This is a genomic window from Yersinia enterocolitica subsp. enterocolitica, assembly GCF_901472495.1.
GTDB lineage: Bacteria > Pseudomonadota > Gammaproteobacteria > Enterobacterales > Enterobacteriaceae > Yersinia > Yersinia enterocolitica.
The window spans coordinates 1,552,900-1,668,242 of record NZ_LR590469.1; the positions used below are offsets into that span (position 1 = coordinate 1,552,900).

Sequence of the window (115,343 nt, forward strand, 5' to 3'; positions counted from 1 at the left end):
TGATAAAGTCCATGGCATAGGCCATGCGGGCAGCTTCTTCAATTTCAGCACGGCTGTACTGCTCATCACGGGCATAAGCAATGTTATTAGCAACCGTATCATTGAACAGATGAACATTTTGCGACACCAATGCTACCTGGTTGCGTAATGCCCCTAATCGGTAATCACGTAAATCATGACCATCCAACAATATACTGCCCTCGCTGACATCATAGAAACGGGTCATTAAATTGGCGATGGTTGACTTACCCGAGCCGGATCGCCCCACCAATGCAACCGTTTTACCGGCATCAATATGCATATTGATGTCATTCAGTGCTGGAGTATCTTTACCCGGATAGTAGAACGTCACATGGCGGAATTCTATTTCACCTTTAGCACGATCAACTTCCAGTTTACCCTCATCTTTTTCCTGCTCCATATCCAAAATCGTGAACAATGTCTGACAAGCGGCCATCCCACGTTGGAACTGAGCATTCACATTGGTCAGTGACTTCAGCGGGCGCATCAGTGCAATCATGGCGGAGAACACCACGGTAATAGTACCGGCGGTCAGGGTTTCCATCACACTTGGGAAGCTTGCGGCATACAATACAAATGCCAGAGCAAAAGAGGCAATCAACTGAATGATAGGGTCTGAAATGGAAGATGCCGAAACCAGTTTCATCCCTTGCTGGCGCATACGGTTACTCACCGCTTCAAAGCGCTCGGTTTCAACTTTTTGGCCGCCGAAGATCAAGACTTCTTTATGCCCTTTCAGCATTTGCTCTGCACTGGTGGTGACTTCCCCCATAGTGCTTTGCATATTTTTGCTGATATTACGAAAACGCTTAGAAACCAGGCGAATAGAAACCGACACGATTGGTGCAATGACGATTAAAATCAGCGACAACTGCCAGCTGTAATAAAACATCATAATAAACAAGCCGATAATAGAGGCCCCTTCCCGCACCACTGTAACCAGTGCGCCAGAAGAAGATGCAGCTACCTGCTCGGAATCATAAGTAATACGCGATAACAACGTACCAGTTGATTGCTGGTCAAAAAAGGAAACCGGCATACCCATCATATGGCTGAATAAGCGGCGACGGATATGCATCACCACTTTGCCAGATACCCATGAGATGCAATAGCTGGAAACAAAACCGGTTACGCCACGAACCACCATCAAGCCAATAACAGCCAGAGGCATCCATTTTAATATTGAGCTGTTAGCCTTACCAAAACCATCGTCGAGCAAGGGTTTCAGTAATGACAGCATAAAGGTGTCACTGGCAGCATTAAGGATTAATGCTATCGCCGCAACAACAAGACCGGTCTTATAAGGAGAGATCAAAGGCCAGAGGCGACGAAACGTCTGCCAAGTGGATAGATCTTTATCATTCATCATGCAAATACCAGCACCAGAAGAAATAGCGGCCCATTCTACTCATTATGGCCTCCAACGCCAAATTGCTGGTGATACCAGCGAGGCATTAATTGTTCCCTATAACCATTAATTTGCCAACCATCGCTGTAAAAATAAACACTTAGCTGCCCGGACACCGAAGTATCACGCCAGATAATGTTATTTTTTTGATAGCGTTGTGTCACTTTTCTCGCCGGGAGATGCCATTGGTTATAGCGTGCAACAGAAGCAAAAGCCAATTCCGGCTTTACAGCCCGCAGAAAAGGTGGTGTTGAGGATGTATTGCTCCCATGATGAGGAACTTGTAGCAATGTTGAGGCTAATTTAGCTCGCGAACTTTTAATCAACGCTTTTTCACCTCGCATCTCAAGGTCACCAGTCAATAATAAACTGTATTTTCCATCACCAACACGGATAACACACGAATCATCATTCTGAGCATTAATAATCTGCTCACGAGGCCATAAAATTTCGAAATTCAAACCTTGCCATTGCCATACCAAGCCTTGCTTACAAGGCAAAACATTTGGCGCGTATTTTAAGGGAAAAGGAGCACGAACCGTAGCCATGGGAAAAGCGGCCTGAATTTCAGCTAACCCTCCGGTATGATCCTGATGATTATGGCTGAGAATAATTTGCTCAATAGTAATACCCCGCCAGCGCAAATAGGGCAAAATCACCTTGGACGCCATGCTGCCGGTTCCCCAGCGATTACCCGTATCAAAGATAATTGCCTTCCCCTCTCGTTCAATTACCACCGCCAGACCATGTCCGATATCCAGCATATCAACACGCCATTGATATTCATCACGACGCTGGGTAAACAATACTAAATTCACACAAAGCACCATGACCCCGATGGAATAGTTACGCCACCATGCAAAACGCCAGATAAGCATGGCCAGCCACCCACCGAATCCGATAGCAACTGATGCCGAGCCAGTATAAAACCAACCTATTCTCATCGGACTCAACGGCAAGAGCACCGCAGTTAACGATAGATCAGCCAACGACCAGAACATCCCTGCGACCGAGGGAAGTAGAGTAAAAACCAGTGCCAGCAAGACACAAGGAACAGTGATTAGGGAGACAAGAGGTACTGCCCACAGGTTTGCAGGTATCGAAAATAAACTAATGCCATGAAACAAAACTATTTGTAGTGGCATTAACAGCAACATCATGCCTAATTGTAAGTGAAGCCCGCGAATAACCAGCCCCTGCCAACCCGTTGTAAAACGCGGGGCAAGCGGGACCCAGTAAAACCAACATATCAAACTAAATACCGCCAGACAGGAAAGCCAGAAACTATCCGAAAGTATCGCGAGAGGATCACTAAGCAAAATTAGCGCTAATGCCCATAACCATATTTGCCATGCACTACAGGAGACACTAAACAGCCTAAGCAGTAGCCATAGTGTTAATGCCATCGCCGCTCTCACAGCCGGCGGATTCGCCCCCGCTAACCAAGTGTAAATGACAGCAACAAACCAACTGGTGATGAGCGGAAACAGAGGCCCAATAAAGCTGACAGGAAGTAAACACTGAACTCCTCGGGCCAACATGCCACCCAATAACGCCGCCATAGCAATGTGTAAACCTGAAATTGCCATCAAATGGGCCGTACCGGTATCACGCAACAACGTCCAATACTGGGGATCCAGTTGGCTTCTTTCACCAAAAGCCAATGCCAGCAAGATCTGCCGCTGTCTATAGGGTTCAAGTTGTTGTTCAACAATACGGATAGTTTGCTGGCGAGCATTACAGGACGCATCCAGTAATTCAGCCCGAATGATTCGCCCCTGCAATGGGCGGCGGTTTGCTATCGCCCAGCGCTGGCTATCAAAGCCACCTTCATTGAGTAAACTATGCACCCCTCGCATGCGTAACCAAAGTTTCCATTGCTGCCCGGCGCAGTAATTTAGGCCCTTTTGCCATGTTACAGTGACCTTTATCGCCGGGAATACCCTCTTCCCATTGACCTGTTGGATATCTAATAGAACCCTATTACCTTCCACCCATGCCAAGTGTGAGGTATTTATTGTGGCGACGACTTGTTGCTCTCTGTGAGTGAGCCGATCAATCTGCATCAACAGGTTGTCACCCTGCCAGCATCCCCATACAAAGCTCACCAGAGCCAATGTCAGCCACTGACAATAGACATTGCCGCTAACCCATAGCAGTGCCCCCAATATCAGCAATATGCTGATAATCCTAACACCTGGCAGCTGAGGTAGCACAATAAGGGGCAAAAGTCCGGCAATAACAGCGAGTGCTGCATGATCAATTGATAAAGTGATAAACAACCGTCCGTTTTATGACTCTCGAATAGCCTCATTGCCATCCGTTCACCCTATGGGTAACAAGTTGATTTTCGCAATGTAAGGGCTATAGAGCCAGTGTCAATGACAGGAGTTTCGAGCAGGCTCGCTAACAGTTTTAGCTTGTTACAGCATCAGCACTAGAAATGCGGGATGTATCTAAAATAAGCGAGAACATGCCGGAGTGTTATTGAGGAGAGACTTGTTTTATGACGAACAAATTAGGAGGAATAAAGAATGAAATGCCAAAATAAAAACGGTGCCCTTAGAGGCACCGTTTCGTATCAGCTTTACATAATAACGCGATTAGTTGTATACAACTTAACCGTAGATATTCGCGCGATCGCGTAACTCTTTACCTGGCTTAAAGTGTGGAACGTACTTACCTTCCAACTCAACTTTAGCGCCGGTCTTTGGATTACGACCAACACGCGGAGCACGGTAGTGAAGAGAAAAACTGCCAAATCCGCGGATCTCAATGCGCTCACCTTCAGCTAGTGTTCCAGCCATATGTTCAAGCATTTCTTTCACTGCATCCTCAACGACTTTAGTTGGTACGTGAGATTGCTGGCCAGCAAGTCTTTCAATAAGTTCAGACTTGGTCATATTACCTCCAAGCTTTGCAGCTAAACTACCGTATAGGGGCGGGGAAAACCGCCCCCGTTATTATTACTCGCCTTTTGCAGCTTTGAACGCTTCTGCCATTGCGCTAGAGAAGTTGCCTTCTTCTGGCTTGTTGTTCACTGTAGCAATAGCATCTTTCTCATCAGCTTCGTCTTTAGCACGAACAGACAGGCTGATTACGCGGTTTTTGCGGTCAACACCAGTATATTTGGCTTCAACTTCATCACCGACGTTCAGAACCAGCGTTGCATCTTCAACGCGGTCGCGAGTTGCTTCAGAAGCACGCAGATAACCTTCTACGCCGCCTGCTAATTCAACTGTAGCACCTTTAGCGTCAACTGCAGTGACTTTACCAGTAACAATAGCACCTTTCTTGTTAACAGACAGGTAGTTATTGAACGGATCTTCTGCCAGTTGTTTCACGCCCAAGGAGATACGCTCACGTTCTGCGTCAACTTGCAGAACCACAGCTGCGATTTCGTCGCCTTTCTTGTATTCACGAACTGCTTCTTCGCCTGCAACGTTCCAGGAGATGTCAGACAGGTGAACCAGGCCGTCGATGCCGCCGTCCAGGCCGATGAAGATACCGAAGTCAGTGATAGACTTGATTTTACCTTCAACGCGGTCATTTTTGTTGTGGGTTTCTGCAAACAGCTGCCATGGGTTAGATTTGCACTGTTTCAGGCCCAGAGAAATACGACGACGTTCTTCATCGATGTCCAGAACCATAACTTCCACTACGTCGCCAACGTTAACAACTTTAGACGGGTGAATGTTTTTGTTGGTCCAATCCATTTCTGAAACGTGTACCAGACCTTCAACGCCTTCTTCGATTTCTACGAAGCAGCCGTAATCAGTCAGGTTAGTTACACGGCCAGTCAGCTTGGTGCTTTCTGGGTAACGTTTAGCGATAGCAACCCATGGATCTTCGCCCAGCTGTTTCAAGCCAAGGGATACACGAGTACGTTCGCGGTCGAATTTCAGAACTTTAACAGTGATTTCGTCGCCCACATTGACGATTTCGCTTGGGTGTTTAACACGTTTCCAAGCCATGTCAGTAATGTGCAGCAAGCCATCAACGCCACCCAGATCAACGAATGCACCGTAGTCAGTCAGGTTCTTAACGATACCCTTAACTTCCATGCCTTCTTGCAGGTTTTCCAGCAATTGATCACGCTCAGCGCTGTTCTCAGATTCGATAACTGCACGACGAGAAACAACCACGTTGTTGCGTTTCTGATCCAGCTTGATGACTTTGAACTCAAGCTCTTTGCCTTCCAGATGCAGAGTATCGCGAACTGGACGCACATCAACCAGTGAACCAGGCAGGAACGCACGGATGCCGTTCAGTTCGACTGTAAAGCCGCCCTTCACTTTGCCGTTGATCACACCAGTAACGGTTGCAGCTTCTTCGTAAGCCTTTTCCAGCATCAGCCATGCTTCGTGACGCTTAGCTTTTTCACGGGACAGCAGAGTTTCACCGAAGCCGTCTTCAACAGCGTCCAGAGCAACGTCAACTTCGTCACCGACTTGAATTTCCAGTTCGCCTTGCGCGTTCTTGAACTGTTCTGCTGGAATTGCTGACTCAGATTTCAGACCGGCGTCAACCAGTACGATATCTTTATCGATAGAAACAACAACACCACGGACGATAGAGCCCGGACGTGTTTCAATTGTTTTCAGGGATTCTTCAAAGAGTTGAGCAAAAGATTCTGTCATGTTTATAATCTTCAGGATTCTTAAGTTTAACGTCCATCTAGCATCCCGCCGGATGGGGTTGTTTCACATGCCTCGCCACACATCCTTGCAGCAAGGTTAAAGTGCTCATCAAAAATAATTTTATTTAAAAAATAAATCGTTGAGAGCTCAGAACTGACCGCATTGTCGTTATTTTTTTAACGGCAACGCCAGAATTCGTTGGGCATACGCCAGCGCCTGTTCGATCACCTGCTCGATGGACATACTGGTTGAATCCAGTACCAACGCATCTGTAGCAGGGACTAAAGGTGCAATAGCCCGATTACGATCGCGAGAGTCTCGCTCCTGTATCTCGGACAAAAGACGTTCAAAGTTAACATTAAACCCCTTTTCCTGCAACTGTAGCATACGTCTGTGTGCTCGTTCTTGCGAACTTGCATCAAGAAATATTTTCACCGGCGCGTCTGGAAACACCACGGTTCCCATGTCACGGCCATCGGCAATCAGGCCGGGCGGTTCACGGAAAGCCCGCTGGCGGCGCAATAGTGCTTCACGCACTCGAGGAAACGCTGCCGCCTGAGATGCCGTATTCCCCACAGTTTCGGTGCGGATCTCATTACTGACGTCTTCACCTTCTAAAATCACTTTTAACTGCCCATTCTGTGAGACAAAACGAACATCGAGATGTGCGGCAAGTGGAACTAATGCCTCTTCGGTGCTGATATCAACTTGATGATGCAGCGCAGCTAAAGCTAAAACACGGTAAATCACACCAGAATCCAGCAAACGCCAGTCCAACGATTCAGCCAATGCTTTGCAAAGCGTACCTTTACCTGCACCACTTGGTCCATCAACGGTTATCACCGGGGCTGACGCCGTCATTTCTCTCTCCTTTCGGTAGGCAAAACCTCTTGTCCACCCAGCAGGGCAAACACAGGAGCCATATTATACGCTGCATCGGAGTGAACTGTTACCCTGCGGTGTTTAGTTGCTGAAAATAAAACCATCGGCGGTAGCAGAAGTGTAGAAGAGATAAGAAAGATAGACAGGAAATATTTATTTTCTAGCCGATATAACCGATAAGAAATGGGTGTCGAACGACACCCATCTGAAGCTGATGATTAGGCTATCTGGCTCAATCGGGCCAGTTGTTCAAAGTAGTCAGGGAATGTTTTCGCGGTACATTTCGGATCAAGGATAGTCACCGGCGTGTCAGATAAAGCCACCAGCGAGAAACACATCGCCATGCGGTGGTCATTATAAGTCCCTATTTCGGCTGCGATTAGCTGCGCAGGGGGCACCACCCGAATGTAGTCTTGCCCCTCTTCCACTTCCGCGCCCACTTTTCTCAATTCAGTCGCCATCGCGGATAAGCGGTCGGTTTCCTTCACTCGCCAGTTATAGATATTACGAATAACAGTCGGGCCGTCGGCAAACAGTGCGGTGGTAGCAATGGTCATTGCAGCATCAGGAATATGGTTCATATCCATATCGATACCCTGTAATTCACCACGGCTGCACTCGATATAATCATCACCCCAACTGATTTTAGCGCCCATTTTCTCCAGTACATCAGCAAACTTGGTATCACCTTGTACACTTTGTTTACCAATGCCGGTTACGCGGACTGTTCCACCTTTGATAGCAGCTGCGGCGAGGAAATAAGATGCAGAAGACGCATCACCTTCAACCAGATAGATACCTGGTGAGCGGTAAGTCTGCCCGCCTTTAATATGAAAAATCTGATAATTTTCATGAACGACATCCACACCGAAGGCTTTCATCAGATGCAACGTAATGTCGATATAAGGCTTAGACACCAACTCCCCTTGGATCTGAATTTCAGTATCTTGTTCAGCTAAGGGAGCGGTCATCAAAAGTGCCGTGAGGAATTGACTGGAAACACTGCCGTCTACGGTGAGTTTACCGCCACGAAAGCCCCCGCGTATGCGCAACGGCGGGTAGTTTTCTTGCTCCAGATAATCAATCTGTGCTCCGCCCTGACGCAATGCATCAACCAAATGACCAATTGGCCGCTCTTTCATGCGTGGTTCGCCGGTCAATACAATGTCATTTTTCCCCAGGCACAGTGCCGCAGCCAATGGGCGCATGGCCGTGCCGGCATTACCCAAAAACAATTCTAATGGCTGTTCAGCAACCAATTTGCCGCCCAATCCATCAACCTCACAGCGGGTACGATCAGCAGACAGGCGATATTTCACCCCCAATGCCTGTAGAGCATTAAGCATATGGCGAATGTCATCACTGTCTAACAAGTTATTCAGCTGAGTTGTCCCCTCGGCCAGCGCTGCCAGAAGAAGTGCACGGTTAGAAACACTTTTAGAACCGGGTAAATTAACGGTGCCATTAATCAGGGCAATGGGGTGTAAAGTCAGGGATTCCAGCATGGGAAAAGCACTCTCCAGTCTTCTGTGTGCAAATAAATACATTTTAAATAAGGGTGATAACTCAGTCGGAGCAGACCAACATCCGCCCAGAGCAATCAACCGTGGCGACGCTCAAACTCAGCCATAAAATCGGTTAATGCTTTTACGCCTTCAATTGGCATCGCGTTATAGATAGAGGCACGCATCCCACCAGCAACACGGTGGCCTTTTAAGGCTTGCAGACCTTGGGCCTCTGCTTCACTTAAGAACAATTTGTCCAGTGAAGGATCAATCATTTGGAACGGTACATTCATCCAAGAACGATTCGCGGTCGCGACCTGATTGCGATAGAAATCAGTGCGGTCGATAGCGCCATACAGTAATTCAGCTTTCGCCTGATTACGTTTCCCCATTTCGCCTAAACCGCCCTGTTCTTTCAGCCACTTAAATACCAGGCCGGACAGATACCAGGCGAAAGTCGGCGGCGTGTTGAACATCGAGTCGTTCTCTGCCAAAACCTTATAATCAAGGATAGATGGCAGCTCAGTGCGCGCTTTACCAAGCAAATCTTCACGCACGATAACCACTGTCAGACCAGCTGGGCCGATATTCTTTTGGGCACCGGCATAAATGACACCATAGCGGCTGACATCAATCGGGCGAGAGAGAATGGATGAGGAGTAATCGGCAACCACAACTTTGTTACCAAAGTCAGGTTCTTCGTTGATAGCCAGCCCGTCAATGGTTTCATTCGGGCAATAATGTACATAGGCGGCATTATCACTCAATTTCCATTGTTTCATCGGCGCAATGCCTGTCACGCCGTTATCATGCGTCGTCACATCAATCACATTCGGCGTGCAATATTTTTGAGCTTCTTTGACCGCACTGTGCGCCCAATAGCCACCGTCAATGTAATCAGCGCTGCGGCTGTCACCCAGTAAATTCAGTGGCACTGCGGCAAACTGCGCACGTGCTCCGCCATGACAAAATAACACTTTATAATTGGCCGGGATCTGCATCAGATCGCGCAGATCTTTTTCTGCCTCTTCAGCTACCTGCATAAATTCTTTACTGCGATGGCTGATCTCCATGACCGACGTACCCAGACCGTGCCAGTTACGTAATTCCTGTTCCGCACGACGTAAAACTTCGACCGGCAGCATTGCAGGCCCTGCGCTAAAATTATAAACCTGTGTCATTTCCCCTCACCGCACTCAACTGAGATTGCCATCGTTATAAATCCTCACTCGGTTTTATCATTCGACTCCGCCTGCTGCAACGGTTATTCGCCAGCAAGGGAGAAACACTTAGCCGCTACAACAGCAGTCTGTGCGCTAAGCTGCCATTAATTTGAAGTTATTCACCAAAAGTAGCGCAGTCATGACCTTGTTGCATGATAGATAACTCATTTTTCCCGTTGATGACGCAACGCCTCGACCCAGTGGTGGTGACCACAGCGTTGACAAGTTGCACTGGAATTATTGGATAACGTGATAATAAGGCTACATTGGCTACAGGCGTATTCACCCGGTTTTTCTATATTAACTAAGGGCTTAATACAGCATTTAGGGAGTACAGGCAGGCCCGGTTTAACCTTATCTTTGCTAAAGAAAAAGACACTGATAGCGCCATTGACCTCCAGAATAGCCAGCCGCACTTGACCAAGATGCTCGACGCCTTGTTGGCGTAACTCCATAAAAAACTCATCGTGCGTAATATTTTCCTGCTGCATGGTTTCCCAAACAAATATCCCATCACTAATAATGATGAGCGGCTTCCCTTCCATCCACTGCTGGATTTTCTCACTACGCGACATGAGAAAAGTGGATAAGCGATACAAAAACATAATACTGACAAATACCATGACCACCGGCAGCATCGGCACGTCTTCATAAAAAGTGACATCACCAGCGGCTGAGCCAAGAGTCAGAATGATAACCACTTCAAATAGCGACATCTGCCGCACACCACGGCGACCACTCAGTTTGAGAAATAAAAAGACCAATACAAAGGTGAATAAACACCGGATACCCACCTCGGCTAAAAATTCGATAGGGAATTTATCCAATGCCATCCGGTTGAAATCGAAAGTTTTCATTTATTGTTATCCTGCCATCAAAAAGAGACAAAGCATTGCCGCACTCCCATTAAAGGTAGCTGGTTGAAGGGATTAGCATTTTTATTTCAGATTACCGGTAATAAATAGATACGGAGGCCGAAGCCTCCGTCAAAGATTGGATCTATCAATACGCGTGGAACAACTTTTGAATTTCTTGCGGTTTTTGCGTTTGGGTTAATGCCAATTGCAGCAGTACCCGTGCTTTTTGTGGATTAAGTGAGCCAGAAGCAACAAAGCCATATTTGGTATCATCCACTTCAGCATCTTCGGTGGTAGAGCCAGTGGGGACACGGGATGAACGCACTACCGCGACGCCATTGTGTGCCGCAGTTGCCAACGTATCGAATACTGTTTTATACAGGTTACCGTTACCCACACCGGCACTGACAATTCCTTTATAACCATCTTCAATCAATGCCTTAGCGGGTAAGTCAGAGGCATTGGCATAGTTATAAATAATACCCACTTTCGGTAACTCATTTAGCTTGCTGATATCAAAGGCTGGCTGGCGTGGTGCAGGCTGATGAAGATAGTTCACTTTACCATCATAGATATAGCCCAGAGGGCCAGTATTAGGTGATTGGAAAGTTTGCACCGAAGTGGTGTTGGTTTTCATGACATCACGGCCGGTTAACACCGTATCATTCATCGCCACCAGCACGCCGCGTTTAGCGGAGTTAGGGTCACTGGCAACCACCACGGCGTTGTAGAGATTAAGCGGACCGTCTGCCCCCAGAGCGGTGGCCGGGCGCATTGCCCCAACCATCACCACAGGCTTATCACAATTGACAGTTAAATCGAGGAAATAGGCAGTTTCCTCCAATGTATCAGTCCCATGAGTGATGACGAATCCGTCGGTTTTGGCACAATCAGCATTAATTTTTTTCGCTAATTTCAGCCAAACTTCATCATTCATATCCTGAGAACCGATATTGACCACTTGCTCACCCTGAATATTGGCGAGTTTTTTCATTTCTGGCACAGCGTTAACCAGAGCATCGACCCCTAGTTTGCCCGCAGTATAGTTAGATTTAGTGGCTGAATCACCGCCACCGGCAATAGTTCCCCCGGTCGCCAATAAGGTAATATTGGGCAGAGCAAAGGCCGAACCGCTGATCCCTGCTAAGATTCCGGCTAAGACAGTTAGCTTTATAGATTTCATATTATGACTCCATTATTTATAAGCTAGTGAATTATCCGGAATATCCACACGAAAACTGTGACATTTACTGTGCTTTAGGAATACATGGAGCTATTAACTAAAAACCCGTATGATTGCGCGTTTTTAGTACCGCCAAAAAGTGAAGACCATGACCCAAACCTTTATTCCCGGCAAAGACGCCGCGCTGGAAGACTCTATCTCCCGCTTTCAGCAAAAACTGAGCGACCTCGGTTTTAATATTGAAGAAGCCTCCTGGCTGAACCCAGTTCCTCACGTTTGGTCGGTACATATCCGCGATCGTGACTGCCCGCTGTGCTTTACCAACGGTAAAGGTGCCAGCAAGAAAGCCGCACTGGCGTCGGCCTTGGGTGAATATTTCGAGCGTTTATCCACTAACTATTTCTTTGCCGACTTCTATCTGGGTAAAGCTATTGCTGAGGGTGATTTCGTTCACTACCCAAATGAGAAATGGTTCCCAATTCCTGAAGATGATTTATTACCGGAAGGTATTCTGGATGAGCGCTTGCTGGCGTTTTACGATCCAGAAAACGAACTGGTCGCCAGTGACCTGGTGGATTTGCAGTCAGGGAATGCGGCGCGCGGTATTTGCTCTCTGCCATTCACCCGCCAATCAGATTTAGAAACCGTCTATATTCCAATGAATATTATCGGCAATCTGTATGTTTCAAACGGCATGTCTGCGGGCAATACCGCCAATGAAGCTCGCGTACAGGCATTATCCGAAGTGTTTGAACGTTCAGTGAAGAATCGCATTATCGCGGAATCTATCAGCTTGCCGGAAATCCCGACCGAGGTGTTAAACCGCTATCCGGGCGTGGTAGAAGCTATCGCAAAACTGGAAGAGGAAGGTTTCCCGATCCTGTCATACGATGCCTCTTTAGGTGGCAAATACCCGGTAATTTGTGTGGTGTTGTTTAACCCGTCAAACGGAACATGTTTTGCTTCATTCGGCGCACATCCAGACTTCGGTGTGGCCCTTGAGCGTACCGTCACTGAGCTATTGCAAGGCCGTAGCCTCAAAGACTTAGATGTATTCACCGCGCCAACCTTTGATGATGAAGAAGTAGCCGAACATACCAATCTGGAAACACACTTTATCGATTCAAGCGGTTTAATCAGCTGGGATATGTTTAAACAACAGGCTGATTATCCCTTCGTGGATTGGAGCTTTAAAGGTACGACAGAAGAAGAGTTTGCCACCTTAATGGCTATCTTCAAGCAAGAAGACGCAGAAGTGTACATCGCTGATTATGAACACTTAGGAGTGTATGCTTGCCGAATTTTGGTGCCGGGGATGTCTGATATTTATCCAGCTGAAGATCTGCTGATGGCGAACAACACCATGGGCGTGCACCTGCGTGATACCTTGCTGGCGCTGCCAGACAGTGATTGGCAACCAGAGCAGTATCTGGAACTCATTCAGACTCTGGATGATGAAGGGTTGGATGATTTCGCCCGCGTCCGCGAGCTGCTGGGTATTGCCTCCGGTAAAGATAACGGCTGGTACACACTGCGGGTGGGTGAGTTGAAATCTATGCTGGCGCTGGCTGGCGGTGATTTGGAGCAGGCGCTGATTTGGGTGGAATGGACGCAAGATTTCAACTCTTCGGTCTTTACCGCAAAACAGGCAAACTACTATCGTTGCCTACAAACTCTGTTGCTGTTAACTCAAGAGCCAGACCGCGACCCAGCGCAATATTACAATGCATTCGTGAAGATGTATGGTCAGGAAGCTGTAGAGGCTGCATCCGCAGCCATCGCCGGTGAAGAGCGCTTCAATGGCCTGTTCAGTGTGGATGAAGATCTCAAAGCCCTGCCAGCACACCAGGCGCTGTTGGGTGCTTACGCTAAATTGCAGGCGGCGAAACGCCGTTATTGGGCAAAAAGCGAGTAACTCTTCGGCCCTATAGATTTCAGTTAATTATCTGTCGGAGCTGACAAAGTCAATTGAAGGGGAATCGGGCCGTTGGGATCGTAGTCGCGTAAGCGACCGCAGCGCCCCTAGGTGCGGTAAACCCTTCACTCACTGAACTATCAGCAACTTTGTCATTAAACTCAAGCGGCATTGCGCCGCTTCAGACTGCTGACAAAACCCAACGACTCGATCTTGCAAGGTGAAGGCAGGTAGAAGAGTAAAGCGTCCGCGCCAGGGACGGCGCGGGTCGAGCCCCCAGGGAAGGGTTTACGGCGTCTTTACGATCTGCCTGTTTTCACCGTTACGGGCACTTTGTCAATAACCTCCGCTTTTTATCGCAAATTTTTCGGCTATTAATTTCTGCAATTATTCCTAACCAAAATAAATACCAATGACACCAGCCAACAATTGTTTTTGTCATAAAAAAACGTTATTTTCTGACGCCGTTTTGGGTAAAAACAGCACCTTTAAACAAACATTATTTACCCATCATGGAAAGCAGAAAAATAGGTAAATAAATAGTAAAATTTTAATGACGACGGTGAGTTAAAATAGCTACAAATGCTGCTTTTAGTTAACGTTCTCAACGGCTTTAAAACAGTGTAATCAAAAATTTTTATAAATCTTAAAATATTTTTTTATTTTAAAAATCAAAAAGTTAACCTCATTAAGCACACATTTAGTAGTGTTTTAAAGCGAACTAAACTCTCGCAATATGATCCACATCAATTTTCACGCTATACTGCTTTGCTAGTATCTCGTTGTGCTTTATTAACCCTTAAGAGAGAGTTAGTGTGAAAGCTGACAACCCCTTCGATGCATTATTACCTGCGGCAATGGCTAAAGTAGCCGAAGATGCCGGTGTCTATAAAGCCACCAAGCATCCGCTAAAAACTTTTTATTTAGCGATTACTGCTGGTGTGTTTATTTCAATTGCGTTTGTTTTTTATATTACAGCGACTACCGGTACTGCTGGCGTGCCTTTCGGTTTTGCCAAGTTGGTAGGTGGTATTTGCTTCTCCCTGGGGCTAATGTTAGTGGTGGTATGTGGTGGTGATCTTTTCACTTCTACTGTTCTGACTACGGTGGCCAAAGCCAGTGGCCGTATTACCTGGCGTCAACTGGGATGCAACTGGGTTAATGTCTATATTGGGAACCTGTGCGGTGCGCTATTCTTCGTGTGCCTTATTTGGTTCGCGGGCCAATATACTGTGGCAAATGGTCAATGGGGCTTGAATGTTTTACAAACAGCCGACCACAAATTGCACCATACTTTTGTTGAAGCAGTATGTTTGGGTATTTTGGCCAACTTAATGGTCTGCCTGGCGGTTTGGATGAGCTACTCCGGCCGTACCATAATGGACAAAATGTTTGCGATGATTTTACCGGTGGGCATGTTTGTTGCCAGCGGTTTTGAGCATAGCATCGCAAATATGTTTATGATTCCTATGGGTATAGTGATTAAAAACTTTGCTTCGCCTGAGTTCTGGCAATCCATAGGAGCAGCACCTGAGCAATTTGCTAACTTAACCGTAAGTAACTTTATTATTGATAACCTGATCCCAGTCACTATCGGCAACATCATTGGTGGCGGATTATTGGTAGGTTTGACTTACTGGGTAATTTATCTGCGCGGTGACCAGCAACACTAAGTGTGGCCGCACACGGTTTTCGAAGAAATTCACATTAAAAGGTAGATGCATTATGACCGAACTTAATGAAAAATTGGCCAAAGCATGGCAAGGTTTTACCCAAGGTGACTGGCAAAAAGAAGTCAACGTTCGTGACTTCATCCAGAAAAACTACACCCCTTATGAAGGCGATGAGTCCTTCCTTGCCGGCTCTACCGAAGCGACCGACAAGTTGTGGGCGCAAGTTATGGAAGGTATCAAACTGGAAAACCGCACTCATGCGCCAGTTGATTTCGATACCGACGTAGCAGCGACCATCATTTCACACGATGCTGGCTACATTAATAAAGATCTGGAAACCATCGTTGGTTTGCAGACTGAAAAACCATTGAAACGTGCCCTGATCCCATTCGGCGGCATCAAAATGGTAGAAGGTTCTTGCAAAGTTTACGGTCGTGAACTTGACCCGCAACTGAAAAAAGTCTTCACCGAATACCGTAAAACACATAACCAAGGTGTGTTTGACGTTTATACCAAAGACATCCTGAACTGCCGTAAATCTGGTGTACTGACTGGTTTGCCAGATGCTTATGGCCGTGGCCGTATCATCGGTGACTATCGTCGTGTAGCCGTTTACGGTATCGACTTCCTGATGAAAGACAAACTGGCTCAGTTCAACTCTTTGCAGGATGACCTGGAAAACGGTAAAGACCTGGAAATGACCATTCAGCTGCGCGAAGAAATTGCTGAACAGCATCGCGCTCTGGGTCAAATCAAAGAAATGGCAGCCAAATATGGTTGTGATATTTCTGGGCCAGCAACTAACGCCAAAGAAGCAGTACAGTGGACTTACTTCGGCTACCTGGCTGCGGTTAAATCTCAGAACGGCGCTGCAATGTCCTTCGGCCGTGTTTCTACCTTCCTCGATGTTTATATCGAACGTGATATGAAAGAAGGTAAACTGACTGAAATCGAAGCGCAGGAACTGATTGACCATTTGGTAATGAAACTGCGTATGGTTCGCTTCCTGCGTACCCCTGAGTATGATGAGCTGTTCTCTGGTGACCCAATCTGGGCAACTGAGTCTCTGGCTGGTATGGGCGTTGATGGCCGTACTCTGGTGACTAAAACTAGCTTCCGCTTCTTGAACACCCTGTACACCATGGGGCCGTCTCCAGAGCCGAACATGACCATCCTGTGGTCTGAAAAGCTGCCACTGAACTTCAAAAAATATGCAGCTAAAGTGTCTATCGATACTTCATCTGTACAGTATGAAAACGATGACCTGATGCGTCCTGACTTCAACAACGATGACTATGCCATCGCATGTTGTGTTAGCCCGATGATTGTCGGTAAACAAATGCAGTTCTTCGGCGCGCGTGCCAACCTGGCGAAAACCATGTTGTATGCAATTAACGGCGGCGTTGATGAAAAAATGAAGATCCAGGTTGGCCCGAAAGAAGCGCCAATGATGGATGAAGTGCTGGACTATGACAAAGTCATGGAACGCATGGATCACTTTATGGATTGGCTGGCTAAACAATACGTTACTGCGCTGAACATCATCCATTACATGCATGACAAGTACAGCTACGAAGCTGCACTGATGGCCCTGCATGACCGTGATGTTTACCGTACTATGGCGTGTGGTATTGCAGGCCTGTCTGTTGCTGCTGACTCCCTGTCTGCTATCAAATATGCCAAAGTAAGCACCATTCGTGATGCTGATGGCTTGGCTATCGACTTCAATATCGAAGGCGAATATCCACAGTTTGGTAACAACGACTCACGCGTTGATGACATCGCTTGTGACCTGGTTGAGCGCTTCATGAAGAAAATTCAGAAGCTGCGTACTTACCGTGGTGCAGTCGCAACTCAGTCTGTGCTGACCATCACCTCTAACGTGGTTTATGGTAAGAAAACAGGTAACACCCCAGATGGCCGCCGCGCTGGCGCTCCATTCGGTCCAGGTGCTAACCCAATGCACGGTCGTGACCAGAAAGGTGCTGTTGCCTCTCTGACTTCTGTTGCTAAACTGCCGTTTGCTTACGCGAAAGATGGTATTTCTTACACCTTCTCCATCGTGCCAAACGCACTGGGTAAAGACGACGAAGTTCGTAAAGCTAACCTGGCAGGTCTGATGGATGGTTACTTCCATCACGAGGCGTCCATCGAAGGTGGTCAACACCTGAACGTGAACGTAATGAACCGCGAAATGCTGTTAGATGCGATGGAAAATCCGGAAAAATATCCGCAATTGACCATCCGTGTATCAGGCTACGCTGTTCGTTTCAACTCGCTGACTAAAGAACAGCAGCAGGATGTGATTACACGTACATTCACGCAGTCAATATAAGTTCTAACTAAAATAGATTAGACTAAAAGGCTCCACCTTCGTGGGGCCTTTATTTATCCAGTATTGGAGTAACCTGCAATGTCCGTACTTGGCCGCATTCACTCATTCGAATCCTGTGGCACCGTTGACGGCCCTGGTATTCGATTTATCGTATTCTTCCAGGGTTGCCTCATGCGCTGCCTGTATTGCCACAACCGTGATACCTGGGACACCCATGGCGGTAAGGAAGTTACCGTTGAAGAATTGGTCAAAGAAGCCGTTACCTATCGCCATTTTATGAATGCTTCTGGTGGCGGTGTTACTGCCTCCGGTGGTGAAGCCATCTTACAGGCTGAGTTTGTCCGTGATTGGTTCCGCGCCTGTCACGAAGAAGGTATTCACACTTGTCTGGATACCAATGGTTTTGTGCGCCGTTATGATCCGGTGATTGATGAATTACTGGATGCCACCGATTTAGTGATGCTGGATTTAAAACAGATGGATGACAGCGTGCATCAGAATCTGGTCGGCGTATCTAATCACCGAACCTTGGAATTTGCTCGTTACCTGGCAAAACGTAATCAAAAAACCTGGATCCGTTATGTGGTGGTGCCGGGTTGGTCAGATGATGACAAATCTGCTCATATGCTGGGTGAGTTCACTCAGAACATGACCAATATCGAGAAAATCGAATTGTTGCCTTACCATGAGCTAGGTAAGCACAAATGGATTGCCATGGGCGAAGAATACAAACTGGATGGGGTCAAGCCCCCTACCGCGGAGATTATGGACCGCGTGAAAGGTATTCTTGAAAGCTATGGTCACAAAGTAATCTACTAATAATCATCAGAACACTAGCTGATTTTCAATCAATACCGCCATGCAAGATTTCCTCGCTGGCGGTATTTTTTTGGCGGTTACACCGCAGCGAATGGTGTTTTTTGCTGATCGGGTTTGCGTAGCAACATCATTAAATACACCAAAGCCACACCCGCAATCATGATGAACAATAGATTGTCTGAATAGCGCTGCATCAATAATGAAGTCATGGTCGGGCCGGTCAGGCTACCGATGGTATAACTCATCAATAGCGCCTGATTCATTGCGACCAATTTATCGGCACTCACCTTTTCACATGCCCACGCCATGGCGACAGGATAAAGGGTAAAACCGGCGCACCCCAAAATAAACAGTGCCGGTGCCAGCGCATAGTTACCCAGAATGGCGATACTACCGAGAATCACCACAAACACCTGAATCCGCAGTACCAACAAACGACCATAGCGGTCGGCCATTTTGCCTATTGGCCACTGACCAATAATCCCTGAACTGACCAGCAACGCCATCCACCATCCAACACTGGCGTCACTCATTCCTTGATGCGATAAATACAACGGCAGCAAACCATAGAGCGAACCTAATAACACACCGGATATAATGCAGCCATTAATCCCCAAACGCGCACTACGGCGCTTCAGCATCGGCCAAACGGCGATATGGGGTACATCACCACTATCTTGATGAGAAAAATGTGCAAATAACAGCGGCAACATCGCGGTAATGACCAAAGCACTGACCCACGGAATAACACTCAGTAGTTGAGTCGAAACCACGCCCAAGAGTAATTGCCCAGTGACCGTGCCCAGATAGTAAACCATCATATAGGCCGCCAGCAGTTGCCCACGGTTGGTTACCGTACCACTGCGCAATAATGCGCTTTCGACAATAACCCAAATTAATGCGCACGCCACACCCGCGAAAAAGCGCCACCCTAACCAGCTCCAAAAATCAACCGACAGCATTAACCCGCACGTCGCTAGCGCGAATAATATACAGGAATAATGGTAGCTGCGATTAAAACCGAGTTGTTGGATAATCCGCCCGGCAATCAATGTCCCAACCAGATTCCCGCTAAAATACGATGAACTTACCATCCCCACTTGCCAGGTCGGCAATTGTTGATGAGATAGCCATAAGGGAACCAATGTATTTAAAACCGCGATAGAAATCGTAAACAGCAAAAGCCCACAGAGCAAAAGCAGCACCGGGCGAGAATATGCGGACATAATAAGATTGAAGCCGTCGGGACAAGAAAGTGAGCGCATCATGCCACTGGTGATAAAAAAGTCAATTACATCACGAGAGTTGATAGCACAATATGTTGTTGGATAAATCCCTGTGCGATAAATTTTGTGTATTCGCCATAACCCAAAAAAGAAAAAGCGCCCGTAGGCGCTTTCAGACTGCGACAAACCTCGACGACTCAATCTTGCAAGGTGAAGACAGGTAGAAGAGTAAAGCGTCCGCGCCATGGACGGCGCGGCTCGAGCCCCCAGGGAGGGGTTTACGGCGTCTTTACGATCTACCTGTTTTCACCGTTACGGGCACTTTGTCATTAACCTCAAAGCGCCCATAGGCGCTTTATAACTACTTGATAATCAAGCGAGATATATTGACTCGTGACTAACCAATAAATTCCAAACCACCCATATAAGGGCGCAAAACTTCTGGTACCTGGATACGGCCATCAGCCTGCTGGTAATTTTCCAGCACTGCAACCAAAGTACGCCCAACCGCCAGACCAGAACCATTCAGGGTATGAACCAAACGGGTTTTTCTGTCAGTTTTGTTACGGCAACGTGCTTGCATACGACGAGCCTGGAAATCCCACATGTTTGAACATGAGGAAATTTCGCGATAAGTATTCTGCGCTGGCAACCACACTTCCAAGTCGTAAGTTTTGCTGGAGCCAAAGCCCATATCACCAGTACACAACAACATTTTGCGATATGGCAATTCCAGCAATTGCAGCACTTTCTCTGCGTGACCGGTCAGTTCTTCCAGTGCCGCCATAGAATCTTCAGGGCGGGTTATCTGCACCATCTCAACTTTGTCGAATTGATGCATACGGATCAAGCCACGGGTATCACGGCCATAGGAACCCGCTTCAGAACGGAAGCAAGGTGTATGTGCCGTCATTTTCAATGGCAGAGACTCTTCTTCCAGAATCTCATCACGCACCAGATTGGTCACCGGCACTTCTGCCGTTGGAATCAATGCATAGTTGCTGCTGTCAGATTCTTCTTCCAGTGGTTTGGTATGGAAAAGATCACCACCAAATTTAGGCAACTGGCCAGTACCGTACAGAGTCGCATGGTTAACTAAATAAGGAACATAAGTTTCCAGATAACCGTGTTTTTCAGTGTGCAAGTCCAGCATGAACTGTGCCAATGCGCGGTGCATACGAGCAATTTGCCCTTTCATCACCACAAAACGCGCGCCAGTCAGTTTCACCGCGGCGGCAAAATCAAGCCCACCCGCCATTTCACCCAAGGAAACGTGATCTCTCACCTCAAAGTCATACTGGCGTGGTTCGCCCCAACGGCTGACTTCAAGATTATCGTTTTCATCTTTACCCACTGGAACCGAATCATCCGGCAGATTAGGAATCGACAATGCCAGATCGCGGATTTCGTTTTGCAACTTGTCCAATTCGGCCTTGGCTGCATCCAGCTTTTCACCCAACTCGTTGACTTCAAGACGTAATGGTTCGATATCTTCGCCACGCGCCTTAGCCGCACCAATCAGTTTCGATCGGGAGTTACGTTCTGCTTGCAGACTTTCTGTTTCAACCTGTAAAACTTTGCGGCGCTCTTCTTGTTGGCGCAACATCTCAACATCAAGTTTAAAACCTCTGCGAGCCAGTTTTTCGGCAACTGCGTCTAGCTCATTGCGCAGCATATTGGGATCGAGCATGCTAGTCCTGTGCTTGTAGTTATGGTTACACCCTTAAACTGGAATTGCAGTGTTGTTAGCAACGCCATGATTTGGGGTATAAAGGGTTATTGAAAAGAATTTAACCACGTAAGCAGCATAAACAGCCGCTTAGCAGTTCTATATAGCGCTAACCTTACCGCAACAGCAAGGCTAGCGGTAGCGTTTTATCGGGCTATTTTGATCCTGCTCAGCCAGCCATGCCAGCTTTTCACCAATTTTGCCTTCCAGACCTCGGGATGACGGTAAATAGTAGCGGGTCGAGGCCATTTCTGGTGGAAAATAGTTCTCACCGGCAGCATAAGCATGTTGCTCATCATGGGCATAACGATATTCAGCCCCCAACCCCATCTCTTTCATGAGCTTAGTTGGCGCATTACGCAGATGTTCCGGCACATCAAAGTCTGGTTTATCACGCGCATCTTGCATTGCTGCTTTAAACGCCGAGTAAACCGCATTACTTTTCGGCGCGCAGGCCAGATAAACAATAGCCTGAGCAATCGCTCGCTCACCTTCAGCTGGGCCAACACGGGTAAAACAATCCCACGCTGATATCGCCACTTGCATCGCGCGAGGATCGGCATTGCCAATATCTTCTGACGCAATAGCCAGTAAACGTCGGGCAACATAAAGTGGATCACCGCCCGCCGTAATAATTCGCGCATACCAATACAAGGCAGCGTCTGGCGCAGAACCACGAATTGATTTATGAACTGCCGAGATGAGGTCATAATATCGATCACCTTTATTATCAAAGCGCGCGCTACGCTCGCCTGACACTTCTTTCAGCAAATCCGGGGTTAACACTCGAACCCCGCTGGCATCTATTTCTGCCATATCGGCCATCATTTCAAGGCTATTCAAAGCACGGCGCGCATCGCCCCCCCACCAATTCAGACATCATGCGGCGGGTTTCATCTGGCAGTTTTATATTCTGCCCACCATAGCCCCGACTGCTATCTGACATTGCTTGATCGATAACTTTTTCAATGTCTGCGGCAGTGAGAGCTTTGAGCAAATAAACCCGAGCCCTGGAGAGCAAAGCCGAGTTCAGCTCAAATGAAGGGTTTTCAGTAGTGGCACCAATAAATGTGATCGTGCCATCTTCGATATGGGGCAGGAATGCATCTTGCTGGCTTTTATTGAAGCGATGAACTTCATCAACAAATAAAATTGTTCGCCGCCCCGCGTCGCGGTTTTGGCGGGCACGTTCAATCGCTTCACGAATTTCTTTAATGCCAGAGGTCACCGCAGAAATACGTTCAACATCAGCTTGACCATAACGGCCAATAATTTCTGCCAACGTGGTTTTTCCGGTTCCCGGAGGCCCCCAAAGGATCATTGAGTGTAATTGCCCGGCAACGATTGCCCGCGGTAACGGTTTACCCGGAGCCAGCAAATGCTGCTGACCAATATATTGCTCCAACGTCAAAGGCCGCATACGCGCGGCCAATGGCTGAAACTCATTCTGGGAAAAGTCGAGGGACATATTACTCACACTGACCTCACTGCCGCTGGTCGTCCAGCGTCACGCCTTTTGGTAGGGTAAACTTAAATTTGCTGGCATCTGCTGAGCTATTTTGCTGGCCTTTCAGCGTATAAGCACTGCGCTGCCCATCTTGCTCAACCGCCGTAAAGCTTTTAATGGTGCCCGTTGGCGTTACTGTGATAGCAAATTGCTTCAGATTGCCGCTGGCACTTTTCGGCGTCAGTTCAAAATCATCACCTTTCTGCTTCACATTATATTGTTTCCAATCATCTGGATTATTACGAGTAATAAGCATAAATGGTGTATTGCCTGTGGCATTTTTCAGCCAGGTCGCCGTTGCCTGTTCAACAAATGGGTTATAGAACCACAATGTTTCACCATCAGAAATCAAAACGCTCTCGTCAGGGGAAGTCATGTGCCAATTAAATAAATTAGGCCGCTTCACCCATAACTCACCCTCGCCTTCTTGTACCGCAGTACCCTCTGAGCTGGTCACTTTTTGCGAGAAGTTAGCATGGAAACTGTTCACCTTGCCCAGGCGAGCTTGTAAGTCGGAACTGGCATCGGCCAGCGCGTGAGCCGAAATTAACCCCGATAACAGACAGCAAGCAACAAGCAGTTTTTTCATTATTCTAAATACCTTATAAAATTCTCTGATAAATATGGGGTTACGCTTCTTTGCATAAGGGCCGCAAAGCGGCCCTGCAGACTGCTGACAACCCCCAACGACTCGATCTTGCAAGGTGAGGACAGGTAGAAGAGTAAAGCGTCCGCGCCAGGGACGGGTTTACAGCGTCTTTACGATCTGCCTGTTTTCACCGTTACGGGCACTTTGTCATTAACCTCAAGGGCCGCAAAGCGGCCCTGTCTATACCCGTCATCTTTCAAGATACCGGGGTGTTGGCTGCCATCACTCACCCAAATCATTGAGTTATCTCAACTCCTTGGGTTTATTTGGTTGCCGCCGACCTGCAACTCGAAATCTATTGGGTATATGTTAACTGCCTCAGAGTAAAAGGTTACTCATGAGGTGGTGGCGCCAATACTTCACGATTACCGTTATGCCCCGGTGTACTGACAATCTGCTGAGCTTCCATTTGTTCAATGATACGTGCAGCTCGGTTATAACCAATACGGAACTGGCGCTGCACACCGGAGATAGACGCACGGCGTTTCTCCAAAACAAAATTCACCGCCTGATCAAACAGTGGGTCCAACTCTTCGTCGCTATCCAGACCAAGGCTGCCGCCTTCGCCCTCATCGCTACCACTGAGAATGCTCTCAATATATTGAGGCCGACCACGCGCTTTCCAATCATTAACAACTGCATGCACTTCCTGATCTCGGACAAAAGCACCGTGAACACGTACCGGAATTGAGGAGTTAGGTGCCATATACAGCATGTCCCCCATACCCAGTAGTGATTCCGCTCCCCCCTGATCAAGGATAGTTCGTGAGTCAATCTTGCTGGAAACCGTAAATGCGATACGGGTTGGGATATTGGCTTTAATCAAGCCAGTAATCACATCCACAGATGGCCGCTGAGTTGCCAGAACCAAATGAATGCCAGCAGCTCGGGCTTTTTGCGCCAAACGAGCAATCAGCTCTTCAACTTTCTTACCCACCGTCATCATCAGGTCAGCAAACTCATCCACCATAACGACGATATAAGGCAATTTCACCAGCATTGGTGGTGAGATATCCATACTATCGGAGGGTTTCCAGAATGGATCTGGAATTGGCCGACCCATAGCTTCAGCTTGTGCAACTCGCTCATTATACCCAGCGAGGTTACGTACACCTAAAGCCGACATCAGCTTATAACGCCGTTCCATTTCACCAACACACCAGCGCAATGCATTCGCCGCATCCTTCATATCCGTAACCACTTCGGTTAACAGATGAGGAATGCCCTCATACACCGACAGTTCCAACATTTTCGGGTCAATCATGATAAAGCGCACATCATCTGGCGTGGCTTTATACAAGATGCTGAGGATCATGGCGTTAACACCAACCGATTTACCGGAACCGGTTGTACCCGCCACCAGCAAGTGCGGCATTTTTGCAAGATCAGCCACTACCGGTTGCCCGGCAATATCTTTACCCAATACGATAGCTAACGGTGATGGGTTATCACGGAATTTTGCGCAATCAAGCACTTCGCGCAAATAAACGGTCTGACGATGTTTATTGGGCAGTTCCAGCCCGACATAAGGCTTGCCAGGAATGACCTCAACCACACGGACAGCAATGGCCGATAGCGAGCGAGCCAAGTCACGAGAAAGATTGGAAATACGTGAAGCTTTGACGCCAGGGGCTAAATCAAGTTCAAAGCGGGTAATCACTGGCCCTGGTGAAATACCGACCACTTCCGCTTTGACCCGATAATCCCCTAGCCGCGCTTCGACCAAGCGAGCTGTTTGCTCCAAAGCAAACATATCAACCGGCTCTTCTTCCGCTGGCGGTGAAGAAAGGAGATCCAGCGTAGGCAATGGGGTTGTCGGTTTGACCAAAGGTTGGTCATTACGCATCAGGAACGGGTGAATCAAACTGTCCATCGCCGGAGCTGGCTGCACCGGTGATACTGGCTGTACTGATGCCGTTGCCGTAGGTTGCACTGGTGTTGATTGACCTGAATATGCTTGGTGCGTTTGATTTGCCGCTGGTGGCTGATAGGCCGAAACCTGTTCAGTGTGCTCTGGTGCTGAAAAACTTTGCACAACTGCAGGCTGTGCGGCTTCATCAACATACGGAGACAGTGTGAACAAAGGCTCACGCGGGCTTTCATCAACCAGATCGGCAACAGGTGAGAACGTGAAGGCACTGCGTGTATCAACAGGCTGCATCTCTTCAACAACAGCATGTTCATATTGGCTATTGTCACTGTTTTCACCCTGCATTGCGCCATAGCGATGTTGTTGCTGTGCGGCAAAAGCTTGTCGTAATGCCGCCTCTTGTAAGGCTTGCTCATCTTCAGGCTCTACCGCTGAGAAAGTATTCACTCCCGTATCGGCTGATTGCCCATAACGTTCGGATTGCTGATCAGCGAAGGCTTTACGCAAGATTGCCTGCTCTAATGCATCATCATCTTCAGATATGGCACCTGCGGTAAACGGTGTTTCGGGTATTTGAGGAGTTTGAACTTCTTGCTCACGTTGCTCCTGCTCCGCGATACGTTGAGACGGGAGTTTGATGCCGTAGGATGCCAGCTCGCGCCTTGTCGGGATGCGGACAGGATTAGGCCGTGGTAACTCCGGTCCTATACCTTGTTTAACCTGCGAACTGCTATCACTGGTAGCAGTAAATGCTGGCATAAACGTAGCTGCGGCTGCACTTGCTGCGACAATCCCAGCAGCAGAAGCAGATCCAGAGCGACTGACTGACCCCATCGCGGCCAGGCTATCTGTATCTGTGCCTAACCCTGGATTCATATATGGTGTATTTTCCACCTGATCGCTATGGCGTTGTGCCGCAGAAAAATCAAATGGTGAATGGCTGGTTGGGGTTGCCGGTTTATCCCATGAACCCAGTTGAGGCTCAGGCCGTTCAACCGGTGGCGTAATCCGTGTTGGCGCAGGAGACGCCGCGTCTTGTGGGATCTCAAAAGAATAAAGCGGCGGCGTTGTGGCGACATTATCAACCATCGGTACTGCGCTGTGATTGATAATGGGTTCAGACGGATTCCCAGCCGAAGCTAATCCCGGCTGTTCGCCATTATCTGTCGCACGCAATGTACTTAATAATGGATCATAATTATTTAATGGCTCATCGCTTTCAGCCACAATTTCATCTGTCGGAATTGCCCCATCCAATATTGGGTGGGCTGGCGTGTCAGTTACAGATGGTGCCGAGAACAAAACATCGTCGTCATCTGCATGGGCTGAATTGGCCACCAGTGCGCTAGCCGCGGCGACACCTGCTACCGCTTTATTATTTGCGCCAACACCCTTATTTTGCTCGACGGTATTCGCTTCTTCAGTTTGGTAATCGTCATCTTCATTATCATAACGCTCTTCGCGACGTGAACGATTAGTCATAAATGTTAATGAACCTAAGACGACTCCACCAATCTTCTCCGCAATGACTAACCATGACCAGCCAGTGAAAAGCGTCAGACCAACAGCCCAGATACAAAGCAACGTCAGGGTAGCGCCAACGCCATTGAACCACGGCAACATGGCATTACTGAATAGACTACCGATTACCCCACCTGAGGCGAAGTAATACAGATCATCAATATTTAAGGCAGCCAGCCCGCATGACGTTAAAATCAGCGCTAACGTGCCAATCAGCCGCAGCGAGAGAGCAAAGTAATCGATATGTTCACTGGCATCACGCTGGCGGAACGCGGCCCAACACAACATCACCATAATGGCGGGAATTGCATACGCCAATACACCAAAAGTGAAAAACAATGTATCAGCCATCCAGGCACCTACGCTCCCGCCAAGATTATGGATAGGCTCGTGCCATGAGGTTTGTGACCAACTCGGGTCTGAAGGATTGAAACTAAGCAGCGCGGCCATTAGGAAGGCTGCCAAAATGGTTACTACAATCAAAACAGCCTCAAGCAAACGACGCCCACTGCTGAGTTTTTTCAAAGTAACTTCTTTATCTTCTGTATATTCCTGGCTCAAGAAAGGCTCTCCAGGTTCCTGTTAACTAGTATGAATAACAACGCCGAGAACCTTCCCGGCGCTGAAACTGTATGAATAAACAGGAGTGTAACCAAATTACTCAGGTTTTGCACCTGCCTGTTTATCGCGTTTTAATCACCAAGTGGCTAGTCTGCTTCACTTCTTCCATCACCACATAGGTCCGAGTGTCATTCACACCCGGTAGGCGAAGCAAGGTCTCACCGAGTAATTTACGGTAAGCAGACATATCGGGCACGCGGGTTTTCAATAAATAGTCAAAATCACCGGAAACCAAGTGACACTCTTGAATTTCATCGAGTTTTTGTACTGCGGTGTTAAATTGCTCAAACACATCCGGAGCACCACGATTCAGAGTAATCTCAACGAAAACCAGCAATGATGCATCCAAATATTGTGGATTAAGCAGTGCAGTATAGCCATTAATGAAGCCTTGACGCTCTAAGCGGCGAACCCGTTCCAGACATGGTGTTGGTGACAACCCTACTCGTTTTGAAAGCTCAACGTTGGAGATACGCCCATCCTTTTGTAATTCATTTAGGATGTTACGATCTATCCGATCAAGCTCTTTCCCCGGACGTTTTTTATTATCTGTCATCTTATAGTCTCTCTTAATTTCCTTAAGTCTGCGACATACTCTCATCATCAATAAATTTAGAATATGTGGCAAACAACGACCCGCAGCCTGTTTTATGCAAATATATCAATACGTTGTTATCTCACACCCTGTCTGTCCAATCGCATGCGAGGCACTCGATGATTATTAGCGTTGAGGAAGAGATAGCGCATCACGAGCAACCGCAGAAACATCCCCCCTACGGTTGTTCGAGAACATACTCCACATGCCATCCAGTATTAATCGAAAACATTCCAGGGCTTTCGATTGGTATCACTGATACCAAATCTGAAATTATGGCGCGCAGATAATTTCTTCTTCCTATGATGTTTTCGCAAATGCACAGCCGATTGTCAAAGTAAAAGAAGTTAAATCAGTAGAACGTGCCAGAATTAAAATCTTAGCCCCCTTCTCTAACCTATTTTTTCACCGTTTTTTCGCGATGAAATGGCACTAAAAGGCATTTAGTACATTGCGGGTGTTTTTTGAGCTATCGGCTTGCAAGCCACATTTTTTATAGGGTCAAAGGTTTTTCAGACTATTTGGTCCATAACGTAAAAATGAATTTTGGTCTAATTGACCCCTTGCTCAATTTTGTTTAACAGCTAACTGTCGATTCTTAATACACTTAGTTCATTAAATAGGCATTACCTATCAAACAAATCGCTAACAACATTTTTGTCTGCTTTTTTTAATGCTCGAATTTCCCTACAATCGTTAACATTGTCCGCCATTGTGGGAAAGAGGTATTCATGAGTACGGCTAAACATAGCAAATTGATTATTTTGGGTTCTGGCCCTGCGGGTTATACCGCAGCAGTTTATGCGGCACGCGCCAACCTGAATCCCGTATTGATTACCGGAATGGAAAAAGGCGGTCAATTGACCACCACCACCGATGTCGAAAACTGGCCCGGTGACCCGGAAGGTCTTACCGGCCCGGCACTGATGGAACGGATGCATGCACATGCAGAAAAGTTCCAGACAGAAATCCTGTTCGACCATATCCATAAAGTTGATTTACAAAACCGCCCGTTCCGCCTGTTTGGCGATAGTGCTGAGTACACCTGCGATGCACTGATCATCGCGACAGGTGCATCTGCACGTTATCTTGGAATGGAATCAGAAGAAGCATTCAAGGGTAAAGGGGTTTCTGCCTGCGCAACTTGTGATGGCTTCTTCTATCGTAACCAAAAAGTTGCCGTCGTCGGCGGTGGCAATACCGCCGTTGAAGAAGCACTGTATCTGGCCAATATCGCCGCTGAAGTTCATCTAATTCACCGCCGTGATAGCTTCCGTTCAGAAAAAATTCTGATCGACCGTCTGATGGAAAAAGTGAAAAACGGCAATATCGTGCTGCACACTGACCGTACGTTAGATGAAGTGCTGGGTGACGATATGGGCGTGACAGGCGTGCGGCTGAAGTCGACCAAAAACAATGAAACCGAAGAGTTAGCGGTAGCTGGGGTATTCATTGCTATCGGTCATAGCCCTAACACCGCTATCTTTGACGGCCAGTTAGCACTGGAAAATGGTTACATTAAAGTGCAATCAGGTATCCAGGGTAATGCAACACAAACTTCAATTCCGGGTGTATTTGCTGCGGGTGATGTTATGGACCACATCTATCGCCAGGCAATTACCTCTGCGGGTACCGGCTGCATGGCAGCACTAGATGCAGAGCGCTATCTGGATGGGTTAGTTAACGATAAATAATCTCTGACATAACTGATTCAACCAATACCAACGGGCAGCTAACAAATATGTGAGCTGCCCGTTTTTAATTTCTATTGGCACTTTATTTTGCATATTGGCATGTCAATGAAAAACAGCAAATTATAGATATCGACTAATGCGGCAACTATCACAAGCATTATGGTTTCACCTCATAGCATGACGAGGTAATATTGCCCCTCGCTGGTTTGTCATCCCGAAAGGTGATAACCATTTTTTTGAAATTTTCCCGTACTTTGCGCAGACAAATTGCCCGATGAATAAAACACGACAGTATGAGTTGATTCGTTGGCTGAAAAAACAAAGCGCCCCGGCGCAACGTTGGCTCCGCCTGTCCATGTTACTTGGCCTCCTCAGCGGGTTATTGATTATTGCTCAAGCATGGCTGTTGGCCACCTTGCTGCAATCTTTGATTATCGACAAAGTCCCCCGTACAGAATTAATCACTGATTTTGGTTTATTGGCTGGAACCTTCGCCATACGTGCCTTGATCAGTTGGTTACGTGAGCGAGTAGGGTTTGTTTGCGGCATGAAAGTGCGTCAACAAATCCGCAAAACAGTATTAGACCGATTAGAACAACTCGGCCCAGCCTGGGTAAAAGGCAAACCAGCAGGAAGTTGGGCGACGATTATTTTGGAACAAATTGAAGATATGCAGGATTACTATTCTCGCTATCTTCCACAAATGTATTTGGCTGTTCTTATTCCGGTGCTGATTCTCATTGCTGTCTTCCCGATCAACTGGGCGGCAGGTTTAATTCTATTCGTCACCGCACCGCTCATCCCTTTGTTTATGGCACTGGTGGGAATGGGGGCAGCCGATGCTAACCGGCGTAATTTTGTAGCGTTGGCCCGTCTGAGTGGTAACTTCCTCGACCGTTTACGCGGTTTGGACACCTTACGGCTATTTAATCGCGCCAAAGCGGAAACAGACCAAATTCGCGAATCCTCAGAAGATTTTCGCCGCCGCACTATGGAGGTGCTGCGAATGGCCTTCCTCTCCTCTGCCGTATTGGAGTTTTTCGCCGCAATCTCCATCGCAGTCGTTGCTGTTTACTTCGGTTTCTCCTATTTGGGGGAATTGAATTTTGGCAGTTACGGCCTTGGTGTAACACTGTTTGCAGGTTTTCTGGTTTTGATTTTGGCACCTGAATTCTTCCAGCCATTGCGAGATTTAGGCACGTTTTATCACGCCAAAGCACAAGCTGTTGGTGCTGCTGAATCACTGGTTACCTTTTTGAGCACTGACGGTGAAACTATTGGCCGGGGTGATAAAGTTCTTGATGGCACCGATTCCATCGCTCTCGAAGCTAATGAACTGGAAATATTATCTCCTACAGGTACCCGTTTGGCCGGGCCACTAACATTCTCCCTATCAGCGGGAAAACGAGTGGCTATCGTTGGCCTGAGTGGTGCTGGAAAAAGCTCATTACTTAACTTGCTATTGGGCTTTTTACCTTATCGCGGCTCATTAAAAGTCAACAACATAGAATTGCGTGAACTGGATCCGCAAACCTGGCGTCACCAGCTAAGTTGGGTCGGGCAAAATCCGCATTTACCAGAGCAGACGCTGGTCGCCAATATCTTGCTGGGCCAACCTGATGCTAATAATGACCAACTACAACTGGCGATTGAACGCGCGTATATCAATGAGTTCCTCAATGACTTGCCGCAAGGGTTAGATACGGAGGTCGGTGACCATTCGGCGCGCCTTTCTGTTGGTCAAGCCCAGCGCATAGCTGTTGCCAGAGCATTGCTGAACCCATGTCGGCTCTTGTTATTAGACGAACCTACGGCCAGTTTGGATGCACATAGTGAGCAATTGGTCATGAAAGCGCTTGAAGAAGCCTCTCGTAAGCAGACGACACTGCTGGTCACTCATCAGTTGGAAGATACGTTGGGATATGATCAAATCTGGGTGATGGATAATGGCCTTTTAATTCAACAAGGTGATTACTCCAGCTTAAGTCAAGCTGACGGTTCATTTGCCAATCTGCTGTCCCACCGCAGTGAGGAGCTTTAATCATGCAAGTACTTCTCCCCTTTCTGGCGTTGTATCGCCGCCATTGGTTCCTAATTTGCCTAGGTATTGTGTTGGCAATCATCACCCTACTCGCCAGTATCGGATTGCTCACTTTATCCGGTTGGTTCTTAGCAGGAACCGCCATTGCTGGCCCCGCAGGATTGTATACTTTTAACTATCTGCTCCCTGCGGCAGGCGTGCGAGGTGCTGCAATTACCCGAACAGCGGGCCGCTATGCCGAACGCGTCGTCAGCCATGACGCGACATTTAGAGTGCTGGCACATCTGCGAGTATTTGCATTCCAGAAAATTTTGCCACTTTCCCCAGCCGGTATTGCTCGTTTTCGCCAAAGTGAGTTACTGAACCGCCTGGTCGCCGATGTCGATACACTTGATCATCTCTATCTGCGTGTTATATCCCCACTGGTTGCCGCCGTTGTTATTATCGCAGCCGTTACCTTTGGCCTGAGTTACATCGATGTCAATTTAGCACTGACACTCGGTGCCATTCTGCTCGGGTTATTATTGTTAGTACCATTGATTTTCTATCGCGCCGGTAAGCCTATTGGTCATGATTTAACTGACCTACGCGGCCTTTATCGTTCGCAACTGACCTCGTGGTTACAAGGCCAAGCCGAACTGTTGGTTTTCGGCGCATTACATCGTTTTCGCACTTCATTGGAAGAAATTGAACAGCGGTGGATGCTTCGCCAAAAGCAACAAGCATCCTTGGCAGGTTTAGCCCAAGCGTTAATGATTCTTGCTTCAGGTTTGACTGTTACATTAATTTTATGGTTAGCCGCTGCCGGAATAGGGGGAGACAGTCAGCCAGGCGCATTGTTAGCTCTGTTCGTTTTCACATCGTTGGCAGCATTTGAAGCTCTGTTGCCCGTTGCAGGCGCTTTCCAACACTTGGGACAAGTTATTGCATCAGCGACTCGAGTTGGGCAGCTAATGGAACAAAAACCCGAAGTGACCTTCCCAGACAGCGGCCCCGCCGCAGTCCCACAGGTGGAGCTAGAAGTGACAGGGTTGAGTTTTACTTACCCACAGCAGCCATTGCCTGTTTTACAGAATATATCGCTGTCACTGGCCTCTGGTGAGCATATTGCGCTATTAGGCCGAACCGGCTGTGGCAAATCCACACTATTACAGTTATTAACCCGAGCATGGGATGCCAATGAAGGTGTCATCACGCTAAACGGAAAACCTTTAGCCAGCTTTGATGAAACGACACTGCGCCAAATGATGACAGTGGTCAGCCAGCGGGTACATATTTTCAGCAGTACATTGCGAGAAAACCTATTACTGGCCTGCCCTACTGCAACAGATGAACAACTAAAAATTGTTTTGGCACAAGTTGGTTTGGCTAATTTGCTAGATAACGATGAAGGCCTGAATGCCTGGATGGGTGATGGTGGGCGGCCATTATCTGGGGGGGAGCAACGCCGTTTAGGCATTGCTCGTGCGCTACTGCATCCAGCACCACTGCTGCTTCTCGATGAACCCACCGAAGGATTAGACGCAGAAACCGAGCAACAGATTCTCACGTTATTACGCCAACACTGCCAGCATAAGAGCCTGATTATTGTTACGCATCGCTTGTATGGGTTGGAATATATGGATCGAATCTGTGTTATGGATGGAGGAAAGATAGTTGAGCAAGGCAGCCACCAAAACTTGTTACAAAACAAGGGGCGCTACTACCAATTCCATCAGCGGCATTAATACGAAGATGATGTGTAAATAAAGCGCCTATCCCTAAATGATTCGAATTGCAGGAAGGCGGCAACTGAGTAAATCCCCAAGAGCTTACATAAGTAAGTGACTGGGGTGAACGAAGGCAGCCAACGCACATACAACTTGAAGTATGACGGGGATAAACATAGGCAGATAATCAGCAAACTTATAGCTAATATTAAGTAAAGCTGCTGAAACCAAAGCAGTATTATTGTAATTGATGATTATATCCAAAGTCATTAGAGCCATAGCCAAAAGGTGCGATGAATACATCATCAATAACGCTGTAGCTCCAAATACAACGGGGATGCCCAAATGGGCCTGTAAGTGTCACCAAGGGGATTTATGCGCATCACACAGCTCTCATCTCAATCATTTGCGTTCCCCTCGCCTGAGCTGGCTCTGCGCGAACCAAACGGATTGCTGGCCCTTGGGGGAGATCTATCTCCTCCTCGTTTATTGGCCGCCTATGAACGGGGGATTTTTCCCTGGTTCAGTCCTGGAGAAATGATTTTATGGTGGTCACCTGACCCTCGAGCCGTATTGTATCCAGAAGATTTACATATCAGTCGGAGCATGCGGCGCTTTTTGCGCAACTGCCCTTATCGATTTACGCTCAATCACGCTTTTGAAGATGTTATCCGTGCCTGTGCTACTCTGCGTGATGAGGGAACCTGGATTGGCGATGATGTACAGCAAGCATATTGCCACTTACATACACTGGGTCATGCCCATTCCGTAGAGGTTTGGTTGGAAAATGAACTGGTTGGCGGTTTGTATGGCATTTCAGTGGGCTCACTCTTTTGTGGTGAATCGATGTTTAGCAGGGCTAATAATGCCTCAAAAAGCGCTTTAATGGTTTTTTGTCATCATTTTACCCGTCATGGTGGAGAACTGATTGACTGTCAGGTCCTCAACGCTCACACTGCGTCGCTGGGTGCGATTGAGATCCCACGCAACTTTTTTTTGCAACAGTTGAGTCAACTCCAGTTTAGTCCACTACCGGCTGAATGCTGGTTACCGCAATCGTTGAATTTTTCATCCGCGATGCAGTAAAGCTCAACCGTTGAAAAGAACCCCACATTAGGCTTTATCCCCTCTTACCGGCAGACTAATTTTGCTGAAATGGTGCGATGACCGCCAACACTTCTTTACATAATGTGGGTTTTTCGGCATTATCTTGCCGGTTAAAAACTAAGGTAGTTACACCTAGAGGATTCGATGGCCAAAGAAGACAATATTGAAATGCAGGGCACCGTTCTTGATACGCTGCCGAACACCATGTTCCGTGTTGAATTGGAAAACGGGCACGTGGTAACCGCTCATATCTCCGGTAAAATGCGTAAAAACTATATCCGCATCCTGACGGGTGACAAAGTCACTGTAGAGCTGACCCCGTACGACCTGAGCAAAGGCCGCATTGTCTTCCGTAGCCGTTAATCGGCTAATCTGTCGCCAGTTTAAGACTGGCGAGCTCTGAGGATGTAGTCCCCCTCCGGCGCCCTTCCCGTTTATGGTTAGGGCGTTTTGCGTTTTCTTTTATTTGTCGATTTAGTGCATTTATTCACCACACAAATAAAAGTAAAATGTGCAAAGAAATAAAAAGGGCGATAGCTAAATTAGCTTATCGCCCTTTATTTCGTTCTCAATATGAAGCTATGACGGATGTTAACAACACACTGACTTAGTGAACTGCACCTTCAGTTTTGCGTTTTTGCGCACTTTGGAACTCATAAGCCAATTGTTGCTTTTCTTTATCCAACCCGACAGTGACCGAACCACCATCAACCAGCGAACCAAATAATAACTCGTTCGCTAGTGGTTTTTTCAGGTTTTCCTGAATCACTCGAGCCATCGGCCGCGCGCCCATCGCCTTGTCGTAACCTTTATCAGATAACCAATCACGTGCTTCTTCACTGACTTCCAGTGACACGCCTTTAGCATCTAATTGCGCCTGCAACTCAACGATAAATTTATCAACCACTTGCTGGATGACAGCAGGTGACAAGTGGTTAAACCAAATGATGTTATCCAACCGGTTACGGAATTCCGGAGTAAACACTTTTTTGATCTCTTCCAGCGCATCAGTGCTGTTGTCCTGCTGTTTAAAACCAATGGAAGTGCGCTGAGTCTCGCGTACGCCGGCATTGGTGGTCATCACCAGAATAACGTTACGAAAATCGGCTTTACGGCCATTGTTATCTGTCAGCGTCCCGTTATCCATCACCTGCAAGAGCAAGTTAAACACATCCGGATGCGCCTTCTCAATTTCATCCAACAACAGAACCGCATGAGGATGCTTGATAACCGCATCAGTCAACAGGCCACCTTGGTCGTAACCCACATAGCCCGGAGGCGCACCAATCAAGCGGCTAACCGTATGGCGCTCCATATATTCAGACATATCAAAGCGCAGCAGTTCGATATCCAGCGCTTTGGCCAATTGCACCGTCACTTCTGTCTTACCAACCCCAGTGGGGCCAGCAAACAGGAATGAACCGACAGGTTTATGCTCATGCCCCAAGCCCGCGCGGCTCATCTTGATGGCCTCAGACAGCGCTTCAATGGCTTTATCCTGACCAAAGACCAGCATGTTCAGGCGATCGCTCAGATTTTTAAGCACATCGCGATCACTCGCTGACACCGTTTTCTCCGGAATACGAGCGATACGAGCAACCACAGACTCAATATCCGATACATTAACTGTTTTCTTGCGTTTGTTCACCGGCATCAGACGGCTACGTGCACCAGCTTCATCAATCACATCAATGGCTTTATCTGGCAGATGACGGTCATTAATATATTTGACCGACAACTCCACAGCCGCACGGATCGCTTTTGCGGTATAACGCACATCATGGTGCGCTTCATATTTTGGTTTCAGGCCGTTGATAATCTGAACAGTTTCTTCCGGCGTCGGCTCAGTAATATCAATTTTCTGGAAACGACGTGCCAGTGCACGATCTTTTTCAAAAATATTGCTGAATTCCTGATACGTAGTGGAGCCAATGACTCTAATTTTACCACTGGAAAGTAGCGGTTTGATCAAGTTAGCGGCATCTACTTGCCCACCAGAGGCAGCGCCTGCACCGATAATAGTATGAATTTCATCGATAAACAGGATGCTATCTTTGTCATTTTCTAACTGCTTCAGCAGCGCCTTGAAGCGTTTTTCAAAATCACCACGATATTTAGTTCCGGCCAGAAGTGACCCGATATCCAAGGAATATAATGTGCATTCTGACATGACTTCAGGAACATCGCCCTGCACGATACGCCAGGCTAAACCTTCGGCGATAGCCGTTTTACCGACGCCAGATTCCCCCACCAACAGTGGGTTATTTTTACGCCGACGGCACAATACCTGAATGGTGCGCTCCAACTCTTTATCGCGGCCGATAAGTGGGTCAATGCCGCCAACGCGGGCCAGTTGATTCAGATTGGTGGTGAAGTTCTCCATACGGTCTTCCCCTCCTGCCTGTTCTTCATTCACCGGATTTTCTGCATTCGGTGCCTGACCCGGTTCGTCCTTACGGGCGCCGTGGGAAATAAAGTTCACTACATCCAAACGGCTGACATCATGCTTACGCAGTAAGTAGGCCGCCTGGGACTCTTGTTCACTAAAGATGGCAACCAACACATTGGCACCAGAAACTTCATTGCGCCCTGATGATTGCACGTGGAACACCGCACGTTGTAACACGCGTTGGAAACTGAGCGTCGGCTGGGTATCACGCTCTTCTTCACTGACCGGTAAGGTCGGTGTGGTTTGTTCAATAAACGCTTCCAGTTCCTGGCGTAACGCCACCAAATCAACTGAACACGCCTCCAGCGCTTCCCGCGCAGCCGGATTGCTCAGCAATGCCAGCAACAGGTGCTCCACGGTCATAAACTCGTGTCTGTGCTCACGCGCTCTGGCGAAAGCCATATTGAGACTGAGTTCAAGTTCTTGATTGAGCATAGGCACCTCCCAATAATTGCCTTAATCAGGCTTTTTCCAGCGTACAAAGCAACGGATGCTCGTTCTCCCTGGCGTATTGATTTACATGTGCGACTTTTGTCTCTGCCACTTCGGCAGTAAAAACACCGCAAATCGCCTTTCCTTGATAATGCACATTGAGCATCAGCTGTGTTGCACGTTCAATATCATAAGAAAAGAACTTTTGCAGAACGTCAATCACAAATTCCATCGGTGTGTAATCGTCGTTGTTAAGTATCACTTTATACATAGATGGCGGTTTGAGCGCCTCGATTTGTTTATCTTTGACTAAATGTTCAAAATTCAGCCAATCGTTGTTCTTACCCATTGCCTGCCCATCGTTTCGCTGAACCACACAGGAGTAATACCTCACTCCGGTTATAAGACCATTTCATGCAGATATCTATTATTATTTTAACATCACTTATGTCATAACGCCGCTAGAGAAAGAAGTCAGTATTTTCACCTTAATAACGGTTAAATTGTATCCAAATAAAGACAATAGCGTTAGCTACATCAAACTTTGAAGAACTGCCCTGCTCTGACAAAAGCCGCCCCCTTGACGTTAAGGCCATTTCCACTAGAGTGTATTTTCGTGAGCTGTTGGAGTTTTAACCAATTAGCGCTCACTTTAACCAGTGATTACCTCATCTCGAACCAGAATAGCCTTGCGAGGAACATAGAAGTATGGAGACGGGTACTGTTAAATGGTTCAACAATGCCAAAGGTTTTGGCTTCATTTGCCCTGAGGGCGGCGGCGAAGATATATTCGCTCACTATTCGACTATCCAGATGGATGGCTACCGAACGTTAAAAGCCGGTCAGATGGTTAACTTTGATGTCCATCAAGGGCCAAAAGGGAACCATGCCAGCCTGATTGTACCACTAGGATTAGATGTGGTACTGCAAGAAGCCATACCGCAGGAACACGCTGCATTGGCCTGACACCGCGTATTTATCTTCCTGAACATCTTGGACTGACGATCAACTAAACACTTTAGGGCTAAAGGTATTTCCCAGGCGGTTTGTCGCAGTGCAACATTTATTATGACAATTCAAAATGCCAGCCAATAATGACTGGCGTTTTTATTTCTAATACATCTAATATGCGGCTATACAAACCAAAATCAACCTTTGCCCTATTTATTCACGCGCTAAAGCATCAATGGGGTTTAGCCGAGCTGCGCTGCGCGCCGGTAGATAACCGAATACGACCCCAATGACAGTTGAACACAAAAATGCACTGAATAATGCCACTGGAGGGAAAGCAATTTGCCAGTTGGGTAAAAACATTTCTACTATCAAACCAATAGCGAAAGACAATGAAATACCGAGTGCCCCTCCTACCAGACAGACCAAAATAGCTTCAATTAAGAATTGCTGCATAACATCACTGGATCGCGCACCCACTGCCATACGAATACCAATTTCACGGGTACGTTCAGTTACCGATACCAACATAATATTCATCACGCCAATCCCACCGACCACTAATGAAATAACAGCCACTAATGTTAGGAATAATTGCATTGTACGGGTGGTTTTCTCAGCAGTTTGCAGCAAACTATCCATGTTGTAGGTGAATATGTCTTTCTTGCCATGGCGCATAGTCAACAACCTGACCAGCTGTTGTTCGGCTTCCTTACTGCTATAGCCCTCTTTAATCCGGATAGTAATCGAATCAAAGTAAGAACGTCCCATCAAACGACTAGCCATAGTGCTATAAGGCACCCACACTCGAAGCGCTTTACTACTACCAAACATGGATTGCTTTTCTTCCACCACGCCCACAACAGTGGCAGGCATATTGCCAATCAATATGACTTGCCCCACGACATCTTTGATGTGGGGGAACAGACGGCGCTGCGTATTGCGGTCGATAACAACCACTTGAGATTGACGCTCAACTTGCTCGCGGGTGATAGCCGTACCTTGTTCAAGCTTCATACCATATACCCGGAAATATTGATCGCTGACACCCGAGACACTAGCCGCCACATCAATATTGCCATAACGTAACCGCATACTGCCGGCGATAGTGGGGGATACCGCGCTGACGTATGACTGTGCTTTTAGCGCAGCCATATCATCATAAACTAGCGCCTGTCGGGTACTGGGGTCGTCGTCACCAAAGTCTTTACCAGGGTAAACATCGATAGTGTTAGTGCCGATAGCTCTGATATCCGCCAACACCAACTGCTTAGCCGCGTCCCCAACCACTAATATGGAAACAACCGAGGCAATACCAATAATGATGCCTAACATCGTCAGGGCGGTACGCATTTTATTGGCCGACATAGCACGCCAGGCCATTAATAATGCCTCACGAAAACGCCCCGCTAATTGCTGCCAGGAAGGTGCGGGTGGCGTCAGGCTAATCGCGTCCGAAGAGACAACTTCTTGCGTTATTTTCGAACCAGAGTCGGCCATTATACGGCCATCTTTAATTTCAATAACCCGCTCAGCCTGAGCCGCAACAGTGGGGTCATGAGTAACAATAATGACCGTATGCCCCTGTTGCTGAAGCTGTTTCAAAATAGCCATCACCTCAACGCTGGAATGACTATCCAGTGCGCCTGTCGGCTCATCAGCAAGAATAACCTGACCACCATTCATCAAGGCACGAGCAATACTGACACGCTGCTGTTGCCCGCCAGATAGCTGGTTGGGCTGATAACTGACTCGCTCCCCCAGCCCCAACCGGGTTAATAGCATGTTCGCTCGTTCACGGCGTTCATTTTTACCCAAACCAGCATAAACCGCCGGAACTTCGACATTATGGGCCGCACTAAGGTGAGGTAGCAGGTGATAGCGCTGGAAAATAAAACCGAAATGCTCGCGGCGCAATGCGGCCAATGCGTCGTTGTCTAGTGCCGCAACATCTTGACCGGCCACCCGATAAACACCCGCGCTGGGCTTATCCAGGCAACCGAGAATATTCATCAATGTCGATTTACCTGAACCAGAGGCACCAATAATCGCCACCAACTCACCGGCATTAATGGTTAGTGAGACATCCTGCAATACATCAACGGTTTCTTCGCCGGATTGATAGCTACGACGGATGCCTTTTAATTCAAGCAATGCCGCCATTACGCCTCCTCTGTGCCACCGCGGCTAACGATGACCTCTTCACCCACATTCAAACCAGAAATAACCTGCGCATCGACGTTATTTCGGATACCAATAGTCACTTCGCGTTTTTCTTCCTTGCCGTCTTTAAGTACCGCGACTTGATAGCGATTAGTCCCTAATTCATCACCTAATGCCGATAATGGGATAACCATCGCCTGTGGGATATTTGCCAACTGAATTGATACCTGCGCGGTCATTTGCAATCGCAATAACCGATCGGGGTTCGGTACTTCGAAACGCGCTGAATAGAAAATCGCGTCATTCACTTTTTCTGGTGTTGGCTGAATATCTTTTAATGCGCCATCAAAGCGCTTTCCCGGGTCCCCCAATACAGTAAACGAGGCTTTCATGCCGGGTTTTAAATGAATCACATCTGCTTCTGAAACCTGAGCATTCACCAGCATAGTACTCATGTCTGCCAGTGTAAGAATGTTCGGCGCTTGCTGCGCAGCAATCACAGTTTGCCCTTGTAAAGTCGTGATTTGCACGACATCACCGTCCATCGGAGCCGATATTTTGGTGTAATCCAAATTAATATTGGCAGTATCCAAACTGGCTTTGGTTTTATTAATTTGCGCATTAATGGTTTCAACTTGCGCTTTTTTCACTGCCAGTGCGGTGATCGCCTGATCCAAATCCTGACGTGACACAGCCTGTAATTTTGCCAAGTCTTGCTGGCGACGTAGGGTGACCGCAGCCAATTGAAGTTCAGCTTTCGCCTGCCCCAACTGTGCATTCAAGTCCTGTAATGTCGCTTCCACTTCTTTAATTTGGTTCTGCGCCTGTTGGGGGTCAATCATCGCCAGCAATTGCCCTTGCTTAACTTGATCGCCAATTTCCACATAGAGTTTCTCCAACTGGCCACTGACCTGAGCACCGACATCAACTTTGCGCACAGCATCAAGTTTACCGGTTGCCAATACATTTTGTTGCAGATCACGGTTGGCGACTTTTACCGTTTGAAATTGAACCGGTGTCGGCGCCATAAGGTGCCTGATAATGAAAAAACCGCCAATAATTAAAACGGCAATTGCGATAAGCCATCGGCGCTGACTGCTACTGAACTGCATCAAATCAATTACCTTCCTTAAAAATTATAAATGCTCCACCGTCTGAAAATAGCACCGGTAATGTTCATTTAACTAAACAACATATCAACACCCACCAGACTGACGCCGGAATCTAAGATGCATTGAGACTCCGTTTAGATCCCATTTGTTCCAATTAGCTCCGGAAATACATTGATATAACGGACTTAATCATGCACATCAACAACAACCCCGTATTAATCCCTAACAATATTAACCGTTGGGGGCTAATTACATTGCTGTTCAAAGGCCATCAGGCGCTGGGCGGTTCATGGCAAAAATCGCAGTTTCGGCTTAAATTTATCGCCCGGACCATAATCTGCCCAAAACTGACCTTTAACTTACTGGGTGTACTGGTAAAGCACCCGTTTCTCAATAGCATGCTACGCGCTCAACCGGACTTACCTTGTAAATTACACCGCCCTTATTTGGCTAACACACTTAATAATCGGCAAAAACTGGAAGTCTTACAGGCTCATTTCCAGTTGGAAAACCAGTGTATTCCAGAATTATTACGCCGTAACTATTTGCACCATTCACCTTATAAACTCACCGAGTTAACTGGCAAGAATGAGGAAAAGTATTCTATTTATTTAGGCGTTATTCCAAAACTCAATAAGGAAGGTGAAATTACGCTGATGCTTGCCAATGAGCAACAACAAACCCTGGCATTGCTCACATTTAGCCTCACTTATTACCAAAACCAAAAAACGCTGTTTATCGGTGGGTTACAAGGTGCAGATAACGAAACCCCACACAGCGAAATTCATGCTTGCACCAAGGCCTGTCATGGATTATTCCCGAAACGATTAGTATTGGAAGCCGCCTGTTGCCTGGCTGAACTGATGGGAATAACACAGATAATAGCCGTCGGTAATGCCACCCATGTTTATCAGAACTGGCGCTATCGGGCGAAAAAGAGAGGTAAGTTACATGCAGATTACGATAACTTCTGGTTATCACTGGGTGGAGAACAGTGCGCAGAAGGTCATTTCAATTTGCCCGCCAGAATTGCACGTAAGCCGATAGAAGACATTGCAAGTAAAAAACGCGCAGAATATCGCCGCCGTTATCAATTACTTGCACAACTTGAAAATGGCCTGGCTGCGCATTTTTCACCCGACCAGGGGTGCTCAGGCGGAGCGATACCGCGTTAATCAGCCCGGCCGCGCGCTAGCCAAACTACGCGGGAGAACATTTTTTTCAACAAGGGCGGGATGAATTCAATGCCCCGTTCTCTGGCGTAGCTAGTCACTTCAATCGCTAAGTCTGGCTTTGAGGTACGATGAATGGCTTTTTCAATCACCCTGCGCGGCTGCATTTTGGCATTGGCAGGAATACCGGATATCCGGTGATATACCTCATCAAAGCCCGAGCGATATAAAAAGTGCTCCATATCTGGAGCTGGCAAAATGGTCAAACGATCTCGCTCGTGATCTCGCTCATTGTCCGCCATATTACGTACTGTCGCGGCATACTTTTTCCCTGCGTCATCGCCATCAGTCAGAACATGCCACTGGATCCCCATTCTGTTGGCAAATTTGAGTAACGGGCGTAGGCCACTTTGAGCAAACTCAATCACTTTTACGCCTTCCGCTTCAAAGTGATAGCCGCACTGACGAGCCAGTTCATTCAACAACCAAATTTCGGTTTCCCCCTCGACCAACAGCCAGCAACGGGCAAACAACGCTGAGGGACGATTGAAACGAATATGAAAAGCGATACGACGGCTATCTTCAGAACTCATACCTCGAGGACCAATGCGGTAAGTGGCAACCCTGGAAGATTCACGCACTAATCGACAAATGCTTTCAACGGGTACTAATGAAATGAGTTCCCCAGAGTTTGTCGTTGTAATGCGCTGAAGCGGCAGTTGGCTCAGTAGCCCCCAGGCAACAGACAACATAATCGGGTGTAAACGGGTTTCCGGGTCCTCCACCAGCAGCAATGGGCGCGCATGGGGGTCAAGACTCAGTGATCCTTTCGCTTGCAATAGCGTTGAAAACATACCCAAAAGTATCAATCGCATACTGCGACTGTTAGGTTCGGCCACCATGCGATTGATGCTATCGAGGGCAAGCCAGGCTTCACGTTCAGGTTGTGGCCGGTGACGGTGGTTACGCAGGTTAGCAGACTGTGATCCTTGCTCGGCAAAATAGTGTTCTAGCAGTTGACGCATCGCCTCCAAGCCCTGGCGCAGTTGGGTATTAGTCAGTTTTTGTGGATTCCGTACCAATTCACGGCTTAACTGATCCAATTGCTGATTCAACGCCACTTTATCTGGCTGGTTACTATTTTCAGTCGTGGTGCTACGCAGTCGGCGAATGAAACGCGCATCTCGCAGGCGCAATACCGGATGAATGCGAATCACCCCACGCGCCAGTTTTTCAATATCGTGCAATTCCAGTGGGCACCCTGCTAAATCGAGGAACGTGCGCCAGGTACATACAGTGCCATCATCAGCTTGCTCCCCTTCAATTCGATAATAAATACGATGTAAACCATCATCATTATTTATCCATAGCGGTGCCAACTGGCGATAACGAGGGGCGCGCCAATGACCAATATCTTTTTCGCAAAAGGTGAAAATAATTTGTAAGTGGCGCTCTTTAGCACTTTCATCACCTGCTGGGTAATAAAAATCCTGCGAGGTAAAATGATAAAGTTGAGGTTCGGGGGATAAAAGTAATGTCAGAGCATCTAATAGACTGGATTTACCCCAGGCATTTTCACCGATCAGCACCGTATTATCGTCAAGGTTCAATGAAATACGATTAATACCACGAAAACCGACAATATCTACGCGTTCAAGATACATGCTACGCCTCCGATGCGAATTTATTCATACTGATACTATCAGATTACAGAGTTAACCTATCACCTGATTATCTCAGGCAAAAAAACCTTATAGGTCAGGTCGCCTGGCGACTAGCGCTGCTTTACTCTTCCTTTGATTTTAGATAGTTTATTGCGCCACAGCCCATTATTCATCTGCATATGATACCCAAAGTCATTGACGTTACAGCACGGCAAGTCACGACAATGAAGAAGGGTATAGGACGGTATAACTCGTGTATTCAGGATTGCTGATCATTCTTTTGCCGTTAATTATTGGTTATCTCATCCCACTTAGCCGCAAAACATTAATTCAATTGATCAACCGCTTATTGAGCTGGATGGTCTACGTTATTTTATTCTTTATGGGTATCAGCCTGGCATTTCTCGAAAATCTCAGTGCGAACCTGCTGCTTATTTTCCAATACACCGGTGTCTTTTTCCTGTGTATTTTTTGTGCCAATTTACTGGCGTTATTTTTGCTCGAACGCAAAACGCCGTGGAAAAATACCCATCGTCAGGAAGCATTACCGTCTCGTCTACATATGGCGTTGGAATCATTAAAGTTATGTGGCGTAGTCATTGTCGGTTTCTTACTGGGATTGAGCCAATGGGAGTGGTTGCAGTTTGCCGCTAAAGGTAGCGAGCTGGCACTGATTTTCCTACTTTTCTTAGTTGGGATTCAATTACGTAATAGCGGGATGACACTGCGCCAGATTGTATTGAATCGCCGTGGCACCATTGTGGCCTTTGTGGTGGCGATCAGCGCATTGGCTGGCGGAATGCTCGCCGCAGTATTGATGGGCTTACCGATTAAGACTGGGCTAGCGATGGCCTCTGGCTTTGGCTGGTATTCATTATCTGGCATTTTATTAACTGATTCATTCGGCCCTGTAATTGGGAGTGCGGCATTCTTCAATGACCTGGCGCGTGAATTAGTGGCCATTATGTTGATTCCAACACTGGTACGCAGCAGTCGTTCCACCGCGCTGGGCTTGTGTGGCGCGACCTCCATGGACTTCACGCTGCCGGTATTACAACGCAGTGGCGGGTTGGAAATGGTGCCAGCCGCTATCGTGCACGGCTTTTTACTGAGCTTGCTCGCGCCAATCTTGATTGCTTTCTTCTCTTCATAATTCTTCATTCGCGCAGTGAGCCACTTGGTTCACTGCGTAATTTCACTCCAATAGTGAATAAATTCTCATTCGCAGCAAAAGTTGCGCCAAATCAAAACAAGTTAAAGTTGCATTAAAAAAGCCTTTTTAAACCGCTTGTGCACATCTATGCTTTTAAACACGCATTACAAATGCAACTTTAAAAGGAAAAATAATTATGTTCTGTGTGCAATGTGAACAAACTATCCGGACGCCGGTGGGTAATGGCTGCTCTTACGCGCAGGGAATGTGCGGGAAAACCGCTGAAACCTCTGATTTACAAGATTTATTAGTCGCCGTATTACAAGGGCTGTCCGCTTGGGCATTAACCGCCCGCGAGCTAGGCATTGTTGACCATGAGATTGACAGCTTTGCACCCAGAGCCTTTTTCTCCACACTGACCAACGTTAACTTTGACTCAGATCGCATCGTCGGTTATGCCAAAGAAGCTATTTTGTTACGCCAATCATTGGCTATTCGTTGCCGCCTGATTGACAGCACGATTACAGTCGATCACCCGCTGGCCGAGCTACAACTGGACTCCGACGACATCCCTACCCTGCAACAACAAGCCCAGCAATTTGCACTCAATAACGATAAAGCTGAGGTCGGTGATGATATTCATGGTCTGCGAATGTTGTGCCTGTATGGCCTGAAAGGGGCCGCTGCTTATATGGAACATGCCTATGTACTGGGTCAGTTCGATGAGCAAATTTATGCACAATATCATGCCTATATGGCTTGGTTGGGCACTCAACCGCGTGATGTTGATACCTTACTGAATAACGCCATGGGCATTGGCAAAATGAACTTCAATGTCATGGCTATTTTGGACCGCGGCGAAACACAAGCTTACGGCGACCCACAGCCAACATCAGTGAATGTGCGCCCTGTAGCCGGTAAAGCCATTTTGATTTCAGGTCATGATCTCAAAGACTTACAAATGCTGTTGGAGCAAACTCAGGGAACCGGAATCAATATTTATACTCACGGCGAAATGTTGCCCGCCCACGGCTACCCTGAGTTAAAACGCTATTCACATTTGGTCGGTAACTATGGCAGTGGCTGGCAGAATCAGCAGATAGAATTTGCTAAATTCCCCGGCCCTATTTTGATGACATCCAACTGTATTATTGACCCAAATGTAGGAAATTACGGCGACCGTATTTGGACGCGCAGTATTGTTGGCTGGCCGGGTGTCAATCATCTGGAAGGTGAAGATTTTACACCGGTTATTGAACAAGCACTGGGGATGGCAGGGTTCCCGTACAATGAGTTGGAACACTTAATCACTGTCGGTTTTGGTCGTCAAACCTTGCTGAATGCTGCGGATACCGTGATTGATCTGGTTGCCACTAAAAAATTACGTCATGTCTTTTTGGTCGGTGGATGTGATGGCAGCCGCACAGAACGTAGCTATTTCACCGATTTTGCCCGCAGTGTGCCGCAAGATTGCATCATTATGACCTTGGCTTGCGGTAAATATCGCTTCAACAAACTCGATTTCGGCACCCTGGAAGGGTTACCGCGTCTGCTGGACGTGGGTCAATGCAATGATGCGTATTCTGCGATTATGCTGGCGGTTAAGTTGTCAGAAAAACTCGGTTGCACCGTCAATGACTTACCACTCAGCCTGGTGTTGTCATGGTTCGAACAAAAAGCCATTGTTATTCTGCTGACCTTGCTGTCATTAGGTGTGAAAAATATCTATACCGGCCCGACCGCTCCGGGGTTCCTGACGGACAATCTGATGGCAATTCTGTATGAGAAATTTGGTATGCGACCAATTACGACCGTAGAACAAGATATGAAGGCGATTTTAGGTCATTAAGCCCCGCCTTATGCCCGGCTCATGCGCTTGGTTGCCGCAGGCCGGGTATAAATCCTATTTCGCCCAAATGACCTGATTTGTTGTGAGGTTTTGATGACTGATTTTATCCCCACTGATTGCCCTACTGCTATCACCCCCAACCGTATGCAAGTTCACTCCATCGTGCAAGAAACCCCCGACGTCTGGAGCTTGAAGCTAATTAATCATGATTTTTACCCTTATTTGCCGGGGCAATATGCTTTGGTGAGTATTCGTAACAGTGATGAAACTCTACGTGCTTATACCCTCTCTTCCACACCCGGTTTAAGCCCATTTATCCAGCTTACCGTGCGTTGTTTAGCTGATGGTGAAGGCTCACAATGGCTAACTCAACAGGTCAAAGAAGGTGATTATCTGTGGCTGTCCGATGCTCAGGGGGAGTTTAGCTGTGCTCATTTTGATGATGACCACTATTTAATGTGTGCCGCCGGTTGCGGTGTTACACCGGTGATGTCGATGTGCCGTTATTTACTCGCGCAACGGCCTAAAGCCGATATCCGGGTCATTTTTAATGTCCGCACTCCGGCAGATGTCATTTTTGCCGATGCCTGGCAAGCACTATTGCAGCAGTATCCCCAGCAGTTGCAGCTCACGTTGATGGCCGAGTCCGATGCAACGGATGGATTTATAGCCGGGCGAATTAATGCTCAAGTGATGCAACAGGTCGCACCGGATATCACTCACCGCCGCGTCATGACTTGCGGGCCTGCACCTTATATGGATTGGGTTGAGCAATATTGTCGTGAGCAAGCTGTCCCGAATGACCATTTCCAGAAAGAACAATTTCGAACATCCGATGAAGTTATTAACAGTAGCAATGAACTGACGATGACCATCAGTCACCCGCTACGCAGTGTGAAAGTCCCGGTTGGCACCTCGCTGTTATTTGCTTTGGAGCAACACAAAGTACCGGTGATGGCCGCTTGTCGCGCGGGTGTTTGTGGCTCTTGTAAAACCCGCATTCTGCACGGCGACTACACCACCAGCAGCACCATGACACTGACACCAGAAGAAATCGCTCAGGGTTATGTTCTGGCATGCAGTTGCCAGTTGCAGGGGGATGTTCAACTGGCTTGAGGCCTTTTCATGTCAGCCCCATCAATGCCTATTGCCAGCATTTATGGGATAATTATATTGTTAATGGGGCAATAATCGTTAAACGCGCCATACTTTGGCCTCATATACCCTAAATAATTCGAGTTGCAGAAAGGCGGCAACTGAGTAAGTCCCTGGGAGCTTACATCAGTAAGTGACCTGGGTGCGCGAAAGCAGCCAACGCACCAGCAGCTTGGAGTATGACGGGTATAGGATAATGACTCGCCATTAATCCTTGAGGGAACAACTATGAAGCAAACCGTGGCAACACTGGTCGCAAAAACGTTGGAGCAAGCTGGCGTTAAGCGAATCTGGGGCGTAACCGGGGACTCACTCAATGGTTTGAGTGATAGCCTGCACCGCATGGGAACTATCGAGTGGTTGGGAACACGCCACGAAGAAGTTGCCGCTTTCGCTGCTGGCGCGGAGGCACAACTCACCGGACAACTCGCTGTCTGCGCGGGTTCTTGTGGCCCGGGTAACCTACATCTGATTAATGGCTTATTTGATTGCCATCGCAATCATGTTCCGGTGCTGGCAATCGCCGCTCATATCCCATCCAGTGAAATTGGCAGCGGATATTTTCAAGAAACGCACCCGCAAGAACTGTTCCGCGAATGCAGCCACTATTGTGAATTAGTGTCAAATCCGGAGCAATTGCCTCGCGTGCTAGAAATTGCCATGCGCAAAGCCATTCTTAATCGTGGTGTTTCAGTAATTGTGCTGCCGGGTGATGTCGCACTACAACCGGCTCCGGAAGATGCCAGCGTGGTGTGGCAAACACCTAAACTGCCTTTAGTTCAGCCACTGATGAGTGAGTTGAATATATTGGCCGAGACATTAAACCAAGCCAAAAACATCACACTAATGTGCGGCAGTGGCTGCGCGGATGCCCATGATGAAGTGGTGAAACTGGCTGAAATGCTGCAAGCCCCCGTAGTACATGCGCTGCGTGGTAAAGAACATATTGAGTGGGGCAATCCCTACAGTGTAGGCATGACCGGGCTGATTGGTTTTGCCTCCGGCTATCATGCCATGATGAATGCCGATATGTTGGTATTACTGGGGACACAGTTCCCCTACCGCGCGTTTTATCCCACCCATGCAAATATCATTCAGATTGATATCAATCCCGGCAGCATCGGCGCTCACTGCCCGGTCAATATGGCGCTGGTCGGTGATATTAAAACCACGTTGAGTGCGCTGTTACCCCAGCTAGAAGCCAAAAGTGATAATACATTTTTGACCAAGGCTCTAGAGCACTATCGCACCACGCGCAAAGATCTGGATGGGCTGGCAACCGCCAATGATAACCAACCCATTCACCCGCAATATCTGGCGCAACAAATCAGCCGCCATGCCACAGATGATGCCGTGTTCACTTGTGATGTTGGCACACCGACTGTGTGGGCTGCCCGTTATCTGGAAATGAACGGAAAGCGCCGTTTACTGGGTTCGTTTAACCACGGTTCTATGGCTAATGCCATGCCACAAGCCATTGGCGCACAAGCCACCGATCCGAACCGACAAGTTGTGGCCTTATGTGGTGATGGCGGTTTCACTATGCTGATGGGGGATTTTCTCACCTTAGCACAGCTAAAATTACCGGTGAAAATTGTGGTATTTAATAACAGTGTGCTGGGCTTTGTCGCTATGGAGATGAAAGCCGGTGGCTATCTAACCGATGGCACAGACTTGCATAACCCTGATTTTGCCGCTATCGCTAACGCGGCGGGCATTAAAGGTATTCGGGTAGAAAAAGCCTCTGAGTTAGATGCGGCACTGGAAAGCGCTTTTGCCCATCCGGGGCCAGTCTTGGTGGATGTGGTCACCGCCAAACAAGAACTGTCGATGCCGCCACAAATCAAGTTTGAGCAAGCCAAAGGATTCAGCCTGTACATGCTTAGAGCTATCATTAATGGCCGTGGTGATGAAGTGGTCGAACTGGCCAAAACCAACTGGTTACGCTGATAAAATACCGTTTATTTCATAAAAATTCTCTACGTTTTTCCTGCCACAGAGGCCGGTTTTATACTGGCTTCAGTGGTAAACAATTGTTGTAATTTCTCCATCCAGTTAACAGTTTTCACATCCTATCCAGATAAAAATTAAGCAGGCGCATGAGGCTGCTTTATTTAAATCCTCATTCATAATGTACGGCGTAAATCTTAATTAAGTCGAATTCGTATTGGGGATAAATAAAATGGCAAAAAGCACCATGTCAGACTTCTCACCTTCGGCGGAGTTAATCTGCATACTCAGAGCAAAATCTTACAGTGAGAAAAGAGAAGGATACAAAACAGATGATTATATCTCGCTATTAATTTCGCACTCTCTAACCTCTTTCTTTGCCATGACACAAAAATCTTTTTTGATGCCCGGTAATATTCTCTCTCCGCAGATCCCCGCAGGTAGCTATGAGTTTTTAATTAGCCGGATAAAATACATCGACGAGTTCTTCCAATTACGTGCCAGCGAGTTTGCCAACATTTTCATTCTGGGTTCAGGTTTTGACTCCAGAGCGATTCGATTCCAGAATCAACTACAGCAAAGTCGAGTTTTCGAACTCGACCACTCGGTATCTCAAAAAAATAAAATAGCTAAACTACAAGAGCTTATAATCCCGATTCCAGAAAATTTACGCTATATTCCGATTGATTTTAATCAGCAGGATTTAACCACTATCTTACAAGAGATTCCGCGAAAAAAAGGAGAGAAAAACCTATTTATATTGGAGGGGCTAATTATGTATCTTCCTCCCAGCACGGTGAACCGTATTTTTTCAGCCATCGACACCTGTGCCCCCGATAGCAGTGAAATCATTTTCGATTATGTTTATTCCGACGTCCTCGCCGGTGAAAACACCTCATATGGTTCGGTCGAAGTTTTAGAAGGATTAAAAAACATTGGTGAGCACTGGATTTTTGGCATCGAAAAAGGACATCTGCCGGAGTTTCTTAATAAGTATCATCTGAAATTGTATTGTGATGCTGATGCCAGCACTTTAGAAACGCGTTTCTTTACCAATAAACAAGGGACAGTCCTGGGCAAACTGAATAAAGCGCTAGCAATTGCTCATGGAATTAAATAAAAACCAGAATAAAATCAGCGAACAGACCTTACTTGCGAGATGAATATCCGATTTAAAGTAAATAATATTTTGTCGGGCTTCTTTGTTTTAATATTCTCGCTATGATGAAGCCACTCTTTCCCTGCTCGCGAGAAAATTATGCTGATCGATTTACGCAGTGACACCGTTACGCAACCTGACGCCGCCATGCGCCAAGCCATGGCTAATGCCGAAGTCGGCGATGATGTGTATGGCGATGACCCGACGGTGAATGCTTTGGAAGCGCAAGCCGCCAGGTTATCAGGTAAAGAGGCCGCATTATTCCTGCCGACCGGCACACAAGCCAATTTGGTGGCGCTGTTGACTCACTGTCAGCGTGGTGAAGAGTATATTGTCGGCCAAAAAGCGCATAACTATCTGTATGAAGCCGGTGGAGCCGCAGTGCTTGGTAGTATTCAACCACAGCCTATTGATGCCAATGATGACGGTACTTTGCCACTGGATAAAGTTTTGGCCGCGATCAAGCCCGATGATATTCATTTTGCCCAAACCCGGCTGTTGAGTTTGGAAAATACCCACAGCGGAAAAGTATTGCCACTGAGCTACTTGCAGCAGGCATGGGCATTGACTCGTGAACAGAAACTGGCGCTACATATTGATGGTGCTCGTATTTTTAATGCCGCCGTGGCATTGAATGTCCCTCTGAGCGAAATCACCCAATATTGCGATACCCTGACAATTTGCCTCTCTAAAGGGTTGGGCGCACCTGTTGGCTCATTACTGTGTGGCAGCGCGGAATACATTAAACGCGCGCGTCGTTGGCGCAAAATGACCGGCGGCGGCATGCGTCAGGCCGGAATTCTGGCAGCAGCAGGGCTGTATGCATTAGAGCATAATGTGGCGCGACTAAAAGATGACCATGACAATGCCCTCTGGCTGGAGCAACAACTGCGTGCGCTAGGGGTAGAGATAGTGGCTCCGGGAGCGCAAACCAATGTGCTGTATATTCAGCAATCTAGCGAGCTAGCCGCCAAACTGGGCCCGTGGATGCGCGAACGTGGAGTATTAATCAGCGCTGGCCCAATCACCAGAATGATTACTCACATCAATATTAACCGTACGGATTTGGAGAAAGTCGTCGCGCTATGGCGTGAGTTTTTGAGCGAGCAGCGCTCATGACACCGCAGCGGATATTGGTGCTGGGCGCCAGTGGCTATATTGGTCAGCATCTGGTGCCGAGACTCAGTCAGCAAGGGCATGTGGTCACTGCGGCGGCCCGCCGTATCGAGTGGCTAAAAGAGCAACCCTGGCCGGGGGTTGATTGCCGTTTTGTCGATCTTTATCAGCCCTCAACCCTTATTACCGCGCTACAAGATATTGATGTCGTCTATTATCTGGTACATGGCATGGGTGACGGGCAGGATTTGATTGAGCAGGAACGCCTGGCCGCCACCAATATGAAAACAGCGCTCCAACAAAGTCCATCTGTAAAACAGATCATTTATCTCAGTGCATTACAGCCGGATGATAACAGTTCCTCTCATCTGATTGCCCGCAAACTAACCGGTGATCTGCTTTGTCAAAGTGGTATTCCGGTGACGGAGCTGCGCGCCAGTATTATCGTCGGCCCCGGTTCTGCCGCTTTTGAAATTATGCGCGATATGGTTTATAACCTGCCCATTCTGACACCACCGCGCTGGGTGCGCTCAAAGTCATCACCGGTTGCGCTGGAAAACTTGCTGATTTACTTAACGGAATTACTCAATCATCCGGCCTCAGAAAACCGCATTTTTGATGTCGCCGGGCCGGAATACATTAGCTATCAAACGATGTTCGAGCGCTTTATTGCCATCAGTGGTAAACGGCGCTGGCTGGTCCCCATTCCGCTCCCTACGCGCTTTATCTCGGTTTATTTCATTAATATGGTGACGTCGGTGCCCACGTCAATTGCCAGCGCATTGATTGAAGGGCTGAATCACGATCTACCTGCGGATGGTCAAGCTTTACAGGCACTTATCCCCCAGCAACTGATCAGTTTTGACGATGCTGTCAAAGAGACATTACGCCGTGAAGACGAAGTGGTGGATTCACCCGACTGGGGTTATGACCCCGAGGCTCGCGCCCGCTGGCGACCGGGTTATGGCTTTTATCCCAAACAAGCCGGCTGCCAACTCGATACCTCGGCATCCAGCGAAGCACTGTGGCATGTGGTACAGCAAATTGGCGGCAAAGAAGGTTATTTCTATGGTAATCCATTATGGAAAACCCGCGCCTGGATGGATGATCTTGCCGGTGGCGGTGTCGTTTATGGCCGTCCGGATAGGGAAACACTGGAATTAGGTGACTTGATTGATGGCTGGAAAGTTATCACGCTCAAACCGCTGCGTCAGTTGGCAATGATGTTTGGCATGAAAGCACCGGGCCTTGGGCGGTTAACCTTTACCATCAAGGATTTGGGTGGACGACGCAGTTTTGATGTTCGGGCATGGTGGCATCCGGCGGGCTTTAATGGATTACTGTATTGGTTTGTGATGATGCCAGCTCATCTGTTTATTTTCCGCGGAATGGCAAAACGCATCACCACCCTAGCGGTGCAATATGACCGCGAACGCAACCATAAAAGCGATGAATAACGCTGCAAATTCAAGTATGCACAACATCCCCAAATTAATTGGAGTTGCAGCCAGGCGGCAAACGAATGACAAATCGGTCGGGAAGCGATTTGTACAGCATTTATGCTAGCCCGTAGGGTGAGCCTCAAGGATGAGGCTCATTAATCCCGATGAGCTTACATAAGTAAATGATCCGGGTGAATGAGAGCAGCCAACAACGCTGTAACTTCAAGTAAGCAGGGGATTCTGATTGCATAGCGCTGCATTTCAAGAAAGAATGGCATCTTATTTGCTGGGTGAATAGATAAAAACTCTAGCATTCTGATTTTTGGTGGGAACCGAATTCGCTATGAAGGTATTGGTCACCGGTGCAACCTGTGGGTTAGGCCGAAATGCCGTTGAATATCTCCGTCGTCAGGGTATCAAAGTTATCGCCACCGGCAATAATCCGGCGATGGGTGCATTATTGTCAAAAATGGGCGCTGAATTTATTCATGCGGACCTGACGAATCTGGTTTCCTCGCAGGCGAAAGCTATGCTGGCTGATGTCGATACGCTGTGGCATTGCTCCAGTTTTACCTCGCCGTGGGGCACAGAGCAGGCTTTCGAGCTGGCCAATGTCCGCGCCACACGCCGCCTGGGCGAATGGGCCGCTGCTTATGGTGTGGAAAATTTTATTCATATATCCTCACCGGCCATTTATTTCGATTATCACCACCATCGTAATATTCAGGAAGACTTCCGCCCAGCACGTTTCGCCAATGAATTCGCACGAAGCAAGGCGGCGGGAGAGGAAGTGATTCAACAATTAGCGCTGTCCAACCCGCAAACTCATTTCACTATTTTGCGCCCGCAAGGTCTCTTCGGCCCGCACGACACCGTGATGCTGCCGCGCCTGCTGCAAATGATTAAGTATTATGGCACTCTGCTGCTACCCCGTGGTGGTGATGCACTGGTGGACATGACCTACCAGGAAAATGCCGTACATGCGATGTGGTTAGCAACCCAAAGCCAGAATACGCCGTCTGGTAGAGTTTATAATATTACGAATCAGCAACCCCGCCCGCTGCGCACCATCGTGCAACATCTGCTGGAAGAGTTGGATATGCCCTGCCGTATTCGCTCAGTGCCCTACCCGATGTTGGATATCATGGCCCGAGCTATGGAAAAACTGGGAAATAAAGCCGAAAAGGAACCTATATTGACCCATTATGGTGTCGCAAAACTTAATTTTGATCTGACGCTGGATACCCATCGCGCTGAATTAGAATTAGGGTATCGCCCGCAGGTGTCATTGGATGAAGGTATTATCCGCACGGCCCGTTGGTTAAAAGAGCACGGCAAGCTCAACACGGGTTAACTCCGCAGATTCTTTGGGTCTATACTACAATCACTTTCATAACAGATTCTTTCACTTAAGGTCATCATATGAAAAAGAAAAATATTGCCCTGATTCTTCCTCTGGCCATTCTGCTTAGCGCTTGTAGTAATACCGTTGACCCAGCCTATAAAGATATTAGCAGCCGCACAGCCCCTTGTATTGACGGTGGGCCGGATACGGTAGCGCAAAAATTCTATGACCTGCGGGTTCAGCAAATTGGTAATAAGAGTGGCTTGCCCGATGATAATCTGTCAGCCCAATTTCGCCCTTATCTGAGCCAGGCACTTTATGAACAGATTCAAACAGCCAGAAAACAAGCAGGCAATCGCACCTCTTCTGGAGTAAATAGTACACAAACCATTAATGGCGATATCTTCAGCAGCTTACGTGAAGGTAGCACCAGCGCGGATGTTGCCAGTGCTTCAACCATTCCCAATACTGATGCGCGGAATATTCCCTTACGCGTCAATTTGACGCACCAGTCGGCGGGTGGGCAGTCAGTGATGTGGCAAGACGAAGTGTTGATGATCCGCGAAGGAACCTGCTGGGTTGTCGATGATATCCGCTTTATGGGCGTCTCTGCCCCAGCAGGAAGCCTGCGGCAGCTATTGGGTGATCGCTAACCAGCCCAAAATGCCGACAACCCCCTGCAATTTGGAAGAAAATGAGTATCCCCTATAGATTTCGGATTGCAGGTAGGCGGCAAAAGAGTGCATCCCGATGAGCTTACACTGGTAAGTGATTCGGGTAAGCGAGAGCCGACAACACCCCTGAAATTTGAAAGAAAATAAGTATCCCCTATAGATTTCGGATTACAGGTAGGCGGCAAAAGAGTGCATCCCGATGAGCTTACACTGGTATGTGATTCGGGTAAGCGAGAGCAGCCAACACCCCTGCAATTTGAAAGAAAATAAGTATCCCCTATAGATTTCGGATTACAGGTAGGCGGCAAAAGAGTGCATCCCGATGAGCTTACACTGGTAAGTGATTCGGGTAAGCGAGAGCCGACAACACCCCTGAAATTTGAAAGAAAATAAGTATCCCCTATAGATTTCGGATTACAGGTAGGCGGCAAAAGAGTGCATCCCGATGAGCTTACACTGGTAAGTGATTCGGGTGAGCGAGAGCAGCCAACACCCCTGCAATTTGAAAGAAAATGAGTATCCCCTATAGATTTCGGATTGCAGGTAGGCGGCAAAAGAGTGCATCCCGATGAGCTTACACTGGTAAGTGATTCGGGTAAGCGAGAGCCGACAACACCCCTGCAATTTGAAAGATGACGGGGATAGCTCTGTCAGATTTATGCATCGCGTGACAAATTCACTCTGATAGCATTCAAATCCAAATGTTATGCTGTTTTTTGCCCCTGATGTTGGTTATTAATAAATTTTAACGCACAAAGATTGCATAAGTATGCCGCGGAAGTTACCATTCACGGCATCATTGGCTATTCAGATTTGGCGCATGAGTATTCAACTTAACGGAATTAACTGTTACTACGGCGTACACCAAGCGCTGTTCGACATTACCTTAGACTGTCCTGCGGGCGAAACCTTAGTGTTACTGGGGCCAAGTGGTGCCGGTAAAAGCTCGTTATTGCGTGTGCTTAACCTGCTGGAAATGCCACGTTCAGGAACCTTGCAGATAGCAGGTAATCACTTTGACTTTTCCCAGGCTCCTGGCGCAAAAGCTATTCGCGAATTACGCCAGAATGTGGGGATGGTCTTCCAACAATACAATCTTTGGCCGCACCTCTCTGTCATACAGAATCTGATTGAAGCCCCTTGCCGCGTGCTGGGTCTGTCAAAAGATGAGGCTATGGCGCGGGCAGAAAAGTTACTGACCCGTCTGCGTTTGACTGATTTTGCCGATCGCTTTCCGTTGCACCTCTCAGGTGGCCAGCAACAGCGTGTGGCTATTGCCCGCGCATTGATGATGGAACCGCAGGTTTTGTTGTTTGACGAACCGACTGCAGCGCTTGATCCAGAAATCACAGCACAAATTGTTAGTATTATCCGTGAATTGGCAGGAACCGGTATCACTCAGGTGATTGTAACCCATGAGGTTGAAGTGGCCCGCAAAACGGCCAGCCGTGTGGTTTACATGGAAAACGGCCACGTAGTGGAACAAGGTGATGCCAGCCACTTTACACAACCAACAACTGAAGCTTTTGCCAGCTATCTGTCACATTGATATCTATTTGGGAATTTGCGATGAAAAAATTAATAATTGCTGCCGTCCTTGCCAGTATCAGTTTGTCCGCCTCTGCCGCTGAAACTATTCGTTTCGCTGCTGAAGCCACTTACCCGCCATTCGAATTTATTGATGCCAATAATAAGATGCAAGGCTTTGATATCGATCTGGCTAACGCACTGTGTAAAGAGATGCAAGCCGAATGTACCTTTACCAATCAGGCTTTCGACAGCTTGATCCCTAGCTTGAAATTCAAGCGTTTTGACGCGGTTATCTCAGGAATGGACATCACCCCTGAGCGCCAAAAACAAGTGGCTTTCACCCAACCTTACTATGAAAACTCTGCGCTGTTTATTGCTGAAAAAGGCAAAGTGGCTGATTTAGCGGCCCTGAAAGGCAAGCGTGTAGGGATGCAAAATGGTTCTACTCATCAAAAATACCTGATGGAGAAACACCCTGAAATTACCGCCGTGCCTTATGACAGCTATCAGAATGCCATTCTTGACCTAAAAAATGGCCGTCTGGATGCGGTATTTGGTGATACTGCGGTGGTCAATGAGTGGTTGAAGCAAAATAACCAATTGGCGGCTGTGGGTGACAAAGTGACTGACGCTAACTATTTCGGTACCGGTTTAGGGATTGCCGTTCGTCAGAACAACACTGAGTTACAGGGTAAGTTAGATGCTGCACTGGCGAAAGTTAAAGCAGATGGCACCTATCAGACAATTTATAAAAAATGGTTCCAGCAGTAATTTAAGCACCCATGAATGAATTTCAACCTTTAGCAAGCGCCGCCGGTATGACCGTCGGCCTTGCCGTTTGTGCACTGGCCCTCGGTCTGGTTCTGGCAATGTTATTTGCCGTCTGTGAATCGTCACGGTGGAAGATCGTCAGCTACCTGACCACCGGCTGGGTCACCATTCTGCGCGGGCTACCAGAGATTCTGGTGGTGCTGTTTATCTATTTCGGTTCATCTCAGCTATTGATGATGCTATCAGACGGCTTCACTTTGAATCTTTATCTGTTTGAGCTGCCGATTAAGCTCAATATTGATGATTTTGAAGTCAGCCCGTTCCTGTGTGGTGTTATCGCACTGGCCCTGCTCTATTCCGCTTATGCGTCACAAACTTTACGTGGCGCACTGAAAGCGGTACCTGTTGGACAATGGGAATCGGGCCAGGCATTGGGCTTGAGTCAGGCAGCTATTTTCTTCCGCTTGATTATGCCGCAGATGTGGCGTCATGCCCTACCCGGTTTGGGCAACCAATGGTTGGTGCTGCTAAAAGACACCGCGTTAGTGTCACTTATCAGTGTCAATGACTTGATGTTACAAACCAAAAGCATTGCCACCCGGACTCAGGAACCTTTCACCTGGTATGTGATTGCCGCTGCTATTTATTTGGTGGTGACCCTACTTAGCCAGTATGTGCTTAAGTGGATTGAACTCCGTACCACCCGTTTTGAACGGAGCCCATCCTGATGCTGGAATACTTACCCGAGATCCTAAAAGGGCTGCATACCAGCCTGACATTAACTATTGCCTCCTTATTGGTTGCATTAGTGCTGTCATTGCTGTTTACCATTGTGTTGACACTGAAAACACCAATCGCCACGCCACTGGTCAAAATCTATATCACGTTGTTCACCGGTACCCCGCTGTTAGTCCAGATCTTTTTGATCTACTACGGCCCCGGCCAATTCCCAGCGATTCGTGAATACCCGTGGTTATGGAACCTGCTATCGCAACCTTGGCTATGTGCCATGATTGCCCTGGCATTGAACAGCGCGGCCTATACTACTCAACTGTTCTATGGTGCCGTGCGCGCGATCCCTGCCGGCCAGTGGCAGTCTTGCGAAGCGCTGGGGATGTCTAAGGCCCAGTCATTACGCATCTTGCTACCATTTGCATTTAAACGCGCACTCTCTTCTTATTCCAACGAAGTGGTGTTGGTATTCAAAAGTACCTCTCTGGCCTATACCATTACATTGATGGAAGTTATGGGCTACAGCCAACTGATGTATGGCCGAACCTATGATGTGATGGTATTTGGTGCCGCAGGACTCGTTTATCTGGTTGTGAATGGGTTGCTGACACTGTTTATGCGGGTGGTGGAGCGCAGAGCATTGGCGTTTGAGCGGCGTAATTAAGATGATTTATTCGTTAATGATGACTTAGTGAACATCTTCGGTTGTTAGGGCTTCACAGCTCACCTGGCTTCCGATGAACCAACCGGCAAAGGGGCCATAAGCGTGGCCCCTTATGCAATCCCGCGCTTGCGCGAAATATTGCCCTGCGGGTAAACCTCCTGCGTCTTTCGGGCTCACGAGCCAGCGCGATTCGCAATCCATGCTCAAGCGCGCTTTTCGCGGGCGTCCATGCCCGCTCACTCTACCCTCCCTCCTGGTCGGCAATATTCCTGATTGCGCTCAAAGTCAAAATCAAAACACTATCTTTAGTTTTTGACTTTATCTTTTGATTTTTGAAGCACATTTGAGCCGCCGAGTGAAGAATAGAGGTAGGACGCGAGGCATGGATGCCGAGCGAGCCGTGCTTGAGCAGGAGGCGACAACACTGCGTAGCAGTTTTGAACAACGCTTGCGTTGGCCCGAAGGGTTGCCTCGAAGAAGCTATAATCACGGCGCGGTCCGTCAGCGAAATGATGAGCCGAGGGCACCTGCGCAGCAGGCTAGCGATACGTGCGCAAGCGCAGGGGATCCAAAGGGGTTACGCGCTTGTAACCCCTTTGGCGGTTGAGGCACCCAATGGCAAAGTGATCACCGCACTCATGTCAAGCGAACCCAAACCTCTAGGCTGCCCTTCCTGTAAATAAAATAAAAACAAATTTTTAATCACATTACTTGCATATAAATTCATAAAATGGCAATGTAATCCACATCATTTATCCGAATAAATCGCGATAAAGCATCATCAGTTATAATAAAATCAATAACTAATAATATCTTCTATTAAAAAAATTCAGACAGGAGTTTAAGCATGAAAAAGTTACTATTGGCAACAATTTTAAGTGGCATGGTTTTTAGCGCAACCGCCGCAGAAACAACTCATTCCACCGAAACCATCCGTTTCGCTGCTTCAGCAACCTACCCGCCTTTTGAATCTATCGGGGCCAATAACGAAATTGTTGGTTTTGATATGGATTTAGCAAAAGCATTATGTAAGCAGATGGAAGCCAACTGTACATTCACCAATCAGGCCTTTGATAGCTTGATCCCGGCGCTTAAATTCAAACGCTATGATGCTGTTATTTCCGGTATGGACATCACGCCTGAACGTAGCAAACAAGTCGCATTTAGCCAGCCTTACTATGCTAACTCGGCCATTGTGATTGCCCCGAAAGGTAAATTCAGTTCTTTCGCCGATCTGAAAGGCAAGAAGATCGGGATGGAAAACGGCACTACGCATCAGAAGTATTTACAGGATAAACATCCAGAAATTCAAACTGTGGCTTATGACAGTTACCAGAATGCCATTATCGATCTGAAGAATGGTCGTATTGATGGGGTATTTGGTGACACCGCGGTAGTGAATGAGTGGCTGAAAACTAATCCGAATCTGGCAGCAGTTGGCGAGCATGTCACTGATCCACAATACTTCGGCACCGGTCTGGGTATTGCGGTGCGCCCGGATAACACCGCGTTGCTGGAAAAACTGAATAAAGCCATTGATGCGGTTAAAGCTGATGGCACCTATAAAGCCATCAATGATAAGTGGTTCCCTCAGTAATACCACCCTTTGTACTTGACGTTGCAGGGGTGTTCGCTGCACTCACGAACCCGAATCACTTACCTGTGTAAGCTCATCGGGATTCGTTTGCTGGCTGCCTACCTGCAACGCCAATTACTTTGGGTTTAGCGCTTAATAAGTAAGGATAAAACTTCATAATGTGCGGTATGCGGAAACATATCAAACAACTGCACCCGCTCAATGCGATAGTCCGCTAACAAACTGATATCTTTTGCCATTGTCTCGGCATTACAGCTTGAATAGAGAATGAATTGCGGTGCCATTTGGCTGAGATATTCACACAGCTGCGCACCAATGCCGCGCCGTGGTGGGTTAACCAAGACCAATTGCGGCACTTGTGTTTCTGCGGTGGCGAATTGGGTTGAATCCAGGGCGGCAAAAGTGACATTTTTCAGTCCCAATTGGTCTGCCGACTGGCGTGCGCAGGCGATAGCTTCGGCACTGATTTCAATTCCGGTCAACCGAGTTTCAGTATCCGCACAATGTAGACCAAAGCCCCCCACCCCACAAAACAGATCCCACATGCTATCAATCTTCAGTTCGCGCACCCATTGGCGTGCTGTGGCATAAAGTGATGCCGCAACCTGTGGATTTGTCTGGAAAAAACTTTGTGGGCGGATAAACAACGGCACCTGATTAAAGATTTCTGGTAGCGCCTGCTGTTCGGTTAATGGCATCTCCTGCTCCCCTTCCAAAATCGCCATATGTACTGGCTGAATATTCACCGAGATAACCGCCAGTTGGGGTAATTGTTGCTGTAACCAGGGTAAAGCCGCTTGCAACTGCGACAGCTTGGTTTGTGAGCGCAGTACAAAGCGCAACATTAGCTCGCCGCTATAAGTGCTTTCTGTCAATAACAGGAACTTCAGTTCACCGCGCTTGCGGGCAACGTTATAAGGCGTCAGCCCTGCACGGGCAATAAAAGTTTTTAGTACTGCAAATACCGGTGCAAAGCTGGTTGGATAAAGTGGGCATTCGCATAAATCAACCGGGGTGCCATCGCGGTGTAACATCCCTAATAATGGGCGCTCAACGCTACCACTGACCACCATTTTGGCTTTATTACGAAAAGCACTTTCCTGCCCGAAGACCGGCGACAGCCATTGAGTGACGCGGTGATCAGATAGCAGATTTTCTAAATGATTTTGTTTATCAGCAAGTTGCTGCGGATAAGGTTTATCCAGCCACTGACAGGAACGGCAGCGACCCGCCGTATATTGTGCGCATTGCATTAATAATTAACCGTTATAATCTGAGATACTAAGATACAGCCGAGGCTATTAATAGGGGCGGATTGTAGCACTGTGTTACGCTAAACACTCATTTTGACGACCGAAAATAGCGATGCCAGGGGAAAAACAACAAGCCGAGAATAACCACATCGGGGATCTTTTGTAGCAGCAAACTATGCAAAATTTCAGCACCGGTATCGCCTTCGATTCGGAAAACATCTGCATCCAGTACCAGCCAATCCAGTGATGCCATTAGCAAATAGACAACAACCAACAATTGACAGGCCACATAGCACCAGCGCGCCCAGTTTTGCCGCAGACATACCGCCACACCACACACCATTTCCAGCAGCAAAATCAAAATACTGGCAATAAAAATCAAGCCAGAATCCCAGCTTTGCAAGCTTTCATAGATAAAACTGCCGGTTCCCTCCCAACCCAACGTCGCCACCAATAAGATTACGCCGACGAAGCGGGTCGCAATAATGGCGGTTCCGGCAATTAAAACCGGGACGGGTGTGGTGGCAGCAGATGAAAACGCTGCGGGTGAAAATAACAGTCTCATATTGCCCAGTCTGTCTCCCTGTTCGGTTTTTGCAACCTAATGTTATCCCAGACAATAACGCCGCTCGGAAGCGGCGTTATAAGTTAATGAAAGACTATCAGTTTTAAGGCTAGTCAGCTATTTATTATCAATCAAGCATTTATTATCAATTAACCACGGGCAGCTTTGCGTAATTCACGCAACCGCTGTTTTTCCGAACGGGACATAAACCACCATGCAATTAAGCCGATAATCCCGACCACCAGCAAAATAAGCGTCGCCAGTGCATTGATCTCTGGATTGACCCCCATACGCACACTGGAGAACACCAGCATCGGCAAGGTTGTCGCGCCCGGCCCGGCCACAAAGCTGGCTATCACCAAATCGTCCAGCGATAAGGTAAAGGCCAGCAACCAGCCAGAAATTAATGCTGGGGCAATCATTGGCACGGTAATCACGAAGAACACTTTCAATGGGGTCGCCCCTAAATCCATCGCCGCTTCTTCAATTGACCGGTCTAATTCGCGCAAGCGGGAACTGATAACCACTGTTACATAGGCAGTACAGAAGGTCACATGAGCCAGCCAGATGGTGAACATACCGCGCTCGGCCGGCCAGCCGATAGCATGCCCCATAGCAACAAACAGCAACAGTAACGACAAACCGGTAATGACGTCGGGCATCACCAGCGGTGCGGTCAACATAAAAGTAAAACCGGTCGAGCCACGAAAACGGCCAAACCGTACCATGACCACCGCGGCTATCGTCCCCAACACCACCGCCATGGTGGCCGAGGCGGCGGCAATGGTGAGACTCAGCCCAACTGCGGATATCATCGCCGAATCATTGAACAGCTCAATATACCAGCGGATAGACCACCCTGCCCATACAGTCACCAGTTTAGAGCTGTTAAACGAATAGATAACCAGCATCAACATTGGCGCATACAAGAAGGTATAGCCGACCATCAAGATAACCCGACGCCAGACCGAACGCACTTCGGGTAAGTTATTCATACCGCGCCTCCCGCTGCTTTATTTTGGTGCTTGTGGAACCAAATAATCGGCACGATCAGTAGCACTAACATCACCGTCGCAACGGCGGAGGCCACTGGCCAGTCACGGTTATTGAAGAATTCTTGCCATAAAATACGGCCAATCATGATGCTATCCGGCCCCCCGAGCAGCTCAGGAATAACAAATTCGCCTACCGCCGGAATAAAAACCAACATAGAACCGGCCACAATTCCCCCTTTGGTCAAAGGCACAATCACACTGACAAAGGTTTTAAATGGCTTCGCCCCCAGATCCAGTGCCGCTTCCACCAATGAATAGTCCAGTCTGGTCAGTGCGGTATAGATAGGCAGCACCATGAAAGGCAGATAGGAATAGACCACGCCGATATAGACCGCCAGATTGGTGTGCAGAATAATCAACGGTTGATCGATAATTCCGGCCCAAATCAGGAAGTTATTCAGAATGCCGTTATTTTTCAGGATACCCATCCAGGCATAAACCCGAATCAGGAATGAAGTCCATGACGGCAGGATCACCAACAGCAATAAGATATTGCGCGTGGATGACTTGCTGTGAGCTATCGCCCATGCCAATGGATAACCGATAATCAGGCAACACAAGGTCGATACCGCAGCCACTTGCAGAGATTGCAGGTAAGCATCGATATACAGTGGATCATCAAGTAGTTGCAGATAGTTGCCAAGATTGAGCGAGATATCCAGCTTGCTGTCCAGCCAGGTCACCAAGTCGGTATAAGGCGGAACTGCCCGCACCATCTCTGCCAGACTGATTTTGAAGACAATCAGGAACGGCAACATAAACAGCAGGAATAACCATAAATAAGGGATGCCGATAACCAATTTGCGGCCATGCGACATTTGGAAACGTTGAATCAGCGCTTTAACCGGCCCCACCGCGCGGGTCGGTGGCTCTGCTGCTCCATGAGTGGATTCTGGTATCACAATATTTTGCTCCCCTAATGATCAGCTACAGGCCGATCAGTTACCCAAGACGACACAGCTGTCAGCATCCCAGCAGAGTTGTACTTCATCACCCCAGGTTGGCATCCCTTTGCGGTAACGATGGCCGTTCTGTAGCTGTGCAGTGAGCATCTGTCCGCTGTGTAATTTCACGTGATAAATGGACAAGTCGCCCAGATAAGCAATGTGTACCACTTCACCAACGGCAAAGTTGCAACCATCCTCCGGCACCTGTTCACACAACATCACTTTTTCTGGCCGCAGCGCGACAAAGACGGGAACACCATCAACCACAGACGCGTCTGAATCCACTTTCAATGGATGGCGCAGTCCGGGGCTGTCAATAACCAGCGCATCATCTAAACGCTCTTTTAATACGCCTTCAAACACATTCACCGAGCCGATAAACTCAGCACTGAATCTGCTGTTCGGATGTTCATAAATCTCTTCCGGCTCACCAATTTGCACGAACTTACCACGGTTCATAATGGCGATGCGCCCAGCCATGGTCATGGCCTCTTCCTGGTCGTGGGTAACCATCACGCAAGTTGCTCCGACACGCTCCAGAATATCCACCACTTCGAGTTGCATGCGGTCGCGCAGTTTTTTATCCAACGCGCCCATCGGCTCATCCAGCAACAGCAGTTTTGGCCGTTTGGCCAGGCTACGAGCCAAAGCGACCCGTTGGCGTTGACCGCCGGACAGCTGATGTGGCTTACGTTTGGCAAACTCTTGCATATGTACCAGTGTTAGCATCTCTGCCACCCGGCTTTTAATTTCATTAGCAGGTAATTTGTCTTGCTTCAAACCAAACGCGATATTTTGCTCAACAGTCATATGTGGGAACAATGCATATGACTGGAACATCATATTAATTGGGCGCTGATAAGGCGGTACATGCGACAAATCCTGCCCATCAAGGACAATTTGCCCCTGTGTCGGCTGCTCAAAGCCAGCCAGCATTCGCAACAGGGTGGATTTTCCACACCCTGAAGCCCCTAACAGCGCAAAAATCTCACCTTTGTAGATAGTCAAATTGACATCATCTACTGCAGCCTGACCATCAAATGATTTGGTTAAATTGCGAATCTCCAGCAAGGGTGTAAACACCTTCTGGGATTTTGGCTGTGGGCGGGGAATGACATCATTCACTCAGCGCGCTCTCCGTAAAAGCAGAACAGGCCGCATTCGAGGTGCGGCGCAATAAAAAACAGGAACAGGAAGATAACCCCCTGTTCCTACCATGATCTATTTTACTTATCCATCAATCTGTTATCAGTGACAGGCTCACCACCAGCAGCTGATTCCCATCGATGGTTTATTTGCCGCTTTTCACTTTAGTCCAAGCCCGAGTGATCACGCGATCAATTTTCGGATCTTGTACTTTTAATGTGAACATTTTGGCTCGCACATCTGCCGGTGGATAAATACCTGGATTATCACGGACTTCTGCGTTCACCAGCGGGGTGGCAGCTTGGTTGGCATTGGCGTAGAACACGTGGTTACTAATATTGGCTATCACATCAGGGCGCATCAGGTAATTCAGGAACTGATAGGCTTCATCCTGATTTTTGGCATCCGCAGGCATGGCAAACACGTCAAAGAAGGCTAATGCTCCCTCTTTCGGAATGCTATAAGCCACATTCACACCATTTTTGGCTTCTTTGGCACGATTAGAAGCCTGCATGATGTCGCCAGCCCAACCCACAGCCACACAGATGTCACCGTTTGCCAGATCATTAATGTATTGCGATGAGTGGAAATAACGGATATTTGGCCGCAGTTTCAATAACAACTCGGTAGCAGGGCCAGTGTAATCAGTGGCCTGAATACTGTTGGGATCTTTACCTAAATAATTAAGGACGGTGGCAAAAATCTCACTTGGCGCATCCAGGAAGGAAACACCGCAGCTTTTCAACTTCTCAAGATTTTCCGGTTTCAGCACCAGATCCCAACTGTTTACCGGTGCGTCTTTCCCAAGTGCCGCTTTCACTTTCTCGACGTTATAGCCAATACCGGTCGTCGCCCACAGATACGGAATGGCATATTTGTTATCGGGATCGTGCTTACCAACCAGCGTCAGCAATTCAGGATCAAGATTTTTGTCATTCGGTAATTTACTTTTATCCAGCGGCTTAAATACGCCCGCAGACAATTGGCGCTCGAGGAAACTGGCTGACGGCACCACCAAATCAAACCCGGTGCTCCCCGCCATCAATTTACCTTCCAACACCTCGTTGGAGTCAAACACATCATAGACAACTTTAATGCCGGTTTCTTTTTGGAAATTAGCCAGCGTATCTGGCGCGATATAATCAGACCAGTTGTAAATGTGCAGTGTTTTTTCTTCAGCAGATGCTGAGACGGACGCGGCCATTAACAGGCCAGCAGCAACACCCGATAACCACTTTTTACGTTGGGTGAACATCCGTTAACTCCTCCAGAATAGGGGGTAAATTCGTGCGATAAATTTGTATCCAGTGGGATACAACACGGTTGTCCTGCGAGTGCTATTGCCACAAACACCAGATGCATGACTATGCACAGTGAGTGATTATTAACCTAACAAGGATAATCACTGATTTTGCGGAGGAATATTATGCCCTTTGCAGAAACAGCAGCATAACCGCAGTTCGGAATCCACACCAGACTCTAGGGTAAAAAACGCCTTTTATCGATTTTTTATGCATATTCTATCTATGTAATGCGTCACTAATGGCATAAACGGCGACAAATATCTGGCAAAGGAGGGTAAAAAGCAGAATATCTTATGGTTTAGCGGGGGAATCTTAAGGCTTACCGAGAGAATAAATAGTGTGCCACTGGTTATCAGCAGCACCTTGATTTTGATGCACGGGAGTCAATTAATGAATTTAATGTATAACAGGGTAAGCCGTGGCGGTTTGCGGTAACTCATCATCGTCGCTGTTACCAATAAATAATAAATCATTGGCGCGCGCTTCCAGAATAATCATCGAAATCTGCTCTTCGCACTGCTGCATAAAGTAGCCAAACTGGGCGAATGTAACCCCGACCTCAACAGTCAGGGACTGGCAGACAATCAGTTTTGGCAGATTATCATCCTGAATATCGATAAACGCTTTAACTGTCAGCGAGCTGGCATTGATTTGACTGAGATCCGCGACCAGCGGGATCAACGCTGTAGGGCGTACCTCGGCCAGCGCTGAAAACAGGATAACGTTATCCACCAAATCAATTTTGGCATCAAACACACCCTCAAAATTTTGCATATGCGGCAAATGCAGTGCCTGGCAAGAATCGCACTCAAAAAATGAGATACCGAGTTGATCCAGCCAACGCCGTAATAAGGCTAAATCCGGGACGATGAGTGAATCCATAACTACCTACCTCACGATTCTCATAATACGAAAAGTGCCATAGCTTACGGAATATTGGCCGACAGCGCTACTTCAATCCCGACTAATTTAATACCGCAGGAAAGGCTCAGTAATGACCTTACTTAGATTTGTTCTCCTTTTCGGCACGCGCTTTATCTAACTCTTTCTTAGATTGGGGCCTGGAAATCCTATCTGCACTACCTAAGAGCGGGCCAAAACCACGGGCGACGCGCCAAACAATGCAGGCCGCAGCTGGGATCATCAAACCAATACCAACAAAAATCATAATAATCGCAACTGTCGGTGTACCTATTGCTCCTGGTAATGACAAATAGTCATTAATACTGAGATAGGCAACAACCAGTAATATCATCCCCAATGCTTCCAAAATAATCACAATACGGGGCATATCTCCTAACGAGCGCATCTTTACCTCCGATAGGCTCTGTACCCTTCACAGTTAATGTCACCAGGCTGTTAAACCCTCACCTGCAACGCCGCGTTCATTGGCTATATATCAGCTTTTACTTAGTGTATTGAATCCCCAAGATTTGTAACAGTACTCATAAGCAAATAGGTAGGATTAATCGGACTAACAGGCAAATCCTGCTTTTTTTTCACTGCATCAGAAGGCATAGTAGTCAGCAGTCGAATGAGTAATACGCTATAAGTCATTTAGCAGCTGAATATATCAGTAACTGTTGGCGAAGTGATTATCTCAAATTAATCAAGGAGTTTTACATGTTTGCTGTGATTTTTGGGCGTCCTGGATGCCCTTACTGTGTACGTGCCAAAGAATTGGCGGAAAAGCTGGAAACTGAGCGTGACGATTTTAAATTCCGTTACATTGATATTCACGCAGAAGGTATCACCAAAGCTGATCTGGAAAAAACGGTTGGCAAACCAGTAGAAACCGTGCCACAAATCTTTATCGATGAGAAACACATTGGTGGCTGCACAGATTTCGAAGCCTATGCTAAAGAAAATCTGAGCCTGTTCCAATAATTGGCTGATAAACCTCTCTTATTGGCTAACGGTCAAGAACAGTGCGCCAACCTTGATGAGTTTTATCCGAAAAAGGGTGCTTAGCGCCCTTTTTTCTTGCCTGTGACCCGTCCTAAATAGCGTTGACACATTTAACTCGTACACTGAGGAAAATGTGATGAACCAATATGTTAAACGTACGCAACGCGATTATCCTCTATCCTTTAAATTGGCCGTTGTCGAACAGGTCGAAAAAGGTGAAATGACATACCGCCAGGCGCAAGACCGCTACGGTATTCAAGGCCGTTCTACCGTCCTGACGTGGCTACGCAAGTTCGGTCAACTCGACTGGCTTTCTCCCTCTCCTGCAAGAATGTACGGAATTAACATGCCCAAAATGCCTCTTACTCCCGAACAGCGAATCAAAGAACTCGAACAGCAACTTGCTGAATCAGAAGTCAAAGCGCAGTTTTTTGAAGCGGTTGTGAAGGTCATGAACACGGAGTTCGGAGCCACACTGACAAAAAAGCAGTTGGCCACGTTATCACGCAAGCGCAAACGCCGGGACTCACAGTAACGCGCGCTTGCTGGTTCATGGGGATTAGCCGACAGGCGTGGTATCAGTCTTTGCAGCGTGAACGCGGAAGAGAAAAACAGGCACAGCGCATCGTTGAGCAAGTGACGGCCATCCGGTTACAACAGCCCCGGTTGGGTACGCGTAAATTGCATTACTTGTTGCGACAACAAGCAGAACCGGCGCTGCATGTTGGCCGAGATCGCCTGTTCCAGATACTGCGTTGCTCGCGGTTACTGGTGATGCCTAAACGTGCCTATCATAAAACGACAAACAGCCATCATCGCTTTTACCGTCACCCTAACTTATTGAAGTCAGGAGCAAATCAGGTTATTGCCAGCCACCCGGAACAGGTATGGGTCGCGGATATCACTTACCTTCCCCTGCGGACAGGAACGGCGTATGTGAGTCTGGTCACTGACGCCTGGTCGAGAAAAATCGTGGGATATCATGTGCATGAAAGTCTGCACACCCGCCATGTAGCCGCTGCGCTCAAAATGGCGCTGGTGAGCAGGCGCACAGCATCTGCGCTGATACATCACTCAGACCGGGGTATCCAGTACTGTTCAACAGAATATCAGGCGTTACATCAACGTCACGGTGTCATCTGTTCGATGACGGATGGATATGATTGTTATCAGAATGCGCTGGCGGAGCGGGTCAATGGGATATTAAAACTGGAATATCTGCTGGTTAAGCCGAAAGATATTGGTCAGGCAAGAAAGATGGTCAGGGAGTCAGTGGAAATCTACAACACGCGGCGACCGCATCTGTCGTTAAAATACAAAACGCCCGATGAAGTTCATCAGGCGTTTTAAGGCTGAAAAGTGTCAACCTATATCAGGACTAGTCACTGTCATTTAGGCTAGCCCAGCAAAAACCAGGCGTTAAAGCGATATAACGCCGCCAAATACCAGCATATAACCCCGCATTTTATCAGTAAGCAAGCATATCCCCCTGGCTAAGGCAAACTTCCTGCTTACTACTGGCTGTCTCGCAACAGACCGATTAGAATAAGCACCGCTATCGCTTACATTTATATTTCAGCTAGCAATTTTTTTTTGAATTAAAAGGTTTTGAATTTAAAGATATGTGTCGCTCTGGCTTTACATTAAGGGTGTATGCATCGTGGATCATCCTGACTAAATAGAAAGTCATACTCGTGAATATAAACGTCGCAAACTTGTTAAACGGCAACTACATCTTGCTGTTATTCGTGGTGTTAGCGCTGGGGTTATGCCTGGGAAAACTGCGATTGGGGCCTATTCAATTAGGTAACGCTATTGGTGTGTTGGTGGTATCTCTGTTGCTTGGGCAACAGCATTTTACGATTAATACCGAAGCCCTGAATCTGGGCTTTATGCTGTTTATTTTTTGTGTTGGCGTCGAAGCTGGGCCAAACTTTTTCTCTATTTTCTTTCGTGACGGCAAAAACTACCTGATGCTGGCGTTGGTCATGGTGGGTAGCGCAATGGTTCTGGCGCTGGGGCTGGGTAAACTCTTTGGCTGGGATATTGGCCTGACAGCCGGGATGCTGGCCGGTTCCATGACATCCACACCGGTCTTGGTGGGCGCAGGCGATACTCTTCGCCATACCATCGCGAATAATCCGGCGTTGCAACATGCCCAAGATAACCTGAGCCTGGGTTATGCCCTGACCTATCTTATCGGGCTGGTTAGCCTGATTTTAGGGGCGCGCTATTTACCCAAGCTTCAGCACCAAGACTTACCGACCAGTGCGCAGCAAATTGCTCGTGAGCGCGGCCTCGATACCGACAGTCAGCGCAAAGTCTATCTGCCCGTTATCCGTGCCTATCGCGTTGGCCCGGAATTGGTGGCTTGGGCTGATGGCAAAAATCTACGTGAATTAGGGATTTATCGTCAAACTGGCTGCTACATTGAGCGTATTCGTCGCAATGGTATTTTGGCGAACCCAGATGGTGATGCGGTACTACAAGTCGGTGACGAGATCTCATTAGTCGGTTATCCGGATGCTCATTCCCGTCTTGACCCCAGTTTCCGTAACGGCAAAGAAGTGTTCGACCGCGATTTGCTGGATATGCGCATTGTTACCGAAGAAATTGTGGTCAAAAACAGCAATGCCGTCGGTAAGCGCCTGAGCCATTTAAAACTGACCGACCACGGTTGCTTCCTAAACCGTGTGATCCGCAGCCAGATAGAAATGCCGATTGATGACAATGTGGTACTGAATAAAGGCGATGTATTGCAAGTCAGCGGTGATGCACGACGCGTTAAAAGTGTGGCAGAGAAGATTGGTTTTATCTCTATTCACAGTCAGGTCACTGACCTGCTGGCGTTCTGTGCCTTCTTTATTTTAGGGTTGATGATCGGCCTGATCACCTTCCAATTCAGTAACTTTAGTTTTGGTATTGGTAATGCCGCTGGCCTGCTAATGGCTGGGATCATGCTGGGCTTTTTACGTGCCAACCACCCGACTTTCGGCTATATCCCGCAAGGGGCGTTAAATATGGTGAAAGAGTTCGGTTTGATGGTCTTTATGGCAGGGGTCGGCTTGAGCGCCGGTGGCGGTATTAATAGCAGCCTGGGAGCAGTCGGTGGGCAAATGCTGATTTCCGGCTTAATCGTGAGCTTAGTGCCCGTGGTTATCTGCTTTATCTTTGGCGCTTATGTATTGCGCATGAACCGTGCTCTGCTTTTCGGCGCGATCATGGGAGCGCGCACCTGCGCACCGGCCATGGATATCATCAGTGATACTGCTCGCAGTAATATCCCAGCGCTTGGTTACGCAGGTACTTATGCCATTGCGAACGTATTACTGACCTTGGCTGGCTCGCTAATCGTTATTGTCTGGCCGGGAATATTAGGCTAGTGCGTAAAAAAGGAGACTCAAGGCAAAGCTAAACATTTTTTTAAGCTTTTTTCATTTGCCCAGAACTTTCTTACTGGACTGGGGTCTGATTTAATGCCACTGCTTTTCTTTGATGTCCCCATATTGAGGAGCCCGATAGTCCCGCCTTCTTAGGTTCAAGACTAGTCGGGTTTTTTCTTGTCTAGAATTCAAACCCTTACTTATCAATATCTTACAACTGCTTCGCATAGCCATTGGCGATGAAATGGCGGCAAAATCTATGTTTACTAACGACTTCGATTCTCACGGCATATGTGTAAGCAAAAAAATTTAGAACTTTGCTTTATTTTGCACTTGCAGTTCCGCTAACGGTTCAGCTCGTCGATAAAGTGACATCAGCATTTTTAGCTGAACCAATTGGTCTCCATTTGAAAGAAGATCTAGTGATCGAACTTGTTCGCTATCAAGTTGGAACGCTTGTTGTAGCTCTTTCACTGATTCAATGATAAATCTCATATCCTCATGATCAAGTCTTTGTTGGGCCTCTTGAATTTCAATGCGGCTTAATTCTCGGGCGAGGTAGTCTTTCCGAATTCGATGATAAAGGGTTGCTATACTCAGAATTGAAGCACTTATAGAACTAACTATAATTGCCACATCCTGAGCAACTTGAACCACTGCTTGTAACTCGATTACTCCAGGCGATGCATATTGAATTTTTTTAACTATGGGCTTATCCAAAGGGCCAACTTTTCCACTTAATCCATTAAAAAAATGCACTACACTATGCCCGCCTTTCCATGGGAGGGACGATTTTATATGTTTAGCTTCGGAGTCTTGGCCAATCAAACGCAGAGAATAATAAAAGTCATAGACTTGCAAATATTCTTTCGAGAATATCGCGAAATCTTTTAACTCCCAACGCTCATCCAATTTTATTTGAGCTATTCCACGTACCATATCTGCACCTTTAGTTTCGTTAAATAACATTGAATCGCAAGATTTCTAAAGTAAACAATATATGTCTAAATATTACTTAAGAGAACATAATGATTTGACTCTAAGTCTCAATTTCACATCATACAATTTTCATTAAACTTAATTCATAACTCATTGTTTTATAGGTACAGTAATTTATTTATAGGATTTGCTTTTTATCAAAAAAAAACACGTAATTCACATAATCTCCTTTAAATTCAATGCACTAATATTTTCCCGCGATCCACTCCGAGATCCAAAAACTGAAAAACACTGAAATTCTTTTCAATCTTTTCAGTTGGCGAATTGCCGCAAAGCCCCAGCCACGGCGCGGGCTGGCGGGGTGGTTTGTAGGAATTTAAAACTGAAAAAACTTTATAACGCAAAGTGTGCAGGCGGGTGCGGTGTAGTGCCGTTTCCGTCATGATTACGTTTCTTCCGTGGCATGCTCCGCTACGTGCGCGGGGCGTGGCTGACGTGATCCATTTCGGGTGTTGCGGTGTGATGATGGGTTTATTACGTGGCGTGTGGGGCCGCTGGCGATGGTTTTAGATGGGCGTAAAAAAGCCCGCGCGCGGCGGGCATATTGGGCGAGATCGATTAGCCGATCACTGGGGAATATTTACTGCGTAATCCGTCTGACTTGGCCCCGGTGGCGGTGATGCTCCCTGCGTTCAGTGGGCCATCAGTATTGGTATGAGTATGTGCGGCGGTCAGTGCTGCCAGCTCTTTCACCACATCCAGCGTATCGAGCATGAGGGCCATCACGTTAATCTGCTGGCTACCAATCCACACCACTGGCGCTATTACATCCTGCCGGGCGGCGGCGATGCTGCTGCGGATATTGCCAATCTTCTCTATCAAATCCTGCCCCACATCAGTGGTGAAGGTTTTGCCCACTTTGGCCATGTAACTGGCTTGGGTGGCCAGACTGTAATCCCCCTCACTAATCTGCTGGATAGCACCAGCCAGTAAGGTCGCCGTTCCCAGTACCGTGGTTTTATCGGTAGCCTGAACGGTGGTTTCACGGGCCACCAGTGTGCGGGTTTCATCATCGGCGGTAATCACCCGGCTCATGGATTCCTCACGAATAACCTGATCGGTTTTACGTTCCCAGTCCCCTGCCACCGTCACCCGCTGCGACACCCCATCACGCTGTTGCTGTAGCTGCTCCCCCGGCTGCACGGTGGGCAGATTATTACCCTGTGATAACGTCTGACGCACAAACGGCTTATCTGGCCTGCCGCCAGTAAAGCCCACTTCCACCAGAGTACCTGCTGGGGGGAACTGGAACATGCCCGACTCGGCCCCGGCCATTGGCAGAGGTAACGGCACCGCAGGGTAAACCGGCGTATCAGCTGCGGTCTTGCCATCATCATCCAGCAATTGCAGATTCACGGCATACCGGGGCCGGAATGGGTCGGCCATATCACCACTGGTCACCGCTTCGCTTGGCCCCTCAACACGGGCCATTTTCGGCAGATGTAACCCGGCTGATAACTCCGGGTAAGCATTATCGATCTGGCGCTGGATGGGGGTTTTCTGCAACGGCTTGCCGGTGGTTTTATTGCGCGGTGTCCACGTTAACACCAAATCATCATTATTCAGCCGAACCGTGGTTAACCGCTGGCCATTCAATTCCACACCGGGCCGCACTGATTGGATCATCGGTACCGTCATGGTATTGCCTGCCGCCGCTGCGGTGCTGAATTCTGGCGGGATATCTATCGGTTTACCGGCGAACAATGAATGCTGCCAACTGCCCACATAGACCGCGCCATCCGGCAACTGATACCAGACGTAATCAGCAATACCAAAGGCGTTACCGATATTGGCCAGCAACTGATAACCGCTGCCGCTATGGGTAAAATGCGGTATTGGCTTGTCGTTATAGTCAGCACTGGCGGCAAGCTGGAACGTTAACCCGCTGTTGTCAGTCAACCAGTCGGCCAACTGGCGCAAGGTCGGGTGTTGCATCGATACCGGCCACATCCGTTCAAAAATGCCGGTTAACTCACGCACAAATAACCGCTGTGCGCCGTTCTCTGCCGGTTGCGAGCGTTCCACATAACCGGTAAACCAGCGCAATACCAATTCAGGGTAACCGGCATCCAGCCGCACCAGTTTGCCGGTGTAATCGGTAGTGGTTTCAGCGGTAATAAAGCCACGCCCGCAGGCGTTCAGCTCCAACACCAGATTGGCATCAACCAGTGGCACCGCATCCCCGGACAGCATCAGTCTGCGGATCGGTTTCATGAGGCTGGCCCCAGAGCATCATTGACAGGCTTCAACACCTTGCGCTCAAACCAGCTTAATTTATCGGCATCCTCTCCCGCTTCACTGCCACCGGCAGCGGTACCGCCTGCCGTTTGTTTTTTAGTGGCGGTCTTGCCACCGGCGCGGGCCTCGCGTTTTTCTGACACGCTCAAAAACTCTTTGAGGGTAAAGGTCACCAGCCACGCCATTTTGCCATCTTGTTTAGGCGCATCAATCGCGCCGGTAAAAGTGGCCAGCCGAAAATTAATCGCCTGCGCCACCTGATTGGCCACCCGGTATTTTTTCAGTGCGCCGCCTGCGTCTTTGGTTTCAGCCAGTGCAAACAGTCGGGTTAATACCTCCGGGGTGCTGAATGGCACCATCCCGGATACGCGCAGCTCTTTGGCCTTAATGCCCTGCTCTGCCGTGGCGGTGCTGGATGTCTGCCCGGACTGGTCTTTTTCCTGAAATTGCATGGTAGGGGTCACCGTCAGCCCCTTTAACGGGATGGCTTCACCGTCCAGCGCCAGCATGACTATCTGTGTCATTGATCATCGCCTCCAGCGTGGTTAAATCCTCTCCGGCAAACAAGGTGGCCAGAGTAAAAACAGCATCCTGCTGCGGTACGTTCTTTCTCATTTCGCTGGCAATGGTGGCCGCGCTGCCGCTGGCGGCAAATACCCACGCCTGCGCATTGCCTGCCAGTAAGCCATTTAACGCACTTTCCACACTGGCCAGTAACGCCGCCTTGGCGCTGGCAAAACCGGACAATTCCGACGTCAGCCCCGCCAGATTAGCCCCGGCCCCGGCGGCATCTTTGGCCTGTGCGATACGCTGCGCATTGATGGCCATGCGGCTGGTTGCGGTAGATAATGACTGCGGCAGGGGTAAGCCGTTTCCAGCACTGGCCGGTAACTGCATTTTGGTGGTGGCCAGCGTGGCCGCCGTGCTGGCCATGCGGGACACTTGCGAGAACACAGGCAGCGGCAGCACCGCAGAGAATTGCGTCAGCGCCTGCATAAAAGCGGGATGGTCGGCAGCACACACCATAAACACCACCACCGACTGCTGGCCACCGCTGCCCGCCAGTTTGCCCGCCAGATGATCCACCGCGTTCTGCGGACTCAGATAACTGCCCGATTCCTCACTGCGGCCCACTCCATAGACCCACGGATGTACCGGCAACATGGCGCAATTGACTGCGGCCATATTACCGGGGATAGATAATGTCGCTTTACGCCACATCCCGCACCTCTGGCCAGACCGGTACCCGATAGCCCTGATTTACCGCCTCAATCAAAAGCCATTGCGGCAATGCTGGTAACTCAATCAACGGCCAGTTGGCACTTGTGGGCCATGCGCGATAAGTGGCGCGGACAGCGATTAATTCACTGCGCTGCGCATCAGTCAGTGGCTTATCATCAATGGAATAATCACTCACCATCATGGGGTCAGTAGCAATGATAAAAGCATCACGGTATTGACGGGCAACGGTGGCCAGCAAATCATTATCGGGTACCCACTGCATACCATCCCATTGATTAAACTTGGATGGCGCACTGTCGGTAGTATCAAGAGGATATTCCCCCAACACAGTGACGGTTATTTTCTCACCGGTGATCGTGCTGTAGCGCACCTCACCCCGGTGATCGGCTTTATATTCCCATTGCAATTCATCTTTACTGCGGCAAATGGCAAAACCTTTTTTGGCTTTTGGTGGCGCATCTAAATAAGCGCGAGCGGGTAACCCCTGCCCGGTGTGAATAAACTCATTTGATGTTGCGACAAACTCGCCACTGTCGGGAGCGGCGTTATAGACCGCGACATTACCGGAAGTCACTGCATAGCCATTTTTATCCAATTCAATTGTCATTATGCAGCCCTCACAATGTAGTTAAATGCAATATTTCGTGGCCGAGTTTCATCACCACCCGAATTACTGGTTGCAACACCATTGCCGCTTGTAAACCAAGCAGATGTAGGGCCACCAGTGACGCCCCTAACCTCAAAATTTGTGATCCCGTGATTATGACTTTGTATCCCGTGGCCCTGCCAGCCCAACAAGTTTTGGTCGGCCCTAACACCACGCCCATCATCAAAACCACGAATAAACTCACCGCGCAAATCAGGTAAAACGCCTGTTGGGTACTTAGTCGCTAATTTGGGATAGGTAGTTACATTGAATGAGCCACCGTTCATTTTAAAAAACACAATCCCTTGCACCGTTGCGGGAATATTGGCAAGTGGGTAAGGCATTGGCACCCCAATAGGGAATACAGCATCAATCAGCGCTCTGACTTCTTCGCGACTGGGAATATTGGCCAACTGGGCTAAAAACTCCGTTATCTGTAAATACTGGTCGTGGGGGTTTTCATCCCGCACGTGGTCGCTCATCACCGTCACCCCGGCATTGACCGCCTTTTTAACCGCTTTTAAGGTGGCGGCTATTTTCTCACTGTCACTGTCAATATCGTTGCCCAGTTGAGTAAAACCCTTGGCACTCAGCGTGGCATCCGGGTGATTGCGTGATTTTTCATGCTCTTTGAGTGCGGCGTTAATATCCCCAATGGCTTTATCAAACGGATTGGCTTCGCGTTTATCGTCTTCCCCGCTGGCAGTGATTAACGCCAGTGAGGCAATGTAATGGGTAAAGCCGTTAGCATCGGTGTAATCGCCAAAATCCCCGGCGCTATGCTTCACGCCAAGATGGATAATCGGCGCAAACTCACTCAATACACTGCCCTGATAACTGACATCGGCATAAACCACATTACCCGCTGCGGCCTCCAGTAGCACATCATCAGCCAGCAAAGCGCGAATACCGCCGATGTACGCAAGCCCTGCCTTAACCCGGTATTTATCGCCGTCTTTGCTCACGGAAAAACCGTCACCGAAAAAGGCGGCATGACCGTAATAATCCAGATTAGCCAGACGGCTCACCTCATCAATACCACGCAACCGGGCGCTAAAATCAATCTGCCACGTTTGCGCCGATACGGTGATTTGACTGGCCTCTGCCGCCCCGGCAAACTCCATCAAAAAAGTGCGGGTGATGTTATTACCCTGCACACCGTTGGCGGTGGCAATTTTCTGCTGTGCCGGGGTATGCACAATCATGCACAGGGTATTACTGGCGGCATCAACCAACCCAATCCAGTTAAAAGTGAAATCGCCAATACGGGTATCCAGCACCACCGAATAGGCCACCGCTGAATCGTTAATCATGCCGTACTGCGCCACTACATCCCGATGCACAATCTGGCCATCAGCCGGAATACCCTCATCCGGGTTAATCTCGGCGGTAGGATCAAGCCCCGGAACGTGGGCAAAAATAATGGTATCCGGGCGGGCCGGTAAGTTATTTAACACCTGCCCCGCCTGCCAGTGTTCAAATGCGCGGGTAATCACCGTTGCCATATCAATATCCTTATTTCAATTTTGCCGCATAGACTTCATGCGAATGCTGTAACTGGGTGGACATCACGGCCACCGTGCCTTTAATCGTGCCGGGGGCAATGATTAATTTTGCATGGTGGTAGCCGTATTCGTTGCTGAACTCCCCGCCATGCATCACCACCGTTTTGGCGTTGAGCACTTGGAAAATGTAGCGGCGGCAGGTGCGGCCATACTGGCGGATCAGCGCCATCATCAGCGGGGTGTTTTCCGCTATCTGGTTATCATTCACCCGGATAAGAATGACGTCCCAGTCATAACCCGGCTGGCGCTCCAGTTGGGTTATCACGCCGATATCTAAACGCTTAAAGATGGCGCTGAATCCCGCCACTGAACCGGCGTCGGCGGCGTTAATAAAGGCGTATTGCACCCGCTTACGGTACAGGCTCAACGGCTCACCGTTAAAGCGGCTGATATCGCGCTGATACGCCAGCACGTTAAGCAACGGCACCGCACAGGTGGCCGCATCCAATTGATTAAGCGGCCATATCAGCCAGCCATGCACCCACTGCCACCATGCGCGGCACACCTGCAATAACTTGTTGGCTTCGCCTTTGTCCATCCATGACGGCAGGCGCAGGCTTGTTAATCGGCTAATGAAATCAGGCATTTTCAATCACCACCATTAAGCTATTCAGGCGCGGTACACTCAGGTCACTGACAATATCGCTCAGTGAAAAACTCAGTGACTCAATCAGCGGAAACGTCTTATGCAGCTCTCGCCCCAGATTGGAAAATGAGAAGCGGGAATAGGGCCACGTTTTTAGCACCTTGTAATTGCTGTTCTGACGAAAGGCGCAGCGGATCAGGTTTTCAGCGCCGCTTTCCAGCTTGGCCAACTCATCAGCGGTTAAATTTTGTTTATTGCTGACATACAGCGTCACCACTAAATCATGCTGGCTTTCCGGCAGTGGCATACACTGCATATCATCGCCATGACCGTGGTGGCCTTGCGCGGTGATATGGTCGTTGACCGCATCAATAAACGGCTGGGAAATTTCGCCACTGTCCAACAACAGATAAGCGTTGGCGGTACCCGGCCCGCGCGGGGCATCGTGCAAAAAATAAATCCGGTCAATGGATAGCCCCACTACCCCGGCTATCATGCTGCGGTACACCGCATCGGTGTGATAGTTGCCTACCAGATTGAACTGATTGCGGCATCGGTCGCGAAAATCATCATCTGACTCTTTATCAGCACCCGGCACCGTTAACCAATCGCCCTCGCTTTGCGCCCGTTCAATGCCCGGCACTGCCTGCGGCAAGATACGGTAGTAACCGGGGGCCAGATTAAACGCCCCGCCCACCTCAGCCGCATTTACCGCGACCAACCCACTGACGCTACCGGCAGCAATAGCGGTTTCACTGCTTACCACCACGCTATATATCTTGCTGTTAATGCGTTCGGTCTGGATCAGCGTTCCGGCCGGAATAACCACATCCTGCTGAATATCAGCTTTATAGAAGCGGATCATGCCCTGCGCAGCGGTGGCCGGTTTACGGCGGGCATTGACGCCCCAGCCAAACACCTCTAAAAAAGTGCCGCTGGCAGTGGCCAGATACATATTGGCCAGCACGGTATTGATTAACACTTCGTTGAGCCACAACACCGGGCGAGTGACAATAGTTTTTATCAGCCGCCAGAACGGCGACATATCAGAGGTATTGGTGATTAACCCCTCTTCTTCCACCAGTTCATCAAACTTTTGCCGAATGTCTGTTTCCGTGGTCGGCATCCCACTGTCTTTTAATACCTGTTCGTAATCTATTTCAGGTTTATTATTCATAATCCGCACTTACCGTAATAGGGCCGAAATCGTAGGTATCAGCCGTTACCCATAAGCGTGTGGCGGTTTCTTCATTAATCACCACCGTGCCGGGAATAATGCGTACATCATCTTCAATTAAAATAATCAACTGGGTGATAACATCGGCGCGTAATGTCGGACTGCGCTCCGCAATTAATCGAGTAGTGAGGCCACTTTCAATAATGGCGTGTACACAGTCCTGACCAATGCTCATCCGGTTATTACATAATGTTGGTTCATTGCCGGTATTAAGAACAAAATCACCGTCTTTAATCAGCAGGTCGATATACATTGATTTTGTCATTAATTTAATTCCTGCCATTCCATTAAATCGCTCGGCGTCATGCCACCCGGCATAGTAATATTCACGTTTTCAATTCGTTTGCTATTGTCAGTGACGGACTTAGAGCTATTACTGATTTCTTTATTAATCCCGCCTTTATCAATATTGCGCATCTGGCCACCGGTTAATAAACCACTGGCTGAATTCATCGGGTTACCTTCCGGGGCAACAATACTTTTCGCCTCAATACTGACACCGGGAATATAGTTCAGCTTATCAATGATCCAGTTATAGGTTTCGGCAAAGGTACTTTTTAGCCAGTCCCACAACCCACTGAACACATTGCCGATACTGTCAGCCATGGCACTGAACCCGGCCAGTGGTGATAAGCCGGTGATAGCCGATACCAGCCACTGCCAGCCGGATACGATTTTTTGCCATACTCCGCTAAATACGTCCCCGACAGCAGTCACCACCTCAGACAACCACTGGAATGCGGCCGTATCTGCAATGGCGGCTTTAATCTCATCCCAATAGGTAATCAGGTAGTAGATACCCGCTGCCAGTGCGGCAATGGCCACAATCACCAACAACACTGGCCATGTCAGGAAGCTAAAGGAGATCCCCGCCGAGATGGCCGCGATGCGTAGCGCCAGTAAGACACCGCGCATAATACGCATGGTGGCATTGGCGGCAATAATCGCTTTGTTATACAACCAGATGGCGGCAGTGTGGATTTGTGTCACGGCACACAATGCACCCCACAGCAGTTTTAACCCCATCCAGATAAACATGCTGATCCCCATCACCATATTGGCGATGGCACCGGCAGCGGCAAAACTCAGCAGCGCCAGCATGGCATAACCAATCAGTCGGGCGATATTGGGGAATAGCTGCATCCAGCGGGCGAACTTCTCCCCGATAGCCGATACCCGGTTCATGATGGGATACAGCACCGGTAACAGGGTTAAGCCCAAAATCACCCGCATCCCTGTCCAGATAGCCATCAGCCGTTCCCACGGATCAGCCATTTTCTTGGCCATCTCACCGGCCCGTTTCATGCCGTCATTACTGCCCAACTCACCAATATTACGTTTCAGTAAATCGACATTGCCGTAAAGCTGTTTAATGACATTCGCCCCATCCCCAAAGGCTTTATCCAGCTCGGCCTGCGCTTTTAAATTGCCCTCTATTGTTTTCCCGTAACGCCCCTGCAATTTCGCCAGCATTTCCGGCATGGTCAGCATCTGGCCGGAGGCATTCACAAAACTTAGCCCCAGCGTTTTGGCTCCGGCTGCGGCCCCTTTCATGTAGGTTTCATAGCTGCCGCTGGCTTCAGTTCCCAAGGTTTTTTGCAACTGGCCCAACACAGCAAATTGCTCATCCATGCCCACGCCATAGTTAGCGCCAACCCCTTTGGAACCCTCCATTAAGTCAGCCATGGTCTGCATATTGACGCCAAATGCCTGCGCCATATACGCCGTTTTACCGGCCACCTCTTCGGCAAATTTCACTTTGCCTATGCGGTCTGCATAGCTGTCAAACTGGTTATACATTTGCCCCATGTAGGCGGCGGCTTCGCTGCCGGTGGTTTTCATCCCTGCGGCCAGCACATTGGTAGCCAGGGTAAAACGGGGCAAATCACGGTCAGACAGCGTACCAATAGCACTGCGCACATCAGCACTGGAGCGCACCACATCCACCGCGCTGCGCCCATATTGCATACTGAATTTCAGGGCGTCAGTGCTCATCTTTTGCAAGGCGCTGTCACTCACCCCCTTGGCGCTGGCTTCATTAAGCGCCCCGGCAAAATCAGCCGCTGGCCCCAGTGCGCCCTTTAAGCCCTGCACCACACCAAATAGGGCCGCACCACCCACCGCAATTTTACCGAAAGCCGCTTGTGAGTGATCCGCGAACCCTTTAACGGTGGACTGCACCTGCTTTAACGGGCGCGTGATTTTATCAATCATGCTTAGGGTAAAATCGAGGTGTTTCATTAGTCGCCTTTAAATGCCAAGCCAATCCCATTGGCAATAGAAATACGGGTGTTATCCCAATAACGGTTATCCAACCAAACGGCACGGGCTAAACTTTCTATATCGTCATTTTCATGCGGCAGATAATGACGGCGCAGAATAAGAAATTGTTCAATTGAATTACTTTCAATGGCTCGTAACCGTTGGGTTAGTTTTTTACTTCAATTTCCAATTTCGGCGCATAGACTTGGTTCACTTGGTCAACCAATTGCAAAGCCGCACCCGGTGCTTTTAAAATCTCGTCCAAGGCTTCTTTGGTTTCTTTACTGATAATACGGCGCAGATATTTAAATGCCGGGGCAATTTTATTATCCATTGCCATATCATTAATTAAACCGTTATAAGCGGTGGTGTTCGGTTCAAAAATAAGTTCAACGCTACCCACTGCTAATACAATTTTATGTTTGTCGGCCATGTCATTTATTTCCTTGTCGTAAAGTCATTTCATTAATTAATTGATTGTGTCGCGCCGCGCATAAGGTATAGATGCTGCGATAGGCACGTAATGCGTTATCAAAATCATTACCGGTAGTGCCGGTTAATCGGGGTAATACGGTGTCGCACTTAGTTAACAGATTTTCCTGATAAGGTACGTTCGGCGGCGTCACTGCTTTCGTTGAACAACCGGACATATTCATCAGTAGCACACACGTTAGTAAACACCGGCTTAATAATTTCCGTGTGAATAACCGGCTGGTATTTATCACCCTGCTGGCGCAACGCTTCCAGCTTATCTTCCAGTTGCCGGGCTGAATCACTGGCTATGCCCTCCGAAATTGTCCTGCCCTGTTCTGCCGCTGTGTTGGCGGCGCGGGTAATACTCAGTTCAAGGCGGTCATGCTGCAAATCATTGAGATACCACCCGGCGACAAATGCCGCCACTATCAGCGCCAGTATCTTGGCCATCAGCGAACCCCGTTATGCTCAAGGCTAAAGTGGTTACCATCAGGGTTGGATTTAAAGCGCCCGCCCCATGTCCCGCCCAACGATTCCCAATATTCGCCCAACGGCAAAAACGCCTCACTTTTGGTCTGATACACCCCGTTAATAAACAGATTAAAATCCACTGCCAGCCGCGAGGTATGCAAGCTGTTACTGATACCGGTTCCCGCTTTGGCATTCAGTTTGGCTTGCTCCGGGGTGCGGTAGGCTTCACCCAATGTCAAACGGTAGCCCCGTTCCCCCGCCCAGCTAATTAACTGCGCAATCAGTTGGGTAAATAACTGCTGTTTTTCACTTAACGTCATGGTTTCTTTCCCTTTAACAAACTACTGCCCCGGCGGCGTAACCACACTTCAACCGCCTGATAACCGGCAATGCCCAGCGCCGCCCCCAATCCGTTGATGGCCAGCGGGGATAACCCCGGCACCCATACCAGTGCCGCCGCTGCCGCCATTGAGGTACCCGAACCCAAAATAACGCGACCAACAAACAGCCGGGCGGTGATCGGCTCATCACTGGCCAGAATCTTGCCTAAAGCCAGTAAGGCACCGATAACCCCCAATGAAATAATGGCTTTTTCATGTTCCTGCATCCTTGCCCCTTAGCCTATCAAGTTGCGCGTGGCGTCTTCTTCCAAATACGGAATGCCGTTAATGCGCACAAAATCCGGGCTGGTAATGAAATACTTAATTTTATGGGTCAGCACCGCACCGCCTTTCGGGTCAACATCCAGCGCGGAATCAAACTTCAATTTCACCCCGAACACTTCCACTTTTAACTCTTCCTCCCCGGCCTTGGCGTAAAACAGGATGTCAAACGCCGGGATACCGCGCCACGAACCGGCGCGCGAGGCTTTGGCGGTCAACTGTTGCAGCACTTTGGTACTGACTTCAATGTCACCCTCGCCGCCGACATCACCTTTTACATCCCCATCCGGCACACCGTTGGTTTGTGCCGGGCCGCTGTTATCGGTAATGGTCAGCCCGATTTTTTCCACATGGATCAGGTCACCGTCCATATTCACATCAACCGACTGACCAGAAATACGGGTACTCATTGGCTATTCTCCAGTGTGGTATCCAGCATCAGACTCACCGTGATACCTTTCGGGCATTCATACGGGCGAACCACAATATAAATCTCCACTTTGGTGGCGGTGCGCCACGTAATTACCACATCACCCTCTTGTGGTGGCTTTACCTCACCGGGGAAGGTGATGCCGTTAATCTGCGTACTGCGGGCCATTTCGCGCAACACCTTAGAAAAATAGGTTTTGTGCGCGGCAATGCTGCCGGGGGTGCTGTTCAGTGAACGGTCTGCAATCTTGGCAATCACCTGCAAGCGAATACGGCGGGCCGCTTTATCGACAATGCGCAGATATTCAATCACCTGATAATCCCCGCCCTCAACATCCAGCGTGCGGCCATCTGACCAATACATGCCGTCATAGTCCGGGTACCACATCGGTACGCTGTAGCGCAGGGTTTCCAGCGCCTGCAAGGTGGCCAAATCCAGCGCCACACCTTTGCCATCCACTGGCTGCACATCACTGCCCATGTCCAGTAGCGGGCCAGTGGCGACACGGGCCGGACTATCAGCAATAGTCACGGCGCGGTTACATAAACGCCCCGCCAACACCCCCGGCTCATTGCCCCACAACCGTGGCACCAGTTGCACCGCCGACGCCGCAACACCCTGCTGTAATGCTGCCAGTCGGGCTAAATACTCCGGCCAGCCCTCATCAATCTGCGGGCCATCAACGGCCAACACAAACCACACCCAGCGACCAAACTTGGCCAGCAATTCAGCCCGCAGACTGGCGGCGTCGCTGATGGTGGCTTTATCGGCGGGCAACACCACCACTACGCCCTCAACACTGGCCACCTGTTGGGCCGCTCTGACGGCCTCCACCCACGCCTGCGGGTTAAGCTCTTCATTTTTGGCCGGTTGTGCCAGTACATGCACAAAACCGTTCCAGTTCTGACCTGCATTGAGCATCGCCGCATTGGCGCAGCTTTTTACCGCGCTGGCATCCGGCCCCAGCAACACATCAAAATCCGTCTGCGTGTTCACCGCCAGCGTTTTCCCAGCGTTTACCTTGCCGGTACCGATGTACAACACGGCCCGTTCAATCTCTTTGGTTTCGCCCTGTAGCTGGTTTTTTTGGTCAATATTGACTTGTGGCCAACTCATCGTTACCTCTTCATATCCTGTGCTTTGACGTCCCAGCCAAACCCGATGGCCTGTAACTGACGCGCTAAGGCTTTGTTAAAATCGTCGTCGCTCATGCCCAAGAACTCACGCGCCGGGACGTCCACTGTCCACGCGGTTTTAGCCGCCTTGCCACTCAGTTTTTTAATCAGCAAACCCGCTTGGGCGAAACGCATGTTTTCGATAATTTCTTTGTAAGGCGGCTTGCGCCAGCGCTTACCCTGCTTGACCCGGTAGCCCAAGGCTCGTAGCTTTTTGGCCTGTTTGACCGTGGCTGGCCGCTCCGGGGGGACTGATTTGGCCACGGCGCTGCGGTTAATGGTCACATGCATCCCGTTTTGCTGGCCGTACCCCACCACGCCCGCCGGTACCGGTTTTTCGCCGTTGCGGTAACCACCGCCCTGCAAATACAACCTGACCGCGCTAATCTCCGGCATTTCGCGGATATGCAGCAATTTCGGCATGTTGCGCAGCATCTTGCCGCGCTGGTTGGTCTGCCGTCCCTGCCACGGAGTGCCGTCCGGTGATTGCTGGTTACGCACATTGCGCTTGGCGGCGACAATCACCCCGTACTTGGCCAGTCGCCATAACAGCCTCTGGCGTTTTTGTGGCGGTAACTCCAGCCGCTTAAGTGCCTGTTGCAGTTCGGTTAACTGTTTTTTACTCAGCTCACCGTTGATAATCATCCGTGTTCACCAATCGGCGCACCCTGCGCATCCGCGCCAAATATCGCGCCCTCCGTGGCCAGCCATAACTGCGGATCGGTCAGCCGCCATTTAGCCCCCTGAAAGGGGATACCCCCGGCCTCGTCTTTCTTAATGCTCAGTGATTCGGTGATAGCCATCGACACCACCACCATGGCGGTTTTATCGTCGATCACATCGATATCAATACTCGGTAATTCCGGCTCCGGGCCGTAATCGGGGGCATTCTCAATCATCCACACCAGCAACAAAGCGCACAGGTTGCGCGGATCATAGTCACGATACGGAAAGCGGCCCCAACTCAGCACCGCATCAAACTGCATCAACGCCAGTTGATACTGATCCAGCCCTAAATCCCGCTGCGCCGGAATAAAACGCAGTTCGTCCATGTCGCTGTTAAATTCCAGCTTGCGCAGCCGTTGCGGTAAATTGCCCTGCACAAAAGCGGTTAATGACTGTAATTGGCTCATACTTGCCTCACGGTGACGCGCTTCAACCCTTTCATACGGCGGATAACAATGGATGACTCCGCCAGCAATCCCTTGCGTGTCTCGTCACTCTCCTGCCCTGGGTGTGACTCCCTGCGACCAATCGTGGCAAACTCCCCTAACAGATCGGCTTTAGCACGGGCATAAACCGCTTTTTTGTATTGCGCACATAACAGATTTTCAGCATCGATACTGACGCCCGGCACCTCTGCGGCATGGCTATAACCATTCGCATGGTGCTTCGCTTCAACGCTGGCTAAATCGCTGTTCACCTCTCCCGCTGCGGTAATCAATGCCTGTGCAACAGTTCCCGCATCAACATCAGCCGGGATAGTGCGCTGAACCTGAAATTCTTTAAGGCTCAAGTCTGGCCAGAACCCCACGTTTTTTAAGGTGGCATCCTGATAATCAATCGGTTTTCCGCTAAACATATGTTCTCCCGAAAAGCGGGCTGACCGGCTTCCACGGCACATAACACTAATGTGTATTGCCTCCGCCGCGCCCGCTCGGCTTACGGTAGTCTTTTATTCTTTTAGCAATGCCCGAATACGGGCGGCGATATTACGGCGCAAGGTGGTGACACCAATCTGCCGGTGAAACCCTACCGCGTGCGCCAGTAAGGCATCCGCTTGTTGTAATAACTCCACATCATCCAGCGCGGTAGCCCGTGGCTGACCATCGTTATCACGCAGTAGCAACAACCCGGCGAACTTGTACCACTTGGCATTAATCTCTTCATGCAGCCGCCACTTCTCGCGGATATTTTTGAATGTGCGAGAGAAATACGGCTCGACACTTTCCCCGCTGGCGGCGGCAATTTCGGCCCACTTCATCACGGTATCAGCGATAAATGCCGGTAACTTACTGCGGAAATTGCCCGGCATTTTCTGTCCCTGCTCGATGGCGATATCAGCCCAGTCCAGAGCCTGATCAAACTCATCCACATCAAACAACCAGATAATGCAGTACACCAAAATCGGGTTTTGATGTACCTCGCCACTGTCCAGATACGCCTGTGCAGTTGGAAGCCAGCGCGGTAATAGTTCGCTGCGCTTCATGGCTACCCGGTCACTGGTGACATCAAGGCTACGTACCCGACCAACATCATGTTCCAATGCCCGTAATTTGACGTGCAGACTGTGGCCAGCGTCCAACACCTGACACTCACTTAACTGCTTTTCAGCCTTAATACGGGCGGAATGACGCTGCGCGGGTGATAGCATGGCTTATACCTCTGGCCCGTCTTTGGCTTCTTCAACCTTGCCAATGGTGACGGCGGTTTCATCAAAGGCCGCATACAGCTCTGGCGTTTCCACCGCGTAGCCCTCCATGCGTAAGTAGCTATTTTCAAACTGCTTACGGTCATCAGAAAACTCAGCTTTGCGGTAACGTGTCCCTCGCTGGGTATAAACATGAAGATTGCTCAACATGGTGACCGTCATACGCTTGCCGGGGAAGAACGGCGGCACCATGGCCTGACGTCCGGCAATAGATTGCGATAGCATTTGCGCGGCAATTTTTTCAGTCGGGCGGTCTGCGGCCTGATAAAGTCGGTATTGCTCCGCTGCCACCAAATCAGCCCCAACCAACACCACCAGTCGCGGGTCATTACGGAATTCCTGCGGGATTTTGTCGTTAATCAGATCTGAGGCCATGGCATCCAATGATTTAAAATCACCACCGCTACCCAGTGTGATGGCATCAGTAACAATCTGATTTTTGTCATAGGTTCGTACCAGCTCATGCCAGCCAATATTGACATCTTCACCGTTCGGGTTATCCGTCGGCTTGGTGGTTTTCGCCGCCGATTTACCGTTAAAACCAATGCGTAGCACGTCCAGACTGAATGACTTATTGGTAAACGCCTGCATACGCTGGAAAAACTCTTCTTCACTCCCGGCATTGGCCCACACAGATAACATTTGGTAAGTCAGTGACGCACCGGAATCTGTTTCGTACAGCTCATAGTTGTTACCATCAACACCCACTTTGCGACGAAAACGGCCCTCATCCACACGGCCCGTAAACAGCCCCGGATTACCTACGTTAACCACCTGCCCTTTAATCTGGTCAACATCTTCAACCACAATGAAATTAAGAAATTCATTGCTTTCCAACATAGCATCACGCAATTTTGTTTCTTTTGGGTCAGTCAATGAGAAATAACGTGATGTCTCTTTCACATCATTTGCCAATGCCAGCCCATCGAGGTAATTATTTAAATAACCTCGCGCTTTATTATTAAGTAGCATTTATTGCACTCTCTTTAATCAGAAATACGAAAATCCATTAAGCCCGTGCTTAATTAAAGAAACTCAAACGGCTTACGTGAATCGCTCGGTTTTTTACTGGGTAATTTAGTGAACTTTTTATCTAAGCTGCCCAATTTCTGAATAAACTGCGGCAAATTATCACGCAATTGCGCAAACTCTTTGGTGTCCACGACTTCTTTAATCGTTTCAACATCAGAATCCGTTTCTTCCTGACTGGTTTTTAATTCAGCAAGCTGGGTTTCCAATTCGCTGATTTTATCCTGTGCAGCTTTTAACTGTTCAGCCAGTACCGTGGCGGCATCATCAGTAATATCATTATTAGTTTCGGTAGTCGTGTCATTCTCATCAACTAAACCAAATTTGTGATACCATTTCTTTTTACCTTTCACACTGTTCCCCTTTACTGTCTTTTTAATATCATCAAAAACAATTGGCCGATATTGGCTATAACGTTTATTACGCAATCGCTTGTTAAACTTCATTTGGTCGGTATATACGCTGGCGGGTTCATCCGTTACCCCCATGCCCTCAAGATAGCTTTTGCCCGTCCCTCTAAAGTTGCCATCCTCGGTAAACTCAGCGGATGTAAAAAGTAATTTACCCTCGCCGTTAGCCGCAATGAGTGACAAAGCAGGACAAAGCCGGGCAAACATTTTTAATACACCGTCCTCATCTTTTTCCGCCTTTAATTCTAATACTTGCCCCACCGGGCCATAAGTACGCGAATGCTCCGGCCATAATTGTGCGGTATACATTCGAGGGTTATATAGCTCTACGGCGTCTAATATCCATTGCCTTTCAATATCACGTCCGTCTAATGTTTTCCCCTCGGCACAAACACACAACCATGTCGTTGTTAAATGTGAAACTGACATTCAACTGTTCTCCCTGATTTGTGATAGTCAGTATGGCTAATTAAAACTGGCTGCGCATTCGCTTTAATTCTTATGAATTCGGATATAGCCACTTACCCGAATAAATAAGAACTGCCTGTGACGTTTGTTTAAATATATCTCGGCATAATAAAGGCTATGGCTAAATATTCAGATGAACTTATTGGTGTTGCACGGGCGCTTTATTTAAAAAGGTCAACACCTAAAGAAATCGCAAGTGATTTAAATCTGCCGAATGTGCGGATTGTTTACTATTGGGCGCAAAAATGGAATTGGGCTGATTTACTCAGCCATGAAAGCACGGAGGAAGCCATTGAGCGCCGCTATCAATTATTAGTCGGGCGCGATAACAAGAGTGATATTGAATTAAAAGAGCTGGATATTCTGATTGCCCATTCGGTGAAACTGCGGGCGCAAAGTAATAAGCATAAAGAAAAACTCGCCGCCGCCAAAGGGAGCAAACCGGCGCAGAATGATGGCGGTGATTTTGATGATGAGCGCCAGACGAAAAAACGCCAGTACCGCAAAAATGATATTTCCGGGCTGTCAAAAGAAGATTTCGACGTTTGGGCAGAAGAACACCTGTTTGGCTATCAAAAGCACCTGCGGCTAAATATTGGCGAACAAGTACGCAATATCCTGAAAAGCCGCCAGATTGGCGCGACATGGTATTTTGCTTTTGAGGCCTTTGAAAATGCGGTGTTAACCGGTGACCCGCAAATATTCCTGTCTGCCTCCCGCGCTCAGGCAGAGGTTTTCCGCTCGTATATCGTCAATATTGCCCAGCAGTATTTTGATATTACACTAACCGGTAACCCTATCCGGTTGAGTAACGGCGCAGAGCTGCGTTTCCTGTCTACCAACAAAAACACCGCCCAATCATACAGCGGCCATCTGTATTGCGATGAATATTTTTGGGTGCCGAACTTTGCCAAATTAAATGAAGTGGCCAGTGCCATGGCCACCCATGATAAATGGCGCACTACCTACTTTTCGACACCCAGCGCCAAAACTCATCAGGCTTATCCGTTCTGGACAGGTGATGAATGGAAGCGCGGCAGTAAGAAACGCGCCAAAGTTATCTTTCCATCATTTGATGAAATGCGTGATGGTGGTCGCCGCTGCCCGGATGGCCAATGGCGTTATGTCATTACCATGGAAGATGCCATTCGCAATGGCTTTAATCTGGCCAGCCTTGAAAAGCTGCGTAACCGTTATAACGTTGATGCACTCAACATGCTGTACATGTGCGTGTTTGTGGACAGCAAAGATGCGGTGTTCTCTTTTGATGACTTGCAGCAAGCCGGGGTGGATGCTGCAACTTGGCAGGATCACGACGAAAAAGCAGCGCGGCCCTTTGGTAATCGTGAGGTATGGGGCGGTTTTGACCCGGCCCGCTCCGGTGACCTGTCTACTTTTGTGATTATCGCGCCACCACTCTATGAGGGCGAAAAATTCCGGGTATTACGGGTGATCCACTGGCAGGGGATGAATTTCCGCTATCAGGCTAACCAAATTAAAAAACTGTTCCAGCAATATCACATTACCTATATCGGTGTGGATGTGACCGGCATTGGCCAGGGTGTATTTGAAAACATCCAACACTTTGCCATCCGGCAGGCGGTGGCCATCCGCTATGGCGTAGAAACCAAAAACCGGCTGGTGATGAAAGCCGCCGATGTGGTGGAAAGCAAACGTATCGAATGGGACAAAGACCGCACCGAAATTCCGGCCAGCTTTATGGCCATCCGTCACACCACTACCGCCAGCGGCAATGCCATGACATTTGTTGCAGACCGCAGCGCGGAAACCGGCCATGCGGAGGCGTTCTTTGCCATTGCTCATGCCCTCGACAATGAGCCACTTAACTACGAAAACAAATTAACATCCCGCTGGAGGCTGAAGAAAGCAGCATGAAACGCCCAAATAAGCGCGCTATGAAGCGCCAAGATAACCACGGCAAAAACCGCAAGATGAGCATTATCAGCTTCGGCAAACCAGAGCCAATACTCACCACTGGCACCGATTACCGCGATATCTGGTATGACAATGACTATGACCATTACACCCTGCCGATTGACCGGCTGGCGCTGGCACAGTTGGTTAACCTCAATGGCCAACATGGCGGCGTCATTTATGCCCGTAAAAATATGGTGGCATCCGATTACCAGAGCGGTGGCCTGACCCATGAAGAGATTGAAGCCGCTATTTTTGATTATTTTACCTTTGGTGATGTCGGCATTCTGAAAATCCGTAATGGCTGGGGCAACGTGATTGGTCTGGCCCCCTTACCGGCGCTGTACACCCGTATCCGCAAAAGCGGTGAATTTGTGGTATTGCAGGAGGGTGAACCTCTTGTTTACCCGGAAAATGACGTGATTTTTCTCAAACAATACGACCCACAACAACAGATTTATGGCCTGCCGGATTATATCGGTGGTATTCACTCAGCATTGCTAAACAGTGAAGCGGTCATTTTCCGCCGCCGCTATTACCACAATGGGGCGCACACTGGCGGTATTTTGTATACCAGTGACCCGTCAATGACCGATGAAGTGGAGGAAGAAATTGAACGCCAGCTAGCTGACAGCAAAGGGATTGGTAATTTCAGCACCATCTTGGTCAACATTCCGAACGGTGACCCGGAGGCGGTGAAATTCATTCAAATGGGGGATATCAGCGCCAAAGATGAATTTGCCAATGTGAAAAATATCAGTGCGCAGGACATTCTCAATGCTCACCGCTTCCCGGCAGGGTTAGCCGGGCAGATACCGGAAAATGCTGCGGGGTTAGGTGACCCGGAAAAAGCGCGGAACACGTATCGAAAAGACGAGATTTTACCGGTACAACGCCGCTTTAGTGCTGCCATTAGTGCCGATCCAGAGATCCCGACGCATCTACAGCTAAATTTTGATGCACAAACAGCAAACTCGGGTGCGTTATGAGCAGAAACACGTTAAAATTCCAGAAGTTCGCCACTTTTGGAGCCAGAAACATGCGAGTGATGAAAGTCTTATGCCCTGAATGCGGTGGCGCGGCCATTATCCGGAAAACCAACCGTAAACATCGGCAGATTTCAGATTTATATTGCGCCTGTAATGATGTGGAATGCGGCCATACTTTTGTAATGAATGTGACCTTTTCGCATACCATTAGCCCCAGCGCTAAAACCGGGGATAAACTGATTAAAACCGTTGTCGATTCCATGAATCCGCAGCAGCGGCAAATGATGCTTAACCTGTTGCAAGGTAGTGCATCAGCCGCCTGACTACTGGCCTCCAATATGGGGGCCTTTTTGTTGCTGCTTATCCAGTTCAATGGTCAATGAGGTAGTCATTTCGGCAATCCAAACTAATGCCAAATCCCTGTCCTCTTCATTGCACTGGTTATTCGTGACCAACCTTGCAACCAAATCAATACGCTGCAACGCTAAAGATTCAAAAAATAAATCTGTCACGACTTCCTCCACTCATCATGTTTATACTGTATTTATGTACAGTATAATAAAATTAAGAAAATAGGAAACAGCTAACTGCCTGTTTCCTCGGAATTTCATGAGCGTAATCAATTCCAGCCCGGCCAGCGCTGGTGTTCCGGTAGCGGGGCGACCTCTTCTAACCGACCATTTATTAACCTTACTGAGCGATCACCGTAGAATTGCAAGCTGCTACCCCGTTCCAATATCGCGATTTCCTCTTCATCACCCATAAAACCCCGACGGCGTAATTCTTCTATTAATCGTTGCCGGGCATCCGGCGTACAGTTATTGACAGAACTCCTAGCGGCGGCGTTGCCGCCAGAAAAAGCCAAACCCCCGGCCTGCGCTGCGCTTTCGGCCAACTTCGGCACAATCTGCCACTTAACCAGACGGGTGCAGACAGCGGAGTCCTCTCCCAGTAACGGCGAATAGATACCCAAAACCCGTTTAACGTCCTCGGCGTAGATGTTACCCATTTCGGTGATTTCATATGACAGGCGCACGGTCAAACAATCCCGGCTCACCATCGGCCCGCCCTGAAACTCGGTGTAGGCGTACCAGTTGCCCACATCCGCAGCAAAGCGCACATTATCCATATCCTGATCCGGTAGTATTTGTCCGTCTCCGGGCAAGCGGCGTAACTCGCGCCAGACAGTAACCGGCGCACCACCGATTTGCTGAAACTGCCGGATGCGCCAGCGGCTGGCCCATGCGGTAACGGCTTTAGCCATCTCTCGTGCATTACCGCCCGTCTCGCCGTCTTGCTCATCATCCAGCGCGTAACCGTCGATATTCTTTGAGATATATTTCGCGATATAGCCGGTTGCACTGCCCTTGGCCGGATCAATGGGTTCAGCATGGAAACGGGCTTTCAGTGCTTCGGGGCTTTGTAATGACTCGGAATCTTCTAACCGGGCGTAATAGCAAAGGATGTCACGCACCTGATCAACGTGTTGCGGCAGCATAAACAGCAACACATGCCAGTGCGGGGTACCATCGTGGTGCGGTTCTACCACCCGAAAGCCAAAGACATTAATCCCGGCACGGGCAATCGCTGCACGGGATTTAGCCCATACGCTGCATAAATATTTTTGTGTCTGCCTTGGGCTGGCTCCATTCCAATTGGTGACAAAGCCGCCACCGTGATAGACCGCATGATATTTAGACGGCGCAGTAATGGTGTAAAACTCCCCCACACAGCCCATTTCATTGGCTAAATCTTCAAAACCTCGCATTCTAACCATCAGTTCACATCTCCGTATTGCAGGATTGGCGTTGCTGCCGTTCACCATGTCTTCTAACGAAACCCGTTCACCGTCCTGATTTTCCAGCTCAAACGCTTTGAAAAACTCCCGGTTACGCCGTTTTTGCTCTACCCATTCGGCCATGGTTGACCGGCTGACATAGGCTGACGCTGATTTCTGTACTTGCCCCACCGCAATGGCCATATGTTCACGGCGCACATCGCGCAGGCGTTTTAAACGCACACGCCACCAATCCGGTGCCATCATGCGCAGTAGGCCGGATTCAATTTTTCGCGGGTTGATTGTCTTGCGGCTGGAATTGAATTCGCGCCAGTACGGCGGTTCAGTTCCCACTTGCTTGCTGAGCTTTACAAGGCAGATATAAGCGCGTTGGGTGCGCTGCCAGAGTTCTTGTGGGTCACTGCTCTGCCCGGTGAAATTGCGTTCGATATAGTCGGTAAAACTTTCAGACATAAAATCAGCCACCCGGTGGGACAGGTTGCGTAACTCATCACGGCCAAACGATGGCAGGCGTTCTAAATCATCGGCAAACGGCCATGGCAAAAAACCGAGCGCTTTAATGACTGGTTGATACTGGCGATTAACCATCTGTAGACGTGGCAATACATTCTCGCCCACCGTAGTGCGTAAGAATGTATTGGCATGGCGACGGCCTTTTGATTGGTACAGGTTGGAATAGCGATCACCAAAATAACGGGCCAGAAATTGAGGCATCCCGCCTAAAAACTGGCTGCGCCATTGGTGATCGGTTGGGTTCTGAACAAAGAGTTCATCTTCGGTGATGCTGATATCTTGCGGGCGGCGTAGCCCCTCCGGCTCCCGGCTGAACTCGCCATTAAAAGGTAAAGACAGGGATAAAATATCCCCGTCCATAAAATCATTTACCGGCCGCTGAATGGTGGTGGTCATTCGCTCCAGACCCGCCCACGACTCATGTTTTCCGCAACCTGCCGCAGTAACTCGATAATCTCAGTTGAAGACATTCCCTGATTAGCAATATCAGTGGCCAACCGGTCAAAATGGCCAGATAATTTAACAAGGGTGTCAATTCGGGCCTCTTTTCTGGCTATTAGCAAAGCATGTTCGCGGGACTCAGCCGCCGCCCGGTTACTCATTTCCTGCCCTACTGTTTTGTGCATATGCATGGTGTTTGCTCCGAATTTAGGTAATAAAAATCCCCGGCCACCGATGGGAGGCCGTTGGTATTTATGTTTTTGGGTTAATTAATGCAGTTGTTTGGTAATACTGGCTGACGCACAAGAGTGGTTAATTTGCGTCAAGCCGTGGATCTCAATGGTTCTATTCCACCAGTTATTAATCATGCAGGTTAAAGAGCCTAATCCCAGCCAGCCGGACATATGATAAATGGCGCGAATAGAGGCCAGCGCTTCGACCTGATCACTATTTGATTCAGCCTCACGGTATGCCCGGCACCAAAATGCAGCATGAGCAGAAAACCATTGGTGTGGGTTGGTCAGATGAATGGTGTCATTAAACATAATTGGCTGTAATTCGACGCTGTTACCCGCCAAACGACATTTACCCAAGAAGAATTGCGCGTAATTATGGGCCACGCCCCAATGGCTAAAATCATCTAACAGGCCGTTTCTATCTACTGATATTGCTTTCATCGTGTTTCCTTAATTATCGGTGTAATGCATATTGGCCATCGATTGGGCTGCAATCATTTCCGGGCCGTAGTTTTTTACCGGTACCGGTTGATGCTGCGGCTTCCGATTGCGCTTATTCTCTTTCACAAAATCCAACGTACCGACTTGGCCAAATGTATCTACTAAAGCCCGTAGTCGCTGAATCCCTCGCTGCAACTGATGTAATTCTTCACGGGAAAAATCATCCCACAGATACCGGCAGTGCTCTGACTTCATACCTGCGGAGTGGAGTAAAATTCCCCGGTGCTGTGCCGGTAGCTTTTCCCATATCACCCTTGCCCGGCTGTGACTGCCGGTCACTTTGTTGCGGATAATGGCTATCCATTTGCTGTTATTGGCTGACATGCTTACCCCCTTAAACCCATCAAACGGAACCACCACCGGCGGCGTTTGGTTTTAAAGATGGGTTTACGTGATTCCCCTAGAAACACCACTCGGCTGGTACAAGGTTGCCAGCGCTGGCCGTTTGGTAATTCAATCCAGCCGTGGCCAAAATGGTTTAATTGTTGGCTGGGTGATTGTTGTTTCAGGTAGTTAGCGAAAACTTTCATAAGTTCCTCAGTTCAGACCCGGAACCAGCCCGCTGGCGCTGATAAAATCAACCGCTGCGGCCAGAACTGGCGTGGATTGGAAACGCGCTTCAACCGATACAACAATCAGCGACAGGTCACGTATGGCCTGATTCGCACGGTCAAGAATGGCGTTTCTACGGGATTGCGTCATAGGCCCGGCAGTTACGGTTTCACCGGCAATTGCGCCGATTGCCGCCGTAGCGCTCAGGGTATGAATAGGTAAATTAGCGGGATTGGCTTCATTAACCGGTACCGCTGGTAAACATTGCAGTTGAGACAGCAAGCCATCTAACAGCGTTGGATCTTCGGTAATGTCAGTGAGCGTCAACAGTTCAATGCAGCTCAACTGGTGCGGCTGGTCAGGGTTAAGTTTATTACGCAACATTTGCGGCTTCATACCGATTTGCTCGGCAACCGCCGTTAAATTGTTATTCCGGGCGAAAGCACGGCATGACATATCAAAGCGCGGGTGTTTAGAAAGCTGGAAATCAAACATGGTCGATACCCTCCCAATAACGCAATATCGAACTAGGCGATTGCAATATCACAATTCGAGAGAGCATCTACGGTGAGTGCGGCCATGTTGATCATGACTTTTTCGCGCTTCATATCTTTACGCAAGCGGTGACGAACTAAACGACCATCAGCAAGCATTGCTCTGATGGTGTCAGAATCTAAGCCCGTTAATTCACTATATTTCTCTACTGTGACATGGGGGGTCAGAAGAGTGATTGAAATGTTAGGTCTCATAGTGCAACATCCCTCTTTTATCAGTGCTTATTAGTGACGAATAGTACTAGTTCACATTTTGAAATCATGAGAACTATAAGATCACAATAAACGAACGTCAATAAAAAAAGTTCACACGGTGAAATCTTATGGATTTAAATAAAGGTGGCCGCGGCGCTATCGAGCGCATGGTGGAAGCCTATGGTTTTACAACCCGTCAGGCACTTTGCGATCAATTGAATGTGTCGAAAAGTACGCTTGCAACGCGTTATATGCGTGATTCATTCCCATCTGATTGGGTTATTCAGTGTGCTTTAGAGACTGGTGCATCGCTGCGTTGGTTAACTACTGGTGAGGGCGCGATGTACGAAAATGCTAAACAGCTTGATATCGTGCAGATTCCTCGCCAAAAGTTGTTAGACGGCAAACTCTACGATTCAAATTTCTATATGTTCGATAAGGCGTTCTTGCCTGATGGATTGAAAGACCCGGTTGTTATCCTTGATGGTGATACCACCTATATTGCCGATCGTAAGTTCGATGAAGTACAGGACGGTAAATGGGTTGTTGATATAGAGGGAACAATCAGTATCCGAGATATTATTCGTATTCCCGGTGGTAAAGTACGGGTTGAGGGCGGGAAGTTTGCTTTTGATTGCAATTTAGAAGATATAAAAATCAACCAAAAAATTGAAATGTTATGTATTAAATAAAAGGAGTTATTATGACAGGTGTAGTTACTTTTGTTTATGTTAACACTAAAAAAATTGTACGTGTACAATCTATAAACGACATTTCCGAGAATGATACTTATCTACAAGGAGTCAGCTTACTTGAAGATGAGGAAGGCAAACTGAAAACATTTAGGAAAGATAGAATATATAAATTTGTTAATTCCATAGAAGAGGGATTAGCAGCAATTGATAAAGGCATTACTGACGGCGATTTTTATTTCAAAGATCAAAAGAAAGAGATTTTTGATGTTTGTTTTACTGGTTTTAAAAAAGATAGAAAATCTGAATTAGAAGCACTTGCATCAAATAATAATATGTTAGTCAGAAAAACCGTATCCAAAGGCTTAAAATTATTATGTTACGGCTATAATGCAGGGCCAACAAAACTATCTTTAGCCCGTAAAGCCGGGGCCATCATTTTAGATGAAAATGAATTTATTAATTTCATTGAATCAGGTGAAATACCTGAATAAAAATCACTACAGGAGTAGAACCTGATGATAAATTTAGACAATAAAATAACATTTAGCAATAGAGATGAATATAAAAGAAAAAGTATTGCAGAAAAAATAATAAAACTCATCACTTCAGATATAGATACTTCCCCTATGATTATAGATGGAAGTTGGGGAACCGGAAAAACAGAGTTTTGCTACAAACTAATTAATTTACTAAATGAAAGCAACCCTGAATATAAGACTGTTTATGTAGACGCATTTAACGAAGACCATACAGACTCACCAATATTAACTGTTCTTGCGGCAATAGTAACTCTTTTACCTGAGACTGAAAGACCTGCATTAATTAAAAAGGCCCTGCCTGCTCTAAGGTTTGGTTTAAAAACCGCACTAAAGGCTGGTGCTGGCTGGGTTCTGAGACAAAACACAGATGATTTAGCTGGAGAGTTTCAAGAAGCAATAAAGGAAACCAGTAGTGCTGCAATAGATAGGACTATAGAGACACTTCTGGAAGATCATATTGATTCCGAAAAAAATATAAAAACATTAAAGATAGCGTTAAAAGAAATTTCTGATGAAAATCCAATAGTAATTTTCATTGATGAATTAGATCGCTGTAAACCTAGCTTTGCCATTTCTATTTTAGAAAATATAAAGCATGTATTTGATATAGACAATGTTCATTTTGTTTTAGTCACAAATACACAACAACTACAAGCATCGATAAACCATATCTATGGACAATCTGTTGATGCAAAAAGATATTTAGATAAATTCATTAGATTTGCATTTACATTATCTGACCATTATAAAAATGATGGTTATAAAAACGCATTAGCATCAATTTATCACTGGGATACCATTTCGCAGAAATCAAAGTCACTAATTGAAATAAAAGAACTATCAGAATATATAAAACACTTTATTGAAATAAGAAATCTATCATTACGAGAAGTAGAAACATTTGCACGTTACATAGATATATATCAAAAAGTATCATCGTGTAAATTAAAAAATAACACTGCAATGGGGTACGCTTTACTGACGATTTTTGGAATTTTTCTTTATTGTTTTGATAAAGAGACGGCGCTAGGTTTATCATTAAAAAAAACAAATATCAATTCGATTGCAGAACTCCTTGGACTTAACAATTTCGATTATACACTTGGTAGAGACACATATTACTCAAAAATAATTATATACGCATTAATATCATCAGATAACAGCTTACCTAGTAATTTTCCAAAACCTACTTCAGCCGAAAAAGCTATGTGGGATAAACATATGAGTGATTGTTTTGGGCGATTCACTCTTCACTCTAACAACTTTAGTGAAATAATCACAGATTCAATAGAGGTACTTCAGTTAAAGTAAATAATAGATGTTTATTTATTATTTATAAAACATTGACTACTGTTTATGCATACAGTTAAATACCTCCCTTATCTTCCAAGGGGGTTCTCAATGTCAGTGCGCAAACAACCAGCAGGTCAATGGCTTTGTGAGTGCTACCCGGCAGGCCGTACAGGTCGCCGGGTGAGAAAAATGTTTGCGACCAAAGGTGAAGCCTTAGCCTTTGAACGTTACACCATGGATCAGGTGAACAATAAGCCTTGGTTGGGAGATGCGCCAGACCGCCGCACGTTAAGCGAGATTGCCGAACTTTGGTACAACCTGCATGGCCGTTCTCTGGAAGCTGGTGAAAAAATTTATAAAAAACTAGAATTGATAGTTGCCGCGCTGGGTAATCCCCCCGCTCATAGTTTGAGTGGCAAAGATTTTGCTCACTACCGCTCTAAGCGTTTATCTGGCGAAATTTACTTTTCTGAGAAATGGAAGAAAGGCGCAAAGCCGGTAACCGTGAATCTGGAACAAAGTTTTTTAAGCGGTATGTTTAGCGAATTGGCCAGATTAGGCGAATGGAACTTACCGAACCCATTAGACAATCTGCGCAAATACGCCGTGGCAGAAAAAGAAATGGCGTGGCTCACCCATGAGCAGATTAAAACGCTATTGGCCGCATGTAGTCTTGGCCGGGCAGATTTGCCAATGGTAGTAAAAGTTTGTCTCAGCACCGGGGCGCGATGGAATGAGGCGGAGAAGCTCACCCGTTCGCAGGTCAGCCCGAATAAAATTACCTTTATCAGAACAAAAGGTAAAAAGAACCGTAGCGTGCCAATTAGCAAAGAACTTCATGACGAGTTAATCGCGTTAGAGGGAGACCGTCTTTTCAGTGAGTGTTATTTCCGCTTTATGGCCGCAATCAACACCACAGACATAAAGTTACCCACTGGTCAGCTTACGCATGTTTTGCGTCATACCTTTGCCGCTCACTTTATGATGTCCGGGGGCAACATTCTGGTATTGCAGCGCATCCTTGGTCACAGTGATATTCAAATGACAATGCGCTATGCTCACTTTGCGCCAGAACACTTAGAAACCGCCGTGCAGTTCAACCCGCTAACCACCATGAAAGCTGGCGACAAAGTGGCGGCGGAGGTTACCCTTCCCTAGTATTTACTACCCCTCAATAACTAATCAACTCATTGTATTTATTGTATATTGTTGTTTTATATAGAGTAATGAGACTATCGGGTTTTTTCTTGTCTGAAATTCAAGCCCCATCCCTCCCCCTTAAGGCTTTCTTAAGACAAAATTATTACAGTAGGAACATCACTACTTCTGCTCCAGGCTATTTCGTGAAGATCAACAAACCTGCCTCTCAATCAAGCGTCATGACATCGACATTAAATAATACCTCAACGGCACTGATAATTAGGACAAACTCCCTTTACTCGTTGCCGTTATCCTTTTATTTTTGGCAGGTTTTTGCATTGGTGATCAGTGGATTGCTGTTTCTTTGGTTATCCCGTGATGAACAGTTGGATTGGCTTATCAGTAATTATTGGTTTGATCCCGCCTCGCAACATTTTCCATGGGAAAATAATTACTGGCTGGATTTACTGAACCATCGCTTATTGAAAATAACCATTATCAGCGCTGCCGTTGTCACATTGCTATGGGGTTTTTATCGCCGCAATAAGCGCGTAGTCACCACTATGTTGCTGTTCGGTATCGGCCCGCTGGTGATAGGGGTGCTAAAAGCGACCAGTGCTCACTCCTGCCCTTGGGATCTGGTGGAATATGGTGGTAAATCTCTCAGCTATGTACTGATGGGAACAGCCCCGGTCGGCGCAGGCCCTGGCCACTGCTTTCCTGGCGGCCATGCCTCTAGTGGGTTTGCAGTAATGGCATTATTTTTCTTGTTTTACCCCGAGCGGCCACGGATAGCTTTACTGTGTTGGTTGGCGGGTGTGAGTCTTGGCATGTTGATGGGTTTTGGACAAATCATGCGCGGGGCACATTTTCTTACCCATAACCTGTGGGCAGGTTGGTGGGTTTGGCTCAGTCAATTGGCTGTGTATTGGATGATCAGCGGTTTTTACAACCGTAATAAGGGTAAAGAATGATTGAACAAATGAATTACTTTTTCTTTTCCATGATAAATGCCACTCCAGCATCATCGCCATGGATGATTTCTTTTGCGACTTTTATCGCACGCGATTTGATTATGATTATCCCCATATTATTAGTGGGTATGTGGTTGTGGGGGCCACAAAGCGACATGAACTCACAGCGTGCCTTAGTGACCAAAGCCGCTATCGCACTGGCTTTTTCCATGCTTTCAGCCTCCTGCATTGGGATGCTTATCCCCCACGACCGGCCTTTTGTCGTCGGTTTTGGTTATCACTTTATGAATCACACACCCGATAGTTCTTTCCCGAGTAATCACGGCACCGCTATTTTCACTTTTGCTCTGGCCTTTGTTTTTTGGCACAAACTGTGGTCCGCTCTCAGCCTGATGGTCGTAGCTGTCGCAATTGCATGGTCACGAATTTACCTGGGTGTGCACTGGCCGTTAGATATGGTGGGGGGATTTTTGCTAGGAATTGTCGGCTGTCTGTTTGCACAATTGGTGTGGAACTTGTTCGGCGACGCTATTTCAAATGGGTTGAAACGCCTCTATCAGGTTGGCTTTGCCTTACCTATCAGCAGAGGATGGGTCAGAAACTAGCGCCCTCTACGTGACTCATCTCACATTGCCGGCAGATTAAAATGCCGGCTAAATTCCCCGTAAAATCCCTTCACAATTTTAAAATATACAAAAAATCAAATAATTACGCCAACACATGGTGCTTTATGCGGTTATTTAACCATCATAAATGTAATTAAAATAACAAAATAAAATCTAAAACAGCTAGAAATGTGAGAATTAGCTTTGTTTTTTTCTGATAATGTTATTATTATAACAATAGAGCTAACTTATAGATGAACAAAAGGATAAAAATCATGACGATCAATTACGCTAATTATATTGACCATACCCTACTGGCAATGGATGCCACCGAAGAGCAAATTATTAAGCTGTGCGGAGAAGCCAAGCAGCATCATTTTTATGCGGTATGTGTTAACTCTGGGTATGTTCCAGTTGCTGCACAGCAATTAGCAGGCACCTCGGTTAAAGTGTGTTCAGTCATTGGTTTCCCACTGGGTGCTGGCTTGACCGAAGCAAAAGCCTTTGAAGCCCAAGCTGCTATCAAAGCTGGCGCACAAGAGATTGATATGGTTATCAATGTTGGCTGGTTGAAAAGTGGCAAAATCGCAGAAGTTAAAGCGGACATCAAGGCCGTGCGCGATAATTGCGCCTCCACACCGTTGAAGGTAATATTAGAAACCTGCCTGCTTAGCGATGCACAGATTGTACAAGTTTGTGAAATGTGCCGTGAGCTTGACGTCGCTTTTGTTAAAACCTCAACAGGTTTCAGCACTGGCGGCGCTAAAGAAGAGCATGTCAAATTGATGCGTGCCACAGTAGGCCAGGATATGGGGGTCAAAGCCTCCGGTGCGGTTCGTGACAGAGCGACAGCAGAAACAATGATTAAGGCCGGCGCAACACGAATTGGCACCAGTTCTGGTGTTGTTATCGTTTCAGGCCAGCAAGCATCGGCGTCAAGTTACTAACTTATTATACACCCCAAATAATTCAAGTTGCAGGAAGGCGGCAATTGAGTAAATCCCGATGAGCTTACTCAGGTAAGTGATTCGGGTGACAAATCGGTCGGGAACCGATTTGAACGCTGCTTGTAGCGGCCTCGCAGAGGCGAGGCCCATGGACGGGCCGAGTAACGAGAGCTGCCAACGCACATGTAGCTTGAAGTATGACGGGTAAAGCCCGGTTATTGCCGGGCTTACTTATTCCATGTACTGTTTGCACTCTTTGTTTTGCGCTTTTTATTTTACGCTTTTTATTTTACGGTACATGGTGTTAAAAATAACTCGTCAGGGATAGCTTATGGAAACTCGCCGTGCAGAACGTATCAATAAACTTACTCAGGCCCTTAAGCGCTCCGACAAAATCCATCTAAAAGACGCAGCCAATCTATTGCGTGTTTCTGAAATGACGATTCGGCGAGATCTGAGTGCCGAACCTACTTCCGTCATTTTACTGGGCGGTTATGTAGTGATGGACCCCAAAAGCAACAATGCCAATAACTATTTTGTTTCCGACCAACAAGCCAAGCAGGTGGAAGAAAAACGCCTAATTGGTCAGTTAGCGGCACGTCTTATTACGGAAAATGACACCGTTTTTTTTGACTGCGGCACCACAATTCCTTCAATAATCGATGAGATAGATGAGGAACTGTCATTTACTGCCATCTGCTACTCCCTCAATACCTTCTTGTCTTTACAAGACAAACCCAATTGCAAAGTTATCTTGTGCGGGGGTGAATTCAAACCCAATAACTATATTTTCACCCCTATTAGCCAACATAATGAGCTGGATAATGCTTGCCCAAATAAAGCTTTTATCTCTGCGGCGGGCGTTTCTATTGAGTATGGAGCCACCTGTTTCAACTTTGATGAGATCTTGTTGAAACACCGTGCCATTGCCAAATCCCAGCATAAAATCCTGGTGGCTGACCACAGCAAATTTGGCAAAATCAAGCCCGCCAGTATTGGTGCGCTAACACTTTTTGATGCCATTGTGACCAACCGTCAGCCCGATAGCGAATTCAGCCAGTTCTTTTTACAGCACAATATCAAAACCTACTGTTAGGTTCTTTTCCCCCTTATATACTCTAAATAATTCGAGTTACAGGAAGGCGGCAAGAGAGAGAACCCCGATGAGCTTACTCTCGTAAGTGATTCGGGTAATTGAACGTAGCCACCGCACATGCAGCTTGAAGTATAACGAGTATAGATACGGATAACGGGCAAGATGCGTGCACCGCATCTTGCTGCTCGCTAGATACTCCCTCTCATTTATGTTATCCATAATGGCTGACCCCTTTGATTACATAGTAAAAATCCTAGTTCAACAAACACTCAATAGATAATTCCTTCACCTCTATCAGATAAAAAATGGATTATATTTAAGCAAAATAATCTGATGGCAAATAACCATATTTAATTTGTGGCTTAATGGTGCTTCTATCCATGCTAAATTTAAAACACGATTCCATTGTCGAATTAATATCCACTTATATTTGGGTTTAAGGTAAATTAATTTAACATTTAGTGTTCTTTTAATGCATTCAATTAAAGGAATAGCGTTAGTTTATTGTCTGACAATTACTAATCGCTCATTTTCATATGACAAATAAAGCATAGAGTACCAATAATCACTCGCTGACTTATTCCTGCCCATCAACACTCTTATTGTTGTTTTCTTATTTCACTGTTTATATCACCGCCATTTCCAGATGCTATTGCTTATTCGCATAAAAAATTAAAATACCATTAATATCAATAAGTTAAACAAATTAACTTTCTTTACATTAATGATATTCGTCAACAAACCGGTTAAAAAACCGATTTTTACTAGATTCGCAAGCTGGGTTAAAATATATTGCCCACCAAGATATTAAGGGATAAAAAATAAATCGTTTATTTATTGTTCAGTAAGAAAGAGGTGTTTTTCATTGTGCTTATTGATGGATTATAAACATTCATATAACAATAGTTTGTAAATCTGCAACAAGTCATGAATGTCGAGTTTATTGAGCATTTGCGAGCATGATCACGGTAGTTTTCACTACAAATCGCTATCTTGCCGCCAGCAAAAACTACTGTTCTTTAGGAACAACAAAAATATCCGATAAAGTGAATTCACCCTCTTAAAATCGGTTAAATTTTGCACTTTAACGTTTAGGTATAAATCACAACCACGACACCAAAGTAATAACCAGGGTACCAACTTTAAACAAATCGTTTTGACTGAATTTTTCGCCTGATAACGTCGCTAAATAAGGCATTACAGGTACTTAACTTTCGGCTCTTAATTTTAAATTAACGTGTTCACATTGGAGATTTTTCATGGACACTACTCAAACAGGCACTATTGCCTCATCGGGAAAAACTTCATCAAGTACATGGCGTAAAAGTGACACCATGTGGATGTTGGGTCTGTACGGTACGGCAATCGGTGCAGGTGTATTGTTCCTGCCAATCAATGCGGGTATCGGTGGCCTGCTACCGCTGATCGTTATGGCTATTATTGCTTTCCCAATGACCTTCTATGCGCACCGTGGCCTGTGCCGTTTTGTGCTGTCAGGTAAAAATCCGGGAGAAGATATCACTGAAGTGGTTGAAGAGCATTTTGGTCAAGGCGCGGGTAAACTGATTACCCTGCTTTACTTCTTCGCTATCTACCCAATTTTGTTGGTCTACAGTGTCGCGATTACTAACACCGTTGATAGCTTTATTACTCATCAGATGCATCTGCCATCGCCACCGCGTGCCATTCTGTCGCTGATCCTTATCATCGGCCTGATGACTATCGTGCGTTTTGGTGAGCATGCCATTGTGAAAGCAATGAGTATTCTGGTATTCCCATTTGTTGCAGTATTAATGCTGCTGGCTGTTTACCTGATCCCTAACTGGTCAAGTGCGATCTTCGAACACGTTTCCATGGATGGCAATGGTACTGGCAGTGGTCTGTGGATGACTCTGTGGCTGGTAATTCCGGTGATGGTGTTCTCATTCAACCACTCCCCAATCATCTCTGCCTTTGCAGTAGCAAAACGCGAAGAATATGGTGTTGATGCTGAGAAAAAATGCTCCCGCATTTTAGCTTTCGCACACATCATGATGGTTGTTACCGTGATGTTCTTCGTATTCAGCTGCGTCCTGAGCCTGTCCCCTGCGGATCTGGCAGAAGCGAAAAGCCAGAATATCTCCATTCTGTCTTACCTGGCTAACCACTTTAATACCCCAATGATTGCCTACATGGCACCGGTTATTGCCTTTATCGCTATCACTAAATCTTTCCTGGGCCACTATCTGGGCGCACGTGAAGGCTTCAATGGCATGATGATCAAATCTCTGCGCAGCAAAGGCAAAGAGATCAATCATGACAAATTGAACCGCATTACTGCCCTGTTCATGCTGGTCACCACCTGGATAGTAGCAACCATGAACCCCAGCATTCTGGGCATGATTGAAACACTGGGTGGCCCAATTATCGCGATGCTATTGTTCCTGATGCCAATGTACGCCATCCATAAAGTTCCGGCGATGCGTAAATACAGCGGCAAAGTAAGCAACGTATTCGTGGTCATCATGGGTCTTATTGCTATCTCAGCAATCTTGTTCAGCCTGTTCGGTAAATGATTCTGACGCTGGCTAACCTCCACGGCCAGCTCATTAGCATCAACTGAGAATCGTTTCAAAAGCCGGTGCGTCCGCGCCGGCTCTTTTTCCCACGGCATATAAGCATTTTAATAATTAACGCCTTTACATGAAGGAGGCGAATAATATGGTCAGCGTTTTTGACATTTTCAAGATTGGTATTGGTCCTTCCAGCTCTCACACCGTCGGCCCGATGAAGGCTGGCAAGCTGTTTACCGATGATTTAATCGCACTGGGGCATCTTTCTGCCATCACCCGAGTCACCGTTGATGTTTACGGTTCTTTGTCTCTAACTGGCAAAGGCCACCATACCGATATCGCCATCATTATGGGTCTGGCGGGGAATCTGCCTGATACTGTTGATATTGATGCTATCCCAGGTTTTATCCGTGACGTAGCCGCACGGGAACGTTTGTTGCTGGCAAATGGTAGCCATGAAGTCGATTTTCTGGCAAATGGTGGAATGAATTTCCATGAAACCAACTTGCCGCTGCATGAAAATGGCATGACCATCAGCGCACATGCGGGCGATGACTGCATTTTCAGCAAAACCTATTACTCCATTGGCGGTGGGTTTATTGTTGATGAAGCTCACTTTGGTCAGCAAGATAGCAACGCAGTTACTGTGCCCTACCCGTTCAATTCTGCGCGTGACTTACAAAAGCACTGTAAAGATACCGGTTTATCTTTATCTGGCTTAGTGATGCAAAATGAGCTGGCTTTGCATAGTAAAACCGAGATAAGCGCGCACTTTGCGGCTATTTGGGATGTGATGCGTGCCGGTATTGAGCGCGGTATTAATACTGAAGGCCTATTGCCCGGCCCGATGAAAGTCCCGCGCCGCGCTGCTGCATTACGCCGTATGCTGGTGACTACTGATAAACATAATGCTGATCCGATGATGGTTGTCGATTGGATCAATATGTATGCCTTGGCCGTCAATGAAGAAAATGCTGCGGGTGGTCGCGTGGTCACGGCACCAACCAACGGGGCTTGCGGTATCATCCCTGCGGTACTGGCTTACTATGACAAATTCATTCGCCCAGTGAATGAGAACTCATATAGTCGCTATTTCCTGGTGGCAGGTGTTATTGGTGCGCTGTATAAAATGAATGCTTCCATTTCCGGCGCTGAAGTGGGTTGCCAGGGGGAAGTGGGTGTAGCTTGTTCAATGGCCGCAGCTGGTCTGGCGGAGTTGATGGGCGGCAGCCCTGCTCAAGTCTGTATCGCGGCTGAGATCGCCATGGAGCATAACCTGGGGCTGACTTGTGACCCCGTGGCGGGCCAAGTTCAGGTGCCATGCATTGAGCGTAACGCCATTTCTGCGGTGCAAGCGGTTAACTCAGCGCGTATGGCATTGCGCCGCACCAGCGAGCCTAGTGTCTGTCTGGATAAAGTCATCGAAACGATGTACGAAACCGGCAAAGATATGAACTCAAAATATCGTGAAACCTCCCGTGGTGGTTTGGCAATCAAGGTTGTTGCCTGTAACTGATTGCTATCAGGATAGAAAAGTAAGGGCGACTTGAGAGCCGCCCTTGAAGTTAATGACAACCCTATTTTGTCGCACCGAGACTAGCTGGGCGACTGCACCGATGGGCGCTCCGACGGCTCACGCCACTTGTATTTTAAATAGATAGGGACCCATACGGCACATTTCCCAGCTTATCAGCTTTGTTAGCCGTCTGAAAGGCGACTTGCTAGTCGCCCTTTTGCTTGAGATTAGCTAAATAACTGGCTGATTTTCATCATCAAAAAACCCCAGATGCGGCTGAAGAACCCGCCCTCTTTGACTTCGTTTAATACCACTAATGGGCGCTGATCAATGGTTTTCCCATTCAGTTGAAAATCAATAGTCCCGACTACCTGATGCTTCGCCAGCGGGGCACGCAACTCAGTCTCATTCAGCTTATAACTGGCTTTCAAATTCTTCATTTGCCCTTTCGGGATGGTGATAGCAGCATCCTCCGCCACACCCAGTTCAGCTTGTCCAGTGTCACCAAACCATACTTTCTGCGTCACAAAAGGCTTGGTGGCCTTAATCGGCACCACCGTTTCATAGAAGCGGAATCCCCAGGTCAATAGCTTCTCACTTTCACTGAAACGGACTCTGTCACTGGGTGCGCCTAGAACAACAGAGATCAAACGCATCGGCCCGTCGGTAGCAGAAGCCACCAGATTATGCCCAGCGCCAGCGGTAAAGCCGGTTTTCATACCATCTACGTTGAGATTAGTACTCCATAACAATCGGTTACGGTTAATCTGGCGGATTTTATTAAAGGTAAATTCTTTCTCTTTATGCAATGCATATTCATCTGGAACATCGCGGATCAACGCCTGCCCCAATACAGCCATATCATGTGCGGTACTGTACTGACCAGGAGCATCAAGGCCATGCACCGTCATGAAATGGGTGTTATTGAGGCCGAACGCTTTAGCGTAATTATTCATCAAGCCAACAAAACTGTCCTGACTACCGGCAATATAATCCGCCAACGCGATACTGGCATCATTACCAGACTGGATCACAATACCTTTATTCAAGTCGGACAATTTCACTTGATCGCCCGGTTTCAAAAACATCAATGAGGAGCCGCGCAGTGCCGGGTTACCGGTGGCCCAGGCATCTTTGCCGACCGTCACTAAATCGTCCGGATGCACTTTACCGGCTTTAATTGCCTGTCCAATCACATAACTGGACATAATTTTTGTCAGGCTGGCCGGGTCAAGGCGTTGGTCACTGTTCCCTTCTGCCAGCACTTTTCCACTGTTGTAATCCATCAATACATAGGCTTTGGCGTCTATCGCAGGAGCCGCAGGAGAGTCAGCCGCGTGGGCATAAGGCAGTGCCAAGAGCAACAAACCAGCACTGAAAGTCAGCTTTTTAAGCTTAAACGGGGGAATAAATTTCATCATGAGGTCGCCAGAGTATCCTTGCAAATAATCGGAAATAAGTGGTATTCCCAGAAAAAACCACTGTCCAATTAGCGAAAAAGTAACGTTTTTTCACTGGTACTGAAATATTAGCTTAGCCACAAATTAGTACCGTTCTAAATTTATCCCATTGCCGCGCCAATTGGGCATAGTTTTACGTTTTGTTTTGTAAAGAGGCTATTTTTACCCAGTATTGATGGCTATACGGCTAAACATCTGCCTATCTGAACACCCTTACATCTAAGCACCTAAACGTCTAAAAAACCATAACTATATTCCAAAAAGGAATATAAACGGGTTATTTGTTATTTTTAGTGCCTAAGTCGCTAGCGCTATTATCCAGCCGTAGATGGTTAACCGAACTCATTCGGTTAACTCAATTTTTACTGGAGTCAATAATGGCTATCCCACGCTCGGTGCTTGATCTTATCGGCCACACCCCCCTGTTGGAACTGACCCGCTTTGATACCGGCCCATGCCAATTATTTGTGAAATTGGAAAACCAAAACCCTGGGGGTTCGATTAAAGACCGTGTTGCACTCTCCATGATTGAACAGGCAGAAAGTGACGGTCTGCTGCAACCCGGCGGCACTATTATTGAAGCCACCGCAGGGAATACCGGCCTTGGCTTGGCGCTGGTTGCCGCACTAAAGGGCTATAAGCTGATACTGGTGGTGCCGGATAAAATGAGCCAAGAGAAGATTTTCCATCTGCGCGCATTAGGCGCGCAAGTGCTGCTAACCCGCTCTGATGTGGGTAAAGGCCATCCCGCTTATTATCAGGACTATGCTCTGCGGTTGGCGCAGGAGACCCCGGGTTCTTTCTATATTGATCAGTTCAATAATCCGGCCAACCCCGCAGCTCACCGTACCTCAACCGGCCCGGAACTGTGGCAGCAGATGGGCGAACAAATCGATGCCATCGTAGTGGGTGTGGGTTCCAGCGGCACGCTGAGCGGCCTGAGTCACTATTTCTCCGAAGTTTCACCGACAACTGAATTTGTGCTGGCTGATCCAGCGGGTTCCATTTTGGCGGATTTCGTTGATAGCGACCGCATTGGTGATGCCGGTAGTTGGCTGGTCGAAGGGATTGGCGAGGACTTTATTCCGCCGCTGAGTAACTTCTCCCAGGTGAAAAAATCCTATCGTATTGATGATGCTGAAGCATTCAGCACCGCGCGCACCCTGTTACGCGAAGAAGGTGTATTGGCTGGCTCCTCAACCGGCACCTTGCTGGCCGCCGCATTGCGCTATTGCCGTGAACAAACCACGGCTAAGCGAGTGGTGACCTTTGTCTGCGACAGCGGCAATAAATATCTGTCCAAAATGTTCAATGACTACTGGTTACTGGAGCAGGGGCTACTGAGCAAACCTCAACTGGGTGATTTACGTGATTACATCACTTATAGCCATGAGGATGGCGCGACTATTTCTGTCTCGCCAGAAGATACCTTAGCCGTCGCTCATGCCCGCATGCGCCTGTACGACATTTCCCAATTACCAGTATTAGACGGCGAAAAGGTGGTTGGATTAATCGACGAATGGGACTTGCTGAACGCGGTGCAAGCCGATGCTTCCCATTTCAAACACCCTGTCAGCAGCGCGATGACGCGTCAGGTCAAGACTTTACAGAAAGAGGCCGATTACCGCTCTTTACTGACGACCTTTAATGATGGCCATGTCGCGGTGGTGCTGGATGGAGAGCGATTCCTCGGCCTGATTACCCGTACCGATGTTTTGAATACCTGGCGTCAAAAGCTGGCTTAATCTTCTCTTATTAAGGATTTCTATCATGGCAAAGTTCGATACCTTAACCGTCCATGCCGGTTATACCCCAGACAGCACCGGTGCAGTGATGCCCGCAATTTATGCGACATCCACTTTCGCACAACCAGCCCCCGGCGAGCACACCGGGTATGAATATTCCCGCAGTGGTAACCCGACACGCACCGCACTGGAAAAAGCGATTGCAGAATTAGAAGGCGGCATTCGTGGTTATGCTTTTGCTTCTGGCTTAGCCGCCTGTTCGACCGTTCTGGAACTGCTGGATCAAGGTAGTCATATCATTGCTGTGGATGATTTATACGGCGGCACCTACCGTCTGCTGGAGAAAGTGCGCAGCCGCACTGCTGGTTTGCGAGTCACTTATGTCTCACCTGCGGATACCGCTGCCTTAGAACAGGCCATTTTACCTGACACCAAAATGATCTGGGTGGAGACGCCAACTAACCCATTGTTAAAATTGGCGGATCTGACAGCGATTGCGGCTATTGCCAAGAAACATCGATTGATTAGTGTGGCAGACAACACCTTTGCCTCTCCTTATATTCAGCGCCCACTGGATTTAGGATTTGATATTGTGGTGCATTCAGCCACCAAATACCTGAATGGTCACTCAGATGTCGTCGCGGGTGTCGCGGCGGTAGGCAATAACCCTGAATTGGCCGAACAATTAGGCTTTTTACATAATGCCGTCGGCGGGATTTTAGACCCGTTCAGTAGCTTCCTGACATTGCGCGGTTTACGAACTTTGGCTTTACGTATGGCGCGACATAATGATAGCGCCCAGCGCATTGCCGAATGGCTTGAACAGCAGCCGCAAGTGGAAAATGTGTATTACCCGGGGCTAAAAAGCCACCCGCAACACGCGCTGGCAGCCAAACAGATGGCCGGTTTTGGCGGCATGATTTCAGTGCGATTGAAAGGCGATGATGAGTTCGCCCGCGCTGTTATTAAGCGCTCACATTTGTTTACGCTGGCCGAAAGCCTCGGTGGGGTTGAAAGCTTAATCAGCCAGCCCTACAGCATGACTCATGCCTCAATCCCACTGGAAACGCGCTTAAAACATGGAATTACTCCACAACTATTGCGTTTATCCGTTGGAATTGAAGACACCGAAGACTTGATTGCAGACTTAGACCAAGCGCTGAACGGCTAAGGTTTAATCAGACAAATACGGTAGGAATGAATTATATTCCTACCGTATCAGACAGAGAAGATAAGAAAGTGGTTAAGCAAAGAGTAAGGAGTAAAAGTTAGCGCCGATGAGCTAATGACCTAACCCAGCGGTCACCCAAGCTTTGTACGCCTTGTACTAAAATAACTAATATGACTAATGTTGCGACCATCACTTCATTA

Annotated in this window: 105 protein-coding genes and 1 pseudogene (2 of these 106 only partly in view); 43 read left to right on the forward strand and 63 right to left on the reverse strand. The window is 47.9% G+C overall.

The window, feature by feature from the left end:
- The 9 genes from msbA to ansB all read right to left on the reverse strand — a co-directional run.
- Positions 1-1,390, reverse strand: the 5' portion of a protein-coding gene (gene msbA / locus FGL26_RS07425; RefSeq protein WP_005170994.1) for a lipid A ABC transporter ATP-binding protein/permease MsbA. It extends 359 nt beyond the left edge of the window; only the first 1,390 of its 1,749 coding nucleotides appear in the window; the start codon lies at positions 1,388-1,390; its stop codon lies beyond the left edge, outside the window.
- 35 nt (positions 1,391-1,425) lie between these two features.
- Positions 1,426-3,711, reverse strand: coding sequence for a ComEC family protein (locus FGL26_RS07430; RefSeq protein ID WP_005170997.1), 2,286 nt, complete (start codon positions 3,709-3,711; stop codon positions 1,426-1,428).
- A gap of 336 nt (positions 3,712-4,047) precedes the next feature.
- On the reverse strand, positions 4,048-4,332 hold the full coding sequence (gene ihfB / locus FGL26_RS07435) for an integration host factor subunit beta (protein ID WP_005159907.1): 285 nt from the start codon (positions 4,330-4,332) through the stop codon (positions 4,048-4,050).
- Between the two features lie 63 nt (positions 4,333-4,395).
- Entirely contained in the window at positions 4,396-6,069 is a 1,674-nt protein-coding gene (gene rpsA / locus FGL26_RS07440; protein ID WP_004391091.1) for a 30S ribosomal protein S1, read from the reverse strand.
- 168 nt (positions 6,070-6,237) lie between these two features.
- Positions 6,238-6,930, reverse strand: coding sequence for a (d)CMP kinase (gene cmk / locus FGL26_RS07445; RefSeq protein ID WP_138060225.1), 693 nt, complete (start codon positions 6,928-6,930; stop codon positions 6,238-6,240).
- A gap of 239 nt (positions 6,931-7,169) precedes the next feature.
- On the reverse strand, positions 7,170-8,456 hold the full coding sequence (gene aroA / locus FGL26_RS07450) for a 3-phosphoshikimate 1-carboxyvinyltransferase (protein ID WP_005171024.1): 1,287 nt from the start codon (positions 8,454-8,456) through the stop codon (positions 7,170-7,172).
- A 95-nt stretch (positions 8,457-8,551) separates the two neighbouring features.
- Positions 8,552-9,637, reverse strand: a complete 1,086-nt coding sequence (gene serC / locus FGL26_RS07455; protein ID WP_005171026.1) for a 3-phosphoserine/phosphohydroxythreonine transaminase — start codon at positions 9,635-9,637, stop codon at positions 8,552-8,554.
- 206 nt (positions 9,638-9,843) lie between these two features.
- Positions 9,844-10,536: a DUF421 domain-containing protein gene (locus FGL26_RS07460; protein WP_005171029.1), complete on the reverse strand. Its 693-nt coding sequence runs from the start codon at positions 10,534-10,536 to the stop codon at positions 9,844-9,846.
- Between the two features lie 145 nt (positions 10,537-10,681).
- Entirely contained in the window at positions 10,682-11,719 is a 1,038-nt protein-coding gene (ansB, locus tag FGL26_RS07465) for an L-asparaginase 2 (protein WP_005171031.1), read from the reverse strand.
- 148 nt (positions 11,720-11,867) lie between these two features.
- Here ansB and ycaO point away from each other — a divergent pair, with 148 nt between their 5' ends.
- From ycaO to pflA, 4 genes are all read left to right on the forward strand, one after another.
- Positions 11,868-13,634: a 30S ribosomal protein S12 methylthiotransferase accessory factor YcaO gene (gene ycaO, locus FGL26_RS07470; protein ID WP_005171039.1), complete on the forward strand. Its 1,767-nt coding sequence runs from the start codon at positions 11,868-11,870 to the stop codon at positions 13,632-13,634.
- A gap of 815 nt (positions 13,635-14,449) precedes the next feature.
- Complete coding sequence (gene focA / locus FGL26_RS07475; protein ID WP_005166519.1) at positions 14,450-15,307, forward strand: formate transporter FocA; 858 nt, start codon at positions 14,450-14,452, stop codon at positions 15,305-15,307.
- A gap of 52 nt (positions 15,308-15,359) precedes the next feature.
- The gene (gene pflB / locus FGL26_RS07480) at positions 15,360-17,642 is read left to right on the forward strand and encodes a formate C-acetyltransferase (RefSeq protein WP_005166521.1); all 2,283 of its coding nucleotides are present in this window, start codon (positions 15,360-15,362) and stop codon (positions 17,640-17,642) included.
- Between the two features lie 78 nt (positions 17,643-17,720).
- The gene (gene pflA, locus FGL26_RS07485) at positions 17,721-18,461 is read left to right on the forward strand and encodes a pyruvate formate lyase 1-activating protein (RefSeq protein ID WP_005171041.1); all 741 of its coding nucleotides are present in this window, start codon (positions 17,721-17,723) and stop codon (positions 18,459-18,461) included.
- Positions 18,462-18,538: 77 nt separating this feature from the next.
- Here pflA and FGL26_RS07490 read toward each other — a convergent pair whose 3' ends face one another.
- The 6 genes and pseudogenes from FGL26_RS07490 to lrp form a co-directional block, all read right to left on the reverse strand.
- Positions 18,539-19,687 carry an MFS transporter gene (locus tag FGL26_RS07490; protein WP_005171044.1) on the reverse strand — a complete coding sequence of 383 codons (1,149 nt, stop codon included), beginning with the start codon at positions 19,685-19,687 and terminating at the stop codon, positions 18,539-18,541.
- 397 nt (positions 19,688-20,084) lie between these two features.
- Positions 20,085-21,377 (reverse strand): serine--tRNA ligase, encoded by a 1,293-nt coding sequence (gene serS, locus FGL26_RS07495; protein WP_005162747.1) that lies wholly within the window; start codon positions 21,375-21,377, stop codon positions 20,085-20,087.
- Positions 21,378-21,548: 171 nt separating this feature from the next.
- Positions 21,549-22,893 (reverse strand): annotated as a pseudogene (locus FGL26_RS07500) (replication-associated recombination protein A).
- Between the two features lie 7 nt (positions 22,894-22,900).
- A complete protein-coding gene (gene lolA, locus FGL26_RS07505) occupies positions 22,901-23,512 on the reverse strand; it encodes an outer membrane lipoprotein periplasmic chaperone LolA (protein WP_005171053.1) in 612 nt (203 codons plus the stop codon).
- A gap of 391 nt (positions 23,513-23,903) precedes the next feature.
- Entirely contained in the window at positions 23,904-27,524 is a 3,621-nt protein-coding gene (locus tag FGL26_RS07510) for a DNA translocase FtsK (RefSeq protein ID WP_005171070.1), read from the reverse strand.
- Between the two features lie 121 nt (positions 27,525-27,645).
- Entirely contained in the window at positions 27,646-28,140 is a 495-nt protein-coding gene (gene lrp / locus FGL26_RS07515) for a leucine-responsive transcriptional regulator Lrp (RefSeq protein WP_005162770.1), read from the reverse strand.
- Positions 28,141-28,910: 770 nt separating this feature from the next.
- On the opposite strand from lrp, the gene trxB reads away from it, so the two are divergent.
- From trxB to infA, 5 genes are all read left to right on the forward strand, one after another.
- The gene (gene trxB, locus FGL26_RS07520; RefSeq protein WP_005171072.1) at positions 28,911-29,873 is read left to right on the forward strand and encodes a thioredoxin-disulfide reductase; all 963 of its coding nucleotides are present in this window, start codon (positions 28,911-28,913) and stop codon (positions 29,871-29,873) included.
- Positions 29,874-30,147: 274 nt separating this feature from the next.
- Positions 30,148-31,914 (forward strand): heme ABC transporter permease/ATP-binding protein CydD, encoded by a 1,767-nt coding sequence (gene cydD, locus FGL26_RS07525; RefSeq protein WP_005171074.1) that lies wholly within the window; start codon positions 30,148-30,150, stop codon positions 31,912-31,914.
- A 2-nt stretch (positions 31,915-31,916) separates the two neighbouring features.
- Complete coding sequence (gene cydC / locus FGL26_RS07530; protein ID WP_005171075.1) at positions 31,917-33,641, forward strand: heme ABC transporter ATP-binding protein/permease CydC; 1,725 nt, start codon at positions 31,917-31,919, stop codon at positions 33,639-33,641.
- Positions 33,642-33,998: 357 nt separating this feature from the next.
- Positions 33,999-34,709, forward strand: a complete 711-nt coding sequence (gene aat / locus FGL26_RS07540) for a leucyl/phenylalanyl-tRNA--protein transferase (RefSeq protein ID WP_005171078.1) — start codon at positions 33,999-34,001, stop codon at positions 34,707-34,709.
- 165 nt (positions 34,710-34,874) lie between these two features.
- Entirely contained in the window at positions 34,875-35,093 is a 219-nt protein-coding gene (gene infA / locus FGL26_RS07545) for a translation initiation factor IF-1 (RefSeq protein WP_002211347.1), read from the forward strand.
- 244 nt (positions 35,094-35,337) lie between these two features.
- Here the strand turns inward: infA and clpA are convergent, their stop codons facing one another.
- Positions 35,338-37,614 (reverse strand): ATP-dependent Clp protease ATP-binding subunit ClpA, encoded by a 2,277-nt coding sequence (gene clpA, locus FGL26_RS07550; RefSeq protein ID WP_005162786.1) that lies wholly within the window; start codon positions 37,612-37,614, stop codon positions 35,338-35,340.
- Between the two features lie 25 nt (positions 37,615-37,639).
- The gene (gene clpS / locus FGL26_RS07555) at positions 37,640-37,960 is read right to left on the reverse strand and encodes an ATP-dependent Clp protease adapter ClpS (RefSeq protein WP_004389612.1); all 321 of its coding nucleotides are present in this window, start codon (positions 37,958-37,960) and stop codon (positions 37,640-37,642) included.
- 359 nt (positions 37,961-38,319) lie between these two features.
- Between clpS and cspD the strand changes: the two genes are divergently transcribed.
- On the forward strand, positions 38,320-38,577 hold the full coding sequence (gene cspD / locus FGL26_RS07560) for a cold shock-like protein CspD (protein WP_005171079.1): 258 nt from the start codon (positions 38,320-38,322) through the stop codon (positions 38,575-38,577).
- 198 nt (positions 38,578-38,775) lie between these two features.
- Here the strand turns inward: cspD and macB are convergent, their stop codons facing one another.
- Together macB and macA are read right to left on the reverse strand one after the other, a co-directional pair.
- A complete protein-coding gene (gene macB / locus FGL26_RS07565; RefSeq protein WP_005171080.1) occupies positions 38,776-40,725 on the reverse strand; it encodes a macrolide ABC transporter ATP-binding protein/permease MacB in 1,950 nt (649 codons plus the stop codon).
- Entirely contained in the window at positions 40,725-41,837 is a 1,113-nt protein-coding gene (gene macA / locus FGL26_RS07570; RefSeq protein WP_005171081.1) for a macrolide transporter subunit MacA, read from the reverse strand. Before macA ends, macB begins: the two co-directional genes overlap by 1 nt.
- Positions 41,838-42,028: 191 nt before the next feature.
- Here macA and FGL26_RS07575 point away from each other — a divergent pair, with 191 nt between their 5' ends.
- Entirely contained in the window at positions 42,029-43,012 is a 984-nt protein-coding gene (locus FGL26_RS07575) for a VirK/YbjX family protein (protein WP_005171082.1), read from the forward strand.
- Here FGL26_RS07575 and FGL26_RS07580 read toward each other — a convergent pair.
- Positions 43,009-44,673, reverse strand: a complete 1,665-nt coding sequence (locus tag FGL26_RS07580) for an ATP-dependent endonuclease (RefSeq protein ID WP_005171091.1) — start codon at positions 44,671-44,673, stop codon at positions 43,009-43,011. The genes FGL26_RS07575 and FGL26_RS07580 overlap by 4 nt on opposite strands.
- A 253-nt stretch (positions 44,674-44,926) precedes the next feature.
- Between FGL26_RS07580 and FGL26_RS07585 the strand changes: the two genes are divergently transcribed.
- The 14 genes from FGL26_RS07585 (at position 44,927) to FGL26_RS07655 (ending at position 61,810) form a co-directional block, all read left to right on the forward strand.
- The gene (locus FGL26_RS07585) at positions 44,927-45,826 is read left to right on the forward strand and encodes a LysO family transporter (protein WP_011816027.1); all 900 of its coding nucleotides are present in this window, start codon (positions 44,927-44,929) and stop codon (positions 45,824-45,826) included.
- Between the two features lie 196 nt (positions 45,827-46,022).
- Entirely contained in the window at positions 46,023-47,675 is a 1,653-nt protein-coding gene (gene hcp, locus FGL26_RS07590; protein ID WP_005171107.1) for a hydroxylamine reductase, read from the forward strand.
- 93 nt (positions 47,676-47,768) lie between these two features.
- Positions 47,769-48,791, forward strand: a complete 1,023-nt coding sequence (gene hcr / locus FGL26_RS07595; RefSeq protein ID WP_005171113.1) for an NADH oxidoreductase — start codon at positions 47,769-47,771, stop codon at positions 48,789-48,791.
- 267 nt (positions 48,792-49,058) lie between these two features.
- On the forward strand, positions 49,059-50,780 hold the full coding sequence (gene poxB, locus FGL26_RS07600; RefSeq protein ID WP_005171116.1) for a ubiquinone-dependent pyruvate dehydrogenase: 1,722 nt from the start codon (positions 49,059-49,061) through the stop codon (positions 50,778-50,780).
- A 232-nt stretch (positions 50,781-51,012) separates the two neighbouring features.
- Positions 51,013-51,900, forward strand: coding sequence for a class I SAM-dependent methyltransferase (locus FGL26_RS07605; RefSeq protein WP_005171118.1), 888 nt, complete (start codon positions 51,013-51,015; stop codon positions 51,898-51,900).
- 138 nt (positions 51,901-52,038) lie between these two features.
- Complete coding sequence (gene ltaE, locus FGL26_RS07610; protein WP_005171133.1) at positions 52,039-53,058, forward strand: low-specificity L-threonine aldolase; 1,020 nt, start codon at positions 52,039-52,041, stop codon at positions 53,056-53,058.
- Positions 53,055-54,512 carry a DUF2867 domain-containing protein gene (locus FGL26_RS07615; protein ID WP_005171136.1) on the forward strand — a complete coding sequence of 486 codons (1,458 nt, stop codon included), beginning with the start codon at positions 53,055-53,057 and terminating at the stop codon, positions 54,510-54,512. Before ltaE ends, FGL26_RS07615 begins: the two co-directional genes overlap by 4 nt.
- A gap of 328 nt (positions 54,513-54,840) precedes the next feature.
- Positions 54,841-55,851, forward strand: a complete 1,011-nt coding sequence (locus tag FGL26_RS07625) for a 3-beta-hydroxysteroid dehydrogenase (protein ID WP_005171139.1) — start codon at positions 54,841-54,843, stop codon at positions 55,849-55,851.
- Between the two features lie 68 nt (positions 55,852-55,919).
- Positions 55,920-56,495, forward strand: a complete 576-nt coding sequence (locus FGL26_RS07630; protein ID WP_005171143.1) for a lipoprotein — start codon at positions 55,920-55,922, stop codon at positions 56,493-56,495.
- Between the two features lie 841 nt (positions 56,496-57,336).
- Positions 57,337-58,065: an arginine ABC transporter ATP-binding protein ArtP gene (gene artP / locus FGL26_RS07635; protein WP_005162824.1), complete on the forward strand. Its 729-nt coding sequence runs from the start codon at positions 57,337-57,339 to the stop codon at positions 58,063-58,065.
- 20 nt (positions 58,066-58,085) lie between these two features.
- Positions 58,086-58,817, forward strand: a complete 732-nt coding sequence (gene artJ / locus FGL26_RS07640; RefSeq protein ID WP_005162826.1) for an arginine ABC transporter substrate-binding protein — start codon at positions 58,086-58,088, stop codon at positions 58,815-58,817.
- An 11-nt stretch (positions 58,818-58,828) separates the two neighbouring features.
- Entirely contained in the window at positions 58,829-59,545 is a 717-nt protein-coding gene (artQ, locus tag FGL26_RS07645; RefSeq protein ID WP_005171147.1) for an arginine ABC transporter permease ArtQ, read from the forward strand.
- Complete coding sequence (gene artM, locus FGL26_RS07650) at positions 59,545-60,213, forward strand: arginine ABC transporter permease ArtM (protein ID WP_005162844.1); 669 nt, start codon at positions 59,545-59,547, stop codon at positions 60,211-60,213. The genes artQ and artM overlap by 1 nt, the downstream gene beginning before the upstream one ends.
- 847 nt (positions 60,214-61,060) lie before the next feature.
- Positions 61,061-61,810 (forward strand): arginine ABC transporter substrate-binding protein, encoded by a 750-nt coding sequence (locus FGL26_RS07655; protein ID WP_005171154.1) that lies wholly within the window; start codon positions 61,061-61,063, stop codon positions 61,808-61,810.
- Between the two features lie 125 nt (positions 61,811-61,935).
- Here the strand turns inward: FGL26_RS07655 and rlmC are convergent, their stop codons facing one another.
- The 8 genes from rlmC to FGL26_RS07695 form a co-directional block, all read right to left on the reverse strand.
- A complete protein-coding gene (gene rlmC, locus FGL26_RS07660) occupies positions 61,936-63,063 on the reverse strand; it encodes a 23S rRNA (uracil(747)-C(5))-methyltransferase RlmC (RefSeq protein WP_005171157.1) in 1,128 nt (375 codons plus the stop codon).
- 88 nt (positions 63,064-63,151) lie between these two features.
- Positions 63,152-63,628 (reverse strand): YbjO family protein, encoded by a 477-nt coding sequence (locus FGL26_RS07665; RefSeq protein WP_005171161.1) that lies wholly within the window; start codon positions 63,626-63,628, stop codon positions 63,152-63,154.
- Between the two features lie 149 nt (positions 63,629-63,777).
- Positions 63,778-64,623 (reverse strand): putrescine ABC transporter permease PotI, encoded by an 846-nt coding sequence (gene potI, locus FGL26_RS07670; protein ID WP_005171164.1) that lies wholly within the window; start codon positions 64,621-64,623, stop codon positions 63,778-63,780.
- Positions 64,620-65,585, reverse strand: a complete 966-nt coding sequence (potH, locus tag FGL26_RS07675; protein WP_005171167.1) for a putrescine ABC transporter permease PotH — start codon at positions 65,583-65,585, stop codon at positions 64,620-64,622. The genes potI and potH overlap by 4 nt, the downstream gene beginning before the upstream one ends.
- Positions 65,586-65,621: 36 nt before the next feature.
- On the reverse strand, positions 65,622-66,755 hold the full coding sequence (gene potG, locus FGL26_RS07680) for a putrescine ABC transporter ATP-binding subunit PotG (protein ID WP_005162870.1): 1,134 nt from the start codon (positions 66,753-66,755) through the stop codon (positions 65,622-65,624).
- 166 nt (positions 66,756-66,921) lie between these two features.
- Entirely contained in the window at positions 66,922-68,031 is a 1,110-nt protein-coding gene (potF, locus tag FGL26_RS07685; RefSeq protein WP_005171171.1) for a spermidine/putrescine ABC transporter substrate-binding protein PotF, read from the reverse strand.
- A gap of 445 nt (positions 68,032-68,476) precedes the next feature.
- Complete coding sequence (locus tag FGL26_RS07690; RefSeq protein ID WP_005162876.1) at positions 68,477-68,962, reverse strand: type III secretion system chaperone family protein; 486 nt, start codon at positions 68,960-68,962, stop codon at positions 68,477-68,479.
- Positions 68,963-69,080: 118 nt separating this feature from the next.
- Complete coding sequence (locus FGL26_RS07695; protein WP_011816013.1) at positions 69,081-69,389, reverse strand: YbjC family protein; 309 nt, start codon at positions 69,387-69,389, stop codon at positions 69,081-69,083.
- 314 nt (positions 69,390-69,703) lie between these two features.
- Between FGL26_RS07695 and FGL26_RS07700 the strand changes: the two genes are divergently transcribed.
- The 3 genes from FGL26_RS07700 (at position 69,704) to FGL26_RS07710 (ending at position 73,371) form a co-directional block, all read left to right on the forward strand.
- Positions 69,704-69,967 carry a GrxA family glutaredoxin gene (locus FGL26_RS07700; RefSeq protein ID WP_004873700.1) on the forward strand — a complete coding sequence of 88 codons (264 nt, stop codon included), beginning with the start codon at positions 69,704-69,706 and terminating at the stop codon, positions 69,965-69,967.
- A gap of 157 nt (positions 69,968-70,124) precedes the next feature.
- Positions 70,125-71,338, forward strand: a protein-coding gene (locus tag FGL26_RS07705) for an IS3 family transposase (RefSeq protein ID WP_102990455.1) whose coding sequence is annotated in 2 segments (ribosomal slippage) — positions 70,125-70,467 and positions 70,467-71,338 — 1,215 coding nt in all. Because the reading frame shifts where the segments join, the coding sequence is not laid out codon by codon here.
- Between the two features lie 344 nt (positions 71,339-71,682).
- The gene (locus FGL26_RS07710) at positions 71,683-73,371 is read left to right on the forward strand and encodes an aspartate:alanine antiporter (RefSeq protein WP_005171180.1); all 1,689 of its coding nucleotides are present in this window, start codon (positions 71,683-71,685) and stop codon (positions 73,369-73,371) included.
- Positions 73,372-73,680: 309 nt separating this feature from the next.
- On the opposite strand, the gene FGL26_RS07715 is transcribed toward FGL26_RS07710, so the two are convergent.
- The 25 genes from FGL26_RS07715 to FGL26_RS07830 all read right to left on the reverse strand — a co-directional run bounded on the left by FGL26_RS07715 (position 73,681) and on the right by FGL26_RS07830 (position 91,657).
- The gene (locus tag FGL26_RS07715; protein ID WP_005171183.1) at positions 73,681-74,310 is read right to left on the reverse strand and encodes a hypothetical protein; all 630 of its coding nucleotides are present in this window, start codon (positions 74,308-74,310) and stop codon (positions 73,681-73,683) included.
- A 236-nt stretch (positions 74,311-74,546) separates the two neighbouring features.
- A complete protein-coding gene (locus FGL26_RS07720) occupies positions 74,547-74,753 on the reverse strand; it encodes a hypothetical protein (RefSeq protein ID WP_005171186.1) in 207 nt (68 codons plus the stop codon).
- Between the two features lie 175 nt (positions 74,754-74,928).
- Positions 74,929-76,584, reverse strand: coding sequence for a type VI secretion system Vgr family protein (locus FGL26_RS07725; RefSeq protein ID WP_005171191.1), 1,656 nt, complete (start codon positions 76,582-76,584; stop codon positions 74,929-74,931).
- Complete coding sequence (locus FGL26_RS07730) at positions 76,581-77,132, reverse strand: baseplate complex protein (protein ID WP_005171199.1); 552 nt, start codon at positions 77,130-77,132, stop codon at positions 76,581-76,583. Before FGL26_RS07730 ends, FGL26_RS07725 begins: the two co-directional genes overlap by 4 nt.
- Entirely contained in the window at positions 77,098-77,829 is a 732-nt protein-coding gene (locus tag FGL26_RS07735) for a hypothetical protein (RefSeq protein ID WP_005171200.1), read from the reverse strand. The genes FGL26_RS07730 and FGL26_RS07735 overlap by 35 nt, the downstream gene beginning before the upstream one ends.
- Positions 77,819-78,457 (reverse strand): hypothetical protein, encoded by a 639-nt coding sequence (locus FGL26_RS07740; protein WP_005171201.1) that lies wholly within the window; start codon positions 78,455-78,457, stop codon positions 77,819-77,821. The genes FGL26_RS07735 and FGL26_RS07740 overlap by 11 nt, the downstream gene beginning before the upstream one ends.
- Positions 78,457-80,001, reverse strand: coding sequence for a phage tail-collar fiber domain-containing protein (locus FGL26_RS07745; RefSeq protein WP_005171202.1), 1,545 nt, complete (start codon positions 79,999-80,001; stop codon positions 78,457-78,459). The genes FGL26_RS07740 and FGL26_RS07745 overlap by 1 nt, the downstream gene beginning before the upstream one ends.
- 10 nt (positions 80,002-80,011) lie before the next feature.
- Positions 80,012-80,647: a hypothetical protein gene (locus tag FGL26_RS07750; protein ID WP_005171203.1), complete on the reverse strand. Its 636-nt coding sequence runs from the start codon at positions 80,645-80,647 to the stop codon at positions 80,012-80,014.
- Positions 80,640-81,824 (reverse strand): baseplate J/gp47 family protein, encoded by a 1,185-nt coding sequence (locus FGL26_RS07755; RefSeq protein WP_005171204.1) that lies wholly within the window; start codon positions 81,822-81,824, stop codon positions 80,640-80,642. The genes FGL26_RS07750 and FGL26_RS07755 overlap by 8 nt, the downstream gene beginning before the upstream one ends.
- Positions 81,817-82,149 carry a DUF2590 family protein gene (locus FGL26_RS07760; RefSeq protein ID WP_005171205.1) on the reverse strand — a complete coding sequence of 111 codons (333 nt, stop codon included), beginning with the start codon at positions 82,147-82,149 and terminating at the stop codon, positions 81,817-81,819. Before FGL26_RS07760 ends, FGL26_RS07755 begins: the two co-directional genes overlap by 8 nt.
- Positions 82,149-84,125, reverse strand: a complete 1,977-nt coding sequence (locus FGL26_RS07765; RefSeq protein ID WP_005171206.1) for a phage tail tape measure protein — start codon at positions 84,123-84,125, stop codon at positions 82,149-82,151. The genes FGL26_RS07760 and FGL26_RS07765 overlap by 1 nt, the downstream gene beginning before the upstream one ends.
- A complete protein-coding gene (locus FGL26_RS21925; protein ID WP_390899168.1) occupies positions 84,125-84,295 on the reverse strand; it encodes a DUF6890 family protein in 171 nt (56 codons plus the stop codon). Before FGL26_RS21925 ends, FGL26_RS07765 begins: the two co-directional genes overlap by 1 nt.
- 17 nt (positions 84,296-84,312) lie before the next feature.
- The gene (locus FGL26_RS07770; protein WP_005171208.1) at positions 84,313-84,579 is read right to left on the reverse strand and encodes a putative phage tail assembly chaperone; all 267 of its coding nucleotides are present in this window, start codon (positions 84,577-84,579) and stop codon (positions 84,313-84,315) included.
- Position 84,580: 1 nt separating this feature from the next.
- Positions 84,581-84,796, reverse strand: coding sequence for a hypothetical protein (locus FGL26_RS21930; RefSeq protein ID WP_100219654.1), 216 nt, complete (start codon positions 84,794-84,796; stop codon positions 84,581-84,583).
- Positions 84,729-85,070, reverse strand: a complete 342-nt coding sequence (locus FGL26_RS07780; protein ID WP_005171215.1) for a hypothetical protein — start codon at positions 85,068-85,070, stop codon at positions 84,729-84,731. The genes FGL26_RS21930 and FGL26_RS07780 overlap by 68 nt, the downstream gene beginning before the upstream one ends.
- Positions 85,070-85,411 carry a M15 family metallopeptidase gene (locus tag FGL26_RS07785; RefSeq protein ID WP_005171218.1) on the reverse strand — a complete coding sequence of 114 codons (342 nt, stop codon included), beginning with the start codon at positions 85,409-85,411 and terminating at the stop codon, positions 85,070-85,072. The genes FGL26_RS07780 and FGL26_RS07785 overlap by 1 nt, the downstream gene beginning before the upstream one ends.
- Entirely contained in the window at positions 85,408-85,698 is a 291-nt protein-coding gene (locus FGL26_RS07790) for a phage holin family protein (RefSeq protein WP_005171220.1), read from the reverse strand. Before FGL26_RS07790 ends, FGL26_RS07785 begins: the two co-directional genes overlap by 4 nt.
- A 9-nt stretch (positions 85,699-85,707) precedes the next feature.
- Positions 85,708-86,163 (reverse strand): phage protein, encoded by a 456-nt coding sequence (locus FGL26_RS07795; RefSeq protein ID WP_005171223.1) that lies wholly within the window; start codon positions 86,161-86,163, stop codon positions 85,708-85,710.
- Positions 86,160-87,299 (reverse strand): DUF2586 domain-containing protein, encoded by a 1,140-nt coding sequence (locus tag FGL26_RS07800; protein WP_005171226.1) that lies wholly within the window; start codon positions 87,297-87,299, stop codon positions 86,160-86,162. The genes FGL26_RS07795 and FGL26_RS07800 overlap by 4 nt, the downstream gene beginning before the upstream one ends.
- A gap of 2 nt (positions 87,300-87,301) precedes the next feature.
- Positions 87,302-88,003, reverse strand: a complete 702-nt coding sequence (locus FGL26_RS07805) for a phage virion morphogenesis family protein (protein WP_005171228.1) — start codon at positions 88,001-88,003, stop codon at positions 87,302-87,304.
- Positions 88,000-88,491 carry a phage tail protein gene (locus FGL26_RS07810; protein ID WP_005171230.1) on the reverse strand — a complete coding sequence of 164 codons (492 nt, stop codon included), beginning with the start codon at positions 88,489-88,491 and terminating at the stop codon, positions 88,000-88,002. Before FGL26_RS07810 ends, FGL26_RS07805 begins: the two co-directional genes overlap by 4 nt.
- On the reverse strand, positions 88,488-88,940 hold the full coding sequence (locus FGL26_RS07815; protein ID WP_005171232.1) for a head completion/stabilization protein: 453 nt from the start codon (positions 88,938-88,940) through the stop codon (positions 88,488-88,490). Before FGL26_RS07815 ends, FGL26_RS07810 begins: the two co-directional genes overlap by 4 nt.
- Positions 88,941-89,033: 93 nt before the next feature.
- Positions 89,034-89,732 (reverse strand): phage terminase small subunit, encoded by a 699-nt coding sequence (gpM, locus tag FGL26_RS07820; protein ID WP_005171236.1) that lies wholly within the window; start codon positions 89,730-89,732, stop codon positions 89,034-89,036.
- 3 nt (positions 89,733-89,735) lie between these two features.
- A complete protein-coding gene (locus FGL26_RS07825) occupies positions 89,736-90,761 on the reverse strand; it encodes a phage major capsid protein, P2 family (RefSeq protein WP_005171239.1) in 1,026 nt (341 codons plus the stop codon).
- A gap of 53 nt (positions 90,762-90,814) precedes the next feature.
- Complete coding sequence (locus FGL26_RS07830) at positions 90,815-91,657, reverse strand: GPO family capsid scaffolding protein (protein WP_032902883.1); 843 nt, start codon at positions 91,655-91,657, stop codon at positions 90,815-90,817.
- 156 nt (positions 91,658-91,813) lie between these two features.
- Here FGL26_RS07830 and FGL26_RS07835 point away from each other — a divergent pair, with 156 nt between their 5' ends.
- From FGL26_RS07835 to FGL26_RS07845, 3 genes are read left to right on the forward strand one after another with little or no spacing between them, the layout of a single operon-like run.
- On the forward strand, positions 91,814-93,592 hold the full coding sequence (locus FGL26_RS07835; RefSeq protein WP_138060226.1) for a terminase large subunit domain-containing protein: 1,779 nt from the start codon (positions 91,814-91,816) through the stop codon (positions 93,590-93,592).
- Complete coding sequence (locus tag FGL26_RS07840; RefSeq protein WP_005171247.1) at positions 93,589-94,620, forward strand: phage portal protein; 1,032 nt, start codon at positions 93,589-93,591, stop codon at positions 94,618-94,620. Before FGL26_RS07835 ends, FGL26_RS07840 begins: the two co-directional genes overlap by 4 nt.
- Entirely contained in the window at positions 94,617-94,943 is a 327-nt protein-coding gene (locus FGL26_RS07845; RefSeq protein WP_050138358.1) for an Ogr/Delta-like zinc finger protein, read from the forward strand. The genes FGL26_RS07840 and FGL26_RS07845 overlap by 4 nt, the downstream gene beginning before the upstream one ends.
- Here the strand turns inward: FGL26_RS07845 and FGL26_RS07850 are convergent, their stop codons facing one another.
- The 8 genes from FGL26_RS07850 to FGL26_RS07885 all read right to left on the reverse strand — a co-directional run bounded on the left by FGL26_RS07850 (position 94,944) and on the right by FGL26_RS07885 (position 99,410).
- On the reverse strand, positions 94,944-95,132 hold the full coding sequence (locus FGL26_RS07850; protein ID WP_005171254.1) for a hypothetical protein: 189 nt from the start codon (positions 95,130-95,132) through the stop codon (positions 94,944-94,946).
- A gap of 107 nt (positions 95,133-95,239) precedes the next feature.
- A complete protein-coding gene (locus FGL26_RS07855) occupies positions 95,240-97,327 on the reverse strand; it encodes a replication endonuclease (protein ID WP_005171260.1) in 2,088 nt (695 codons plus the stop codon).
- Entirely contained in the window at positions 97,324-97,563 is a 240-nt protein-coding gene (locus tag FGL26_RS07860; protein WP_005171263.1) for a DUF2732 family protein, read from the reverse strand. Before FGL26_RS07860 ends, FGL26_RS07855 begins: the two co-directional genes overlap by 4 nt.
- 78 nt (positions 97,564-97,641) lie before the next feature.
- Positions 97,642-98,049 carry a hypothetical protein gene (locus FGL26_RS07865; RefSeq protein ID WP_005171265.1) on the reverse strand — a complete coding sequence of 136 codons (408 nt, stop codon included), beginning with the start codon at positions 98,047-98,049 and terminating at the stop codon, positions 97,642-97,644.
- 9 nt (positions 98,050-98,058) lie between these two features.
- On the reverse strand, positions 98,059-98,433 hold the full coding sequence (locus FGL26_RS07870; RefSeq protein ID WP_005171268.1) for a hypothetical protein: 375 nt from the start codon (positions 98,431-98,433) through the stop codon (positions 98,059-98,061).
- A gap of 2 nt (positions 98,434-98,435) precedes the next feature.
- Positions 98,436-98,639, reverse strand: a complete 204-nt coding sequence (locus FGL26_RS07875) for a phage filamentation protein Fil family protein (protein ID WP_005171271.1) — start codon at positions 98,637-98,639, stop codon at positions 98,436-98,438.
- 7 nt (positions 98,640-98,646) lie between these two features.
- Complete coding sequence (locus FGL26_RS07880; protein WP_005171274.1) at positions 98,647-99,156, reverse strand: phage regulatory CII family protein; 510 nt, start codon at positions 99,154-99,156, stop codon at positions 98,647-98,649.
- Between the two features lie 32 nt (positions 99,157-99,188).
- Entirely contained in the window at positions 99,189-99,410 is a 222-nt protein-coding gene (locus tag FGL26_RS07885; protein ID WP_005171278.1) for a hypothetical protein, read from the reverse strand.
- Between the two features lie 128 nt (positions 99,411-99,538).
- On the opposite strand from FGL26_RS07885, the gene FGL26_RS07890 reads away from it, so the two are divergent.
- The 10 genes from FGL26_RS07890 to FGL26_RS07935 all read left to right on the forward strand — a co-directional run bounded on the left by FGL26_RS07890 (position 99,539) and on the right by FGL26_RS07935 (position 110,767).
- On the forward strand, positions 99,539-100,102 hold the full coding sequence (locus tag FGL26_RS07890; protein WP_005171287.1) for a phage repressor protein CI: 564 nt from the start codon (positions 99,539-99,541) through the stop codon (positions 100,100-100,102).
- 11 nt (positions 100,103-100,113) lie between these two features.
- Positions 100,114-100,596, forward strand: a complete 483-nt coding sequence (locus tag FGL26_RS07895; RefSeq protein WP_005171292.1) for a BRCT domain-containing protein — start codon at positions 100,114-100,116, stop codon at positions 100,594-100,596.
- Positions 100,597-100,620: 24 nt separating this feature from the next.
- On the forward strand, positions 100,621-101,955 hold the full coding sequence (locus tag FGL26_RS07900) for a KAP family P-loop NTPase fold protein (protein WP_005171294.1): 1,335 nt from the start codon (positions 100,621-100,623) through the stop codon (positions 101,953-101,955).
- A gap of 90 nt (positions 101,956-102,045) precedes the next feature.
- Complete coding sequence (locus FGL26_RS07905) at positions 102,046-103,095, forward strand: phage integrase (RefSeq protein WP_005171299.1); 1,050 nt, start codon at positions 102,046-102,048, stop codon at positions 103,093-103,095.
- 284 nt (positions 103,096-103,379) lie between these two features.
- Complete coding sequence (locus FGL26_RS07910; protein ID WP_032902886.1) at positions 103,380-104,051, forward strand: phosphatase PAP2 family protein; 672 nt, start codon at positions 103,380-103,382, stop codon at positions 104,049-104,051.
- On the forward strand, positions 104,051-104,656 hold the full coding sequence (gene ybjG, locus FGL26_RS07915; protein ID WP_166792491.1) for an undecaprenyl-diphosphate phosphatase: 606 nt from the start codon (positions 104,051-104,053) through the stop codon (positions 104,654-104,656). The genes FGL26_RS07910 and ybjG overlap by 1 nt, the downstream gene beginning before the upstream one ends.
- Positions 104,657-104,931: 275 nt before the next feature.
- A complete protein-coding gene (gene deoC / locus FGL26_RS07920) occupies positions 104,932-105,603 on the forward strand; it encodes a deoxyribose-phosphate aldolase (RefSeq protein WP_005171305.1) in 672 nt (223 codons plus the stop codon).
- Positions 105,604-105,934: 331 nt separating this feature from the next.
- Positions 105,935-106,699 carry a DNA-binding transcriptional repressor DeoR gene (deoR, locus tag FGL26_RS07925; protein ID WP_005171306.1) on the forward strand — a complete coding sequence of 255 codons (765 nt, stop codon included), beginning with the start codon at positions 105,935-105,937 and terminating at the stop codon, positions 106,697-106,699.
- A gap of 1,259 nt (positions 106,700-107,958) precedes the next feature.
- On the forward strand, positions 107,959-109,254 hold the full coding sequence (locus tag FGL26_RS07930; RefSeq protein WP_005171308.1) for an HAAAP family serine/threonine permease: 1,296 nt from the start codon (positions 107,959-107,961) through the stop codon (positions 109,252-109,254).
- A gap of 145 nt (positions 109,255-109,399) precedes the next feature.
- Complete coding sequence (locus tag FGL26_RS07935) at positions 109,400-110,767, forward strand: L-serine ammonia-lyase (RefSeq protein WP_005171310.1); 1,368 nt, start codon at positions 109,400-109,402, stop codon at positions 110,765-110,767.
- Between the two features lie 227 nt (positions 110,768-110,994).
- On the opposite strand, the gene FGL26_RS07940 is transcribed toward FGL26_RS07935, so the two are convergent.
- Positions 110,995-112,188: a serine hydrolase gene (locus FGL26_RS07940; RefSeq protein ID WP_032902888.1), complete on the reverse strand. Its 1,194-nt coding sequence runs from the start codon at positions 112,186-112,188 to the stop codon at positions 110,995-110,997.
- A 416-nt stretch (positions 112,189-112,604) separates the two neighbouring features.
- Between FGL26_RS07940 and FGL26_RS07945 the strand changes: the two genes are divergently transcribed.
- Together FGL26_RS07945 and FGL26_RS07950 are read left to right on the forward strand one after the other, a co-directional pair.
- On the forward strand, positions 112,605-113,972 hold the full coding sequence (locus tag FGL26_RS07945) for a pyridoxal-phosphate dependent enzyme (RefSeq protein WP_005171314.1): 1,368 nt from the start codon (positions 112,605-112,607) through the stop codon (positions 113,970-113,972).
- Positions 113,973-113,997: 25 nt separating this feature from the next.
- Positions 113,998-115,143 carry a trans-sulfuration enzyme family protein gene (locus tag FGL26_RS07950; RefSeq protein WP_005171316.1) on the forward strand — a complete coding sequence of 382 codons (1,146 nt, stop codon included), beginning with the start codon at positions 113,998-114,000 and terminating at the stop codon, positions 115,141-115,143.
- Between the two features lie 97 nt (positions 115,144-115,240).
- Here FGL26_RS07950 and FGL26_RS07955 read toward each other — a convergent pair whose 3' ends face one another.
- Positions 115,241-115,343, reverse strand: partial view of a methionine ABC transporter permease gene (locus FGL26_RS07955; RefSeq protein WP_005171317.1) — the 3' end only. Its footprint extends 569 nt past the window's final position; 103 of the gene's 672 nt are visible here — the last part of the coding sequence; its start codon lies off the right edge, out of view; its stop codon occupies positions 115,241-115,243.

What these genes read in the sequence shown, in the direction of transcription:
- ihfB (WP_005159907.1), bottom strand. Translation starts at nt 4,332, where the DNA reads ATGACCAAGTCTGAACTTATTGAAAGACTTGCTGGCCAGCAATCTCAC.
- rpsA (WP_004391091.1), bottom strand. Translation starts at nt 6,069, where the DNA reads ATGACAGAATCTTTTGCTCAACTCTTTGAAGAATCCCTGAAAACAATT.
- cmk (WP_138060225.1), bottom strand. Translation starts at nt 6,930, where the DNA reads ATGACGGCGTCAGCCCCGGTGATAACCGTTGATGGACCAAGTGGTGCA.
- aroA (WP_005171024.1), bottom strand. Translation starts at nt 8,456, where the DNA reads ATGCTGGAATCCCTGACTTTACACCCCATTGCCCTGATTAATGGCACC.
- serC (WP_005171026.1), bottom strand. Translation starts at nt 9,637, where the DNA reads ATGACACAGGTTTATAATTTTAGCGCAGGGCCTGCAATGCTGCCGGTC.
- FGL26_RS07460 (WP_005171029.1), bottom strand. Translation starts at nt 10,536, where the DNA reads ATGAAAACTTTCGATTTCAACCGGATGGCATTGGATAAATTCCCTATC.
- ansB (WP_005171031.1), bottom strand. Translation starts at nt 11,719, where the DNA reads ATGAAATCTATAAAGCTAACTGTCTTAGCCGGAATCTTAGCAGGGATC.
- ycaO (WP_005171039.1), top strand. Translation starts at nt 11,868, where the DNA reads ATGACCCAAACCTTTATTCCCGGCAAAGACGCCGCGCTGGAAGACTCT.
- pflB (WP_005166521.1), top strand. Translation starts at nt 15,360, where the DNA reads ATGACCGAACTTAATGAAAAATTGGCCAAAGCATGGCAAGGTTTTACC.
- pflA (WP_005171041.1), top strand. Translation starts at nt 17,721, where the DNA reads ATGTCCGTACTTGGCCGCATTCACTCATTCGAATCCTGTGGCACCGTT.
- FGL26_RS07490 (WP_005171044.1), bottom strand. Translation starts at nt 19,687, where the DNA reads ATGTCCGCATATTCTCGCCCGGTGCTGCTTTTGCTCTGTGGGCTTTTG.
- serS (WP_005162747.1), bottom strand. Translation starts at nt 21,377, where the DNA reads ATGCTCGATCCCAATATGCTGCGCAATGAGCTAGACGCAGTTGCCGAA.
- lolA (WP_005171053.1), bottom strand. Translation starts at nt 23,512, where the DNA reads ATGAAAAAACTGCTTGTTGCTTGCTGTCTGTTATCGGGGTTAATTTCG.
- lrp (WP_005162770.1), bottom strand. Translation starts at nt 28,140, where the DNA reads ATGACAGATAATAAAAAACGTCCGGGGAAAGAGCTTGATCGGATAGAT.
- trxB (WP_005171072.1), top strand. Translation starts at nt 28,911, where the DNA reads ATGAGTACGGCTAAACATAGCAAATTGATTATTTTGGGTTCTGGCCCT.
- cydD (WP_005171074.1), top strand. Translation starts at nt 30,148, where the DNA reads ATGAATAAAACACGACAGTATGAGTTGATTCGTTGGCTGAAAAAACAA.
- cydC (WP_005171075.1), top strand. Translation starts at nt 31,917, where the DNA reads ATGCAAGTACTTCTCCCCTTTCTGGCGTTGTATCGCCGCCATTGGTTC.
- aat (WP_005171078.1), top strand. Translation starts at nt 33,999, where the DNA reads ATGCGCATCACACAGCTCTCATCTCAATCATTTGCGTTCCCCTCGCCT.
- infA (WP_002211347.1), top strand. Translation starts at nt 34,875, where the DNA reads ATGGCCAAAGAAGACAATATTGAAATGCAGGGCACCGTTCTTGATACG.
- clpA (WP_005162786.1), bottom strand. Translation starts at nt 37,614, where the DNA reads ATGCTCAATCAAGAACTTGAACTCAGTCTCAATATGGCTTTCGCCAGA.
- clpS (WP_004389612.1), bottom strand. Translation starts at nt 37,960, where the DNA reads ATGGGTAAGAACAACGATTGGCTGAATTTTGAACATTTAGTCAAAGAT.
- cspD (WP_005171079.1), top strand. Translation starts at nt 38,320, where the DNA reads ATGGAGACGGGTACTGTTAAATGGTTCAACAATGCCAAAGGTTTTGGC.
- macB (WP_005171080.1), bottom strand. Translation starts at nt 40,725, where the DNA reads ATGGCGGCATTGCTTGAATTAAAAGGCATCCGTCGTAGCTATCAATCC.
- macA (WP_005171081.1), bottom strand. Translation starts at nt 41,837, where the DNA reads ATGCAGTTCAGTAGCAGTCAGCGCCGATGGCTTATCGCAATTGCCGTT.
- FGL26_RS07575 (WP_005171082.1), top strand. Translation starts at nt 42,029, where the DNA reads ATGCACATCAACAACAACCCCGTATTAATCCCTAACAATATTAACCGT.
- FGL26_RS07580 (WP_005171091.1), bottom strand. Translation starts at nt 44,673, where the DNA reads ATGTATCTTGAACGCGTAGATATTGTCGGTTTTCGTGGTATTAATCGT.
- hcp (WP_005171107.1), top strand. Translation starts at nt 46,023, where the DNA reads ATGTTCTGTGTGCAATGTGAACAAACTATCCGGACGCCGGTGGGTAAT.
- hcr (WP_005171113.1), top strand. Translation starts at nt 47,769, where the DNA reads ATGACTGATTTTATCCCCACTGATTGCCCTACTGCTATCACCCCCAAC.
- poxB (WP_005171116.1), top strand. Translation starts at nt 49,059, where the DNA reads ATGAAGCAAACCGTGGCAACACTGGTCGCAAAAACGTTGGAGCAAGCT.
- FGL26_RS07605 (WP_005171118.1), top strand. Translation starts at nt 51,013, where the DNA reads ATGGCAAAAAGCACCATGTCAGACTTCTCACCTTCGGCGGAGTTAATC.
- ltaE (WP_005171133.1), top strand. Translation starts at nt 52,039, where the DNA reads ATGCTGATCGATTTACGCAGTGACACCGTTACGCAACCTGACGCCGCC.
- FGL26_RS07615 (WP_005171136.1), top strand. Translation starts at nt 53,055, where the DNA reads ATGACACCGCAGCGGATATTGGTGCTGGGCGCCAGTGGCTATATTGGT.
- FGL26_RS07625 (WP_005171139.1), top strand. Translation starts at nt 54,841, where the DNA reads ATGAAGGTATTGGTCACCGGTGCAACCTGTGGGTTAGGCCGAAATGCC.
- FGL26_RS07630 (WP_005171143.1), top strand. Translation starts at nt 55,920, where the DNA reads ATGAAAAAGAAAAATATTGCCCTGATTCTTCCTCTGGCCATTCTGCTT.
- artP (WP_005162824.1), top strand. Translation starts at nt 57,337, where the DNA reads ATGAGTATTCAACTTAACGGAATTAACTGTTACTACGGCGTACACCAA.
- artJ (WP_005162826.1), top strand. Translation starts at nt 58,086, where the DNA reads ATGAAAAAATTAATAATTGCTGCCGTCCTTGCCAGTATCAGTTTGTCC.
- artQ (WP_005171147.1), top strand. Translation starts at nt 58,829, where the DNA reads ATGAATGAATTTCAACCTTTAGCAAGCGCCGCCGGTATGACCGTCGGC.
- artM (WP_005162844.1), top strand. Translation starts at nt 59,545, where the DNA reads ATGCTGGAATACTTACCCGAGATCCTAAAAGGGCTGCATACCAGCCTG.
- FGL26_RS07655 (WP_005171154.1), top strand. Translation starts at nt 61,061, where the DNA reads ATGAAAAAGTTACTATTGGCAACAATTTTAAGTGGCATGGTTTTTAGC.
- rlmC (WP_005171157.1), bottom strand. Translation starts at nt 63,063, where the DNA reads ATGCAATGCGCACAATATACGGCGGGTCGCTGCCGTTCCTGTCAGTGG.
- FGL26_RS07665 (WP_005171161.1), bottom strand. Translation starts at nt 63,628, where the DNA reads ATGAGACTGTTATTTTCACCCGCAGCGTTTTCATCTGCTGCCACCACA.
- potI (WP_005171164.1), bottom strand. Translation starts at nt 64,623, where the DNA reads ATGAATAACTTACCCGAAGTGCGTTCGGTCTGGCGTCGGGTTATCTTG.
- potF (WP_005171171.1), bottom strand. Translation starts at nt 68,031, where the DNA reads ATGTTCACCCAACGTAAAAAGTGGTTATCGGGTGTTGCTGCTGGCCTG.
- FGL26_RS07690 (WP_005162876.1), bottom strand. Translation starts at nt 68,962, where the DNA reads ATGGATTCACTCATCGTCCCGGATTTAGCCTTATTACGGCGTTGGCTG.
- FGL26_RS07695 (WP_011816013.1), bottom strand. Translation starts at nt 69,389, where the DNA reads ATGCGCTCGTTAGGAGATATGCCCCGTATTGTGATTATTTTGGAAGCA.
- FGL26_RS07700 (WP_004873700.1), top strand. Translation starts at nt 69,704, where the DNA reads ATGTTTGCTGTGATTTTTGGGCGTCCTGGATGCCCTTACTGTGTACGT.
- FGL26_RS07715 (WP_005171183.1), bottom strand. Translation starts at nt 74,310, where the DNA reads ATGGTACGTGGAATAGCTCAAATAAAATTGGATGAGCGTTGGGAGTTA.
- FGL26_RS07720 (WP_005171186.1), bottom strand. Translation starts at nt 74,753, where the DNA reads ATGACGGAAACGGCACTACACCGCACCCGCCTGCACACTTTGCGTTAT.
- FGL26_RS07725 (WP_005171191.1), bottom strand. Translation starts at nt 76,584, where the DNA reads ATGAAACCGATCCGCAGACTGATGCTGTCCGGGGATGCGGTGCCACTG.
- FGL26_RS07730 (WP_005171199.1), bottom strand. Translation starts at nt 77,132, where the DNA reads ATGACACAGATAGTCATGCTGGCGCTGGACGGTGAAGCCATCCCGTTA.
- FGL26_RS07735 (WP_005171200.1), bottom strand. Translation starts at nt 77,829, where the DNA reads ATGTGGCGTAAAGCGACATTATCTATCCCCGGTAATATGGCCGCAGTC.
- FGL26_RS07740 (WP_005171201.1), bottom strand. Translation starts at nt 78,457, where the DNA reads ATGACAATTGAATTGGATAAAAATGGCTATGCAGTGACTTCCGGTAAT.
- FGL26_RS07745 (WP_005171202.1), bottom strand. Translation starts at nt 80,001, where the DNA reads ATGGCAACGGTGATTACCCGCGCATTTGAACACTGGCAGGCGGGGCAG.
- FGL26_RS07750 (WP_005171203.1), bottom strand. Translation starts at nt 80,647, where the DNA reads ATGCCTGATTTCATTAGCCGATTAACAAGCCTGCGCCTGCCGTCATGG.
- FGL26_RS07755 (WP_005171204.1), bottom strand. Translation starts at nt 81,824, where the DNA reads ATGAATAATAAACCTGAAATAGATTACGAACAGGTATTAAAAGACAGT.
- FGL26_RS07760 (WP_005171205.1), bottom strand. Translation starts at nt 82,149, where the DNA reads ATGACAAAATCAATGTATATCGACCTGCTGATTAAAGACGGTGATTTT.
- FGL26_RS07765 (WP_005171206.1), bottom strand. Translation starts at nt 84,125, where the DNA reads ATGAAACACCTCGATTTTACCCTAAGCATGATTGATAAAATCACGCGC.
- FGL26_RS07770 (WP_005171208.1), bottom strand. Translation starts at nt 84,579, where the DNA reads ATGGCCGACAAACATAAAATTGTATTAGCAGTGGGTAGCGTTGAACTT.
- FGL26_RS21930 (WP_100219654.1), bottom strand. Translation starts at nt 84,796, where the DNA reads ATGTCCGGTTGTTCAACGAAAGCAGTGACGCCGCCGAACGTACCTTAT.
- FGL26_RS07780 (WP_005171215.1), bottom strand. Translation starts at nt 85,070, where the DNA reads ATGGCCAAGATACTGGCGCTGATAGTGGCGGCATTTGTCGCCGGGTGG.
- FGL26_RS07785 (WP_005171218.1), bottom strand. Translation starts at nt 85,411, where the DNA reads ATGACGTTAAGTGAAAAACAGCAGTTATTTACCCAACTGATTGCGCAG.
- FGL26_RS07790 (WP_005171220.1), bottom strand. Translation starts at nt 85,698, where the DNA reads ATGCAGGAACATGAAAAAGCCATTATTTCATTGGGGGTTATCGGTGCC.
- FGL26_RS07795 (WP_005171223.1), bottom strand. Translation starts at nt 86,163, where the DNA reads ATGAGTACCCGTATTTCTGGTCAGTCGGTTGATGTGAATATGGACGGT.
- FGL26_RS07800 (WP_005171226.1), bottom strand. Translation starts at nt 87,299, where the DNA reads ATGAGTTGGCCACAAGTCAATATTGACCAAAAAAACCAGCTACAGGGC.
- FGL26_RS07805 (WP_005171228.1), bottom strand. Translation starts at nt 88,003, where the DNA reads ATGATTATCAACGGTGAGCTGAGTAAAAAACAGTTAACCGAACTGCAA.
- FGL26_RS07810 (WP_005171230.1), bottom strand. Translation starts at nt 88,491, where the DNA reads ATGAGCCAATTACAGTCATTAACCGCTTTTGTGCAGGGCAATTTACCG.
- FGL26_RS07815 (WP_005171232.1), bottom strand. Translation starts at nt 88,940, where the DNA reads ATGTTTAGCGGAAAACCGATTGATTATCAGGATGCCACCTTAAAAAAC.
- gpM (WP_005171236.1), bottom strand. Translation starts at nt 89,732, where the DNA reads ATGCTATCACCCGCGCAGCGTCATTCCGCCCGTATTAAGGCTGAAAAG.
- FGL26_RS07825 (WP_005171239.1), bottom strand. Translation starts at nt 90,761, where the DNA reads ATGCTACTTAATAATAAAGCGCGAGGTTATTTAAATAATTACCTCGAT.
- FGL26_RS07830 (WP_032902883.1), bottom strand. Translation starts at nt 91,657, where the DNA reads ATGTCAGTTTCACATTTAACAACGACATGGTTGTGTGTTTGTGCCGAG.
- FGL26_RS07835 (WP_138060226.1), top strand. Translation starts at nt 91,814, where the DNA reads ATGGCTAAATATTCAGATGAACTTATTGGTGTTGCACGGGCGCTTTAT.
- FGL26_RS07840 (WP_005171247.1), top strand. Translation starts at nt 93,589, where the DNA reads ATGAAACGCCCAAATAAGCGCGCTATGAAGCGCCAAGATAACCACGGC.
- FGL26_RS07845 (WP_050138358.1), top strand. Translation starts at nt 94,617, where the DNA reads ATGAGCAGAAACACGTTAAAATTCCAGAAGTTCGCCACTTTTGGAGCC.
- FGL26_RS07855 (WP_005171260.1), bottom strand. Translation starts at nt 97,327, where the DNA reads ATGACCACCACCATTCAGCGGCCGGTAAATGATTTTATGGACGGGGAT.
- FGL26_RS07860 (WP_005171263.1), bottom strand. Translation starts at nt 97,563, where the DNA reads ATGCATATGCACAAAACAGTAGGGCAGGAAATGAGTAACCGGGCGGCG.
- FGL26_RS07865 (WP_005171265.1), bottom strand. Translation starts at nt 98,049, where the DNA reads ATGAAAGCAATATCAGTAGATAGAAACGGCCTGTTAGATGATTTTAGC.
- FGL26_RS07870 (WP_005171268.1), bottom strand. Translation starts at nt 98,433, where the DNA reads ATGTCAGCCAATAACAGCAAATGGATAGCCATTATCCGCAACAAAGTG.
- FGL26_RS07875 (WP_005171271.1), bottom strand. Translation starts at nt 98,639, where the DNA reads ATGAAAGTTTTCGCTAACTACCTGAAACAACAATCACCCAGCCAACAA.
- FGL26_RS07880 (WP_005171274.1), bottom strand. Translation starts at nt 99,156, where the DNA reads ATGTTTGATTTCCAGCTTTCTAAACACCCGCGCTTTGATATGTCATGC.
- FGL26_RS07885 (WP_005171278.1), bottom strand. Translation starts at nt 99,410, where the DNA reads ATGAGACCTAACATTTCAATCACTCTTCTGACCCCCCATGTCACAGTA.
- FGL26_RS07890 (WP_005171287.1), top strand. Translation starts at nt 99,539, where the DNA reads ATGGATTTAAATAAAGGTGGCCGCGGCGCTATCGAGCGCATGGTGGAA.
- FGL26_RS07895 (WP_005171292.1), top strand. Translation starts at nt 100,114, where the DNA reads ATGACAGGTGTAGTTACTTTTGTTTATGTTAACACTAAAAAAATTGTA.
- FGL26_RS07900 (WP_005171294.1), top strand. Translation starts at nt 100,621, where the DNA reads ATGATAAATTTAGACAATAAAATAACATTTAGCAATAGAGATGAATAT.
- FGL26_RS07905 (WP_005171299.1), top strand. Translation starts at nt 102,046, where the DNA reads ATGTCAGTGCGCAAACAACCAGCAGGTCAATGGCTTTGTGAGTGCTAC.
- deoC (WP_005171305.1), top strand. Translation starts at nt 104,932, where the DNA reads ATGACGATCAATTACGCTAATTATATTGACCATACCCTACTGGCAATG.
- deoR (WP_005171306.1), top strand. Translation starts at nt 105,935, where the DNA reads ATGGAAACTCGCCGTGCAGAACGTATCAATAAACTTACTCAGGCCCTT.
- FGL26_RS07930 (WP_005171308.1), top strand. Translation starts at nt 107,959, where the DNA reads ATGGACACTACTCAAACAGGCACTATTGCCTCATCGGGAAAAACTTCA.
- FGL26_RS07935 (WP_005171310.1), top strand. Translation starts at nt 109,400, where the DNA reads ATGGTCAGCGTTTTTGACATTTTCAAGATTGGTATTGGTCCTTCCAGC.
- FGL26_RS07940 (WP_032902888.1), bottom strand. Translation starts at nt 112,188, where the DNA reads ATGATGAAATTTATTCCCCCGTTTAAGCTTAAAAAGCTGACTTTCAGT.
- FGL26_RS07945 (WP_005171314.1), top strand. Translation starts at nt 112,605, where the DNA reads ATGGCTATCCCACGCTCGGTGCTTGATCTTATCGGCCACACCCCCCTG.
- FGL26_RS07950 (WP_005171316.1), top strand. Translation starts at nt 113,998, where the DNA reads ATGGCAAAGTTCGATACCTTAACCGTCCATGCCGGTTATACCCCAGAC.